The sequence below is a fragment of the Actinoplanes subtropicus genome (assembly GCF_000721705.1).
In the GTDB taxonomy this organism is placed as follows: domain Bacteria; phylum Actinomycetota; class Actinomycetes; order Mycobacteriales; family Micromonosporaceae; genus Actinoplanes; species Actinoplanes subtropicus.
This window is the reverse complement of record NZ_JOJL01000033.1, coordinates 1-86,955: the sequence shown is the minus strand read 5'-3', so window position 1 is coordinate 86,955 and position 86,955 is coordinate 1. Positions and strand designations below refer to the sequence as shown.

The window sequence follows — 86,955 nt, the reverse complement described above, 5'->3', positions numbered from 1 at the left end:
AGTCGTATACCGAGCCGTACCGGAAGGACCCGACCCGACGCACCCTACGAAGCCCCGAATCGATCTTCAAGGCTCAACATCAAAGCTAAATGTCGTACCGGTCCCCTAGGGTCGGTGCATGAGCCACTTCGATGAGGCGTATTCGGCGGTGCAGGCCGCGCTGGACGCCGGGGCGCGCTACGCCGACGCACGCATCATGGTGCGCCGCACCGAGTCGATGACCGCCCGCGACGGGGACGTCGAGGATCTGAGCTCCGACGAGAGCGCCGGCCTCGGCGTTCGGGCCCTGGTCGGGTCCAGCTGGGGTTTCTACGCCGTGCCCGACCTCTCCGATGCCACCGCCCGGGCGGCCGGGCGGCGGGCCGCGCAGATCGCCGCGGCCAGCGCGACCGTGCCCGGGCCGCCGATCGATCTGGTGCCCACCGGGGCCGGCGAGGCGAGCTGGGCCAGCGACTGCGCGGTCGACCCGCTCTCGGTGCCGCTGTCCGCCAAGGGCGACCTGCTGGTCGGGGCCACCGCCGCGGCCAGAGCGGCCGGCGCCGACCTTGCCGAGGCCCTGTGCCGCAGCTGGGATACCCGCAAATGGTTCGTCTCCAGCGAGGGGCACCGCGTCGAGCAGCACATCCGCGAGTGCGGCGCGGGCGTCTGGGCGAGCGCGCTCGGCGACGGCGAGGTGCAGCGCCGGTCCTGGCCGTCGTATGGCGGCCAGTTCGGCACCCGCGGCTGGGAGCTGATCGACGAGCTCGACCTGATCGCCAACGCCCCGCGGATGGCCGAGGAGGCGCGCGCCCTGGTCACCGCGCCGCTCTGCCCGGCCGGCGAGACCACGCTGATCCTCGGCGGCGAGCAGCTGGCCCTGCAGATCCACGAGTCGGTCGGGCACGCCATCGAGCTCGACCGCATCCTCGGGTGGGAGGCGGCGTTCGCCGGCACCAGCTGGCTCGACCTGGAAAAGCTGGGCTCGCTGCGCTATGGCTCCGACCTCATGAACATCACCATCGACCCGACCATCCCGGGCGCGCTGGGCAGCTTCGGGTATGACGACGAGGGCACCCCGGCGGCCAAGCGGGACGCGGTCCGCGACGGCATCTGGGTCGGCGTGCTCGCCGGGCGCGACTCGGCCGCCGTGGCCGGGCTCGACTACGCCGGCAGCGTCCGCTCCGACGGCTGGGCCCGGCTGCCGATGGTCCGGATGACCAACGTCGGCCTCGAGCCGGGCCCGCACACGCTCGACGAGATCATCGCGGCCACCGACGACGGCGTCTTCATGGAGACCAACCGGTCCTGGTCGATCGACGACCGGCGGCTCAACTTCCAATTCGGGACCGAGATGGGGTACGAGGTGAAGAACGGCAAACGCGGCCGCCTGCTGCGCAACCCGACCTACACCGGCATCGGCCCCAAGTTCTGGCAGTCGATGGACATGCTCTCCTCCGAGACGATCGCCTGGGGCACACCGAACTGCGGAAAGGGCCAGCCGGGCCAGATCGGGCACACCGGCCACCCGGCGGCGCCGGCCCGCTTCACCAACGTACGCGTGGGGGTGCGCGGATGAGCGTCGAGCTGGAACTCGCCGGCCGGGTCGTCGGGCTGGTCCGCTCCGCGGCAGGCCCGGCGGCACAGGCCGAGGTCCTGGTGGAGCACACCGCCGAGGCCCTGACCAGGTTCGCGAATTCGGCCATCCACCAGAATGTGGCCGAGGCGAGCACGACCGTACGGCTGCGGCTGCACCTGGCGGGGCGCAGCGCGGCCGGCGCCACCACGATCACCACGGCGGACGGCCTGCGCGCGCTGGTCGACCGGACGATCGAGGCGGTCCGGCTGAGCCCGCCCGACCCGACCTGGCCGGGCCTGACCCGGCCCACGCCGCTGCACGTCTCGGCCGGCCACCCCGGCTCGGGCGAGCACTCGGGGCTCGACTTCGGCTTCGACGAGGCGACCGCGCGAGCCGATCCGGCCGAGCGGGCCACCCGCGTGCGCGATTTCGTCCGCGCGGCCGGCGGGCTGGAGACGGCCGGCTACTGCCGCACGGTGTATGCCTCGGCCGCCTTCGCGAACAGCGACGGGCACGCCGTCGAGGGCCGCACGGCCGAGGCCGCGATGGACGGCATCGCCCGCGTCGACGGCGCGGACGGCGTGGCCCGGCTGGCCAGCGGCCGGCTCGGCGACATCGACGGCGCGACGCTGGGCGCGCGGGCCGCGGCCAAGGCCCGGGCCGCCCGCAGCCCGGTCGAGCTGCCGCCGGGGCGCTACGAGGTGGTGCTGGAGCCCGAGGCGGTCGCCGATGTGCTGGAAAACCTCGCGGGGTTCGGCTTCAACGGCAAGCTGGTCAACCAGCGGCAGTCGTTCGCCGAACTGGGCGCCGAGCAGTTCGACCCGTCGGTGACCATCGTGGACGATCCGCTGGGCAGCCGCGGCGAGCCGATGCCCGGCCTGCCGTTCGACGGCGAGGGCACGCCGCGCCGCACGCTGGTGCTGGTGCGCGACGGGGTCACCAAGGCGGTGACACACGACCGCCGCACCGCGGCCGAGGCGGGCACCGAGTCGACCGGGCACGCCTGGAGCCACTCGCGCGAGTGGGGGCCGGTGGCGACCAGCATGCGGCTCGAGGCGGCGCCGGCCGCGACCGAGCCGGTGCTGCCGCCGGCGGCCGAGCCGGGCCCGACCGCCGAGTCGGCCCGCCCGTTGGTGACGCACGTCGAGCGCGGGCTGCTGATCACCGACCTGTGGTACACGAGGGTGCTCGACCCGAAGAGCCTGGTGGTCACCGGCCTGACCCGGAACGGGGTGTGGCTGGTGGAGGACGGTGAGGTCACCGCGGCGGTCGGCAACATGCGGTTCACCCAGTCCTATCCGCAGGCGCTCGGCATCGGCATGGTCCGCGGCATCGGCAGCGAGTCGGTACTGCTGCCCGATCGGTGGTGGGGCGTCCGGTTCGCCGCGCCCGCGGTTCACCTGGCCAGCTGGAACCTCACCGGGAACGCCTCTGGATAAAAGACCGCGCATTGACCGGCGTGTTTCACTGAGCCGGTGAGCGACACGCCACGCGACCAGGATGACGACGACGCGCCGACCGGCGAGATCTCGATCGGCCGGAGCGTGGGCGACGCCGACGGGCCGGGCTCGGGCGACGCCGACGGGCCGGGCTCGGGCGACCCCAGCGGGCCGCGCTCGGGCGACCCCAGCGGGCCGCGCTCGGGCGACCCCAGCGGGCCTGGCTCGGCCGGCGCCGGCGGGTCCGGCGCGGGCGACACCGGCGACGCCGCCACGACCGCTGCCTCGGCCGCTGGCAAACCCCGGCGGCTGCTCAGCTTCGGGCCGCTCCCGGCCACTCCCGGCGACCCCCGTCACCGGCGCCGCCGCCGCTGGTTCGGCACCGGCCTCGCGGTCGCCGCCGCGATCCTTCTCGTCGCCCTCTGCGCCGGCGCGCTCTCCGTCATCTCGGCCGTCAACGGCGTCCGCGACCGCGCCGCCGACGCCCGCACCGCCCGGGCCCTGCGCGAAAACGACTGCCTCGACCTGGAGAAGCGGCTCAACCGCCTGGTCCCGCCCGGCTCGACGACCGGCCCGGCCGCGCGGGCCACCGCCATCCGGGACGAGAACGCGGCCGTCCGCATCTACGTCGACCAGCTGGCCACGCAGCGGGACGAGGACGCCTGGCGGCAGTTGCTCGACGCGCGGACCGTCTTCGCCGACGCGCTGGATCGCCAGGCCAAATCCCGTACGCCCGCGTTTTTTGTCGCTCCCCGGACCGACAACGGCCTCGCCGTGGCCGATCAGCTGATCCAATGGTCTCCGGCGCCATGCGCCGGAGCGATCCGGCGACTGGCCGCTCCCGAGCTCTGAGGAGCCCGGCTGCCAAGATCGACTACCTTGTTCGCGCAGGTCGATATGAGCGGGCCCGGATTTTGTGACATAGACATCATCCCTGAGCCGGAAAGTGTCCCACCCCAGGCGTAACGTGTGCCACACATCTCGGACGCATGGCGGCTGTGGGGCGCCTACGCCCGTTAACAGCCGGGTCACTTGGACAGGGCACATCAGGAGATCGAATGACGACGACGGCAACGAGGCCGACCGGGCCGGCCGATGATCGGGCGGGCCGCACGCGCGCCGCGATCGCGGCGAAAACGTTGCGCACCGACCGATGGTGGTTCCCCCCACTTGTCACCTTCGTGGGTCTAGCGGCTTGGGTCCTCTACGCGACCGTCCGCGTCTTCATGCACAAGTGGTATTTCGTTTCGGATTACCACTACCTAACGCCGTTCTACTCACCGTGTCTGACCGACCGGTGCGTCGAGGGCTCGGCCGAGTTCGGCACGCCGCTGCCCAGCAACTGGTTCATCCCCGAGGCCGCTTTCACGCTGCCGTTCCTGCTGCTGTTCCGGCTGACCTGCTACTACTACCGGAAGGCGTATTACCGCGCCTTCTGGCTGTCGCCGCCGGCCTGCGCGGTGCCCGACGGGCACCAGAAATACACCGGCGAGACCCGCTTCCCGCTGATCTTCCAGAACGTCCACCGGTATGCGTTCTACGCCGCCGCGATCATCTCGATCATCAATACGTGGGACGCGATCCGCGCCTTCCAGAGCCCCAGCGGCTTCGGCTTCGGCCTGGGCAACATCGTGCTGGTCGTCAACGTGGTGATGCTCTGGGCGTACACGTTGTCCTGCCACTCCTGCCGGCACATCGCCGGCGGCCGGCTCAAGCATTTCTCCAAGCACCCGCTGCGCTACCGATTCTGGACCTTCGTGTCGAAGCTGAACACCAAGCACATGCAGCTGGCCTGGACCACGCTGGGCACGCTCGCGCTGACCGACTTCTACGTCATGGCCGTCTCCGCGCACTGGTTCTCCGACCTGCGATTCATCGGCTGAGGGGGCGACGACGATGACTACCCGAATCGAACGGCACCACTACGACGTCGTCGTGATCGGCGCCGGCGGCGCCGGCCTGCGCGCGGCGATCGAGGCCCGGCTCGCCGGGAAGAAGACCGCGATCATCTCGAAGTCGCTCTTCGGCAAGGCGCACACGGTCATGGCCGAGGGCGGCGCGGCCGCCGCCATGGGCAACGTGAACTCGCGCGACAACTGGATGGTGCACTTCCGCGACACCATGCGCGGCGGCAAGTTCCTGAACAACTTCCGGATGGCCGAGCTGCACGCCAAGGAGGCGCCGGAGCGGATCTGGGAGCTGGAGACCTACGGCGCGCTCTTCGACCGCACCAAGGACGGCAAGATCTCCCAGCGGAACTTCGGCGGCCATGAGTATCCGCGGCTCGCCCACGTCGGCGACCGCACCGGCCTTGAGCTGATCCGTACCCTCCAGCAGAAGATCGTGTCGCTGCAGCAGGAGGACTACGCCGAGACCGGCAACTACGAGTCGAAGATCCGGGTCTTCGCCGAGACCACGATCACCGAGCTGATGCTCGACGGTGACAAGGTCGCCGGCGCCTTCGGGTATTACCGCGAGTCCGGCGAGTTCCTCCTGCTGGAGGCGCCGGCCGTGGTCCTCGCGACCGGCGGTGTCGGCCGCAGCTACAAGGTGACCTCGAATTCCTGGGAGTACACCGGCGACGGCCACGCCCTCGCCCTGCGCGCCGGCGCCACGCTGATCAACATGGAGTTCCTCCAGTTCCACCCGACCGGCATGGTCTGGCCGCCCAGCGTCAAGGGCATCCTGGTCACCGAGTCGGTCCGGGGCGACGGCGGCGTGCTGCGCAACTCCGAGGGCAAGCGGTTCATGTTCAACTACGTCCCCGACGTGTTCCGCAAGCAGTACGCGGACACCGAGGAGGAGGCCGACCGCTGGTACACCGACCCGGACAACAACCGCCGCCCGCCCGAGCTGTTGCCCCGGGACGAGGTGGCCCGGGCGATCAACAGCGAGGTCAAGGCGGGTCGCGGCACCCCGGCCGGCGGCGTCTACCTGGATGTCTCCACCCGGATGCCGGCCGAGACCATCATCAAGCGCCTGCCGTCGATGCATCACCAGTTCAAGGAGCTGGCCGACGTCGACATCACCAAGGAGCCGATGGAGGTCGGGCCGACCTGTCACTACGTGATGGGCGGCGTCGAGGTCGACCCGGATTCGGCGGCCGCGGCCGGCACGGTGACCGGGCTGTTCGCGGCCGGCGAGGTGTCCGGCGGCATGCACGGCTCCAACCGGCTCGGCGGCAACTCGCTCTCCGACCTGCTGGTCTTCGGCAAGCGCGCGGGCGAGCACGCGGCGGCCTACGTCGACGCGCTGACCAAGCGGCCCAAGGTCGACACGGCCGACGTGGAGTCCGCCGTCGACGTCGCGCTGGCGCCGCTGAACCGGCAGAGCGGGGAAAACCCGTACACCCTGCAGCAAGATCTTCAGGCGGTGATGGGCGACCTGGTCGGCATCATCCGGCGGGCCGGCGAGCTGACCGACGCGGCCAAGCGGCTGCAGGAGCTCAAGGCGCGGGTGGCCAACGTCGGCGCGACCGGCGGCCGGCGTTACAACCCCGGCTGGCACCTCGCCCTCGACCTGCGCAACATGCTGGTCGTCTCGGAGTGCACGGCGAAGGCGGCGCTCGAGCGGGAGGAGTCGCGCGGCGGCCACACCCGGGAAGACTTCCCCGGCATGAGCCCCGAGTGGCGCAAGGTCAACCTGGTCTGCTCGGTCGACGACTCCGGCGACGTGCACCTGGAGCGCAAGCCGCTGCCGAAGATGCGCGGCGAGCTGATCACCCTGTTCGACCGCGCCGAGCTGTCGAAATACCTGACCGACACGGAACTGGACGAGTTCGATGCACTGCCCGGCGCGGGCAAGACGGAGGCGAAGTAATGGGCACCAAGCGCCACTTCCGCGTCTGGCGCGGCGACTCGTCCGGCGGCGAGATCCAGGATTTCGACGTCGAGGTCAACGACGGCGAGGTCGTGCTCGACATCATCCACCGGCTGCAGGCCACCCAGACGCCCGACCTGGCCTGCCGGTGGAACTGCAAGGCCGGCAAATGCGGCTCCTGCTCGATGGAGATCAACGGCATGCCCCGGCTGGGCTGCATGACGCGGATGTCCACCTTCGAGGAGACCGAGACCGTCACGATCACCCCGCTGCGGACCTTCCCGGTCATCCGCGACCTGGTCACCGACGTCTCGTTCAACTACCAGAAGGCGCGCGAGACCCCCGCGTTCGCCCCGCCGGAGGGTGTCGCGCCGGGTCAGTACCGCATGCAGCAGGTCGACGTCGAGCGCTCGCAGGAGTTCCGCAAGTGCATCGAGTGCTACCTCTGCCAGAACACGTGCCACGTGGTGCGCGACCACGAGGAGAACAAGACCGCCTTCTCCGGCCCGCGCTTCTTCATCCGCGCGGCCGAGCTCGACATGCACCCGCTGGACGCGCGCGAGGACCGCAAGGACTACGCGCAGGCGCACCAGGGCCTCGGCTACTGCAACATCACCAAGTGCTGCACCGAGGTGTGCCCCGAGCACATCAAGATCACTGACAACGCGATCATCCCGATGAAGGAACGCGTCGTCGACCGTCGCTACGACCCGCTCGTCTGGCTGGGCCGCAAGATCTTCCGCCGCGACCAGCTCGACGAGCCGTCCCGCACTCCGGCCCCGGTCGGCGCCATGCCCGCCGCCACCCCCGAGGTGCACACCGCGGGCACCCCGTTCACCAGCGCCCGCCAGGGCGAGGCCCCGCCCGTCCGCGACGACGGCAAGATGGACGTCGCCGAGCTGGCCCTCCCCCATCAGGGCGGCCCGTCTCCGTTCGGCGACGACCAGGAGTTCCCGCTCCCCACCGAAAGCCTCACCTACAACCCGCCGTCCCACGAAAACCCGGACGACGAAAAGCACTGACTCCATCCAGGTGCGGAGGCCGTCGCTCGCTGGGTGGCGGCCTCTGTCCCTTGCGCCGTACGCGTGACCCAGCCCCCAACCGCATTCCGCCCGTCCCCGGTGAGCCGGCGATCTGGGTGGTGGGTTGCGCTCCGGAAGGCGGTTCCGGGCTGTCCCGTCGGGTCGGCCTCCATTCCTACGACCGTCAGCGAGGCTCGGCGGGATGGTCGGTGGCGGGGGCCAGCTCGCGCTGGGTGATGGCTATGTCGTACCAGGCGCCGTTCTTGAAGCCGATGCGGCGGTGGACGCCGACCGGCCGGAAACCCAAGGATGCGTGCAGGCCCTCGCTCGCCGGGTTGGGCAGAGTCATTTTGGCGACCGCGACCCGGTAGCCGCGCTCGACCAGCCTGGCCAGCAGCGCCTCGTAGAGTGACCGGCCCACGCCGGCGCCGCGGTGTGCCGGGGAGAGGTAGATGCTCGTCTCGCACGACCAGCGGTAGGCCTCGCGGGCGGCGAACGGGCGCGCGTACGCGTAGCCGGCCACCTCGCCGCCCAGCTCGGCGACCAGCCAGGCGTGGGTGCCGGCCGCCTCGCGGATGCGGGCCGCCATCTGGGGCTCGGTGGGCGGGGTGGTCTCGAAGCTGACCGCGGTGTCCAGCACGAACGGGCGGTAGATGGCCACGCACGCGGCCGCGTCGGCCTCGCTCGCGTCGCGGATCGTCAGTCGCGGCGACGCTTGCTCAACCACTGCAGGACCTCCAGCGCGTGCATCGCGGGGGCGGCGATCGGATGAAAGACATGCTCGATCACGTCGTCCCGGATGACCAGCGTGAGGCGCCGATAGAGAACCATGTCACCCGCGCGGAAGGTGGGCAGCCCGAGCCCGGTCGCCAGGGTCATGCGCGGGTCGGGCAGCAGCGGGTACGGCAGGCGCAGCCGGTGCACGAGCTCGCGCTGGTAGCCGGTCGACTGTGCGGACAGCCCGAACACCCGTGCGGCACCCGCCGCGAGCAGCTCGGCGTGGTGGTCACGGAACCAGGACGCCTGCTCCGTTGAGCCGCGCGCGCCGGGGATCTCCAGGAGGCTGTCCGGCAGGTCCACGCCGGGGCGGCCGGTCAGCGGGTAGACGAACACGACGCTGCGGCCGGGCCCGAGCGCGCCGAGGTCGACCGGGCGGCCGTCGGTGGCGTAGAAGCTCAGGCCCGGCACCCGCGACCCGACCAGCTCGGCGGGGTCGGCACTGCCCCGCGCCGGCGCGGGCGGACGCACCCGGCCGGCCACCGCGTCCAGCCGCTCGTGCAGGCCGTCGCGTTGGGCGGTGAGCCTGCCGATCCGCTCCTGCAGACCGTCGATCGCGCTGCGGTAGGTGGCGACCGCGGCCGCGCACACGTCGGCGTCCCGCCCGTCGGCCAGGCTCTCCACGAACGGCCGGGTCTCCTCGACGCTGAGCCCGAGCGCGGTCAGCTCGCGGATCTGCTGGACCAGGCGGACGGCGATCGGCGGGTACTCCCGGTAACCGTTGCCCAGGCGCCGCGGGACGACCAGGCCCGCCGCCTCGTAGTAGCGCAGTGCCCGCACGGTGGTCCCGGTGCGACGCGCCAACTCTCCGACCCGCATGCGGCGACCCTAAACCCGAACCCGAGGGTACGGGTCAAACCGCGTCCCAGCTCACGGGCGTCCGATCAGCAGCCGCAGGGAGCCGACGAACTGCGGTTGGGTGAGCAGATGCCCGTACGACCGCTGCCACCTGCCGGAAGTCAGGTCGGAGCGTAAGTTTTCGACGGCGCGGCCGGTCGCCTCCGGCGTGATGAAACCCCACGCCGACTGGGCGGCGCGCACCCGCGGGTCGAGGAAGGCCTCGGGTCGCGCGTAGTAGGCCTCGGTGAAGCCGTCGACGCAGTCGATCGGGATCGGCACCTCGAGCACGTCGGTCGTGCGGCCGAGCGCGGCGGCGATCATCGCGATGGCCGGGTAGCGGCGGCGTTCGGCGGCGATCAGCTCGGGGGCGTACTCGGCCAGCCAGAACCGGTCCAGCTCGGCGCCGTCGAAGGTCAGCACGACGACCGGGCCCCGGGCGACCCGGCGCAGCTCGGCCAGGCCGGCCGCGGTGTCGCGCCACTGGTGCACGGTCACGGTCGCCATCACCGCGTCGAAGGCGTCGTCGTCGAAGGGCAGGCGCTCGGCGGTCGCGTCCAGGGCCGGCGCGGCGCCCGGTGGCCGCTGGGCGCGCATCGCCGCGGAGGGCTCGACCGCCAGCACGTAGCGGTCGCCGGGCTCGTAGGAACCGGCGCCGGCGCCGACGTTGAGCACCGTGCGGGCGTCGCCGAGCGCGGTGTGGATCAGCGCGGCTATCCGCGGATCGGGGCGGCGGCGTCGGGCGTAGCCCCGGCCGTGGGTGTCGTAGTCGAAGTCTCCGGCGAGTGTCCGCGTCATCGGGCGACGCTAAACGTGCACCCCGGGGGACGGGTCAAGCCTGTTTCGCGGTGACCAGCCAATGCTCGAGGCCGTCGAGGATGCGTTCCAGGCCGAAGGCGAAGCTGTCCTCCCAGATCTTCATCGGCTCGGCGTCGTCCATCGGATTGGCCTGGCGCCATTGGTCGTAGTGCGGGTGGTCGGCGGTGATCCGGTCGAGATAAGGCTCGAGGTTCTTGAAATACTCGCTGACCGGGATGCCCGACTGGCGCAGCGCACTGGTCCCCGCGGCCTGGGTGGTGGCCGAGCCGATGGCGTGCCCGTGGATCAAGGCGCTGACGTGGGACATCGCCCACCCGGTGAAGCCGGCGTCGGTGAGCAGCGCGATCACGCGGTCGCCCATGCGCAGTGCGTTGGGCCCGAGGGTGGGCTTGGTGCCGAGCAGGGCGATCACCCAGGGGTGGCGCAGCAGGGTGGCGCGCACGCCGTTGGCGAAGGTCGAGACGCTGACCCGCCAGGGCGCGTCGCCGGCCTCGGGCACGTAGATCTCGCCCAGCACCTCGTCGACGGCCAGCTCGAGCAGCTCCTCCTTGTTCGCCACGTGCCAGTACAGCGAGGTGGCGCCGGCGTCGAGCCGGGTGCCGAGCCGGCGCATGCTCAGCCCGGCCGTGCCCTCGGCGTCGAGCAGCTCGATCGCGGCCCGGACGATCTGCTCGCGGCTGAGGCTGGGCTGGCCACCACGGGCGCGGGGCGGACGCGTCCACACCGAGTGGAAGAAGTCCGGCTTGGCTGACATGCCAACAATGGTAAACGCACTCGAACAGTGTACGACCTCGATGGTACGGTGTACGAGTCAATCGCACACCGTACGAGAGAAGCCCGTCATGCCGGAGCGCAACCCTCGCCGATGGCTCATCCTCGGCGTGCTGTGTCTGAGCCTGCTCGTGGTCGTCATCGACAACATGGTTCTCAACATCGCGATCCCGTCGCTGATCCGCGACCTGGGCGCGAGCACGTCGGAGATCCAGTGGATCATCGACTCGTACGTCCTGGTCTTCGCCGGCCTGCTGCTGACCGCCGGCAGCCTGTCCGACCGGCACGGGCGGCGCCGCGGGCTGATCATCGGCCTGGTCGTGTTCGGCAGCGGGTCGCTGCTCGCGACTCTTTGCCGGACGCCCGAGCAGCTGATCGCCGCGCGCGGCCTGATGGGCGTCGGCGGCGCGTTCCTGATGCCGGGCACCCTGTCGATCATCACGACCGTCTTCGACGAGCAGGAGCGCAAGAAGGCGATCGCCATCTGGAGCTCGGTGCTGGCGCTCGGCGCGCTCGGCAGCCCGGTGATCGGCGGCCTGCTCCTGCAGCACTTCTGGTGGGGCTCGGTCTTCCTGATCAACGTGCCGGTCGCCGCCCTCGCGATCGTCGCGGCGCTGCTGATCATCCCGGAGTCGCGCGGCGCGGCCAGCCGGCCCGACCTGCTCGGCGCGCTGCTCTCGATGATCGGCATGTCCGCGCTCGTGTGGGCGGTCATCGCGACGTCGCGGGTCGGCTGGGGTTCGCCGCAGACCATCGGCGGGTTCGTGGTCGCCGCCGTCGGGCTCACCGGGTTCGCGCTGTGGGAGCGGCATGTCGCCGAGCCGATGCTGCCGCTGTCGCTGTTCCGCGACCGCAACTTCGCGGGGGCGAGCTTCTCGATCGTGCTGCTGTCGTTCTCGGGCGGCGGCGTGGTGCTCGTGTTGACGCAGCACATCCAGTTCGTGCTGGGCTATTCGCCGATGAAGGCCGGGCTCGCGTTCGTGCCGATGATCGTGACCGCGATGATCTTCAACGGCGTGGGCGTGGTCGTCGACAAGCGGCTCGGCACCCGTGTCGCGATGGCGAGCGGGTTGCTGCTGATGGGCGGCGGGTTCGGCGTGCTGGCCTCGCTCAGCCCCGGGGACGGCTATCTCAAGCTGGCCACCGCGCTCGTCGTGATCGGCATGGGCAGCGGCATCGCCGGGCCGGCGGCGTATGGCACGCTGCTCGCCGCGCTGCCGCCCGAACGGGTGGGCGTCGGGTCCGCGGTCAACGACACGGTGCAGCAGGTCGGCCAGGCGCTGAGCATCGCGGTGCTGGGCAGCGTGCTGACCACGGCCTACCGGTCGGCGATGCCCACCGACGTGGTCGCCCGGGCCCGTGACTCGATCGGCGACGCGCTCCGCATCGCCGCCCAGACCGGCGACGCGGCGCTGGCCCAGGTCGCGAAGGACTCGTTCGTGCAGGCCATCGCGGTGACGTCGCTGCTCGGCGTCTTCGGCGGCATCGCGGCGGCGGTGGTCGCGGTGACGGTCCTGCGCCCGAAGCCGAAACCCGAGGCCGCCCAGCCGGCGGCCGAGCCGACTCCGGTCTCTCAGGCCAACGTGTAACCCAGACCGGCGGGGTTGTCGACGGTCAGGGCGCGTTGGCTGACTTGGGCGACGATCGTACCCAGGCTGCCCTTCTGCGTGCCGTAGGCACCGACCACGTAGCCGGTGGCAGTGGCTTGGGTGTCCGAGACCCAGGCTCGGGTGCCGAAGACGCGGGCCGTGCTCTCCACGTCGATCGCTCGGTGAGTGTCATGAGTCTTGGCCGCGTTGCGAACGGTGATCGTCCCGTAGTCCAGCCGGTCGCAGCCGTTGACGTTGAACCCGATGCCGTTCGTCTCGGCGGCGGTGAGCCGGTCGACCACGTACGTGCCACCGGCCTGAAGGAGGAAGCCACTTGCCGGGGTGTTGCTCGCCGCGACATCCACCAGGGTGACGATGCTGCCCGACGCGAAGACGCCGTGCACACCCGGAGAGTCGATAGTGAGACCAGACGCGACCACCCGGCCCGTGCTGATGACCCGAAAACCGGAGTCGGTACCGCCGTGACCGTCGACAACCCACTGACCACCCCGGGCGATCCGGACCCGCTCGACGACCACGTCGTCCGGGACCCGGGTGGCCCACCCCGAGTCGTAAGCGCACAGCAGCCCGGCCGAGGCGGTCGTGTCGATGACGGCGTCGCGGATCGTCACCCCGCTCTGGCCGACCACCGTCACACCGCGCGCCTTCGACCGGGTGACGCTGAGGTTGGTGGCCAGCCCGCCGGTGTTGGCCGGCCCGGACGCGTAATTGACGAAGGCGACCCCGTCGTCGCCGGTGTCCACCGTGGTGATGCGGTCCGCCCGGCCGTCCTGACAGTTGGCGAAGTGCAGGCCGTCGGCCATCGTGCCGGTGATCAGGGCACCGACGACGACCGAACGCGTGCAGCGGTAGAAGAGCAACCCGGCGGCGGCGGACCCGTCGACGCGGATGTCTTCGACGTAAGTGTCGGTGGTGCTATCGAACAGCAGACACTCCTGGGCGTCCACCCGTTGCGTCGGGGCGGTCGCGAAGGCCGTGCTCAGCCCGTAGAACCGGGCGCCGGTGCCCGAGCGGAAGACCAGACCCCGATTCGCGCCGGCGGTGAACACGAATCGAGCCGCTGGTGCCATTGCCAGGGCGCCGGCGAAGGAGGCGATGACGACATCGACGCCGCTGTTGTCGACCTGATAGTCGCCGGCGGGGAAGTAGACGGCGGCCGAGGAATTCGACAGGGCCGCCACCAGAGCCGAGCGGTTGGCGGCCGGGCTGTTGGCGGGCGCGATACCCAGATCGCCGGCCGGCGTCCACAAGCCACTTGCCGGCGGCGCGGCCGACGCGGTGGCCGGATCCGCCAATGCCCCGGCCAATCCGGCCGCTCCGGCGGCCAGCATGAATCGTCGCGAAATCGCCATCGCCATCATCCCCGTTCGTCAGCGATTACCCGCGGCGAAAGTAAACCACGGATATCGATCACGCCGTCGACGGCGCCCCGTCAGCCGAGTTGGTTGATGCGGACCGTGTTGCCGGCCGGGTCGCGGAAGGCGCAGTCGCGGATGCCGTACGGCTGGTCGGTCGGTTCCTGCACCACCTCGGCGCCGGTGGCCTGGATCCGGTCGAAGGCCTCGTCGACGTTCGTCGAGGCGAGGACCACCATCGCGTACGTGCCCTTGGCCATCAGTTCGGCGATCGTGCGGCGTTCGTCGTCGGTCAGGCCGGGGTCGACGGCCGGCGGGTGCAGGACGATCGACGTCTGCGGCTGGCCGGCCGGGCCCACCGTGAGCCAGCGCATGGCGCCGTGGCCGACCTCGCCGCGGACCTCGAAACCGAGGGCGTCACGGTAGAAGGCGAGCGACTTCTCCGGATCGTCTGCCGGCAGGAACGAGCTGTGAATGATGAGGTCCATGCCGGTCACGCTAGTGACGGCGACCGGCGGCGGCTTCTCGATTCCTGACCGGTCGCAGCACCTGCGCGGCCACACAGCCGGGCAGGCCGGCCGCCGGGCCGGCGCCCAGCTTGCGGTAGGCGCTCGGCGAGATGCCGACCAGTTCGGAGAAGCGGCTGCTGAACGAGCCCAGCGACGAACAGCCGACGGCGAAACAGACCTCGGTGACGGAGAGATCGCCGCGGCGCAGCAGGGTCATCGCCCGCTCTATCCGGCGGGTCATCAGATAGCTGTACGGAGACTCGCCGTACGCGGCGCGGAACTCCCGGCTCAGGTGACCGGCCGACATGTGCGCGCCGCGGGCCAGCGCCTCGACGTCGAGGGGCTGGGCGAACTCGCGGTCGATCCGGTCCTTGACCCGCCGCAGCCGTACGAGATCGGCGAGACGGTGGGCGTCGACGCTGGTCACCACCACAGCGTGCCTCGGCCGGGAACGGGTGACAACCAATCGCGCGCGGTAGTCGGTTGTTCGCGCGTGTACCCGTCCTGGTTCCCGTTCGGGACGGGTGTCGTTCACAGACCCTCCATAGGTTCCGCTTGATCCGACAACATGTAGGTGTCCGTTCCGGCGACACCTGGCGAAGGGACCATGTGATGGTCAAGTTCCGGAGAGTCAGGCCGCGCATGACCGCGGCGCTAGCGGTTACGGCCGCTTTGACGATCGTGCTGCCCACGGCCGCCGAGGCCGGCTCGAGCCAGCCGACCGGTTATGGGTCGACGACGACACCGATCAAACACCTGGTGGTGATCTACCAGGAGAATGTGTCGTTCGACCACTATTTCGGCACCTACCCGAAGGCGGCCAACACCTCGGGCCAGCCGTTCCGGGCGAGCAAGCACACGCCGAGCGTGAACGGCTTGGCCGACACCAAGGGCGCGGGCGGCAAGGGAACTCTGCTGACCAACAACCCGAACACCGACGCCTCGGGCAAGAAGGTCAACCCGCGCCGGCTCAACCCGGCCACCATCAACGACGTGCTGACCTGCGACCAGGACCACGACTACAACGACGAGCAGAAGGCCTTCAACGGCGGGGCGATGGACAAGTTCGTCACCACCGTCGGGACCAGCGGCGGCACGAGCGGGACCGGGCAGGCCTGCAGCGCCAGCGACGTGATGAACTACTACGACGGCAACACCGTCACCGCGTTGTGGAACTACGCCCAGCAGTACGCGATGAGCGACAACTCGTTCGGCACCACGTTCGGCCCGTCGTCGCCCGGCGCGATCAACGTGGTCTCCGGTAACACCGGCGGCGTCGGCAAGATGATCAACGGCGCCGACACCGACGGCGACACCGTCCCGGACGGCAAGGGCGGCACCTCCCTGATCGAGGACGCCCAGCCGTACTACGACGACTGCTCCACCCGGGACGCGGCGACGCTGACCGGCAAGAACGTCGGCGACCTGCTCAACGGCGCCGGCCTGTCGTGGGGCTGGTTCCAGGGCGGCTTCCGCCCGACCACGTCGTTCGCGCAGGCGACCGGCGGCACCCAGCCCACCTCGACGTTCACGCCGGACCAGTTCAAGGGCAAGTTCGCCCAGAAGCCGGCCTCCGACCAGGGCCTGTGCAACGCGGTCCACCCGGTCGGCGCGGCGGTCGGCGGGGTCGGCGGGGTCACGCCGGGGCCGAACAACTACGGCAACAAGGACGACTACATCCCGCACCACGAGCCGTTCAACTACTACGCCTCGACCGCGAACCCGCACCACCTGCCGCCGGCCTCGCTCGCGGCCATCGGCACCGACACGCAGACCGTCACCGCCGGGGTGCCGCAGTTCAACACCGCCAACCACCAGTACGACACCAGCGACTTCGACGCCCTCGTCGGCGCCATCGCGCACGGGTACCTGTCGCCGGATCACCTGCCGGCGGTCAGCTTCCTCAAGGCGCCCGGCTACCAGGACGGGCACGCGGGCTACTCGGACCCGCTGGACGAGCAGCAGTTCGTCGTCAACGAGATCAACAACCTGCAGCACACCCCGGACTGGTCGTCCACCGCGGTCGTGGTGGCCTACGACGACTCGGACGGCTGGTACGACCACGCCTTCAGCGGCATCCACAACCCGTCCAACACCGCCGGCGTGGCCAACCCGCCCGGCCCGCAGGACTGGCTGACCGGCACCGGCCTGTGCGGCGACACCACCAAGAAGGCCCCGCTGGCCGGGCAGAACGGCCGCTGCGGCTACGGCCCCCGGCTGCCGCTGCTGGTCATCTCCCCGTGGGCCAAGCACAACGCGGTCGACCACACGCTGACCGACCAGTCCTCGGTCGTGAGGTTCGTCGAGGACAACTGGAAGCTGCCCCGGATCCCGGGCTCCTTCGACGCCATCGCCGGCACCCTCAACCACCTGTTCGCCTTCGATGACCACCACGGCGGGAACAACCGCAAGCTCTACCTCGACCCGGTCACCGGCCAGCCCGTCCGCGACTAGCCATTCGACCCACCTCCCGGCCGGGGCCCTCAGGGGTCCCGGCCGGCCTTCGTACGGGTGTACTAAGATGGCCAGGTGACCAGCACCTACCAGCCGTCGATGCTCGACCTGGTGGCCGGGCCCAGCCCGACGCCCACGCTCGAGCCGCTGCGCGGCCACGTGACCCGCCACCGGCTGACCGCCGGGGCCTGGGTCGACGTGCTGCCCGGCTGGCTGCACGGGTCCGACGAGGTCTTCGACACGCTGCTCGGCATCGACTGGCGGGCCGATCGCCGGCAGATGTATGACAACGTCGTCGACGTGCCCCGGCTGCTGCGCTGGTTCGGCGGCGACGAGACGCTCCCCCACCCCGCGCTGGAGGCGGCGAAGGCCGCATTGAGCAGCTATTACGCGGAGGAGTTGGGCGAGGCGTTCGTGACCGCGGGGATGTGCCTGTATCGCGACGGCCGAGACAGCGTGGCCTGGCACGGCGACACGATCGGGCGCTCGGCCCGGCACGACACGATGGTCGCCATTCTGTCGCTGGGCTCGCCGCGTTTCCTGTCCCTGCGGCCGCGGGCCGGCGGGCACGAGACGCTGCGCTTCCCGCAGGGGCACGGCGATCTGATCGTGATGGGCGGGTCCTGCCAGCGCACGTGGGAGCACGCGATCCTCAAGACGGCGAAGCCGGTGGGCCCTCGAATAAGCGTCCAGTTCCGCCCGATCAACGTGGCGTGATTCCGGGGCCGGCCGCGTTGCGCCTCGGCAGGGTGGGCTGGCGCCGTTTGGGGTGATCGCGCGCCCGGGGGTGCGGTGCCCGCGGGGGGAGAATGGTAGCGCGCCTCGGATGAGGGCGCGGGCGCGCGGGTGGGGCGCGGGTGCGGATGGGGCGCGGGTGCGGATGGGGCGCGGGTGCGGGTGCCGCGCCGGCGGCCAGTGCGGGTGCGGCAGGGGGCGCGTGTGGCGTGGGCGCCGGTGCGGGCGCGGGGCGGACGCGAGTCCGCGCACGGCACGAACGGGGGCGTCGCGGGCGCGTGGCGTCGCGGGCGCGTGGCGTCGCGGGCGCGTGGCGTCGCGGGCGTGTGGCGTCGCGTGGCGTCGCGGGCGCGTGGCGTCGCGGGCGCGTGGCGTCGCGGGGCCGGAACGGGCACGGGCGCGGGCGCGGCACGGGCGCGGGCACGGCGCGGGCACGGCACGGCGCGGGCACGGGGCGGGCACGGCACGGGGCGGGCACGGCACGGCGCGGGCACGGCACGGCGCGGGCACGGCACGGGCACGGGCACGGCACGGCACGGGCACGGCACGGCACGGGCACGGCACGGCACGGCACGGGCACGGCACGGCACGGGCACGGCACGGCACGGGCACGGCACGGCACGGCACGGCACGGCACGGCACGGCACGGCACGGGCACGGCACGGCACGGCGCGGGCACGGCACGGCGCGGGCACGGGGCGGGCACGGCACGGCGCGGGCACGGGGCGGGCACGGCACGGCGCGGGCACGGCGCGGGCACGGGACGGGGCGGGCACGGCCGTTTGGGCGGCGCGCTGCGGGTGCGACGCAGGCGCCGGTGCGGGCGCGGGCACGAGCACGGGTGCCACGCGGGTGCGGCACGAGCGGATGCGGGCGCAAGCGAGGGCAGGGACGTGAGCGCGGATGCCGGTGCCACGCGGGTGCCGCACGAGCGGGTGCGGGCGCGAGAGCGGGCGCCACGCGGGGTGCGCGAGCGGGTGCGGACGCGAGAGCAGGTGCCACGCGGTGTGCGCGAGCGGGTGCGGATGCGGAGGTGCGGCGGCGGGCTGGGGCGTGTGAGTGGTGAGGCGCGGGGCAAGGGGCGCGGGGCAGGGGGCGCGGGGCAAGGGGGGCGCGAGCGGCTTTGAGGGGGACTGTCGGCGAACGCTGGGCGACCGCGGGCGAAAGCGGTGGTTGACGGGGCCGGCTGGAAAGTTACACTCCAAGTGTAAAAAGTTGACCTTTGCGTTCCACTCAGGACTTCCGCCGGTGCGAGCCCGAGGTGACCATGTCAACGCGCGATGAGCAGGGGCTTTATATTCATCACACTACGGTTCGGTTTGGCGGGCTATTGGCGCTCGACGATGTCTCGCTGCGGGTTCCGCCGGGGCGGGTGGTCGGGATCATTGGGCCTAACGGGGCTGGGAAGACGACGCTCTTCAATGTGATCTGCGGGTTTGTGGTGCCGCAGGCGGGGGCGATCACGTTGGACGGGCGGCCGCTGCGACCGCGGCCGGATCATCTGTATCGGCACGGGATCGCGCGGACGCTGCAGGGGGTGGGGCAGTTCGGCGGGATGACGGTGCTGGAGAACGTTCAGGTCGGGCAGCGCCGCCGGGCAAGACCCGAGGAGGCGTACGCGGCCCTCGAGCGTTGCGGGGTCGCCGAGCATGCCGGTGAGTATCCGGGGAGCCTGCCGTATGCCAAGCGCAAACGGGTCGAGCTGGCCCGGGCGCTGGTCGCGCGGCCGCGGATTCTCCTGCTCGACGAGCCGGCCGGCGGGCTGGACGCGGCGGAGATCGGCTGGCTGGCCGAGCTGATCCGGAGCGCCCGCACCACCGTCCTGCTGGTCGAGCACCACATGGACCTGGTCATGTCGGTCTGCGACGAGATTCTCGTGCTCGACTTCGGCAAGCCGATCGCGCTGGGCACCCCGGGCGAGATCCGGTCGGACCCCAAGGTGGCCGAGGCGTATCTGGGAGCCCCGGCATGACAACGGGACGACCGCAAGGGACGGGGCTGCTCGAGGTTGACGGGCTGACCGCCGGGTATGGCGCCGCGCCCGTGCTGCACGACGTCGATCTCACGGTGGGCGCCGGGCGGATCGTCGCGGTGCTCGGGGCGAACGGCGCGGGCAAGACCACGCTCCTGCGTACGATATCCGGCTTGTTGCCCGCGGCCGCCGGGCGGATCACGTTCGACGGCGTCGACCTGCGCGGGGTGAAGGTCGAGCGGATGGTGCGGCATGGCATCGCGCACGTGCCGGAGGGCCGCGGCGTGGTCACCGAGCTGACCGTGGACGAGAACCTTCGGCTCGGCAACCTCTGGCGGCGGCGGCCGAAAAAACGAGGCGGGCTCGACGAGATCTATGACCTGTTCCCGGCGCTCGCCGGCCGAAAGAACCACCTCGGCCACCAACTCTCCGGCGGCGAGCGGCAGATGCTCGCGATCGGCCGGGCGCTGGCCGCCCGGCCCCGGCTGCTGCTGCTCGACGAGCCCTCCCTCGGGCTGGCCCCGAAGCTCACCGCCCAGATCCTGGGGCTGCTGCGGGACCTGCGTGATCGCACCGGCCTGGCCGTGCTGCTGGTCGAGCAGAACGTCCGTAGCGCACTGTCCATCGCCGACGAGGGTGTCGTGCTGAATCTGGGCCGGATAGCGGCCCGGGAGAGGGCCGACAAGCTCGCCGGCGACGCCGATCTCCGGCACGCTTACCTGGGGTTCTGACATGGACCGATTCCTGTACCTGACCTTCGACGGGCTCAGCCGGGGCGCGGTCTACGCGGCGTTCGCGCTGGCCCTGGTGCTGATCTGGCGGGCCGCCCGGATCGTGAACTTCGCCCAGGGCGCGATGGCGGTGGCGACCGCGTACGCCGGCTATTCGGTGGCCGACGCGACCGGTTCCTACTGGCTCGGCTTCCTGGTCGCTGTCACCGGTGGCCTCGTGCTCGGCGCGGTGGTCGAGCGGGTGGTGATGCGCTTCGTCGACCACTCGTCGCCGCTCAACGGCGTGGTGGTGGCGCTCGGCCTGGTGCTGATCATCCAGGGCGTGCTCGGGATGATCTACGGCGACGGGTACCGGCCGGCTCCGGCGCCGTTCAGCCGGGACGCGTTCGAGATCGGCGGCATCGCCATTCTCTCCCGCTACGACCTGTTCGTGTTCGCCGCGGTGGGCGCGGTGGTCGTCCTTCTCACGCTTCTCTTCACCCGTACGGCGACCGGCCTGCGGATGCGCGCGGCGGCCTTCGCGCCCGACGTCTCGCGGCTTCTGGGGGTGCCGGTCGGCGGGATGCTGACGCTCGGCTGGGCGCTCGCGGCGGCGGTCGGCTCCCTCGCCGGGATGCTGGTCCTCCCGACCGAGTTGGGCCTGCACCCGAACGCGATGGATCTGCTGTTCGTCTCGGCGTTCACCGCGGCCGTGGTGGGCGGGCTGGACAGCCCGGTCGGCGCGGTGGTCGGCGGTCTGGTGGTGGGCCTGCTGCTGGCGTACGTCGGCGGCTATCTCGGCGCCACGGTCGCGCCGATGGCGGTGCTGGTCCTGCTCGTGGTGGTGCTGCTGGGCCGGCCGGACGGGCTGTTCGCCAGGGCGAAGGCGAGGACCGCGTGACGATCCTCCAAGACGCGACAAAGACGAAAGATCACCAAAAGTCGCCCCCGAAGAGCACACCGCTGCTGCTGGTCATCGCCGGAGCGATCATCGTGGTCGCCCTGACCTACGTCCTGCCCCCGTTCCGGAACTACCAGTTGGCGACGATCGGGGCGTACTTCTGCGTGACCGCCGGCCTGACCGTGCTGACCGGGCTCAACGGCCAGCTCAGCCTCGGCCACGGCGCGCTGATGGCGACGGGCGCCTACACGCTGGCCCTCTGGCAGAACAAATTCGACCTGCTGCTGCCGGGCATCGCGCTGGCGGTGCTGGTCACCACGGTCGTCGGCGGGATCATCGGGCTCGCCGCGGCCCGCCTGAGGGGGCCGTACCTGGCCGGGCTGACGCTGGCGGTGGCGGTCGTCGTCCCCAGCATCACCAGCACGTTCGACAAGACCTTCAACAGCGACCAGGGGCTGTCCGTGGCGCTGGACCCGCCGCCGGGCGTGATCCCGGTCGAGCAGTGGCAGGCGTGGCTCTGCTGGGCGGGTGCGCTGCTGACGGTGCTGGTCCTGGCGTACCTCGTCCGCGGTCGTTTCGGGCGGGACCTGCGCGCGGTGCGGGACGACGAGACCGCCGCCAAGCTCGCGGGGGTCGGCGTCGCCCGTACGCAAGTCATGGCTTTTGTGGTTTCCGCGGCGTGTGCCGGGTTGGCGGGCGCTCTCTTCGCGGTGCTCGCGCAGAGCGTCTCCCCCGGCGCCTTTCCACTCACGCTGTCGCTGTTCCTGCTGATGGCCATCGTGATCGGCGGGCTGGGCCGGCTCACCGGCGCGCTGATCGGCGCGGTCCTGCTGGTCGCATTGCCGTCGGTGGCTCAGTCGATCGCCGAGGACGCGGGCTCGCAGCACCTCGAGGGCAACCTCGCGCTCACCTTCTTCGGCGTCGTCCTCGTCCTGGTCATGCTCGCCGCGCCCGGCGGGCTGGCCGCACTCAAGTTCCCCCGAAGATCCCGTAGGCAGAAAGGCTGAGCAATGAGACGCACCGCGACCGTCCTCGCCGCGCTGCTGCTGGCCGCCGGCTGCAGCAACGGAAACAGCACCAGCAGTGGGGGCAGCGGCAACACGCCCGGCGTGACCGACAACTCGATCCTGATCGGCACGCATCAGCCGCTCACCGGGCCGGCCGCCGCCGGCTACTCCGAGATCGCCCCGGCCACCAAGGCCTACTTCGACTACGTCAACGCGAACGGCGGCATCTACGGCCGCAAGATCACATACAAGATCATGGACGACGGCTACAACCCCGCCAACACCCAGCAGGTCGTACGCCAGCTGGTCCTGCAGGACAAGGTGTTCGCGATCCTCAACGGGCTGGGCACGCCCACGCACACCGGCGTGCTCGACTTCCTCAAGACCAACCGGGTGCCCGACCTCTTCGTGGCCAGCGGCAGCCGCACCTGGAACCAGCCGGGCAAGTATCCAGGGACGTTCGGCTTCAACCCCGACTACACGATCGAAGGCAAAATCCTTGCGGCGTACGTGAAGCAGACGTACGCCGGCAAGAAGGTCTGCTTCCTCGGCCAGGACGACGACTTCGGGCGGGACAGCCTCGCGGGCGTCGAGAAGGTCCTCGGGACGGTGGCCGCCAAGCAGACCTACGTGGTGACCAACCCGAACGTCGGCCCGCAGATGGGCGCCTTCAAGGCGGCGGCCTGCGACGTCGTCATCCTCGCCAGCATCCCCGGCTTCACCGCGCTGTCGATCGGCACGGCCGCGAAGATCGGTTTCAAGCCGCAGTTCGTGGTCAGCAACGTCGGTTCCGACCCCAGCACGCTCACCAAGACGCTGGGCGCGGCGGCACCGCTGCTCGAGGGTGTCGTGGCGGCCAACTACCTGCCGCTGGACACCGACGAATCCAACCCGTGGATCCAGCTTTACAAGAAGGTCAACAGCCAATACAACGGGAACGCCGCCTTCGACAACAACGTCGTGTACGGCATGTCCGTCGGCTACCTGTTCGTCCAGGCTCTGCAGGGCGCCGGCAAGGACCTCACCAGGGACAAGCTGACCGCGGCGGTGCAGAAGGGCGGGTTCACCGGGCCGGGGCTGGTCCCGACGCGCTTCTCGGCGCAAGATCATTCAGGGTACGCCGGCGAGCAGATCACCAAGCTCACCGGCGGCAAGGCGACCTACCTCGGGACGCCGTACACCACCGACGACGCGGACGGCGCGGTCACCGCGTACTCCGGGGCGGCCGCGACGCCGCCGCAGAACGGTATCCCTACGGCGCAGTAACGTCTGGGTCGGAACGAATCTCGAAGGCGCAAACAGAGGAGCGGCGATGGCGGACCAAGTGGCGATCGTGACCGGGGCCAGCCGAGGAATCGGCTTCGCCATCGCGCAACGTTTCGTTGCCGAGGGCTACAAGGTCGCCATCACCGGGCGTAACGCGGAGGCGCTCGCCCAGGCCGCGCTCGACCTGGGCGGCGCCGAGGTGGCGATCGGCATCGCCGGCAAGGGCGACGACACCGACCACCGGGCCGAGGTGATCGACACGGTGCTCGGCCAGTTCGGCCCGATCACGACGCTGGTCAACAACATCGGGATCAACCCGGCGTACGGCCCGCTCGCCACGCTCGACCTGAGCGCCGCCGGCAAGATGATCGACGTGAACGTGCTCGGCACCCTCGGCTGGGTGCAGGAGGCGCTGCGCGGCGGCCTGTCCGAGGGCGGCGCCATCGTGAACATCTCGTCGGTCTCCGGCGTGCGCCCGGCTCCGGGGATAGCGTTCTACGGCGTGACCAAGGCCGCGCTGATCCACCTCACCGAGGAGCTGGCCGTCGAGCTGGCGCCGAAGGTGCGGGTCAACGCGGTCGCCCCGGCGGTGGTCAAGACCAAGTTCGCGACCGCCCTCTACGAGGGCCGCGAGGAGAAGGTGGCCGCCACGTACCCGCTCGGCCGGCTCGGCGTCCCCGAGGACGTGGCCGGCACGGTCGCCTTCCTGTGCGGGCCGGATGCCGCCTGGATCACCGGCCAGACCGTCGTCATCGACGGCGGCGTCACGCTGACCGGGATGGTGCAGTGACCCGGCGGGTGGTGGTCACCGGGGCGGGCGGCGGCATCGGCGCGGCCCTGGCCCGCCGGTTCGCCGCCGACGGCGCCGAGGTGGTGGTCAGCGACCTCGACCCGGCCGCCGCCGCGGCGGTGGCCAGCGAGATCGGCGGCCTGGCGGTGCCGGGCGACGCGGCGAACGAGGAGGACACCCGCCGGCTGATCGAGGCGGCCTGGGCCGAGCTCGGCGGGATCGATCTGTTCTGCTCGAACGCGGGCGTGCTCACGGCCGGCGACGAGAACACCCCGGACGCGGCATGGAGCCGGGACTTCGCGGTCAACGTGCTGTCCCACGTCTATGTCACCCGGCACCTGCTGCCCCGCTGGCTGGATCGGGGCGAGCCAAAGCGGTTGCTCGTGACGGTCAGCGCCGCCGGGCTGCTCTCGATCCTGGGCAGCGCCTCGTACGCGGTCACCAAGCACGGTGCGCTGGCGTACGCCGAATGGCTGCGGGCCACGTACGCCCATCGGGGTTTGATCGTCCAGGCCCTGTGCCCGCAGGGTGTCCGGACCGACATGCTCACCCGCGGCGAGGTGACCGACAGCGCGAGCGCCGCGATGCTGGCCGACGGTGCGCTGGAGCCGGCTGAGGTGGCCGCGGTCGCCGCGAAGGCGGTCGAGGGCGACAGCTTTCTGGTGCTGCCGCATCCCGAGGTCGCCGATTACTACCAGTTGCGGGCGACCGACACCGATCGGTGGCTCGGCGGGATGAACAAGATTCAGCGCGCGTTCGAGGAAGGCCGTCGATGAAGGGCCTCGACCTCGCCGCGCTGCAGGCCTATCTCGGGTCGTCGCGCGAACTGACCGGGCGGATGTTCGCCGGTGGAAGATCCAATTTGACGTACGCGATCACGGACGGTCAGCAACGGTGGGTGTTGCGCCGGCCCCCGCTCGGGCATGTCCTACCGACCGCCCACGACATGGTGCGTGAGCACCGGGTCCTCGAAGCGCTCTCCAAGGCGGGCTTCCCCGCGCCGCGCCCCGTCGCGCTTTGTACCGATATTTCGGTCATCGGCGCACCGTTCTACCTGATGGAGCAGGTCGACGGCAAGATTTACCGCGAAGAATCGGATTTGTCGGATTTGGGCCCTAGCGCGCTGCACGGCTTGATCCTCTCCCTCGTGGACACGCTGGCCGACCTGCACGCGCTCGACCCGGCGGCGATCGGCCTCGCCGACTTCGGCCGCCCCGAGGGCTTCAACCAGCGCCAGGTGAGCCGCTGGCGGAAGCAGCTCGACGCCTCCCGCAGCCGCGACGTGGCCGGCATCGACGAGCTGCACGCCCGGCTGGCCGTGGACATCCCGGAGGGCGGCCCCGGCGCGGTCGTACACGGCGACTACCGGCTGGACAACGTGCTGATCGGCGACCAGCTGCAGATCAACGCGGTGCTCGACTGGGAGATGTCCACGCTCGGCGACCCGCTCAGCGACGTCGCCCTGATGCTGGTCTACGCCGGGCTCCCGCTGCAGGTCACCGACGGCCTGGCGACCGTGCCGCTGAAGGTGCCCGGCCATCCCACGCTGCGCGAGATGAGTGCCCGTTACGCCGAGCGCAGCGGCCGCGATGTGAGCGACCTGCACTGGTACGTGGCGTTCGCCTCGTTCAAGCTGGCGGTGATCCTCGAGGGCGTGCACTACCGCTACGTTCAAGGTCAAACGGTCGGTGACGGCTTCGACACGATCGGCAACCTGGTCGGCCCGCTGGTGATGCGCGGCCACGAGGCCCTGGAGGGGAACTGATGGAGTTCGGCTTCGACGCGAAGACCGAGGACTACCGGAAGCGGCTGCTGTCCTTCATGGACGAGCACGTCTACCCGGCGGAGCCCTCGCTGGCCGGCCACGACGGCTGGGAACCACCGGCGGCGCTCGCCGGGCTGAAGGCCAAGGCCCGCGAGGCCGGCCTGTGGAACCTCTTCCTGCCCGGCGTGCACGGGGCCGGCCTGACCAACCTCCAGTACGCGCCGCTCGCCGAGATCACCGGCCGCAGCCCGTCGCTGGCCCCGGCCGCGCTGAACTGCGCCGCGCCGGACACCGGCAACATGGAGGTGCTCTCCGAGTTCGGCACCCCCGCGCAGCGGCAGGCGTGGCTGACGCCCCTGCTCGACGGGGAGATCCGCTCCGCCTTCGCGATGACCGAGCCGGGCGTGGCCTCCTCGGACGCCACCAACATCGGCACCCGGATCGAGCGGGACGGCGACGAGTACGTCATCAACGGCCACAAGTTCTACATCAGCGGCGCGATGAACCCGAACTGCAAGATCTTCATCGTGATGGGCAAGACCGACCCGTCGGCCGCCCGGCACGTGCAGCAGAGCATGGTCCTGGTCCCACGGGACACGCCCGGCCTGCAGATCAAGCGCGGCATGCACGTCTTCGGCTACACCGACGGCGACCATGGCGGCCACGCCGAGATCATTTTCGACAACGTACGGGTGCCGGTGGCGAACCTGATCGGTGAGGAGGGCGGCGGCTTCGCGATCTCGCAGGCCCGCCTCGGCCCGGGCCGCATCCACCACTGCATGCGGCTGATCGGCATGGGCGAGCGCGCGCTCGAACTGATGTGCACGCGGGCGCTGGCCCGCACCGCGTTCGGCAGGCCGATCGCCGAGCAGGGCGTGGTGCAGGACTGGATCGCCGAGTCCCGGGTGCGCCTCGAGCAGGCCCGCCTGCTGGTGCTCAAGGCGGCCTGGCTGATGGACACGGTCGGCAACAAGGGCGCACACACCGAGATCCAGGCCATCAAGATCGCGGTGCCGTCCACGGTCGAGTGGATCATTGACAAGGCCATTCAGGCGTACGGGGCGGCCGGCGTCAGCCAGGACACGCCCCTCGCCGCACTCTGGGCCGGTTCGCGCACACTGCGGCTGGCCGACGGCCCGGACGAGGTGCACAAGCGGTCGCTGGCGCGGCGGGAGTTGAGCCGCTACCGGAGCGCCTCGTGACGACCTCCCCGCAGCGCGTCGACGGCCGCACGGCGCGCTCCGAACGGACCCGCAGCGCGATCGTCGACGCGCACCAGCAGCTCATCCGGGAGGGCGACCTGCGCCCCACGGCGGAACGGATCGCCAAGCAGGCCGGCGTCTCGCTGCGCGCGTTGTGGAGTCACTTCGCCGATCTGGAGGCGCTCTTCGCGGCCAGCGGCGAGCGGGTGCTCCAGGAGGCGGCGGAGGGCCACAAGCCGGTCTCCACCAAGCTGCCGCTGGCCGAGCGGATCGACGCGTACACCCGGCAGCGGGCCCGGATGCTGGAGCAACTGGCCCCGAACTCGAGGGCGTCGGCGTTGAAGGAGCCGTTCTCGGAGACGCTGCAACACTACCGCCGCGCCCACCTGAACCGGGCGCGGGAGGAGATCGCGACCCTGTTCGCCGCCGAGATCGACGGCGACGAGGAGCTGCTGAACAGCCTGACGGCGGTCACCATGTCGGCCACCTGGTCGACCTGGCGCGAGGTGATGAAGATGTCGGTGGCAGCGTCCCGCGCGGCGCTGTCCCGCACCTTCACGGCGCTGCTGACCACCGCTTGAGGGGTTGACGCTTAGCGCTACGTATGTAGAGTTAAGCGCCATGCGGCGTAACCGACCCCTGTCCATGCAGGCGATCAGCGTTCTGCGGGCGCTGGCCGCCGACCCGTCGCGCTGGCGCTACGGCTATGACCTGGCCACCGAGGTCCACCTGAAGTCCGGCTCGCTGTACCCGATCCTGGTTCGCCTGGCCGACCGCGGCCTGCTCGACGCGACGTGGGAGCCCGGCCCGCACGAGCGCCCGCCCCGCCACCTGTACCGGCTCAGCGGGGCGGGCCGGGAGTTCCTGGCCACGCTGCCCGCCCCCGCGCGGGCCAACCCGCGCGCCGCCCTCCGCCCGAGCGAGGCCTGATCTCATGTCGATGCTGTTCATTTTCGTGGTGGGCGCGGTGGTGGCCCTGATCCGCCGCCGCCTGGTGGCCGGCCCGGCCGCGCGCCAGGACTCCCCGGCCCGGTTGCTGGGCTGGGCGGTCGGTCTGCTGGCCACCCAGCGCGGTGACTGGGGACAGGCGATGATCGGCGAACTGGACCGGCTCGAGGGCCGGGCCCAGCGCTGGCGCTTCGCGCTCGGCTGTGTCGTCGCCGCGGCGGTCATGCCGCCCTGGGGGCGGGCCGTCGCCGCGCTCGGGGCGCTCACCGCGGTCGCGGCCGGCGGCGCCGGGCTGTACGCCTACATCCACGTGCACTACCGGCTGCACGTCGACGGCTGGACCTGGGTGGGCACGGCGGTCCTGCTGCTGGTCCTGGCCGGCTACGTGCTCGGCGGCAGCGTGCTCCTGCGCCGCCCCGGAGTGGCCGGGCCCGGGCTGCTCGGCGGCCTGGTGACCGCGGCCGCATGGCTGGCGGCGGGCGGCTTCACCTTCGATCGGTGGCTCAACTCGATCGGCCGGCACTGGTGGCTGGTCTTCCTGACTCCGGTCCTGGTCGGGGCGGGCGGCGCGTGGTGGGGCGGCAACGCCGCCGCGGGCCGGCGCGTCGCCCGGATGGCCGCCGTGACCGCCGCCCTCGGCGTCTACCTGTACGGGTTGCTCGCAGTCGCGGTCGTCGGGGCGACCGGGCACGACCCGAGCGACGGCTGGACGCCCACCCAGATAGTCGACGACAACCTGGGCAACCAGGCCGTCTTCTACCTGGTCGCGCTGCCGCTGGTGACCGCGACCATGGGCTGGGCCGCCGCGGCCGCCACCGCCACTCTGCGCGGCGCGCCGGCGGCCCCGACCGGGCCGGCAGCCGCATCGACGGCCGGCGTCGCGACCCACCGAACCTGGTACGTCGTTCTGCTGTGCGCCGCACTGTCGACGTCAGCGATGCTGGTCGCCGTCGCCTTCCTGCGGAGCTGACACATAGATCTAGCATGAGTCGATGGGATGCTCGCTGGGTCACCCGGTCGAACCGCGGGAGCGGGTCATTCCCGGCCTCTATCGCTGCCTGGTGCCGATGACGATTCTGGTGCCGCAGCCGGTCGGGCCCGGTGGCGCGGTGCAGCCGGTGCCGATGACCTATCCGCACGGCGAGATGTATTACGACGCGTCCATCGAGCCGATCGCGATCTGTCCCTGCGGCCAGTACGCGGTGACCGTCTGCGGGAACTGTCGCCGGTACCGTTGCCCGACGTGTCAGCCGGCCGGCGGCCAGGTCTGCGTCGACTGCGCCGCCGAGATCGCGCCGCCGACGGAGGGGGACCGCGAGGGACTGCTCGCCCGGGTCGCGCGGATTCCCGATCCGACCGAGCGGCTGCTGCAGGCGGCGATGGTTCTCGATCAGGACCCGGGGGACGACATCTACGCGGCCCTCTACCGGGTCTGCCCGTTCCTGCCGTTCCTGCCCGGGATGGTCTACTGGGAGCCGCTGGAGCCGGTCTTCCCGCCCGGCCCGCAGTGGGTGCCCTGGGATTCCGGCATGGTCGGGCGGTGGTTCGCCGGCCGGGCCGCCGCGCAGGGGCTGCGGCCCGGCTTCGAGATCACCGAGGGACGCGTCTTCGCCCAGACCGCGTACGGCTGGCGGCTCCTCGCCGGCAGCACCGTCCGCGAGGAGGACGGCTTCACCGACACGGCCTTCCTGCTCACCTCGGGGGCGGTCGTGCGCGCGGCGGCGCCCGAGGAACGCCGCCCGGGCATGATCGCCACCCGCCGCACCGAGCCCACCGGCCTGAACCTGCCGGCGCTGGCCGAGCTAGGCGGGCTGCTCGGCCTGCGGCTGCCCGTCGCTTGACGGCCGTGGCTGGGCGTTACGCAGGCGGATGCCGCTGAAGCCGACCGTGCTCTCGATGACCTCGTCCCAGAAGGACCACAGGTTGTCGAGCAGACGCAGCTGGATGCCGGCCGCGGCGTGGCAGTCGATCAGGTTGCCGACCGGTTCCGGCGGGACCAGCGGCGTCACCGGCTCGGCGGCCACCAGCGCGTGCGGTTCGGCGTCCGGGGACGACACGTAGTGGAACGGGCCGGCGGGGAGGCGGTAGGCGTACACCATCGTGGTTTGCAGGGGTTTCAGCCAGGCGTATTCGATGGCGTGGACGCGCGGGCCGCAGCCGGCGCCGATGATGCGGTCGCGGTCGGCCTCGGTGGTGGTGTCGCGGACCCACGCCATCGCGCGCGGGCATTGCCGCGGGAACCAGTAGCTGGGCGCGTTGCGCCAGTCCACCGCCCAGACGTACGGCGAGGTGACCCCCGGCATGAACCGGGTGATCGTCGGGTCCTCCGAGAAGTGCAGCACCTGCCCCGGTTCCGGTCGCATCCGGACACTCTCGCACGCGGGCGGTGCCGCAGTCCCGCCCGCGCCCGATCAGCTACCCATATGCGGGAGAAAATCGTCCAGTGGACGCCCAGACCGGCGGTGCGCCTCGTACGCCTCCAGCCAGATCCGGCCCTTCAACGCCACCAGGTAGATCGTGTTCTGCGGCGTCCAGAACCGCGGGTTGTAGTGACAGATCCGGGTGTGCCCGCCGATCGCCTCCAGCGTGTGGTTCTCCGCGCTGGCCGTGACCATCGGCCGGCCGCCCGCGTCCCAGAGCAGGGCCGGCTGCATGACCAGCATGTCCGGGCAGTCGTTGGGATACTGCGCCGGCAGCATGATCCGCACCTGGTACCGGCCGCCGCCGTTGGTGGTGAGGACGCCCTCGACGTACGTCGAGCCGCGCACCACCGGGTTGTACCAGGCCAGCGTCGGGAAGTACTGGGCCAGGATCATCCGCTCCTGCATGAGTCGCTGCTGCTGGCCGCTATTCCACATCGGACCGCTCCGGCTCGGCCGCGGCGGCCTCCGTCGGTTCCTCGACCCGTGGGGCGGGCCTCGGCGCCGTCGTGGCGGTCACCACGTCGGTCACCGTCCGGCAGAAGTCGGCGTCGGTCATCGACGCGTGCGGCGCGATCCGGGCGGCCGGCCGCTCCTCCAGCAGCACGTGCACCTCGCCGTCCGGGAAGTCCGGCGGGAAGGCCATCGACCAGTTCCCGGCCGCATTGCTGAAGTGGTACGTCAGCGCGCCGTCCGGGGTGACCATCATCCGGCAGTCGCGGAACAGCTCACGGCAGGTCGCGTCCACCCGCCGGAGGAACTCGGTGCCCCACTGTTCGGTGAACCAGCCCTGCGGCCGCGGGCCGGCCGCGGGCGCCGCCACCACCGGCACGGCGACCGGCGCGAGCTCGCCACCGACCGGTTTGATGATCCCGGCCCGCTCCGCGGAGGCGCCCGTGGGGCTCTCGCCGGGCAGCACCTGGAACCGGCCGCGCCGGAAGGAAGGCCGGCCACGCTCGAAGAGAAACGCGTTGATCTGGACCTGGCCGGTGAACCGGCGCCGGATCATCGCGCGCTCGCCGGCCCGGATGTTGGCCACGAAGATCAGGAACCGGGTGAAGCCGTTGAGCTCCAGGGTGCGCAGCGCGGTCGAGACGTCCCCGCTGCTTGGCTCGGCAAGCCCCAGCTCGTGGTGCGAATGCCAGTCGCCGATGTGCTGCAGGCCGTACTGGTCCTGCGCCCGCCGGCCACGATTGCGCAGGTAGTCGGCGTCCTGGAAGAAGGCGGCGTGCTCGTGTCGCGCGTTCGGCCCGGGGCCGAGGGTCAGCTGGACGGCCGGCGCGCCGGTGTGGGTCCAGAAGCCGAAGAGGTCGCCGCCGGTCTCCCGGCGCGGGTACTCGGCCACCCAGTTGGCGATGCGCTGGAGCTCCCCCTCGTGGATCGAGACGACGAACAGGTCGTCGTCGCGGACCGGCCGCGGACGATGGATGGTGTTGCCGTGCGCAGTCATGCTGTGCCTCCTTAGGCATGCCCTTCTGGCCCTCGCCTCCGGCCTGAGTGCGCAACTTGCGGAGGTGCCGCTCGGTGCAGGCGGTCATGCCATCGCCTCCCGGTTCGCGAAGATGTTGTCGGCGCCGGCCGGGGCGACGCCGCACGAGACGCACGCGTCGTTGCGGGACAGGTTGGCGCCGTACCAGCGGAGCACGGCCGGCTTGGTGAACTCGTAGCCCATCTGCGGCCAGGAGGCGTAGACGCCCTCCCGGCGGTTGGCCCAGACGTAGAAGTCGGCCACCAGGTCCTGGTCGAGCGACTCCAGGCCGCCAGAGGTGCCGCGGGACAGCTCGACCAGCGCGAGCTTGACCATCATGGTGGAGATCGGCGCGATGTCGGAGGCGAGTCCGACCTGGACGGTCGCGTCGAGATCGTCATCGGCCACGTAGGCGGGCGCGTCCTCGCGGGCCTCGCTGCGGCGGGAGAACTCGCGCGGCCGCTGGGCCAGGAACTGCTCGGTGTAGACGCAGGCCAGGCAGGGGCCTTCGAACGGGCGTACGCGCAGCACGTCCCCGCCGCAGGCCCGGGTCAGCACCCGGCCGAAGATCGCCGGGAGTCGCTGGTCGAGCGCCAGCTGGTTGAGCACGAACCGGCTGCGGTCGCTGTCGGTCGCGGCGATCAGCAGGTCCGTCCCGCGGACCGCGTTCTCCAGCGCGTCCGGGTTCTGCAGGATGTCCACGTCGGCGGTGACCACGTCGAGCGCCGGGTTCTTGCCGTGCACCAGGTCGGCGACCGCGGTGGTCTTGCGCCGGCCCAGATCGCCGATGCCGCAGGCGTGCCGGGCCACGTTGCCGGCCTCGAGGCGGTCCCGGTCGACCAGCACCATGCGCCCGATGCCGCTCTGCGCGAGCGCCACCGCGATGGTCGAGCCGCCGCTGCCCAGCCCGACGATCGCGACCGACCGGCCGGCCAGCGCGTCGGTCTCGAGCAGGCCCTTCGACCGGGTGTAGAGCTGGGCCGAGACCGGCACCACCTGGACCTGCGCCTCGACCGGGCCGGCCGGCCCGCTGACCAGGCCGCTCACGCCGCCGTCCGGCGAGACGGCGACGGCCACCCGGGGGGCGTCGTCGCCGGCCGGGGCGGCCACCGGCGTTCCGGACAGGGTCACCCGGGCCCGGCACGGCTCGCCGGCGAAATGCGCCCGGGGCGGCTGCAGGTAGATGTGGAAGACGTCGCCGTCGTCCATCGCCATGCCGAGCGCGTCGACGCTCAGCTCCGGATCGCCCGGGCGCCACCGCTGCCGCAGGGCGTCGAGCTGCTCCTGGTACACGAAGACCCGGGTCACGAGAAATACCCGCTCTCCGCGGTGTCCGTCGCGATGACCTGGTCGGGGCTGGGCTGGTTGGTGACGGTGAGCTGACCGCTGCGGGGGTCGAAGACCAGTTCCTGCGAGGTCGGCCGGCCCGCCGTGATGTCGCTGAGCTCCTTCTGGATCTTTTCGGGACGCGTGTCGTCCATGGCGCTGGCTCCGTCCTGTCGTACGCGAGTCCTGTTGCGTGTTCCTGACGGACGGACTCGCGTACGGGACGAGGGCGCTACAGGACGACGACCGAGCGGGCGCCCTCCCCGCGCGACATCCGGTCGAACGCCGCCGGCACGTCGGCCAGGCCGATCCGGTCGGAGATCAGGTGGTCGACGGCGAGGGCGCCGGCGAGCACGTCCGCCGCCAGCTGGGGGATCTCGGCGTCGAAGTCGGCGCCGCCGTACACCGAGGAGCGCAGGGTGCGGGCCGAGGAGAAGATGTCGAGCGCGGACAGCTGCACCATGTCCTCGTTGCCGCCCATGCCGACCACGGTGACCTGGCCGCCGCGGCGAGTCGCCCGCCAGGCCGCGCGGATGGTGGCGGCCCGGCCGACGCACTCGAAGGCGTGGTCGGCGCCGCGGCCCGAGGTGCGCACCCGGATCTCCTTGGAGAGCGCGTCGGAGGAAACCACGAAGTCGGTCGCGCCGGCCGCCTCGGCCAGCCCCTTCTTCGCCGCCGAGACGTCCACCGCGATCACCGCCGAGGCGCCGGCCGCGCGGGCCGCGGCGACCACCGAGAGGCCGACGCCGCCCAGTCCGATCACCACGACCGACTCACCACGGGCGACCCGGGCGGTGTTGCGGACCGCGCCGGTGCCGGTCAGCACGCCGCAGCCGAGCAGCGCCGCGCGGTCGAAGCCGAGCTCGGCGGGCACCCGGATCACCGCGTTTTCCGGGGCGACCACCTGGTCGGCGAACGCGCCGAGGCCGAGCGCCACGTGCACCGGGGCGCCCTCCAGGGTGATGCCGTTCTCCAGGGCCGCGACGCCGGAGGAGGTGGAGCAGAGCCACGGCTCGCCCCGCTCGCAGAACCAGCAGCCGCGGCAGGGCGGCTGCCAGTTGAGCACGACGTGGTCGCCGACCGCCGCACGGGTGACGTGCTCCCCCGCCTCGAGCACCTCGCCGGCCGCCTCGTGACCCAGGATCAGCGGGTACGGGACCCGGATCGTCCCGTTGATCATGGATAGGTCCGAGTGGCAGACCCCGGCCGCGCGGATGCGCACCCGCACCTGGCCCGGCCCGATCTCGGGCAGCCGCAACTCGGCCACGTCGGGCCGGGCGCCGGACGATCGAACCACCACGCCGTTGAAGTAGTTGGTCATCGCTGAATCGCCTTCACCTGTCGGAACTCAGTGAGACCGTACTCGCCCAGCTCGCGGCCCACGCCCGACTGCTTGTAACCGCCGAACGGCGCGAACGGGTTGAACGAGCCGCCGTTGATGTCGACCGCGCCGGTCCGCATCCGCCGGGCCACCGCGAGGGCCCGCTCGTCGGTACCCCAGACGCCGCCGGCCAGGCCGTACCGGGAGTTGTTGGCGATCGCCACCGCCTCGTCGTCGTCGGCGAACGGGATGATCGACAGCACCGGGCCGAAGATCTCCTCCTGGGCCAGTTCGCTCTCCGGGTCGACGTCGGCGAAGACGGTCGGCACGACGAAATGCCCCTTGCCCGGGAGCGGCGCCTCCGGACCACCCGCGACCAGGCGCGCGGTGGCCCGCTCGACGAAACCGCGTACGCGATCCTGTTGATTCTTGGAAACCAGCGGCCCGAGCCGGGTCGCCTCGTCGAAGGGGTCGCCGACGGTGTAGCCGGCGGCGGTCTTCGCGGCCAGTTCGACCGCTTCGTCGTAGTGCGAGCGGTGCACCAGCATCCTGGTCCACGCCGTGCAGGTCTGCCCGGAGTTGAGGAACGCGTTACCGACGCCCACCTTGACCGCCTTGACCAGGTCGGCGTCCTCGAGGATCACGTTGGCCGACTTGCCACCCAGCTCGAGCGAGACCTTGGCGATCCGGTCGGCGGCGGCGTGCGTGATGGCCCGGCCGGTGGCAGTGGAGCCAGTGAACGACACCATGTCGACCCCCGGGTGCCCGGCGATGGCCGCGCCGACCGCCGGGCCGGTGCCGGTGACCAGGTTGAGCACGCCGGCCGGGAGGCCCGCCTCGGCCGCCGCGTCGAAGAGCAGGTACGCCACCAGCGGGGTGAGCTCGCTCGGCTTGAGCACCACCGTGCAGCCGGCCGCCAGGGCCGCCGCCACCTTCGCCACGACCTGGTGCAGCGGGTAGTTCCACGGCGTGATCGCGCCGACCACGCCGACCGGTTCGTGGACGATCAGCGAGTTGCCGATGGTTTCCTCGGGCTGTGGACGTACGGCCAGGTCGGCATAACCCCGCAGGACCGTGAGCGGAAGTCCGGCCTGTACCGCCTTTGCGACCTTGAGCGGCGTGCCCAGCTCGAGCCCGACGGTCCGGGCGATGTCGCCGGCCCGCGCGGCGAGCGAGGCGTGCAGCCGGTCGAGCACCGCGCCCCGCTCGGCCATCGGGAGCCCGGCCCAGCCGTCGAAGGCCCGCCGGGCGGCGTCGACCGCGCGGTCCACGTCCTCGGCCGTGCCGGCCGGGACCCGCGCGATGATCTCCTCGGTCGCCGGGTTTTCCACCGGGATCGTCTCGGCGGAGGCGGGCGGCACCCACTGGCCGCCGATGAACAGGTGCGGTCGGTCTGGCGAAGTCATCGGCGAGTCCCTAACTCTTGTCCGGCCGTCAGGCCATTGATCAGCAGGTCCAGGCCGAGCTCGAAGGCGGCTTCGTCGACGGCCTCGTGCCGCGCCGCGAGCAGCGGCGCGTCGTGCAGGTGCGGGTACTGGTCGTACAGCCCCGGATCGATGTCGAAGCCGAGCGCGAACGAGCCGAGCGCCGACCCGATGACGAGATAGCGCAGGAGCGCGCCGATGTGCGTGGCCCGGGCGGGCGGCCAACCGGCGTCGACCAGCGCGCCGAAGACCGCCTCGGCCATCGCCAGCGCGGCCGGCCGGCGGCGGCCGGGGCCGGTGGCCAGCGCCGGCACGATGTTCGGGTGGGCGACCAGCACGGCCCGGTACGACTGGGCCCAGCGGCGCACCGCCTCGGGCCACTCGTACGCCCCGAAGGCGGTGAGATCGATCCGCTCGATCACCGCGTCGGCGACCGCGTCGACGATCTCGGCCTTCGTGCCGAAGTGGTTGTAGAGCGACGGGCCCTGGACGCCGAGCTCGGTGGCGAGCCGGCGCATCGAAAGAGCGTCCAGCCCCTCCTTGTCGACCAGCGCCGACGCGGCGTCGACGATCCGCTCGCGGGTCAGCAGCGCCTGCCTCGGCCGGGCCATCTCAGCAACCTCCAAGGAATTTGGCACTGGACGTGCTAAAACTTACGCCGCTAGTTTAAGCGACATGGACTTCTCGCTCACCGACGAAGAGCGTGCGATTCGCGACACCGCTCGTCAGTTCATCACCAAAGAGGTCATGCCGCTGGAACAGGAGGCACTTCTCCGGGAGCGCCGCCACCAGCCCGGCCTGGAGCCCAGCGAGCTGCGCGAGCTTCAGCAGAAGGCGAAGAAGTTCGGCTTCTGGGGCCTGTCCACCCCCGAGGAGTACGGCGGGATGAACCTGCCGGCCATCCTCCAGTCGCTGATCTGGACCGAGGTGGGCCGCACCTTCGTGCAGTTCAAGTTCGGCGGCGAGGCGGACAACATCCTGTACTACGCCAATGACGAGCAGAAGGACGAGTTCCTGCGGCCCACGATCGAGGGCGACCGGATCTCCTGCTTCGCGATCACCGAACCGGGCGCGGGCTCGGACGCTGCCAACATCAAACTTCGGGCCGTACGCGACGGCGACGACTGGGTGCTCAACGGCGAGAAGACGTTCATCACCAACGGCAACGACGCCGACTTCGCGATCGTGGTCGCGGTGACCGACCCGGCCCGCAAGGCCAGCAACGGCGGCGCCACGGCCTTCCTGGTCGACCGGTCGATGGGCTGGCGGTCGGAGTTCATCCAGACCATGGGCGAGGGCGGCCCGGCCTCGCTGATCTTCGAGGACGTCCGGGTGCCGAACCGCAACATCCTCGGCGAGATCGGCCAGGGCTTCGAGCTGGGCATGAAGTGGATCGGCAAGGGCCGCTACCTGATCCCCTCCAACGCGCTGGGCATCGCCGAGCGGGCATTGTCGATGGCGATCGAGTACGCCAACACGCGCGAGACCTTCGGCCAGCGGATCGGGGTGAACCAGGCGATCCAGTGGATGATCGCCGACTCCGAGGTCGAGCTGGAAGCGGCCCGTTGGCTGATCCTGCGCGCCGCCTGGACCGTTGACCAAGGCGAGGACCCCAGGCACGCTTCATCGATGGCAAAGCTGTACGGCGCCGGCATGGTGAACCGGGTCGTGGACCGGGTCATGCAGATCCACGGCGGCATGGGGTACACCCGTGAGCTTCCGATCGAGCGCTGGTACCGACAGGTCCGCCTGATGCGGATCTACGAGGGCACCGACGAGATGCAGCGGCTCATCATCTCGCGCGATCTCCTGCGCGGGTACACGAAGATCGGAGGGCACCTCGCATGACCCAGCTGTCGCTCGCCACCGTCCTGGCGGAAGCGGCCCGGAAGTATCCCGACAAGCTCGCGGTGGTCGACACTGCCACGACCGAGCGGATCACCTACCGCGACCTGTGGCAGCAGACCCTCGCGTACGCGGCGGGCCTGCGCGAGCTGGGTGTCGGCCCGGGCGACACGGTCGCGATCCAGATCCCCAACCTGGCCGACTTCCCCCGGGTCTACTACGCGACGCTCGCCGTCGGCGCCAGGATCGTCCCGATGCACCTGCTGCTCACCCCGGCCGAGAACGCGTACGTGCTGCAGGACAGCGGCGCCAAGCTGCTGGTCGCGCACTCCAGCCAGCTGGCGAACGCGGTCGAGGCGGCCAAGCTGGCCGGCATCGACGCGGTGTCGGTCGGCCCGGCGGCCCCCGGTGTGCGCCGGCTCGAGGAGGCGGCGGCCGCGGTGCCCCCGCTGCGCACGTACGTGAGCCGCGAGGCCGAGGACGTGGCGGTCGTCTTCTACACCAGCGGGACGACCGGCAAGCCCAAGGGCGCGCTGCTCACCCACCTCAACCTGGTGATGAACACGATGGTCAACGTCTTCGACATCCACGAGTTGCACGCGGACGACGTGGTGATGGGCTGCCTGCCGCTGTTCCACACCTTCGGCCAGACGGTGGGGATGAACGGTACCTTCCGGCTCGGCGGCACCATCGTGCTGATGGCCCGGTTCACCGGCGAGGCCGCGATCGACCTGATGGTCAAGGAGAACGTGACCATCTTCCACGGCGTGCCGACCATGTACATCGGGCTGCTCGAGGCCGCGGCGAAGGCCGACCGGCTGCCGGCGCTGCGGCTGTGCGTCTCCGGCGGCGCGTCGCTGCCGGTGGCCGTGCTGGAGAAGTTCAACGAGGCGTTCCACGCGACCATCTTCGAGGGGTACGGCCTCTCCGAGACCTCGCCGACCGCGACCACCAACCAGCCCGCGTTCGGGGTGAAGGCCGGCACCGTCGGCCACCCGATCTGGGGCGTCGAGGTGGAGATCGCCCGGCCGGAGATCGACGAGCGGATCGAGTTCATGGACAACGGCGAGCTCGGCGAGATCGTCATCCGCGGGCACAACGTGTTCTCGGCCTACCTGAACAATCCGGAGGCGACCGCCCAGGCCGTCGTGGACGGCTGGTTCCGCACCGGCGACCTCGGCACCAAGGACGACGACGGGTTCATCACCATCGTCGACCGCAAGAAGGACATGGTGATCCGCGGCGGCTTCAACGTCTACCCGCGGGAGGTCGAGGAGGTGCTGGCCCGGCACCCGGCCGTGCTGCAGGTCGCGGTGATCGGCGTGCCCGACCCGACGCACGGCGAGGAGATCTGCGCGGTGGTGGTGCCCGACCCGGGCGGCGTCACCGCGGAGGAGCTCATCGAGTGGTCGCGGGAGAAGCTGGGCCGGCACAAGTACCCGCGGCAGATCCGGTTCGCCGAGGCGCTCCCGCTGGGCCCGTCGATGAAGGTGCTGAAGCGGGAGCTGCGTAAGACGTACTCAGGCGAGTAGCGGCGGCAGGGCGGCGACGATCGGCTTGTCCGCGGGCAGCCAGTGCACGGTGTCCAGCTCGTCCACGGACAGCCAGCGCATGGCGGCGTGCTCGAGGGCGCGCGGCTCGTCGCCGTCCAGCAGCCGTACGGCAAAGACGCGCAGGACCGCGCGGCCGTGGGCGAGCGACACGTCCGGGCCGATCCGGGCGCCGACTTCCACGCGTACGCCGAGCTCCTCCACGCACTCCCGGGCGAGCGCCTGCTGGTCGGTCTCGCCCGGCTCCACCTTGCCGCCGGGAAACTCCCACCGGCCGGCCACCTCGGGCGGCGCCGACCGCTCGCAGGCCAGCACGCGACCGTCGGTGATAATCGCCGCCGCCACGATTACCTTGCGTGACTTCACGGCGCTGACGTGCTGTTCCCCCGCCATGAGATCAGAGCTTCCCACAAAAGTTGACCGTTGAGGTTTGTCCAAGCCGTCCCGATCGTCACGCAAACACGTATATGTGGGCGTGGACATGGTTGTCGTAGAAGACAAGACTGTGGGCACCGACCATGACGACACGGCGACAGTTTGGCCACAAGCCGGCAACGACGCCTAGGGGGTGCGGCGATGCGGGCCAGAAGACGTCGGGCCAACGGGACCGACTATCTGAGCGACGCACTTGCTCTGCTGTCCGGCTGGACGCGCGACGGCGTTCAGCTCAAACGAGAGTTGGCATGCGACGAGAGTCAGCATGCCGCATTGACGGAACGGATCAAGGTGGCGGCGGACACACTGCACATTCGCCCCAGCATCCGGCGACTCGACGGTCACACACAGATCTGTCTGGGCTCCCGCGACGGCGACGCCATCACGGACGGTGAGGTCACCCTGGCCGCCCGGATCGAGGACTTCTACCGGACGGTGGTCGGGGCGACGCAGCCGACGCCATAGAGGCGGCTCGCTAGGCTCGCTCTATGAGCGACCCCATCTACGACAACAAAGGCCAGCTCCAGCAGATCGAGAGCGGCCTGCTGGACGGCGAGACGATCATCGCCGTCTACGACGCGATCGGGGCCGGCACCGGCTTCATCGGGCTGACCAACCGGCGCATCATCATCCAGGACAAGTCCTTCGTCGGTAAGCGCGTCGCGATCACGAGCATTCCGTACTCGAAGGTCAGCGCCGTCAGCGTCGTGAGCAACAAGAGCTGGGCCGGGGAGTTCTTCTCCTCCGGCACCATCGTCATCACCGTCGGCACGCATCAGCACGAGGTCGAGTTCCGCGGGGTGGAGAAGACCCAGCACGTGCACAACGTGATCCTGCACTACGCGTCGTAGCTGAGGACCCGGGTGGGCAGCGGCGTCTCCACCACCGAACCGTCCGCTGCCCGCTTCAGCTCGTACCCGCGCGGGCCCGCCCGGTCGGCCACCACCTCGTGCAGCTCGGTGCCGCGGTAGACCAGGCCGGCGCCGTCGTCGGTGGCGTAGCCGTCGCCGAGCGTGCCGGCCGCGATCAGCTCGTGCATCTTCGGCCGGCGCTGCGGCTCGGCGTCGTAGTGCACACCATTGCTGTACGGGAGCCAGCCCAGCCCGTCGGTGAACCCGCGCAGTTCTGGCCCGTAGCTGTCGGTGCTGCCGCCCTGATGCCAGCAGATCGAGCCGGCCGAGATGCCGCCGAGCACGACCCCGGACTGCCAGGCCTCGTGCAGGATCGTCTCGAGGCCGTGCGCCCGCCAGACCGCGCACAGGTTGGCCACGCTGCCGCCCTCGACCCAGATGATGTCCTGGGCCAGCAGATGTGCCCTGATATCGGAAATATTCGGCATGGGGAACAGGGCGAGATGCGACGGCCGGAACTCGGTGCCCGCGAATGCCGAGTAACAGGCGCCGATCAAGGTCTGCGGGTCGCCCGTGGCCTGGGTGAGCACGCAGATCCGGGGGTTCGCGGCGTGGGCCAGCGCGGCGGCGAACCGGTGGATCGGTCCGGCTTGGACGTCGTACGGGCCGCGGGGGCCACGCCGGAAACCGGCGCTGGTGGCGAGGATCGTGGGTGCGTCGGCAGTCACCTGATCATCATGGCGCAGGCGTCGGCGGTGTCGAGCACGAGATCGGCGGCGGTGTCGATGGCCGCGGTCAGGCGCAGCGGGTCCCCGTCGAGGCTGCCGAACGCCTGGTCGACCCGCTCGCGGAACCGATCCGGCGCGCCGGGCAGGGCGGCGGCCGCGGCGACCGCGCCCTTCTCGTTGATCAGCCACTCCCGGGCGGCGCCGTGCAGGGCGTGCGCGCACACCCCGATCACCCGGAACAGGCAGCCGGCGACGTAGGCGCTGTCCGCGCGGGAGACCGCCTTCCGGGCCACGGCGATCAGGAAGTCGGCCTCCCAGAGGGCGGCGACCAGTGCCTCGGCGAGTTTCGGCGGATACTCCCGCATCCGGGACTGCGCCTCGGTGAGCTCGCCGGTGTGGTCGACCAGAATGCGGCTGAGGGCGAGCTCACCGACATACGCGAAATCGGGGAAGCCCAGCGGATGGCCGCTCTGCACGTGGAACCCGAACCGGCCGCGCTCGGCGTCGGCCCAGACGGCCTGCACCCGGTCGAGATCCCGGTAGATCCAGTCCACCGCGTTCCCGTCGATCTTCAGCCAGCCGCCGCCGTCGACCCAGGGGCCCCAGCCGCCCGGCGCGGTGACCATCGCGGCCGGGCCGGCGATCGACTTGGCCAGCCGGTCGAGCCCGTCGACGTCGAGCGGGGAGCGGTAGTAGAGGCCGACATCGGTATCCGAATCGGGCGCGTGCGCACCCCGGGCCCGGCTGCCGCCGAGCACGATCCCGACGACGCCGGGCACCTCGGCGACGCGCTCGGCGACCTCGATCAGGCGGGCATCGGTCAGCGGCACGGCTTCCAGTCTTCCTCCTGCGCCGGTCAGCAGGCCAGTCCTTCCAGATAGCCGAGGTCGCCGGAGTCCACGACGAGATCCGGCAGCGGGATCGAGACATCCTCCGGGCGACCCTGGTCCGGGCAGACCGCCCGGCGGCCGAGCGAGCCACAGAAGTCGAGGGTCCCGCCGCAGTCGCGCATCGGGCGACGGGTGCCGAGATCGGGACTCTGGGTGCCGAGGGCGACCACCTGGTGCTGGGGCTGGCGGGTGACGACCGCGTCGATCAGCTTGCGGGCGGTCGGCCGGCCGTTCGTGAGAGTCACCAGGTAGCGGAGGGTCTCCACGCCGTTGACGCCGGGCGCTTCCACCCGTTCGGCGCCGCGCGGGAGGGCGGGATCGGGGACCGTTCTCGTCTCGTACGGAATCTCTTTGGTTTCGATCTGGGTTTGGGTGGTTTGCACCGGTCCGGTGGGGACGCTGGCGACGGCCGACGGCGTGACACCGGGGACCACGCGCTTGGGCCGCGCGCGATGCACCCGGATGTCCGCCTTACCGTCATTTTTCGGCACAGGCTGGAGACGCGGCTTCTCGACCGGTACCGGCACCGGGACCGCCGGCGCCGCCTGATTCACCTCGGTGACGATCCGCGGCGCGGGCCGGCCGTCGCCGCCGACCATGGTCATCACCCCGGCCACCCCGGCACCCACCACGACCAGCACTGCACTGGCGCCGGCCGCCATCCGCACCCCGAACGGCAGCCTCGCCCACCAAGACTTTCGTGGCATTTCGAGCAGTTGCTGCCATGAGTCACTAGTTGTCTGGTTTTGCACCACAGCATTGGACAAGCGCGAGGGGCCGGATGCAAGTACCCACTCCCGGCGGGCGAGCCGATCTTCATCTTGTTGTTGCGTCAAATAAATGGTGCGGTGGCCGAGCCGTAGGATCGATGCCATGGCCGCCACCACACCCGACGAGGTCCGCCCGCTGACCACGGAAGAGGAGGCGGTGATGCGCGCCCTCGGCCGGCTGATGCTGGTGCTGCCCCGGTCGCTCAACCACGATCTCGAGCGCGGCCAGCGGATGACCGCCAGCGAGTACAGCGTGCTCCGGCACCTGTCCGAGTCGCGCTGCGGCCGCATGCGGATGAGTGAGCTGGCCCAGGCCTGCGACATGTCGCTGAGCGGCATGACCCGACTGGCGGCCAAGCTGGAGGCGCACGGCCACCTGAAGCGCACCAAGTGCCCGAACGACGCCCGCGGCTGGAACGCCGAGCTCACCGAGAAGGGCCTGGCCCGCCTGCGGGAGGCCTGGCCGACCCACCTGGCCAGCGTCCGCCGCCGCATCTTCGACCACCTCGGCGACCTCGATCTGCCCTCGCTGGCCAAGGCCCTGAACGCGATCGCCGACGACGCGTAGCCCTTGACGTATTCCCTTATGGGTATATGATTCGGTCATGGCACGAGCGGCAACGACGACGGATGCGTTCAACGCGGTGGCCGAGCCCCGGCGCCGGCAGATCCTCGACCTGCTGGCCCAGGGCGAGCGCCCGGTCAACGACCTGGTCGCCCAGCTCGGCCTGGCCCAGCCCCAGGTCTCCAAGCACCTGCGCGTCCTGCGCGAGGTCGACCTGGTCCGCGTCCGCGACGAGGGCCGCCAGCGGCTGTATCGGCTGAACCCCGCGCCACTGCGCCCCCTGCACGCTTGGCTGAGCCGGTACGAGCAGCTGTGGAACGACCGTTTCGACCTGATGGACGACGTCCTGACCGAGATGGACGAGGAGGATTCCGATGACGACGACTAGTGGCACGGCCAAGGTGACCCTGCCGGCCGACAACCAGATCCTGATCACCCGCGAGTTCGCCGCGCCGCGCGCGAACGTGTGGCGCGCCTACACCGAGCCCGAGCTCATCAAGCGCTGGTGGGCCGGAAAGAAGGGCACGGTCACCAGCGTCGTGGTCGACCTGCGGGTCGGTGGGCAGTGGCGGTACGTGATGACCGCGAACGCCGGCTTCGAGGTCGCCTTCCACGGCGAGTTCCGCGCGGTCGACGCCCCGTCCCGGCTGGTCAACACCGAGGCCTTCGAGGGCGTGCCCGATCCCGACGGCACCGCCGGCCTGGTTACGGTGACCCTGACCGAGAAGGACGGGCGGACGTACCTGGAGGCGCTCTGCGAGTACCCGGACGGGGCGATCCGCGACATGGTCATCAACTCGGGCATGGAGTCGGGCATGCAGGAGTCGTACGACGCCCTCGAGCAGGTGGCGGCCGCTCTCTGAGTCAGGCGGCCAGGCCGTGGGAGCCCAGGGCGGCGTCCAGCATCCGCTCCTGGGCCGCGGCCGGGTACGCCGCCGGGTCGGCCGCCGCGAAGGCCGCCGCGCCCTCGACCATGGCGCTCAGGGCCAGCGCCACCGTGGCCACCCGCGCGGCCGGCCACTCCGGGGCGGCCGCGCCGACCAGGCGTTCCAGGCGTTCGCGCCACAGCCGGTTGTTACGCCGGTGGATCTCGATCAGCTCGTCGTCGGCGAACGCGGCGGCGAGGAAGCCGATCCACACCACGCTCCCGTTGATCGCCTCCCGGTCGATCGCGAGGCCCTGCCGGAGCACCGCCCGCAGCGCCTCTCGCGGCGAGCCGGCCGCCGCCTCGAGCGCCTCGACGCGGCGGCGCGAGGTCTCGTGCAGCAGTTCGCGGGCGTGCCGCAGCAGCGCCCGGCGGTTCGGGAAGCGGTGCATGACCAGCCCGGTCGTGCACCCGGCCGCGGCCGCCACCGCGCGCACCGTGAGCCGTTCCAGGCCCTGGTGGGCCAGGACCTCCCAGACCGCCCGGGAGAGCGCCTCCTCCTGAGCGGGCCGGTCCGCCGTCCGTGACACGCGTCTCCCCTTCCGTATCCGTAACGGATGTTACCGTAACGCTCGTTACGACAAGGAGGCGCCCGATGACCTGGACGATCGAGGAACGCGCCTGGGACGACGCGGCCGGCGAGGCCCTGCGGACGGCCCAGCGCGTCGAGTTGGACGCGCGCTACGGCAGCGACGACCACGAGCCGGGCGCCACCCCCTCGGCCGCGGACATCGACGTCTTCCTGGTCGCGGTGACCGCCTCGGGCCGGGCCATCGGCTGCGCCGCCCTCCGCCGGCTCGACGGCCGGTGCGCCGAGGTCAAGCGCATGTACGTCGAACCGGCGAGCCGCGGCTCCGGCGTGGCCGCGGCCCTGCTGCGCGGCTTGGAGGAGAAGGCCCGCGCCCGCGGCTGGACCACGCTCCGCCTGGAGACGGGGCCGGCCCAGCCGGACGCGATCCGCTTCTACGAGCGGGAGGGCTACCGGCCCATCCCCCTCTACGGCGCCTACGTCGGGTCGGACTTGTCGCTCTGCTACGAGCGCGCGCTCTGAGCCAGCTTATTGGCGGCGGCGCAGGTCGACGCCAGGTCGGCGTGGACGGTCAGGCCGGGCCGGGCGAGCGCGAGCTGCTGCACGACGTCGAATCGGCGCTCGTAGCCCGGATCGGCGCCGACCGCGAGCGGCTTGGCCGAGGCGGCCCACCGGCCCAACTCGTACAGCACGATCGGTTGCGTAGTCTCGAACGAGAACCAGAAGAGGATCGCGTCGGCCGCCGCGAGCTGCTCGAACTCCCAGCGGATCTGCCGGGCGCCCTCGCCGTCGTCACTCATGGGGAAGATCTCACGGCGGGGGTTGTAGACGGTCGGCCACGCGTCTCGCAGGTGCTCGATCGCCCGCCGCTGCCAGTCACCCACCCCACTGATCCCGCCAGCCAGGAAGATCCCCGGCCGCGCCGCCGCCGGCCGTTCCGGTGCGACCACCACAGTCATCGCATTTCCCTCGTGAGATCGATATCGGCAAAGGCCAGCCACCCGTTACCGAATGCTACGGTGACGGCATGACTGCGGTGCCCGAGTGGATGCGGCCGCCTCGCCCGGAGGGCTGGCACTCCGACGACCTCGACCACCTTCCCGAAGCGCCACGTCACACCGAGCTGATCGATGGAGCCCTCGTCTTCATGATGTCCCCCCAGCAGGTCTGGCACGCCCGGATGATCACCGCGCTGGTCAACTCCCTGACGGACCAGGCACCAGCAGGCATCGAGGTCGACCGAGAGATCACCATCCGACTCGACAAATGGAATCGCCCCGAGCCCGATCTCCTGGCCGCAAAAGCGCCCTACGATCCTTCCCGCACCTTTTACACACCGGAAGAGACCCTTCTGATCGTGGAAGTGGTCTCGCCGGAGTCGGCGCACCGTGACCGCAACGTCAAGGTGCGGAAGTACGCGGAGGCCGGCATCCCGAATTACTGGCGCATCGAGAATGAGGACGGATCACCCGTAATCCACGCTTACGAGCTCGACGATCCCACTCGGTCGTACGTGGCGACCGGAATCCACCGCCACGAGTTGCACACCACGAAGCCGTTCGCGATCGAGCTCGACCTGGATGGACTGGTTCCCGGCCGCAAGCGCTGAGCCGGAGAGCCAGCTTACAGCCCGACGACCCGAACCCGTCGCCCGCACAGCCCGACCATGTCGTCGACGTCGGATGTCAGAACGACCACTGGTCCCGGCAGCCGCAGTGCGACCTCGGCAACCATGGCGTCGATGGCGTACTTGTGCCCGTGCATCCCGGCCTCCTGCAAGAGACCAGCTCGGCCGGCAGCGTGATCGTGACCTTCTTCGTCCTCGCCATACGGCAACCATACTTCGGTGTTACCGCCTCAGACGTTGAAGCGGAACTCCACCACGTCCCCGTCCTTCATGACGTAGTCCTTGCCCTCCATCCGGACCTTTCCCGCCGCCTTCGCCGCGGCCATGGAGCCGGCCGCCATCAAGTCGTCGTAACTGACGATCTCGGCCTTGATGAAGCCGCGCTGGAAGTCGCTGTGGATGACGCCGGCCGCCTCGGGGGCCGTCGCGCCGACCGGGATCACCCAGGCGCGTGCCTCCTTCGGGCCCGCGGTCAGGTACGTCTGCAGGCCGAGCGTGTCGAAGCCGACCCGGATCAGCTGGTTGAGGCCCGGCTCGGTCTGGCCGGTCGACTCGAGCAGTTCCATCGCCTCCTCGGGCGGCAGGTCGATCAGCTCCGACTCGATTTTGGCGTCCATGAACACCGCCTCGGCCGGGGCGACCAGGGCCCGCAGCTCGTCGAGGAAGGCCGCGTTGTTGAGCTCCGCCTCGTCGACGTTGAACACGTACAGGAACGGCTTGGTGGTCAGCAGGTGCAGCTCGGCGAGCAGGCCGAGGTCGATCTCCTGCCCGCCGGCGTACAGCGTCACCCCGTCGTTGAGCAGCTTGAACGCGGCCTCGGCCGCGGCCACCACCGGCGCCCGGTCCTTCTTGAGCTTCGCCTCCTTCTGCAGGCGGGGCAGCGCCTTCTCGACCGTCTGCAGGTCGGCCAGGATCAGCTCGGTGTTGATCGTCTCGATGTCGTCGGCGGGCGAGACCTTGCCGTCGACGTGCAGCACGTTCGGGTCGGAGAAGGCGCGCACCACCTGGCAGATCGCGGACGCGTCGCGGATGTTCGCGAGGAACGCGTTGCCCCGGCCCTGGCCCTTCGACGCGCCGCGGACCAGCCCGGCGATGTCGACGAAGCTGACCGGCGCGGGGATCACCTTCTCGCTGCCGAACAGCTCGGCGAGCTTCGCCAGGCGCTCGTCGGGCAGCCCGACCACGCCGACGTTCGGCTCGATCGTCGCGAACGGGTAGTTCGCGGCGAGCACGTCGTTCTTGGTCAGGGCATTGAACAGGGTGCTCTTGCCGACGTTCGGCAGGCCGACGATTCCGATGGTGAGGCTCACGGAAGCCCAGTCTACGCAACGGCCCGAGGCCGGCCCCGGGTCGACGGTCATGTCCGAATCCCGCCAGCGCTCTATTAACAATACGAGCAGACTCGACGGCATGGAACTGGACTTCGAACGGTGCTACCGAGCCGTGGACAGCCGGGACCAGCGCTTCGACGGCTGGTTCTTCACCGCCGTGACCAGCACGGGAATCTACTGCCGCCCGTCCTGCCCGGCGATCACCCCGAAGCGGGAGAACGTCACGTTCTACCCGTCCGCGGCCGCCGCCCAGCGGGCCGGCTTCCGCGCCTGCAAGCGCTGCCGGCCGGATGCCGCGCCCGGCTCCCCCGAGTGGGACGTGCGGGCCGACCTGGTCGGCCGGGCGATGCGGCTGATCGGCGACGGCGTGGTGGACCGGGAGGGCGTGCCCGGCCTCGCGAGCCGACTGGGCTACACCGAGCGGCACCTCAACCGGATGCTCACCGCCGAACTGGGGGCCGGTCCGCTGGCGCTGGCCCGGGCACAACGGGCGCAGACCGCGCGCATCCTGATCGAGACCACCGACCTCGGCCTCGCGGAGATCGCGTTCGCGTCGGGCTTCGGCAGCGTGCGGCAATTCAACGACACCATTCAGGAGGTGTACGCGCAGCCGCCCTCGCAACTGCGCGAGCGTCGCCCGGTCCGGGCGGCCGAGGCCGGCACCATCAGCCTCCGGCTCGCCTATCGGTCGCCGCTGCATATTCCGGCGCTGCTCGACTTCCTGGACCAGCGGGCGTTGCCGGGTGTGGAGGAACGGTCGGGAAACACGTACCGCCGCGGTCTGGTTTTGCCGCACGGCAGCGCGACGGCCGCGCTCACCCCGGCCGACCGCTGGGTCTCCGCGTCGCTGCGGCTGACCGACGTGCGCGATCTGGCGCCGGCCGTGGCCCGCTGCCGGCGGCTCTTCGATCTGGATGCCGACCCCGACGCCGTCGATGCCACGCTGGGTGCGGACGTCGCGCTGAGCGCTTCGATCAAAACCGAGCCGGGTGTACGGGTACCCCGAGCGGTGGACGGCTTCGAGATGGCCGTGCGCGCGATCGTGGGGCAGCAGGTCAGCGTGGCGGGCGCGCGCACCACGCTGACCCGGATGATCCGCGCGGCCGGCGGTTTCGACGGATCTCAGCTGGTCGGCTTCCCGGCCGCCCGAGCGGTCGCCGACCTGCCCGACTCGGCGTTCGGCATGCCCGCCGCCCGGCGCGAGACGATCCGGCGGCTGGCCGAGGCGGTCGCCGACGGGAAGATCGACCTGGAACCCGGCGCCGACCGGGAGGAATCGGTGGCCCGGCTGATGGAGCTGCCCGGGATCGGGGCGTGGACCGCCGGTTACGTGGCGATGCGCGCGATCGGCGACCCGGATGTCTTCCTGCCGACCGATCTGGCGGTGCGCCGGGGCGCCGCCGCGCTGGGCCTGCCCGCCACACCGAAGGCCCTCGAACGGCACGCCGAGCGGTGGCGGCCCTGGCGATCGTACGCGTTGATCCGCCTGTGGCGCGCCTCCTGAGTTATCCACAGGCGCCGAGAAAGTCGAGCGCGGCCGGCCGCGACGGGCCAGGCTGTGCCCCAACCCCCTGGAGGTAAGCGATGTTGAAGTACCAGACCATGGAGACCCCGGCCGGCCCGCTGACGATCGTGGCCGGCCCGTCCGGCGCGGTGCGCGCCGCCGGCTTCACCGCCGAGGTCGACGAGTTGCTCCCGCTGATCCACTCGTCGTTGGCCAGCGATGCGGAGCCGGCCGACGACGTGGGCCCGGCCGCCGCCCAGGTGCGTTCCTATCTCGACGGTGACCTGGCCGCGCTCGACGCGGTGGCCGTCGAGCAGCACACCGGCGGCGAGTTCATGTCGTATGCCTGGCAGGTGATGCGCGACATCAAGCCGGGCAGCCCGGTGACCTACTCGGAGTTCGCCCGCATGGCCGGCCGCCCCGCGGCGATCCGGGCGGCCGCGGCGGCCTGCGCGCGCAACCCGGTGGCCCTGTTCACCCCGTGCCACCGGGTGCTGCGGCTCGACGGCTCGCTCGGCGGCTACCGCTGGGGCCTCGACGTCAAACGCTGGCTGCTGAAATTCGAGGCCGACCGGAATTGACGGGCTCGTCGTGGCCGACGCCCGTAGCATTCTGCGCATGACTGATACGGGTATGACCGCGCGCGCCGGTCTCCCCGAGCGGCCGTCGCTGGACGGGCTCGAGGGCAAGTGGTCGCGCCGCTGGCAGGAGGAGGGGACGTATACGTTCGACCGCTCGAAGGAGCGCTCGGATGTATATGCCATCGACACGCCTCCGCCGACCGTATCGGGCGAGCTGCACATGGGGCATGTCTTCTCGTACACGCACACCGACACGGTCGCGCGGTTCCAGCGGATGCGCGGCAAGACCGTCTTCTACCCGATGGGCTGGGACGACAACGGCCTGCCCACCGAGCGCCGGGTGCAGAACCGCTACGGCATCCGGTGCGACCCGTCGCTGCCCTACGACCCGGCCTGGCGGCCGCCGGCCACCCCGCCGAAGGAGCCGATCTCCGTCTCCCGGCGGAATTTCGTCGAGATCTGTGCCGAGCTGACCGCTGAGGACGAGAAGGCGTTCGAGGCGCTCTGGCGCATGCTCGGGCTGTCCGTCGACTGGGGACTGACCTACACCACGATCGGGGAGCGGGCCCGCGCCGTCTCGCAGCGCTTCTTCCTCGACAACGTGGCGCGCGGCGAGGCGTATACGGCCGAGGCCCCGACCCTGTGGGACGTCGGCTTCCGCACCGCGGTCGCCCAGGCGGAGCTGGAGGATCGGGAGCGCCCCGGCGCGTACCACAAGCTCCGCTTCCACGGCCCGGACGGCCCGGTCGAGATCGACACCACCCGGCCGGAACTGCTGCCCGCCTGCGTCGCGCTGGTCTTCCACCCGGGCGACGAGCGCTATCGGCACCTGGTCGGCAAGACGGTCAAGACGCCGTTCTTCGACGTCGAGGTCCCGGTGTACGAGCACCCGCTCGCCGCGGCGGACAAGGGCACCGGCATCGCGATGGTCTGCACGTTCGGCGACCTCACCGACGTCACCTGGTGGCGTGACCTGCGGCTGGAAACCCGGGTCGTGCTCGGCCGCGACGGCCGGTTCCTGCCGGACCGCCCGGCCGGGGTTTCCGCGGCGGCCTACGAGCCGTTCGCCGGCCTCACCGTCAACGCGGCCCGGCGCGAGATCGTCCGGCTGCTGCGCGAGGCGGACGATCTGATCGGCGAGCCCCGGCCGATCACCCACCCGGTCAAGTTCTACGAGAAGGGCGACTCACCGCTCGAGATCGTCACCAGCCGGCAGTGGTTCATCCGCAACGGCGGGCGCGAGCCCGAGCTGCGAGAGCGGATGCTGGCTCGGGGACGCGAGCTGCGCTGGTTCCCGGAGCACATGCGACACCGGTACGAGCACTGGGTCACCGGCCTGACCGGGGACTGGCTGATCAGCCGGCAGCGCTTCTTCGGCGTCCCGATCCCGGTGTGGTACCGGCTCGACGACGCTGGCGAACCGGATTACGGCCAGCTTCTCATACCGGACGGATCAGCACTGCCGGTTGACCCGTCCTCGGAGTGTCCGCCCGGCTTCGACGAGTCCCAGCGCGACGTCCCCGGCGGTTTCACGGCCGACCCGGATGTCATGGACACCTGGGCCACCTCGTCGCTGACCCCGCAGATCGTCGGCGGCTGGCACGACGACGATGATCTCTTCCGGCGGGTTTTCCCGATGGACCTCCGGCCGCAGGCCCACGAGATCATCCGGACCTGGCTGTTCTGCACGGTCCTGCGCGCCGACCTGGAAAACGGCGTGCTGCCGTGGCGCAATGCGGTCCTCTCCGGCTGGATCCTCGACCCCGACCGCAAGAAGATGTCCAAGTCCAAGGGCAACGTGGTCACCCCGCTCGACCTGCTCGAGCAGAACGGTTCGGACGCGGTGCGGTACTGGGCGGCGAACGGCCGGCCGGGCGCCGACCTGGCCTACGACCCGGCCCAGATCAAGGTCGGCCGGCGGTTGGCGACCAAGCTGCTCAACGCGTCGAAGTTCGCACTCGGACTGGGCGCGGCCGGGTCGCTGCGGCAGCCGGTGACCGAGCCGATCGACCAGGCCATGCTGGCCCGGCTGGCCGGCGTGGTCAGCGCGGCCACCGAGGCGTTCGACCGCTACGACCACACCGAGGCGCTGCAGGTCACCGAGGCGTTCTTCTGGACGTTCTGCGACGACTACATCGAGCTGGTCAAGGAGCGGGCGTACGCATCCGGTCCGGCGGGCGATTCGGCCCGCGCCGCGCTGGCTGCCGGGCTGTCGGTGCTGCTGCGGTTGTTCGCGCCGGTCCTGCCGTACGTGACGGAGGAGGTGTGGTCGTGGTGGCGGTACGGCTCGGTGCACCGCTCGACCTGGCCGACCCGGTACGAGCTGACCCGGGTCGCGCCCGACGGTGACGAGAGCCTGCTGGAGCTGGCCGGCGAGGCGCTGCGCCAGGTCCGCAAGGCGAAATCGGACCGGAAGCTGTCGATGAAGGCCGAGGTGCCGCTGGCCGAGGCGCTCGGCCCGGCGGCGCTGCTCGACCGGCTCGCCCTGATCGAGGGCGACCTGAAGGCGGCCGGCCGGATCGGCAAGCTCGACCGGCTCCCCGACCGGACGCCCGAGCTGGTCATCGCCTGCGCCTTCTGACCCGCCCTCGATCCGGCCCGCCCTCGATCCGGCCCGCCCTCAATCTGGCCCGCGCGACGCAGCCGGCCGCCGGGTCGGCCCCGCCGCTGGGGTCGGCCCCGCCGCCGGGGTCGGCCCCGCCGCCGGGTCGGCCCCGCCGCTGGGGTCGGCCCCGCCGCTGGGGTCGGCCCCGCCGCCGGGTCGGCCCCGCCGCCGGGTCGGCCCCGCCGCCGGGTCGGCCCCGCCGCCGGGTCGGCCCCGCCGCCGGGTCGGGCCCGAAGCGGTGGCCGGGACCGGCCAAAACGCCGGTCCCGGCCTCGTCGGCCGGGCAGCATGAAGGGCATGTCGATCGCGCCCGAGCAGGTGGAGGCGCCCGCCGCCGACACCGTGCTGTTCCGGTCCTCGCCGTGGCGGACGTTCGCCGCCGTCTTCGGCCTGCTGATGATCTCGTTCGGCGCGGTGTCGCCGCTGGCCGTGCTGCTGACCGGCGGCACCGGCAACCCGTGGTGGCAGACCGCCCTGCAGGCCGGGGCGGTCAGCATCGTGGCGGCCGGCCTCTACGCCTGGTCGACCCGGGGCGCGCTGAAGACCTGGATCCGGATCTCGTCGGGCGGGCTCGAGGTGGCCGCCCAGGACAGCGACCCGATCCTGCTGGCCTGGCCGGACATCGCCCACGTGCAGGTGCGCCGGCAGGGCATCCGCTCGATCCTCGAGGTCACCCCGCTCGACCTGGACCGGGTGCACCCGGTGCAGGGGGACGGGCCGGGCGGGCCGGCGATGACCGAGACCGCCGAGGGGCCGGCCTTCACCGCCGACCTCTCCGAGGTGTGGCCGGGCCCCCGCGCCCTGCGGCGTGAGCTGGCCCGGCACCTCCCACCGGAGAAGCCGGCCGCCTAGCAGACGCGATCGCCCGCAGCCTCGCCTTCGACCCGGACCCCCGTCCGGAAGGCCCCCGACTTCTGAGCCGGGCCTCGCAGCCGGCTAGCAGACCCCGTCCGGGACGCCCCGGCTCAGAAGTCGCCCCCGAAGTCGCCGCCGCCGAAATCGCCGCCGTCGAAGCCGCCGAAGTCCTGGCCACCGTCGTAGCCGCCGTTGTCGAGGTTGCTCGCGTCGTACATGCCGTCGGCGCCGCCGTCGCCGCCGAAGTCCTGCGCGGCGTCCTGGAAGCCGTCCTGGTAGCCGTCGCCGTAGCCCATGTCGCCGAAGCCCGGCGAGAACAGCGCGTCGAAGATCAGCATGCCGCCGAGCACGCCGGCCCCGGCACCGAGCGCCGTCTTCCACACCGGCGTCGAATACCACCCGGCCGGCACCGGACGGCCCTGCACCCGGCCGCCGGGGTAGTAGTACGGCGTGTCGGCCCCGGGCTGCGGGCCGGCCTTGTACTGCTGGCCCTGCACGGTGACCTTGCGCTCGCGGGTCAGTTGGCCGACGCCCTGCGCGGTGGAGAGCGGCGGCAGGTCGGGGCCGGGGTCGAGGCCCATCGCCACCCGGGCCGCCCGCACGTAAGTCAGGCCCTCCAGCGCCGACTCGCGGGCCAGCGCGAACTGGTGCACGGTCTTCGCCTGCTGCAACTGGCCGCCGGCCGCGTTGTAGCGCTCGCCCGCGTCGGCCAGGGCCTGCCGGGCGGCGGCGTCGTCGCCGTGCAGATTCATCAGCTGGCCGCCGAGCCGCTCATACCACCGCTGGGCGTCGGCGCGCGCGTCCTCGAGGCTGCTCTGCTGGCTCGCGGCGCCATTGCGACGCGCGATCATGACCACCAAAAGGACGACGATGACGATGGCCAAGATCAGCAACACGCTCATGTCCCCACGGTACCCTCGCGGTTCTTGTCGTACCGATCTGGCAATCTGCCGGTTGTGACCGTTTCGACGCTGGCCGTGGTGCTCCTCTGTCTGGCGGCCGGCGCCGCCGTCGGCTGGCTCTGGGCCCGGCAGCGGGCGGCGGCCGACATCGCCCGGCTCGAGGCCACCGTCCAGGCCCACCGCGACGGCGAGGAGCGGCTGGAGCAGTCCATGCGCGCCCTGTCGTACGAGTCGGCCGCCCAGTCGCAGGAAGCGGTGGCCCTGGCCGTCGCCCCGCTGCACGACACGCTGCGCCGCTACGAGCAGCGGGTGGCCCAGCTCGAGCGCGAGCGGGTGGATGCCTATGCCGAGCTCCGCGAGCAGGTGCGGCAGATGGGCGCCGTCTCGGGCGAACTGCGTACCGAGACGAAACAGCTGGTGGCGGCGTTGCGGGCGCCGCAGGTGCGGGGCCGCTGGGGCGAGCACCAGCTGCGCCGCGTGGTCGAGGCGGCCGGCCTGCTGGAGCATTGCGACTTCGCCGAGCAGGTCACCGCGGTCGACGACGAGGGCGGCGTGGTCCGGCCCGACCTGGTGGTCCGGCTGCACGGCGGCCGCAGCGTGGTGGTCGACGCCAAGGCGCCGCTGGAGGGCTACCTGGCCGCCGCCGAGGCGCGCGACGAGCGCACCCGGGAGGCGTCCCTCGACCAGCACGCCCGGCACCTGCGCGGGCATGTCGACGCGCTCTCGGCGAAGGAGTATTGGGCCGCCTTCGAGCCCTCCCCCGACTTCGTGGTCCTGTTCGTCCCGGCCGACCCGTTCCTGGACGCGGCGCTGCGGCACGACCCGACGCTGATGGAGCACGCGTTCCGGCGCAATGTCGTGCTGGCCACCCCGGCGACGCTGGTGGCGATGCTGCGGACGGTGGCGTATTCCTGGCGGCAGGAGGAGCTGGCCCGCAACGCGCTGGAGGTGCATGCCCTGGCCCGCGAGCTGTACGCGCGGCTGGCCACCCTCGGCGACCACGTCGGCAAGCTCGGGACGGCGCTGGGCGGGGCGGTCACGGCGTACAACAAAGCGGTTGGCTCTCTGGAATCGCGAGTGCTGGTCAGCGCCCGCAAGCTCGCCGAAATGGGCGTCTCCCGGGAAGAGATGCCGGCGCCGCCGCAGGTCGAGGTGGCCCCGCGTCAGCCTCAGGCGCCCGAGCTCAGCTGAGCCGCGATCGCCCCGCCGATGAGGAGGCAGCCGATTTCCGTCGCCGCGGGGTTTGCGGTGCCGGGAATCGGCTGCCTCCTCATCGGCCCCGAAGCGGCGATCGCCCGCGGAGCGAAGCGGAGCCAGCCGACTCAGCTTTCATGTCGCGGCGCAGCTCCTGGGGCAGGGAGAAGGTCAGCCGCTCCTCGGCGGTGGTGTACTCGGTGACCTCGCCGAAGCCGCGTGATGCGAGGTGCGCCAGCACCTCCATGACCAGGTCTTCCGGCACGCTCGCGCCCGAGGAGACCCCGACGGTGGTGGCCTCGGCGAGCCACTCGTCCTGGATTTCGGAGGCGTAGTCGACCAAGTAGCCCGCCTTGGCCCCGGCGTCGACCGCCACCTCGACCAGGCGCACCGAGTTCGACGAGTTCTTCGAGCCGACGACGATCACCACGTCGCAGTCGGGGGCGATCTCCTTCACCACGTGCTGGCGGTTCTGGGTGGCGTAGCAGATGTCGTCGCTGGGCGGCGACTGCAGCAGCGGCAGCCGGGTCTTGAGCCGGGCCACCGTCTCCATGGTCTCGTCGACCGAGAGCGTGGTCTGCGACAGCCAGACCACCTTGGCCGGGTCGCGCACGACGACCTTGTCGACCGCATCGGGCCCGTCGACCAGCTGGATGTGCGCCGGGGCCTCGCCGGAGGTGCCGATGACCTCCTCGTGGCCCTCGTGGCCGATGAGCAGGATGTCGTAGTCGTCGTTCGCGAAGCGTTTCGCCTCGTGGTGCACCTTGGTGACCAGCGGGCAGGTCGCGTCGATCGCCTTGAGGTTGCGGGTGCGCGCCTGCTCGTGCACCTCGGGGGCGACGCCGTGCGCCGAGAAGACGACGATGGACCCCTCGGGGACCTCCTCGTTCTCCTCCACGAAGATCGCGCCGCGGGCCTCGAGGGTGCTCACCACGTGCTTGTTGTGCACGATCTGCTTGCGTACGTAGACCGGCGCGCCGTAGAGCTTCAACGCCTCCTCGACGGTCTGCACCGCCCGGTCGACGCCGGCACAGTAGCCGCGCGGCTTGGCCAGCAACACACGCTTACGAGGTTCGCTCACCCGGCCATGGTACGTGCCGCCCTCCGGGCCCCGCCCACCTGCGAGATGCGCCACAGTGCCGCCACCGGCGCCTGGTCCTACGGACGGCACGGAGAACCCGGGCCCCTTCGGGGCCGGCGGAGCAGTCGGTGGACTGCGGCATACTCGTGCGGTGGTGGACGAGACGATGATCGATGAGAAGGCGCCCTCGCGGTGGGCCGCGGCCGGTCGGACGGCCCGCTGGCTGCTTGGCGCGTTGTCCCTGGTCTGCGGCGTGACCTGGATTCTGGTCACGGTGCACAGCCCGAGCGCGGCGGTCGACCTGACGGTTGGCGCGGTCTTCGCGGCCGCCGGATTGGTGCTGCTCATGCCGCACCGGATCCGGCTGCCGAGGCTGGTCACCGCGATCGTGATGGCCATGGTGGCGATCGCGGGGGCGGCGGCTGGGCTCGCCCGCGGGACGGTGCGGGTCGGGGAGTACGCCTACATCGCCGACCGCGGCTTCCCGGTCGCCTGGGTGCAGCGGGGCGCGATCGCCGAGGACGCGGCGACGGCCGAGCGGCTGGCCCGCTCCGCGAACTGGACGCTCGACCTCATCTCGCTCGCCACGAACCTGTTGTTCTGGGCGTACGTGGGAATGATCTTTGTGGTTGTCGCCGTGCTGATCCAGCGTAAAGCGCAAGAAAGCCGCCGGTAACCGGCCCTTTGCGGCGATACTCGGTCGCATGGACGACGAGCCGGTAGATCTCGGTCCGCTGGCCTCGTTCCTGATCGTGGCGCGGCTGCTGGCCGGCTGGTGCTGCGTGGCGCTCGGCGGGCTCGGCCTGCTGATGGGCTTCGACGACGCGCGGTACGTGCTCTACCAGGCCGTGCTGCTGCTCGGCGGGCTGGCGCTGCTGGCGTTCCGGCCGATGGTCCGGCGCCCGCGGCCGATCGGCTACCTGGCCGGCGCCGCGGTCACCGCGCTCGGCCTGCTGATCTCCACCCTGCCGGGCGGGTCGCCCGCGGTGTGCTGTCGCCTTTCCGGTTACGCCCATCCGCACGGCTTTCCGCTCGCCTTCCTCGCCGCCGGTCATCTCGACCCGTGGCGAGCGTTCGCCGATCTGCTCTTCTGGCTCCTCGTCGGCCTGTTTCCGCTGGTCGCGCTCGCTCAGCTGTGGCCGGCGCCGCCGCCCGCGCCCCGTCCCGAGCGGCCGGTCACCCCGAGCGCCGGCCACGCCGAACAGCGGGCCGAGGTGGCGGACGACGAGAATGTCGGGGGTCTTCCGTAATCTGGCCCGGTGAGTGAGCCCGAGCCGACCGCGACGCCGAAGAGCACCGCCGACGAGCCCTGGCCGGTCCGCGTCGTCAGTCAGAAGGTCGGCGCCTGGATAGCCAAGCTCGGCTGGGTCTGGGTCGACGGCCAGGTCGCCCAGATCAGTCGCCGCCCCGGCTCGTCGGTGGTGTTCCTGACGCTGCGCGACCCCTCGGCCGATCTCAGCCTCACCGTCACCGCCCACCGCGACGTGCTCGACGCCGGCGCCCCCGAGCTGGCCGAGGGTGCCCGGGTCACGCTGCACGCCAAGCCGGAGTTCTACCCGGCCCGCGGCACGCTCAGCCTGCGCGCCGACGAGATTCGCCAGGTCGGCCTGGGCGAGCTGCTGGCCCGGCTGGAGCGGCTGAAAAAGCACCTCGCCGCCGAGGGCCTGTTCGCCCGCGAGCGCAAGCGCCGGCTGCCGTTCCTGCCGCAGCGGATCGGCCTGATCACCGGCCGGGCCAGCGCCGCCGAGCGGGATGTGCTGATGAATACCCGGCGCCGCTGGCCGGCCGTCGATTTCCGGGTGATCAATGTGCCGGTCCAGGGCCCCACCGCCGTGCCGCAGATCATCGACGCGCTCAAGGTGCTGGACAACGACGAGACCATCGACGTCATCGTGATCGCCCGCGGCGGCGGCAGCGTGGAAGATCTGCTGCCGTTCTCCGACGAGGCGCTGTGCCGGGCGGTCTTCGGGGCGCGCACCCCGGTGGTCAGCGCGATCGGGCACGAGACCGACGCGCCGCTGCTCGACTACGTGGCCGACCTGCGCGCCTCCACCCCGACCGATGCGGCCAAGCGCATCGTGCCCGACCTGGCCGAGGAACGGCAGCTCATCGACATCGCCCGCCGCCGCATCGAGCGGTCGGTGCTGACCCTGATCGAGCGCGAGGAGCATCGGCTCGCCTCCTGGCGGTCCCGGCCCTCGCTGGCCCGCCCCGAGCTGCTGGTCGACCAGCGCGCGGCCGAGGTGACCGGGCTGCGCGAGCGGGCGGTCCGCAGCCTCGAGCACCGGCTGCGCCGGGCCGACGACGACCTGCGGCACACCCTGGCCCGGCTGCGGGCGCTGTCCCCGGCGGCGACCCTGCAGCGGGGTTACGCGATCGTGCAGCGCGCCGACGGCCACGTGGTCCGCGCGGCGGGCGAGGTGCACAGCGACGACCCGATCCGCGTGCGCCTCGCCGAGGGCGAGCTGCGAGCGACGGTCACCGACACCGATCCATCGGCCGAGGAGAAGACATGACCGACAACACCCTGTCGTACGAGCAGGCCCGCACCGAGCTCGCCAGCGTGGTGGAGCGTCTGGAGCAGGGCGGCAGCTCGCTGGAGGAGTCGCTCGCCCTGTGGGAGCGCGGCGAGAAACTGGCCGACGTCTGCCAGCGGTGGCTGGACGGCGCCCGGGAGCGGATCGACGCCGCCCGGGCCGCCCGCGCCGACGCCACCGACTGACCGGCGATCGCTCGCCGACGAATCGGGAATTTCCGATCTGTCAGGCCAGCGAGGAGGCGAGCGTCTGAAGGTTCGTGCGGTCGGCCTTGCCCACCACGATGATCGTCCGGGTCGGCTCGGTCAGCACCAGCGCCGTCTCCCCCGGCCGTCCGTCGTAGACCCGCCAGACCCCGGCCGGCGTACGGTAGTTGCCCAGCGCCTTACCGCCGCTGCCCAGCTCGGCGGGGAGCAGAGTGTCCGGCGGGACGCTGCTCTCGATCAACTGCATCGATTCCTTGCCGGGGTCGACGTAGCCGATCCGCAGCGTCGCCCCGCCGTTCTCCCGCCGGAAGGTCGCGCTCGCGGTGTGCCAGTCGTTCCCGAGCCCGCGCGGCACGGCCACGGTGAAGACGGCCGCCTGCTGCGCCTCCTGGATCGTCGGCGTGGCATCGACGGTGATCGGCGCGTCCCCGCTCAGCACCACCCGATAGAAGACCAGCAGGAGCGCGATCGGCACCAGCAGCACGGTCAGCGACAACACCATGTCCCGCGGCGAGCGCTCCTGCCCGCGGCCGAGCCGGGTCGGCGCCTCCTCGGTGGGCACGCCGTCCGGCAGGCTCTCTTTGCTCTCGGTGCTCGGGGCTGGTTCCACGCACCCATTGTTAACCATGTCGCTGATGCGGGACTTTGCGCATCCGGGCATGTGAGGATCGGTGGACTACCAGCCCCGCAACGTCGCGAGGAGGCGCACTTATGCCTGCCCGTTTTCCGCAGGATCTCGACCGCAACATCGCCCTCGACCTGGTCCGCGTGACCGAGGCCGCCGCCATGGCGGCCGGCCGCTGGGTGGGCCGCGGCGACAAGAACGGCGGCGACGGCGCCGCCGTCGACGCCATGCGCAAACTGATCAATTCGATCCAGATGCGCGGCACCGTGGTGATCGGCGAGGGCGAGAAGGACGAAGCCCCGATGCTCTTCAACGGCGAGCAGGTGGGCGACGGCACCGGCCCCGAGGTGGACGTGGCGGTCGACCCGATCGACGGCACGACCCTGATGAGCAAGGGCATGCCGGGCTCGGTGAGCGTTCTGGCGGTGGCCGAGCGGGGCGCGATGTTCGACCCGAGCGCCGTCTTCTACATGGAGAAGATCGCGGTCGGCCCGGACTGCGCCGACGTCATCGACATCAACGCCCCCACGGCCGAGAACCTGCGCCGGATCGCCAAGGCCAAGCGGTCGACCGTCTCCGACGTGACGGTCTGCATCCTCGACCGGCCCCGGCACGGCCAGTTGGTCGAGGAGGTACGCCAGGCCGGCGCCAACATCAAGTTCATCTCGGACGGCGACATCGCGGGCGCCATCTCGGCCGCGCGGATGGAGTCCGATGTGGACGTGCTGATGGGCATCGGCGGCACCCCCGAGGGCATCACCGCGGCCTGCGCCCTGAAGTGCCTGGGCGGCATGATCCAGGCCAAGCTGTGGCCGCGGGACGACGCCGAGCGGGAGAAGGCGCTGGCCGGCGGCCATGACCTGGACCGGGTGCTGACCACCGACGACCTGGTCACCGGCGACAACTGCTTCTTCGTGGCCACCGGCGTCACCTCGGGCGATCTGCTGAAGGGGGTCCGGTACCGCTCCGGCGGCGCGCACACCCAGTCGATCGTGATGCGGTCGAAGAGCGGCACGATCCGGGTGATCGACTCGTACCACCGCCTGGAGAAGCTGGCCCTCTACTCGGCGGTCGACTTCGACGGCCACCTGCCGACGGTCCCGATGGGTGAGCCGGTCATCTGATAGTCAGCCCTACTGATGATCAGTTAGCATGAGGAACATGCTGACGATCGGCTGGAAAGCGTCCCCACAGCACTTCACCATCGGCGACTATCGCGAACTCTGGCGCCTGGTCGACGCCGGGGGCTTCGACAGTTGCTGGGTCTTCGACCACCTGCGCCCGATGGGCCGGGATCGCAGCGGCGACATCTTCGAGGCTTGGACCATCCTCGCCGCGATGGCCGAGGCAACGTCGCGGGTTCGCGTCGGCACCCTGGTGTCGAGCAACCTCTACCGGCACCCGGCCCTGCTGGCCAAGATGGCGGCCACCGTGGACCACGTCAGCGGTGGCCGCCTCGACCTCGGCCTGGGTGCCGGCGGCGATCCCGGCATCGACCCGGCCATCGGGCTGGCCGGCCTGTCCGGCCGCGAGCGGGTCGAGCGCCTGAACGAATCCGCCCAGATCCTCCGCAGCCTCTGGACGCGGCCCGTGACGACCTTCCCGGGAAAGCACTACCAACTCCTCGAAGTACCGGCCGATCCCAAACCGGTGCAACAGCCGATGCCGTTGTGGCTGGCCAGCAACGGCGAGCGCCGCGGACTGCGGGTCGTGGCCGAGCGGGCCACCGGTTGGCTGACGGCGACGTTCGACACCGCGCCCGGCGACCTGGCCCGTTTGATGGGGGTATTGAATCAACACTGCGAGGCGGTCGGCCGCGATCCGGGCACCCTCCGCCGCGGCGTCCAGTTCCCCGTGCCGGAGAGCGATGATGAGATCCTCGAAGCCGTCGGGGCGTTCGGGCGGGCGGGCTTCACCGACCTGGTGCTGATGCCTCGCGGCGGTGGCCTCGACCGCGTGGCCGCCGTCGGAACCCTGCTGCCAAGGATGCGAGAGTGCTTCAAGACCGCCTCGGGTACCTCCTGAAACACGCTCAGTCGGCGCTGGCCGCGCGCACCGCGGCCGCGCTGGAGCCGCTGAACATCAACGGTCGCGAGCTGGCCGTCCTGTCGGTGCTGGGCGCCGCCGAGCCGCTGGCCCAGCAACAGGCGGCGACCAAGCTGAGCGTGGACCGTACGACCATGGTCGACCTGGTGGACGCCCTGGAACGGAAGGGCCTGGTGGAGCGCCGCGCGGACCCGGCCGACCGGCGGCGCAACCTGGTCCACCTGACCCCGGACGGCGAGACGACGCTGGCCGAGGGCAACCGCCGCTACCAGGAGATCGAGAACGCGCTGCTGACCGGCCAGGAGGCCGACGACCTCAAGCGGCTCTTACGCCGGCTGCTGGGCGATTAGATGTCGGTGAGCGTGGGCGTGTAGAGCGCCGGCTGCTGCTTCTTGACCCTCTTCCGCCGGAACAGGACCGCCGCGATGACGCCGCCGAGCAGCCCGAGCAGGTGGCCCTGCCAAGAGATCGGCTGGTCGGTCGGCAGGATGTTGTAGAGCTGGTACCAATACAGCAGCCCGATGAAGGCGGCCACCCCGAGGTTCCACCAACTGCGCTCGACCAGTCCGCGGGCCAGCAGCAGCCCGAGGTAACCGAAGATGACGCCGCTGGCGCCGACCACCACGCTGTTCGGGTCGCCGACGAACCACACGCCCAGCCCACTGACCAGCATGATCACGAAGGTCGACCAGATGAACCGCCGCCCGCCGCCGGCCAGCGCGAACGTGCCGACCAGGATCAGCGGGACGGCGTTGCCGTACAGATGGTCCCAGCCGGCGTGCAGGAACGGGCTGAACAGCACGCCGTCGAGCCCGGCGAGGTGGTGCGGGATGATGCCGCCGGCCACGTCGAGCCGGCCGTGCCCGATGCCCCGGTCGACGGCCTCGATCAGGAACAGGAACGGGATGACCGCGCACATGGTCACGAAGGCGCGCCCCAGGGCGGCATAGAACGCCTCCGTGCCGAACCGGGTCGCATCTGACTGAGCGTCCGCACCGCCGTAACTCATGGTCCCCATGGTTCCAGGCGGCGGCAACGCCTGCCAGGTCAGCTCAGCCTACGGGTGGCCTTGCGGATGTCGTCGCGGAACGCGGAGATCTGCGTGTAGACGCCCGGATAGCCGTCCCGGGCGCAGCCGAGCCCCCAGCTCACGATGCCGACCTGGACCCACTCGCCGGTCGCGTCGCGGCCGACCATCGGGCCGCCGGAGTCGCCCTGGCAGGTGTCCACGCCCGGCCGGCCGGCGCAGATCGACTCGGAGGCGACCAGCTTGACGCCGGCCTTCCGGTACTCGGCCGCGCAGGTGGCGTCGGGGACGGTGGGCACGGTCGCGTAGTGCAGCTTCCGCTCCTGCCGCATCGAGTCCTCGCGGGTCTGTCCCCACCCCATCACCACGAACTCACCCTCCCCGACGTCGCCCCGGACCAGCGGCAGCGTGGGCAGGCCGAGCGGGCGGTCGAGCCGGATCAGGGCCCAGTCGTCGCCGCGGGTCTCGTCCCGGAAGCCGGGGGCGCGGAACACGGTGACCGAGTGGGCGACGATCGCCTGGCGGGACTTGAGGTCGACCGCGCCGGCGACCACCTTGATGCCGGTGGTCGGGCCGGTGCCGTCGACGCAGTGCCCGGCGGTCAGCACCACCCGGGGCGCGGTCAGGGCTCCGCCGCAGCCCATCGAGAGCCGCACCATCCACGGGAACTTGCCGGGCGGGGCGATGGCCCCGCCGACGACCTCGGTCACCGGCCTCGGCACCGGACTCGCATTCGCCGGAACCTCGGAGGCCGCCGCCACGCTCGCGATGACACCAATGAGGACGAGCGCGATATTTCGGACCATGTGGACATTTGATCACAGCAAAACGGGCCGCGCGGTGTGCGCCGCGCGGCCCGTTTCCGCGCTAGTACCAGCCCGTACTCTCCGAATGGGACCAAGCCCCACACGGGGTGCTGTAGCGGTTCTTGATGTAATCCAGACCCCACTTGATCTGGGTGGCGGGGTTGGTCTTCCAGTCGGAACCGAACGCCGCCATCTTCTTGCCGGGCACCGCCTGCGGCACGCCGTACGCCCCGGAACTGCTGTTCGTGGACTTGTAGTTCCAGCCGCTCTCCCGGGTCCACAGCTTGTCCAGGCAGGGGAACTGATCGATCTTGTACCCGGCGGCGAGCATCAGCGCGCAGCCGGTCTGCCGGGCGCCGCTGTAGTCGTTGCAGGAGTCCGGGATCGGTCCGGTGTAGGCGACCGGTCCACCGCTGCTGCTACTGCTGCTGGCGTCGGCCTTCTTCTTGGCGGCATCCGCCGCGGCCTTCGCCGCGATGGCCTTGGTCTCGAGAGCGTGCGCCTTGCCGGCGGCGTCCTTCGCCTCGGCGGCCGCCTTCTCGGCGGCGTCACCCTCCGCCTCGCGCTGGAACGCGCGGGCCGCGGCGTGCTGCGCCTGACGCTGCTTGAGCAGCTGCATGTCGAGGACATCCACTTGGACGACGTTCGACGCTTCGGAATGCTGCTGTGGTGCCTGGACCACGCGGTCCTTGCCGAGGTACACGCCGCCGATCAGGCCCGCCACCAGCAGACCGACCGACGCGGAACGTACTCCGACGCGGCTCCATGGCCGACTCACGAAGTATCCCTTCGTCGGGGGCAGGGACGCGGCACGCCCGGCCGCCCTGACGGCGGTTGGCCGTGCCGCGAGCACCGCGACCACTCGGGCCGGACCCCGGTCTCCTTCGATCGAGGCGGTGGCCCGACGTCGATCTCCGACGAAGATGACCACGCGATGGCGCTCGCCGAACACCATTGCGCAACGTGAAGTGGATGTGAAATGCCGACGCACTCTTGTGAGGTTGCTCACACTCAATTTACGCGCAAACCGGTCGAAAGTTCGCCCGGCCAGGGGTCACCTCACAGGGGAATATCCTCCAGCAGATCGGTGACCACCTCGGCGATCGGCGACCGCTCGGACCTCGTCAAGGTCACGTGCGCGAAGATCGGATGCCCCTTCAGCGCCTCGATCACCGCGGTCACGCCGTCGTGCCGGCCGACCCGCAGGTTGTCCCGCTGGGCGACGTCGTGGGTGAGCACCACCCGCGACCCCTGGCCGATACGGGAGAGCACGGTGAGCAACACGTTGCGTTCGAGGGACTGCGCCTCGTCGACGATCACGAACGCGTCGTGCAGGCTGCGGCCGCGGATGTGGGTCAGCGGCAGCACCTCGAGCATGCCGCGGGCGATGACCTCCTCCATCACGTTCCCGTGCACCACCGCGCCGAGGGTGTCGAAGACCGCCTGCGCCCAGGGCGACATCTTCTCCGACTCGGTGCCGGGCAGGTAGCCCAGCTCCTGGCCGCCGACCGCGTACAGCGGGCGGAAGACGATCACCTTCTTGTGGCGGTTGCGCTCCATGGTGGCCTCGAGACCGGCGCACAGCGCCAGCGCCGACTTGCCGGTGCCGGCCCGGCCGCCCAGCGAGACGATGCCGATCGACTCGTCCAGCAGCAGGTCCAGCGCGACGCGCTGCTCGGCCGAGCGGCCGCGCAGGCCGAACGCCTCCCGGTCGCCGCGGACCAGGCGTACCGTCTTGTCCGGGTTGACCCGGCCGAGGGCCGAGCCCTTCGACGAGTGGATCACCAGGCCGGTGTGGCAGGGCAGGCGCTCGGCCTCCTCGAGCTCCAGCTCCTCGCCGGCGTAGAGCGCCGAGACCTGCTCCTCGGCGAGCTTGAGGTCGGCCATGCCGGTCCAGGTCGGGTCGCTGGCCTGGCCGTGGCGGTACTCGTCGGCAGTGAGACCGACCGAGGCGGCCTTGACCCGTAGCGGCATGTCCTTGCTGACCAGCGTGACCTCCCGGCCCTCGGCGGCCAGGCCGAGCGCCACGGAGAGGATGCGGGTGTCGTTCGAGTCGTTGCGGAACCCGTGCGGGAGCACACTCTGGTCGGCGTGGTTGAGCTCCACGCGCAACGTGCCGCCCTCGTCGTTGCAGAGCACTGGCTGGTCGAGCCGGCCGAACTTGATGCGCAACTCGTCCAGCATGCGCAGCGCCTGCCGCGCGAACCAGCCCAGCTCCGGGTGATGACGCTTGCCCTCCAACTCCGTGATGACCACGAGTGGGATGACCACCTCGTGATCGGTGAACCGGCGGAAGGCCGCCGGGTCGGACAGCAGGACCGAGGTGTCCAACACAAAAACACGGCCCGTCGGGGCCGGTTCGGCGTCAGCGTGGCGATCGCGGGGTGCGCGTCGCGTGGCTGCGCGGGTGCTGGAAGGGGTGCCCTCGGCGTCAGAACGGCGTGGTGTCACAGGCCTGCTCCAGCGGGCGTGCAACCCGTCGACGCCCGCGTCCGCACCCTCCGGCGGCCGGCTGTTGCACGGGGTCGGATTGCGAGGCCCCGTGGCGCACTTGTCGCAGGTCCGGGCCGTCCGGCTGACTCGGGATGACCCCGCGTCATGACTAGAACGCTAGCGGTCAACTGCCCGCCGCGGTAGTACGCAAAACCCGGCTCACGGCAATTTCTCAGGCCGCCATCCGGACTTCCGGCAGGTAATCTGACGTCGTGGCAGAGACTCCGCGTCCGAACCATCCGCCGAGCATCGCCGACGCCTGGGCCGTCACGGTCGAGCGGGCGGCGGAGACCACTTTCTTCTTCGACTTCGACGGTGTGCTGTCCCCGGTCACCGACGACCCCGACGCGTCCCAGCCGGTCGCGGCCGTGCCCGGGGTGCTCGAGCGCCTGGCGACCGCCGTAGGCCGGGTGGCGATCGTCTCGGCCCGCCCGGTGAGCTTCCTGCGGTCCCGGTTCGGGTCGCTGGAGCGCGTCGACCTGTACGGGCTCTACGGGCTCGAGGTGTGGCACGAGGGCGACGTGGTGACCGAGCCGGCCGCCCTGCCCTGGATCCCGGCCATGTCCGACCTCGCCGAGCGGGCCCGGGCCGAGCTGCCCGCGCAGATCCTCGTCGAGTACAAGAGGCTGTCGGTGGCCCTGCATTACCGTACGGCGCCGCAGCTGGCCGTCGAGGTGGAGCGCTGGGGCCACGAGCAGGCCGAGCGGCTGGGCCTGCGGGTCCAGGGCGGCCGCATGGTGATCGAGCTGAAGCCGCCGGTCGACCAGGACAAGGGCATGGTCATCACCGAGGGCGTCCGGAACGCGGACTGCGCCTGGTATTTCGGCGACGACATGTCCGACATCAAGGCGTTCGACGCGCTGCGTGCCCGCGAGGCGGTCGACCCCGGCTTCTTCGGCGTCGCGGTCGCGGTGGCCAACCCGGAGACCGGGGCCGAGGTCTCCAGCGCCGCCGACCTGACGCTGGAGTCCCCGGACGCGGTCGCCGAGTTCCTCGCCGACGGCCTGCTCCGCTTCTGAACTACTGGTACTTGAAGGACCCCACCAGGCCGCTCAGCTCGCCCGACTCGCGGACCAGGCTCTGCGCGGTCGTCTGGGTGGTCCGCGCGCCGACGCTGGCCCGGTCGGCGGCCTGCGCCACGTCGCCGATCGACATGGCGATCTCGCCTGCGCCGACCGCGGTCTCGCTGACGTTGCGGGCCATCTCGGTCGTGGTGGCGGTCTGCTCCTCGATCGCCGAGGCGATGGTCAGCTGGGTGTCGTTGATCTCCTGCACCACCTGGCTGATCCGGGTGATCGCGGTGGTGGCCGCCCGGCTGTTGACGGTGATCGCGGCCACCTTGGCGGCGATCTCGTCGGTCGCCGTGGCGGTCTGCTCGGCCAGGGTCTTCACCTCGCCCGCCACGACCGCGAAGCCCTTGCCCGACTCCCCGGCCCGGGCCGCCTCGATGGTCGCGTTCAGGGCGAGCAGGTTGGTCTGCTCGGCGATCGCGGTGATCAGGTCGACCACCGACTGGATCTCGGTCGCCGACCCGCCGAGCTGGGCGATCGTGGTGCCGGCCTCCTCGGCCGCGCGCACCCCGTTCTCGACGATGGTGGTCGCCCGCGCCGCGCTCTGCGAGATCTGCGCGATCGACGCGGTCAGCTCCTCGGCCGAGGCCGCCATCGTCGAGACGATCGCGGACACCTCCTCGGCGCTGCTGCTCACCGCGGCCGCCCGCGAGCTGGTCTGCTCGGCGCCGCCGGACAGGTCGGCGCTGACCGCGTCGAGCTCGGCCGCGGCGTCGGTGAGCCGGCGCCCGCTCGCCGCCACGGCGACGACGAGGGCCTGCATCCGGTCGGCGAACCGGTTGAAGCCGCCGGCCGCCTGGGCCACCTCGTCCCGGCCGTGGTCCTCGATCCGCTGGGTCAGGTCGCCGTCGCCGTCGGCGATCTCGGCCAGCCGGCTGTTCAGCGACGCGAGCGGCCGGATGATCGAACGGGTGAGCAGGACGGCCAGGGCCGCGCCGAGCACCGCCGCGGCCAGGCCCATCAGCACCATCAGCGGGATGGTGGAGTCGGCCGTCGACTCGGCGTCGCGGACCGCGGCGGCCGACTCGGTGGAGATGCGCCCGGTGAGCGTGTCGATGTCGTTCGCGATGCTGTCGAAGACCTTGATCTCGTCCTCGGCGACCAGCTTGTCGGCCCGGGCCCGGCCGGCCGCGGAGGCGGTCCGATAGGCCGCCACCACCTGCTTGTCCAGGGCCAGGAACCGGTCGAAGGACTGCGTGACCCGGTCGAGCGTCGCCCGCTCGGCCGGCCTCAGCGGGCTGTCGGCCAACGCGGCCAGCTCGCGCCGGAACGCGTCGGCCGAGGCCAGGAACGCCGACCGGGAGGCGCCGGTGTCGTCGGCCGCGCCCTCGACACCGCGGGAGACGTCGAAGGCGTACGCGGTCTGCCAGCCGTTGAAGTCCGCGGCCCGGAACTTGACCTGGCTCGCCCGCTCGGTCAGCTCCTGGTATGCGCCGAGCGTGCGGACCGCGTCCCGCTCCCGGATCATGGCGCGCACGCTGAGCGCGACCACGCCGCTCAGCAGGGCGAACAGCACGAGCAGCACGGTCACGAGTCGCGTGCTGATGCGCAACCGACGCAGAACATTGATCATCGACGAGCCTCCCCCGACGGCCGCCAGCCGGCCACCCGGAAAGATCGGAAGATTCGCCGCCGGGATTAGGGCCGCCGCTAGGCGCCGAAGCGGCGTTGCCGGCTCGCGTACGACCGCAGGGCGCGCAGGAAGTCGATGCGCCGGAAATCGGGCCAGTTGGCGTCGTGGAAGTAGAACTCCGACTGGGCCGACTGCCACAGCAGGAAGCCGGAGAGCCGCTGCTCGCCGCTGGTTCGGATGATCAGGTCGGGGTCGGGCTGGCCGCGGGTGTAGAGGTGCTCGGCGATGTGCTCGACGTCGAGGATCTCGGCCAGCTCCTCGAGCGTGCCGCCGGCGGCCGCGTGCTGCTGCAGGAGCGAGCGCACCGCGTCGGCGATCTCACGCCGGCCGCCGTAGCCGACCGCCATGTTGACCTCGACGCCGATCGTACGGTCGCGGGTCTTCTCCTGTGCCGCCTTCAGCGCCGTGGCGGTCGGGGCGGGCAGCACGTCGAGCGCGCCGACCATGCGCAGCCGCCACGGGTTGCCGTCCTCGGCCAGCTCGGTCGCGAGATCCTCAATGATCTTCAGCAGGGGGTCGAGCTGGGCGGACGGCCGGCGCAGGTTGTCGGTGGCCAGCAGGTAGAGCGTGACGTGCTTGATGTCCGCCTGGTCGCACCAGGTGAGCAGCTCCTTGATGCGGGCCGCGCCGACCCGGTGGCCGTCGTTGGGGTCGACGAACCCCATCTCCTTGGCCCAGCGGCGATTGCCGTCGCACATGACGCCGACGTGCTGGGGAACGGGCTTGCCGACCAGCTTTCCGGCCAGCCGACGCTCGTAGAAGGAATAGATCAGGGACCGCACACTCATCGCCCCAAACCCTAGCCCCCGAACACACGGACGACCTCGGCCGGGCGGTTAATAACGTTTGTCAGACCCGACCAGCGGAACGAGACCTCCAGGCCCCGTGGGGTGCCCCTGATGCGAGAACAGCCCGCGATCGCCCCGCTGATGAGGAGAGGCCGGTTTTCGGTACCGCAAACCCCGCGGTGCCGAAAACCGGCCTCTCCTCATCAGCTTCCCAGGGGCGATCGCCCGCGGCGCCGGAGGCGACGCCAGCCAGCTCAGCCAGCTAACTCAGCCGAGCCCGGAGGGCGTCGAGCTCGGCCCAGAGGACGGCGGGCAGCTTGTCCCCGAACTTGGTGAACCACTCGGTGACCTGCGGAATCTCGGCCAACCACTCGTCCCGGTCGACGGCGAGGACCGCCTTCAGGTCGTCCTCGGAAATCTCGAGGCCGGTCAGATCCAGCGCGGTCGGGGTGGGCACGTGGCCGATCGCGGTCTCCACCGCCTCGCCCCGGCCGTCGAGCCGCTCGACGATCCATTTGAGCACCCGGCTGTTCTCGCCGAAGCCCGGCCAGAGGAACCGGCCGCCAGATCCGTCAGACTCAGTGCCGCGGCGGAACCAGTTGACGTAGAAGACCTTGGGCAGCTTGGCGGCGTCGCCGGACGCGCCCTTGGCCATGTCGATCCAGTGCTGGAAGTAGTCGCCCGCGTGGTAGCCGATGAACGGCAGCATCGCCATCGGGTCGCGGCGCACCACACCCACCTGGCCGACCGCCGCCGCCGTGGTCTCGCTGGACAGCGTGGCGCCGAGGTAGACCCCGTGCACCCAATCGCGCGCCTCGGTGACCAGCGGGATCGTGGTCTTGCGGCGGCCGCCGAAGAGGATCGCGTCGATCGGCACGCCGCGCGGGTCGTGGTACTCGTCGGCGAGGATCGGGCACTGCTCGATCGGCGTACAGAATCGGCTGTTGGGGTGGCTGGATGGCGCGGTGGAGGAAGGGGTCCAGTCGTGGTTCTTCCAGTCGGTGAGGTGCGCGGGCGGCTGGCCCATGCCCTCCCACCAGATGTCGCCGTCGTCGGTGAGGGCGACGTTGGTGAAGACCGAGTTGCCCCGGGCCAGCGTGCGCATCGCGTTCGGGTTGGTGTGGAAGTCGGTGCCGGGCGCGACGCCGAACAGGCCGAACTCGGGGTTGGTCGCCCAGAGGCGGCCGTCCTCGCCGAAGCGCATCCAGGCGATGTCGTCGCCGACCGTCTCCACCTTCCAGCCGGGCAGGGTCGGCTCGAGCATGGCGAGGTTGGTCTTGCCGCAGGCCGAGGGGAACGCGCCGGCGATGTAGCGGACCCGACCCTCCGGCGAGGTCAGCTTCATGATCAGCATGTGCTCGGCGAGCCAGCCCTCGTCCCGGGCGGCGACGCTGGCGATGCGCAGCGCGTAGCACTTCTTGCCGAGCAGCGAGTTACCGCCGTAGCCCGACCCGTACGACCAGATCTCTCTTGTCTCCGGGAAGTGCGAGATGTATTTCGTCTCGTTGCACGGCCAGGCCACGTCTTCCTGGCCGGGCTCGAGCGGGGCGCCGACCGAGTGCAGCGCCGGTACGAAGTCGGCGTCGTCCCCCATGGCCTCCAGGACCCCGGCCCCCATCCGGGTCATGATGCGCATGCTGGCGACGACGTACGGGCTGTCGGTCAGTTCCACGCCGAACATCGGTTGCGGCGCGTCGAGCGGGCCCATGCAGAACGGGACGACATACATCGTCCGGCCACGCATGCAGCCCCGGTACAGCTCCGTCATGGTCGTTTTCATCTCGGCCGGCGCCATCCAGTTGTTGGTGGGTCCGGCGTCGGCCTCGTCGACCGAGCAGATGAACGTGCGCTCCTCGACCCGGGCGACGTCACCGGGGTCGGTGCGGGCCCAGAACGAGTTGGGTTTCTTGGCCGGGTCGAGCCGGACGAGGGCGCCGGAGTCGACCAGGGCATCGGTGATGCCGGTCCACTCCGCCTCCGATCCGTCGCACCAGACGATCCGGTCGGGCGTGGTCAGGGTCGCCACCTCGGCCACCCACGCCAGCAGGCGGGGGTGGGAGGTCGGGGGCTGTTGCATGCGATCTCCTTCGGTCGGCACTGACCAATGACCGCCAGGCCGGGTGCCCGGCTAGGTCATGGGAGTCATCTGAGCGTAAGGGGATTCGACGTGCTGTTCATCGGTTGTTGCTGTGGATAACCGCACAATCAACGGAGCGTTTGCTTACAGACGATCGATTCTTCGTCAGTAAGCGCAGATCTGCGCAACATCAGCAGAACACCATCCAACCACCCCGCCCTCCGCCCAAGACCGGACTGAAGACTGAGCCTGACACCCTCCATCCGGCCACTTCCACAAAACGGACTAAACGTCCTAAACTGCGAGTATCAGGTCTTTCCTCGTCTGACAGGGGGCAGGAATGACGATCCCGGCAGAGGGGCCGGACTCGGACAGCGACTTGCTGGCCGCGGTCCGCTCCGGCGACACCGCCGCGTACGGCACGCTGTACGAGCGGCACCGCGCGGCGGCCCGCCAGCTCGCCTACGGGCTCGCGCACGACCCGGCCGACGCCGAGGACCTGGTTGCCGAGACGTTCGCCAAGGTGTTCGCGTCGCTGCGGGCCGGGCGGGGCCCCCTGGTCGCGTTCCGCGCCTACCTGAACACGACCATGCGGCACGTCTGCTATCACCGCGCGCGACGCGATCGGCGGCTCGAGTTCACCGACGATCTCACCCGGTACGACGAGGGCCAGCCGTTCACCGACCCGGCGCTGGAAGGGCTGGAGCGGGCGTACGCCGCGGCGGCCTTCCGGCAACTGCCCGAGCGCTGGCGGGACGTGCTCTGGCAGACCGCGGTCGAGGGCAACTCGCCGGCCGAGGTCGCCGGGATGCTCGGCATGACGCCGAACGCGGTGGCCGTGCTCGCCCACCGCGCCCGCGAGGGGCTACGCAGCCTCTATCTGCAACAGCACCTCGCGGTGGCCGATCACCCGGAGTGCCGCTGGGCGGGCGACCGGCTCGGCGGTCACCTGCGCGGCAGGCTGGCACCCCGGGACGCCGGCCGGATGCGCACCCACCTGGGCTGGTGCGGCGAGTGCCGGGGGCGGTTCGCCGAGATCAGCGAGATCGACGGCCTCCGTCACCGTCCGTATCGACAGCGTCATCACGCCGGTCGCCCCGGTTAAGACTCGCCAACGAAAACTGCGGACCGTGACAACCCCCGGTACGCTCGGGGACGTGCCCGATACCTCGCCGCCGCCGCGATCAAGCGTGCTCCGGGCACTGGTGCGCGAGGTGGGCAAGTTCGGCACGGTCGGCGCGCTCTCGTTCGCCGTCGATTTGACGATCTTCAATATCCTGCTCCAGGCCGGCGTCGAGACCCTCTTCGCCAAGACGATCTCCACGGTGATCGCGACGACCGTGGCGTTCCTCGGCAACCGCTTCTGGACCTGGCGGCACCGCGCGCACGACCACATGGCCCGGCAGTACACGATGTTCTTCGTGCTGAACGCCATCGGCCTCGGCATCGGGCTGGCCTGCCTGGCGATCAGCCACTACGGTCTCGGGCAGATCTGGCCGGCGCTGCGGAGCCCGCTCGCCGACAACGTCTCCGGCCAGCTCATCGGCACCGCCATCGGCACCCTGTTCCGCTTCTGGTCCTACCGGCGGTTCGTGTTCCGCGCCACATCTTCCACCACCGAGGGGAACACGGGGCAGCACGCCGAGCGGCACGCGGCTACCGTTGCTAAGCCCTCGACCGTACGTGACTCCGCGTGACCGTCCATTCACTACAAAGGTTGGCCCCATGCCCTCAGCCAGTACGTTGACGCAGCGCCTGCGCCATCTCGCCCCCGAGGCGATCGCCTTCGGAGTGATCGGCGCCGGTAACACGCTGCTCTACATGGCGATCACGTGGGCCGCCCTGCCGATCGGCGCGGTCAAGGCGAGCGTCGTGGCGACCGTGGTCACCACGACGCTGGCGTATTTCGCGAACCGCTACTGGACGTACCGGCACCACACGCGCACGGCACTGCGCCGCGAGTACACCCTGTTCTTCGCGTTCAACCTGGTCGGCATGGTGATCCAGTCGGGCTGCGTGGCAATCGGCAAGTACGGCTTCGGGCTCACCGAGGAGCACGACGAGCTCGCCTTCATGGGCGTCACCCTGATCGGCATCGTGATCGCCACGGTGTTCCGCTTCTGGGCGTACCGCACGTTCGTCTTCCTGAAGCCACCGGTCGACGGCCACGAGGCCGACCTGGCCGACCTGGACGCGGTGGCCGGCCTGGCCGAGCTCACCGCCGAGGCCGAGCTGGACGCCACCCACTGAGTTTTGCTGGCGTCGCCTCCGGCGCCGCGGGCGATTCCCTGATACGGGGCACCCCGCAGATACGAGGTCATGGTGCGTCGCGATGAGCCAGGCATCGAGTGGGGCCCGGCGCGGCAAGGGTGAAGCTTCGGTGTGTGCACCGAACACGGACTTATCAAGGTCTGCGGCGCGGACCCGATCGTGGAGAGTTTCTGCTCCTGCCCCGACGTCCCGCACGCAGCCAGCGCCCGCCAGCGCAGCCCGAGCCGCCGCCGGACGATGGTCGCAGCCACAACGGCCCGCCAAGGCGGCGCAGCCGCCGCACACCTCGACCTGTAGGTGGGTGATCTCCTTGCGCCCCACCCCAGCATCAGATTCCCTACCGGTCGTCGCCGCAAGGAGATCACCCACCGCCCCACCGCAACCACCACGCAAGGCCTGATCTTCGCAGCGATGGCCGGGTCTGGGCAGAGCCCAGGGTCTACCCCCGAAAACCATGAACCCGACAATTGCCGTAGCGGGTCCTTCAGCGGCGGCGATTGCGTGACGTAGGGGCGGGGTCCGTTTCCTCGTCGTCTTCGTCGTCGTTCGGGGCTTGTTCGATCAGTTCGTAGAGGGCGGTCTGCAGCTGGTGGGCGTGCGGGACGGCGGTGAGCACCGCCGCCTGGTCGCCGATCGAGTCGATGGTCAGCGTGCCGCAGCCGAAGAGCCGGTCCAGCAGGGACTGGGTCAGCAGATGGTCGTTGATCCGGTTCAGTGGCAGGTCCCGGCGCTCCCGGGCGATCACGCCATCCTGCAGCAGGATCCGCTCATCGGTCACCACGTAGTGAGTGCACCGCCAGGCCACGAGCGGACCCACCCCGTACCGGATCCCGTAGTAGCCCATGATCCCGGCGACCACCGCGAAGGCCAGGAAGCCGCCGGTGTTCTGCGGCAGCATGACCCACGCGAACGCCGTCGTAGCCAGCGCCAGCATCGCAACCAGGGCCGGGCGGATCGCCGTCTTCCAGTGCGGATGCAGGTGGAGGACGACCTCCTCCTCGTCGGTGAGTACCTCGTCCGGGAACGCCACGCGGTCAGCGTACGTGCAGCACATCACCCGCCGAGACGCGAAGGTCACTGCCGTCAGCCGTACGGATCACCAACTGCCCGTCGACGTCCACCGATGTCGCCTCGCCGGTGACCTCGCCGCCGCCGGGCAGCAGCGCGCGCACCGGCCGGCCGATCGTCGCGCAGTCCCGCCGGTACGCCCCGAGCAGGCCGGACATCTCCGCGTCGCCGGCCGCCTCCCGCCAGCCGGCGTACCAGCCGGCGATGCCGCGCAGCAGGGCCCGCAGCAGCGGCTCCCGGTCGGTCGCGGTCGCCCCCGCCAGCCGCAGCGAGGTCGCGGGCAGCCCGGTCGTCGCCGGCAACTCGTCGGCGCGGGTCGTCACGTTCAGCCCTATCCCGACCACCACCGCGTCGCCGGCCACCTCCGCGAGGATGCCGGCCGCCTTGCCGGGCCGGTCGGCCGGGCCGGCCAGCAGGTCGTTCGGCCACTTCAGGGCGGCCTCCACCTCGGCCACCCGGCGCACCGCCTCGACCAGGGCAACCCCGGTCAAAAGCGGAATCCAGCCGTACGCTCCGACCGGCACCGCCGGCCAGCCCCGCTCCTCGTCGGCCACGCCCGGGCGCAGCAGCACGCTGAGCGTCAGCCCGGCCCGCGCCGGCGACGTCCACTGCCGGTCGCGCCGCCCCCGCCCGGCGGTCTGCCGCTCGGCCACCACCACCAGGCCCTCGGGCTCGCCACGCAGGGCGGCCGCGGCGGCGTCGGCGTTCGTCGAGCCGGTCTCGGCGCGCAGGTCGACGCGGTTCCAGAACCCGCCGGCGCTGACCAGGGCCCGGTCGAGGCCGCGCTGGGAGAGCGGCGGACGGTCCAGGTCGGTGTAGGGCGAGGCCATTTGCCGAGAGTAGTGCCTCGCCGTCGGACACGTGGGCGGCGGACCGGCGCTACTCCCGGCGGGACGGCGGGTCGGCGGCGTGCCTGCTCACGTAGACAGTGCTCGGGTCGGCCGGCTGCTCGGGGCGGGGGCGCGGGCGGGGCCGGGGTCGTCGCGGCCCGGGCATCTCCGAGGGCTCCTCCGAGGGCTTCTCGTTGCGGGTGTTCCAGGAGCGCGGCAGCCGGATCCGGCCCGGGCGGTCGTCGTTCATCGCCCAGGTGGGCACCACCTCGGTCGGCTCGGAGATCGGGATCAGGTCGAACCCGGTGGCCGGCTCGTAGTCGGGGACGGCCGGGAGGCGCTCGACCGGGCGGGGCCAGCCGTAGCCCTTGGCCGACGGCTCGGGGTCGCCGGCCAGGTCGACCGGGATCGGGGTCCAGTACTCGCCGGGGCGGGGCTCGTCCGGCGGGTCCTGGTACTCGGGGCGCACCCAGCCCTCGACCCGGTCGCCGTAGCGGTCGGCGCGGGCCGGGACCGGCTCGGGCACGGTCTCGATCTCCTGCTCGAGGATCGCTTCCGGGACGAACGACTCGTCGTCCTCGTCGGCCAGCCCGATCGATGCCAGCCCGCCGCGCTCGTCCTCATCGGACTCCCATGGCACCTCGCCGCCGGCGGACGCGGCGACCAGGGCACGCCGCCGGCCGCGGCGTCCGCGACGCGCCGATTTGCCCTCGCCGTCCGCCTCATCGGCGACCGCCGCGCGGCTCGCGGGCAGGGCGGCCTGCCGTCGTGGCGGCTCGATCGCGCGCGCCGCTCTCCGCCGAGCGCGGCGCTCCGCCCCGCCCTCGCCGCCACGGTCTCTCCCGCGCACGCCACTACGCCCGACGTCACGCTCCCCGCTGCGCCCGACGTCAAGCCCGCCACTGCGCTCGCCGCTGCGCCCGACGTCAAGCCCGCCACTGCGCTCGCCGCTGCGCCCGACGTCAAGCCCGCCACTGCGCCCGCCGCCGCGCCCGACGTCGCGCTCTCCGCCGCCGAAGAGGATCGAACGGAAGCTGATCAATGTGGCGAGGCCACCGGCGATGAGGGCGAGCCCGGCCCCGGTCATCCAGTTCGTCACGTCCGGAGTAACGAATAGGGCATTGGGTGCGAAACGCACCCGTAGCGACGCCCGGCCCGGGCCGCATTACGATCACGGACGAGGCTTGTTCCCAACGGCGGAGGACGACGTGACGACGCAGCAGGGCTCGGTCGAGGCCGACATCCACACCACCGCCGGCAAGCTCGCCGATCTCGAGCTGCGCACCGACGAGGCGGTGCACGCCGGCTCGGCCCGCGCGGTCGAGAAGCAGCACGCCCGCGGCAAGAAGACCGCCCGCGAGCGCATCGAGCTGCTCCTCGACGAGGGCTCGTTCGTCGAGCTGGACGAGCTGGCCCGGCACCGATCCACGAATTTCGGGCTGGCGAAGAACCGGCCGTACGGCGACGGCGTGGTCACCGGCTACGGCACCGTCGACGGCCGCCAGGTCTGCGTCTTCTCGCAGGACTTCACGATCTTCGGCGGCTCGCTCGGCGAGGTCTTCGGCGAGAAGATCGTGAAGGTCCTCGACCTGGCCATGAAGATCGGCTGCCCGATCATCGGCATCAACGACTCCGGCGGCGCCCGCATCCAGGAGGGCGTGGTCGCGCTCGGCCTGTACGCCGACATCTTCTTCCGCAACGTCCGGGCCAGCGGCGTCATCCCGCAGATCTCGCTGATCATGGGCCCGTGCGCGGGCGGCGCGGTCTACTCCCCGGCGATCACCGACTTCACCGTGATGGTCGACCAGACCTCGCACATGTTCATCACCGGCCCCGACGTGATCAAGACGGTGACCGGCGAGGAGGTCGGCTTCGAGGAGCTGGGCGGCGCCCGTACGCACAACTCGCGCTCGGGCAACGCCCACTATCTGGCGTCCGATGAGGATGACGCGATCGACTACGTACGCGCGCTCCTTTCTTATCTCCCCTCGAACAACCTGGACGAGCCGCTCGTCTTCGAAGAACTCGCATCTCTCGACATTTCGGATGCTGATCGAAACCTCGACAAGCTCATCCCCGACTCGGCCAACCAGCCCTACGACATCAAGAAGGTCGTCGAGACGGTCGTCGAGGACTTCCTCGAGGTGCAGCCGCTCTACGCGCAGAACATCGTGGTCGGCTTCGGCCGGGTCGAGGGCCGCCCGGTCGGCGTGGTCGCCAACCAGCCCATGCACTTCGCCGGCACGCTCGACATCGCGGCCAGCGAGAAGGCGGCCCGCTTCGTGCGCACCTGCGACGCCTTCAACATCCCGGTGGTCACCTTCGTCGACGTGCCCGGCTTCCTGCCCGGCACGTCCCAGGAATGGGACGGCATCATCCGCCGCGGAGCCAAACTCATTTACGCGTACGCCGAGGCCACGGTCCCCAAGGTCACCGTCATCACCCGGAAGGCCTACGGCGGCGCGTACGACGTCATGGGGTCCAAGCACCTCGGCGCGGACCTGAACTTCGCCTGGCCGACGGCGCAGATCGCGGTGATGGGCGCCCAGGGCGCGGTAAACATCCTGTACCGCGGAGAGATCGACAGCCCCGAGCGACGGGCCGAGCTCATCCAGGAGTACGAGGACACCCTCGCCAACCCCTACATCGCCGCCGAGCGCGGTTACGTGGACGCGGTGATCCGCCCCTCCGAGACCCGGGCGCAGATCACCAAGGGCCTGCGGATGCTACGCACCAAGCGGGAGACGCTGCCGCCGAAGAAGCACGGCAACATCCCCCTTTAGCCGGTCGTCTGCGGCAGCCACTGGCCGGCCAGCAGGAAGGCGCCGATCAGGAGCGCGCCCAGGTCCACCACGAGGAAGACGCCGACCCAGAACAGGGCCGGGACGTGGGTGATGTGCGCGAGCTGGTCGGCGTCCGACTGGGGCATCCGGCCCCGGCGGCGGAGACCCTGCAGCTCGAAGATCGGCCGAACACCCCCGAACAGCAAGAACCAGACCCCTGCGTACGCGAAAATGGCTTGGACCTGAGGGGACGCGAACCAGGACACGACGAAGACGATCGCGCCCGTGACGACGAGCGAGACCACCCCGAAGACGTTCCGCACGTTGATGAGCATGAGCAGCAACAGGACCACGGCGAGCCACAGCAACAGCGTGATCCGGTTGCCGCCGAGCAGCCAGGCGCCGAGCACGCCCACCAGCGACGGCGCGATATACCCCCCGAGCAGGGTCACCATCATGCCGATCCCGGTCGGGCGCCCGGACGACAGGGTCAGGCCGGACGTGTCGAACTCCAGGCGGATGCCGCGAAGCCGCCGGCCGGTCAGCAGCGCCATCAACGCGTGACCACCCTCATGGGCGATGGTCACCGCGTTCCGGGCCACCCGCCAGACCGGGCGGATCGCCACCGCGAGCAGGCCGGCCAGCGCGGTGAGCAGCACCAGCACGCCGGGCGGGTCCGGCTGGGCGCCGAGCAGCTTGTCCCAAAGGTCCGTCACACCGTCGATCGACACGCCGGGGACTGTAGCCGATCACGCTATGCGCGTCGGCGTGCCACTGCCTCCCGGGCGTCCACGGACCGAAGTAAAAACGCGCGTGCGGCGACCACTCCGCCGACGAGTGCGACCAGGCCGACCAGGATCAGCAGCATAGTGGCCGCGCCGATGGCGCCGACCAGGAGTCCGAGGTCGGCGACCGCGATCAGCGTCCAGAGGGCGACTGTGGGCTTACTGCCGTGCCGTCGGTATTTCATGGCGCTGAAGTACCCACTTACCCGGCGTCACCCACTCGGTTTCGTCAGCCCGGCTGAAAGCCCTGGTAGATGGTCTGCAAATCGCTCTGCCCCGGGCCCCAATCCTGCGGCGAGACATACCAGGAGAGCATGTACGCGCGGTGCGCGTCGACTCGGATGTTCCGCCGGACGACGTGCTGCAGGTTGCCGGCGTCCGAGTTGTACAGGTACTCCCAGTCGGCGGTCGAGTCGAAGTCACGATACTTAACCGCCCCGATCTTGATGAACGAGTAGCCGCTCTTGTTGCTGCCCGCGGCCGCCTTGTCCTTCAGGTCCTGGAACGCGTCGGCCTGCGGGGTGTCGGTCCGGTCGACGATCAGCAGTCGGTGGCCCCCGGGTCCCCAGCGGAACTGCACGGTGACGCCCTGGCCGCCGCTGATCTGGGTGCCGTTCGGGATCGGGATGCTGAAGGCGGGGGCGTTGGAGGTGGCCCGCTGGGTGTACATCTTCCAGCCGGCGGGCAGGACGAAGGCGCCCGGGGAGCTGGAGGTGGGCGGCCGGCTGGACGGGGCGCTCGACGGGCCCGCGGAGGCGCCGCCGTTGGTCGAACTGCCCGTGATGGTCGGCTTTCCGGTGGCGGTGGGTGCGGCCTTCGGCCTGGTGGGAGTGGTGTTGTCGGAGGAGCCGAAGGCCTGCGCGGCCAGGACGATGAGCAGGACCAGGACGACGAGGAGGACGGCGCCGCCGATGCCGGCCTGGGGGTAGGTCAGGCGGGTGCCGAAGATGGTGACGCCGGGGCGGGCGGCGGGGCGGACCTCCATCGGGCGCCAGGCCGGGCGGGTGGAGCGGCTGATCGGCGAGGAGATGGGGGCGAGGTCGTCCGCGTCCTCTTCGGGCGCTTGCTCGGCGGGAGAGTCGGTGGGAGCGGCGGCACTCGGGCGCTCGGGAGCGGGGGCGCTCGGGTAGGTGGCTGCGGGCTCGCTCGGCTCGGGCTCGGCGGGCTCCGACTCCGGCTGGTCGAGCTCCGTCTCGGGGCTGTTGGACTCCGCCGTTGGCTGGTCGGTCTCCGCCTTGGGCTCGGCGGGCTCTGCCTTGGGCTCGGCGGGCTCTGCCTTGGGCTCGGCGGGCTCTGCCTTGGGCTCGGCGGGCTCTGCCTTGGGCTCGGCAGGCTCTGCCTTGGGCTCGGCAGGCTCTGCCTTGGGCTCGACGGCGGGCGGAGCGGGGCGGGTCAGCGGGACCTGAACGGCGGCGGGCGACTCTTCCGATTTCTCGGCGTTTTTCGGGTCAGCCTTGGGCTCTTCGACGGCCTCGACCGGCTGCGGATCGTCCTTCTCCGGCGACTCGACATCCGACTTCTCGGTAGTCTGCTCGGACATTTCCGACTTGTCGGTCTCGTTGCTCTCGGACGCGGTATCGGGTTCGCCGGTCTCGGTCGAGGTGTCGGTGGGCTTTTCCGCCGGGCTCGCCGTGGACGGAGGCGCCGCGACCTTCGCCTCTGGCTCGACCTCCTGCTCGGCCGGCTGGCTCGTCTCCGCGGGCTTGGCCTTCGGCGGGGTGGCCTTGGCCTTCTTCTTCGAGCGCTGCGGGGCGGGGACGACCGTGGTGGCGTCGGCTGAGGTGGTGGGCAGGCCGCTGACGACGGTGGTGGCATCCGCGGGCGGGCCGTCGACTACCGCGGGTCGGCCGCCGACGACGGTGGTGGCGTCCGCAGTAGGGGCGGCGACGGCCGGGCCGCCGACGGCGGTGGCATCGGCGGGCGGGCCGCTGACAACCGTGGTGCGGTCCGCGGCCGGGCCGCGAACGACGGTCGTCGGCTCGGCGGGCTCGACGCTGACGACCGTGGTGGGGTCCGCGGCCGGGGCGCGAACGACGGTGGTGGGCTCGGCGGGTGGGGTGTCGACGCGGCCGACCAGCGCGGTTGCCTCGGCCGGGGGCTGCTCGGGGGCGGCCTTGCGGCGGCGGTAGGCGGCGACGTCCTCGGCCGTGAATGCGCCCGGCTCGCCCCTGTTTGTGCGAGACGCGGGGTTCGCGGACGGGACACTCGGGCGGACCGGGGGCGAACCCGGAGGTTGTCCCGATGCGGTTGTGGAGCGGTCACGCGTACCGAAGAATTTTGTAGTTTTTTCGTCTTTGACTGGAGGTGCATCCACCCGGGTTGCGTCGAGGCGTGGAGCGTCGACCCTGGTCGGGCGGTCCACCTCGGAGCGGCCGACGGGCGCCTTGCCCGGCACATAAACCGGCGGCCGACCCTCGCCGGCCGCCGGGTGACCACCCGCGAGAGGCGAACGGCCCGGCGGTTCCACCGGTCGCGCCGGCGCGACCGGCGGTCGCGGCCCGGGCACCACCACCGGGTTGGTGCCGGTCGGACCCATCGCGCCCAGCCGGTCGCGGCCCACGCCCGGACGGCGCATGGTCGGGCTCATCGGGAAGGCGAGCTTGGAGCGGCGGCCGGCGGCACGGTTGAGCAGGCGCTCGGCCTCCTCCGCGTTGATCCGGTGCGCCGGGTCCTTGCGGAGCAGGCCGTTGAGCACCGGCTTGAGCGAGCCGGCGTTGCGGGCGGGCGGCGGGTTCTCGGTGGCCAGCGCGGCAAGCGTGGCGATCGCCGACGGGCGGGCGAACGGCGAGGCGCCCTCGACCGCGGCGTAGAGGGTGGCACCCAGCGACCAGAGGTCGGCGGCGGGGCCGGCGGTGCCCTCACGGGCGCGCTCCGGAGCGATGTACGCCGGGGAGCCGAGCACCAGGCCGGTGCGCGTGACATTCGGGTCGCCCGGGACGGTGGCCAGGCCGAAGTCGGTGAGCACGACCCGCCCGTCGGCGCCGAGCAGCACGTTGCCCGGCTTCACGTCGCGGTGCACGACGCCGGCGCGGTGGGCGGCTCGCAGGGCCCCGAGCACGCCCAGGCCGATCTCGGCGGCCCGGATCGGGTTGAACGGGCCCTCGGCGGCCAGCGCGTCCTGCAGCGAGCGGGACGGCACGTACTCCATGACGATCCACGGGTCGGCATCCGTCCGCAGCACGTCGAAGACGCGGACCACGTTCACGTTGTTGAGCCGGGCGATCGCGCGCGCCTCGCGCAGCGACCGCTCTCGCATCTCCTGCCGCTCGCCCGGAGTGAGGCCGGGCGGCGGAACCAGCTCCTTGATGGCCACGTCACGGTGCAGGACGACATCGGTCGCCCGCCAGACACGACCCATCCCGCCCTGACCGAGCGGCGCAATGAGCCGGTAACGGTCAGCGACTACAGCTGGGGGCGAGGTAGACATCACGCAGAAAATACCCGGTCATGTCCAGCCACAGCGAATCGATCAGCCGAGTGTGGGATGCGTGTCACCGGACCTGCCAGTCTCATGTCGTACGCTCGGTCGATGGATGAGGAACCGCTGGTCAGCGTAGTGCGCGGCACGCCGACCGATCGCGAGCTGGCCGCCCTGGTCGCGGTGCTCGCCGCCCGATCCACCGCGATGGATGCGGCTGCGCCCCGGCCACCCGCCTCGGCGTGGCTGATGTCCGCCCGCCCGTCGATGGGCAGCTCCTCGTGGCGGCGCTCCGGCCTTCCCCGTTAGATCATCAACCATCGATGTCCACAACCACCGGAGGGGTCCCTCGGCGCTGGCGATGACCGACTACTCTCCTCTATGCGTAGGTTCGGTCGGGGGAGGCATGGATGATTCCTGAGGAGGACCTGGGTCCCGCTTGGATGCGCGACTACGGGTATACGGACTTCAGCCAGATCGAGGCTGACATCCAGGCGATGGAGCACTTCGCCCAGAAACTGTCGGCGAATGTCGCGGACAGCTACGCCCCGCACCTGACCACGGTCACCGACGAGATGTCGACGAAGCTGCCCGACCCGCCGAGCGAGTTCATCGAGCTGTATACGTTCCTGTTCGTCCACCGCGACGCCATGGACGTGACCCACCAGAACGTCTACAACTACGCGAACGGCACAAAAGACTTCGCGACGGCAGCCCAGGACATCAGCAACACCTACCGCGGCTCGGATGCTTTCTCCCACGCAAAGGTGCGCGATGTCGACAAGGCCTTCGACCAGGTCGGCCTTCCATCGCAGCAGCCCGGCCAGGGGGTGGCCTGATGCTTGACGGCGGTGGCGGTGGCGGCGGCACGCCGTGGGAGTCGATGACCCTCGAGTTCATGCAGCAGCTCATCCAGAACCCGAACACCGACGCACAGTGGCAGCTGGCAAGTGCCTGGCAAAAGTCTGCTGATCTCCTGAGCGAGCACAAGTTCCAGGTCCAGCAGTACCGCGACAATCTCGCCGCCGCCTGGCCCCCGGAGAAGAGCACCGCGTCGGCCGCCTACATCGAACGCCTCGACCAGCTGATCAAAAACCTCTCCGACACGTACGACGCGTCGATCACCAACCAGGCGGCCCTGAACGCGGCAACCGGGTCGATCTACCAGGCCCAGATCCAGATGAACAAGATCTACCAGGAGTACTCGAACAACAAGATGGCCCTGGACGCCTACAACGCCAAGCTGACGCAGCAACAGAGCAGCGCAACGCCCACGCCAAGCCCCAGCCCGAGCGGCGACGAGCCACCGGTCGCGCCGGGACGGCAGGAGGCGCTGCGCGTCCAGGCAGCGACCTTGCTCAGCGGAGTAAGCACGGATCTGGCGCAGGCCCAGGCCCAAGTCGTCAAGCCGGACCTGTACAAGGTCGGTAACCCGCTCGACGACAAGAAGACCATTCGGGACGGGAGCACTTATACCGCCCCGGCACTTCCGCCGATCACACCAGTTGTTACTAGCGGCACGTCCACGTCGACGCGGTCGACGGGGACCAGGACGACGTTCCCGACCTCCGTCCCGGCAACGTCCAGCCCGGTCACGCCGACCACCGGCACACGCCAGCCCGGCATCGTTCTCGGTGGGACCACTCCGACGTTGCCGACGACCACGCCGGGGACCAGCCCGATAACTCCGGTCCTCCCCGGTGGCGGTGGCGGCGGCACGCTGCCCAACCCCGGCCTGCTCCCGCCGAGCACCGGACTGTTGCCCGGTGAATCCTCCCCACTGACGCCCACCACGCCGGGCCTTGGCCGCGGAGGCCTCAGTGTGCCGCGCGAGAGCCTCCTGCGGTCCGGCGGTCTGCCCGAGGGAGGCATGCGAGCGATGGCACCGGGCGGTGTCATCGGTGGCAGCCCGGGCGCCCGCGGCATCGGCCAGTTGGGCGCCGGCGCGGCCGGAACTCGACGCGTCAACCCGGTCGGCGGCGTCATCGGCGAGGGCGAAGGAGCAGTCGGCTCCCGCCGCGGTGCTGGCGCCGGTGGTATGTATGGCCAGGGCGCAGCAGGCCGACGGTCCGGGCGCCGGGACGAGGGCGAGGACATGCACTGGGATCCCGACAACCCGTGGGAGACCGCCGAGGGCGTCGACCCAGTAGTGCTTCCGATCGAGGCTCAGCCTGTTGATCCTGGACCGGCGATCGGGCTCGGCTGACTCATGCGTTCTCGATTTGCCGCGGCCGCGGGGGCTCTCACCGTCGCGGCCGCCGTTGCGGTTCCGGCCGCTCCAGCCTTTGCGGATGGTGTCCGGAATGACGAGTGGTACCTGAAGAGCCTCGATGTCGCGCAGGCTCAAGCGATCAGCAAAGGATCGGGCGTGACGGTCGCTGTTATCGACACGGGGGTCTATCCGCATCCCGATCTCCAGCGAAACCTGCTGCCCGGAGCCAACTTCCTACCTGGCGGAACGGGAGACGGGCGAACCGATCCGGATGGCCACGGAACTAATGTGGCCGCCCTCGTTGCCGCCCACGGGAAGAACAGTAATGACGGAGCACTGGGGATTGCCCCGGGCTCCAAGATTCTCCCAATCAGAACGCTGAACACCCGCGACACCTTTTCCGACGAGGCATTGGTGAAAGGCATTGGCTGGGCTGACGCCCACGGCGCAAATGTAATCAACTTGTCGCTCGGGACCGGCCCATCCGATAATCTGACCAATGCGGTCGACACCGCGATCAGGGACGACATCGTCGTCGTTGCCGCCGCGGGAAACTACAGCAAGGGCGTCCTTCTTGCCTATCCGGCGGCAATCGATGGCGTCCTCGCTGTCGGGTCGACCGACCGGAACGAGAAACACGCGGCGTTCTCGATCGTCGACAAGAGGGTCGACATCTGCGCGCCCGGCAAAGACATCGTCACGGCCGAGCCCAAGAACCGATACGCCAACGTCGACGGAACATCCTTTTCGACCCCAATCGTGTCGGGTGCGGTTGCACTGGTGCGGGCGAAGTTTCCCAACCTGTCCGGCCCCGAGGTCATTCACCGCCTGGAGGCCACCGCCGACGACATCGGCCCGCCCGGTCGCGACGACCAGTGCGGCTACGGAGAACTGAACATCGTCAAGGCGCTGACCGCCAACGTGCCGCCGCTGGCCACCAGCACCGCGTCCGCCACCGCTTCGGCGAGTGCGAGTAGCGACGGCCAGGCCCACTACATCGACCCAGGCGCGACCACGGCGGTCGCCCAGCCCGGCAACGAGGACACCAGCTCGGCCTCGAGCAGCACCCCGCTGATCCTCGGTCTGGTAGCCGGACTCGTAGTGGCCGGCGGCCTGGTAGCCCTGCTCGCAGTCCGCCGGCGGCGCCGCAACTTCTGATGACCTGATCTTTCAACGCAATTGATCGTCCAATGAGCTGATCTCAGCGACGCGTATGTGTTGATTGGTGCGACACGGGCGAAGGCGGTGAGATCGGGCAGTGCTGGAAAGGGACGCGGAGCCCTCGGTAGG

91 protein-coding genes and 1 pseudogene are annotated in these 86,955 nt (G+C 71.0%); 52 read left to right on the top strand and 40 right to left on the bottom strand.

Annotated features, from left to right (window positions below):
- Positions 1 to 118 precede the first annotated feature (118 nt).
- The 6 genes from IH26_RS0139130 (at position 119) to IH26_RS0139105 (ending at position 7,835) form a co-directional block, all read left to right on the top strand.
- Positions 119 to 1,555 (top strand): TldD/PmbA family protein, encoded by a 1,437-nt coding sequence (locus IH26_RS0139130; RefSeq protein WP_030441348.1) that lies wholly within the window; start codon positions 119 to 121, stop codon positions 1,553 to 1,555.
- The gene (locus tag IH26_RS0139125) at positions 1,552 to 2,994 is read left to right on the top strand and encodes a TldD/PmbA family protein (protein ID WP_030441347.1); all 1,443 of its coding nucleotides are present in this window, start codon (positions 1,552 to 1,554) and stop codon (positions 2,992 to 2,994) included. Before IH26_RS0139130 ends, IH26_RS0139125 begins: the two co-directional genes overlap by 4 nt.
- 36 nt (positions 2,995 to 3,030) lie before the next feature.
- A complete protein-coding gene (locus tag IH26_RS0139120; RefSeq protein WP_030441346.1) occupies positions 3,031 to 3,846 on the top strand; it encodes a hypothetical protein in 816 nt (271 codons plus the stop codon).
- Positions 3,847 to 4,052: 206 nt separating this feature from the next.
- Positions 4,053 to 4,877 carry a hypothetical protein gene (locus IH26_RS0139115; protein WP_030441345.1) on the top strand — a complete coding sequence of 275 codons (825 nt, stop codon included), beginning with the start codon at positions 4,053 to 4,055 and terminating at the stop codon, positions 4,875 to 4,877.
- Positions 4,878 to 4,890: 13 nt separating this feature from the next.
- Positions 4,891 to 6,813, top strand: a complete 1,923-nt coding sequence (locus tag IH26_RS0139110) for a fumarate reductase/succinate dehydrogenase flavoprotein subunit (RefSeq protein ID WP_030441344.1) — start codon at positions 4,891 to 4,893, stop codon at positions 6,811 to 6,813.
- Positions 6,813 to 7,835, top strand: coding sequence for a succinate dehydrogenase/fumarate reductase iron-sulfur subunit (locus IH26_RS0139105; protein WP_030441343.1), 1,023 nt, complete (start codon positions 6,813 to 6,815; stop codon positions 7,833 to 7,835). The genes IH26_RS0139110 and IH26_RS0139105 overlap by 1 nt, the downstream gene beginning before the upstream one ends.
- A gap of 184 nt (positions 7,836 to 8,019) precedes the next feature.
- Here IH26_RS0139105 and IH26_RS0139100 read toward each other — a convergent pair whose 3' ends face one another.
- The 4 genes from IH26_RS0139100 to IH26_RS0139085 are packed head-to-tail and all read right to left on the bottom strand — an operon-like array spanning position 8,020 to position 11,022.
- On the bottom strand, positions 8,020 to 8,562 hold the full coding sequence (locus IH26_RS0139100; protein WP_030441342.1) for a GNAT family N-acetyltransferase: 543 nt from the start codon (positions 8,560 to 8,562) through the stop codon (positions 8,020 to 8,022).
- Entirely contained in the window at positions 8,535 to 9,431 is an 897-nt protein-coding gene (locus IH26_RS0139095) for a MerR family transcriptional regulator (RefSeq protein WP_030441341.1), read from the bottom strand. Before IH26_RS0139095 ends, IH26_RS0139100 begins: the two co-directional genes overlap by 28 nt.
- 51 nt (positions 9,432 to 9,482) lie before the next feature.
- Complete coding sequence (locus IH26_RS0139090; RefSeq protein ID WP_030441340.1) at positions 9,483 to 10,247, bottom strand: class I SAM-dependent methyltransferase; 765 nt, start codon at positions 10,245 to 10,247, stop codon at positions 9,483 to 9,485.
- A 34-nt stretch (positions 10,248 to 10,281) separates the two neighbouring features.
- A complete protein-coding gene (locus IH26_RS0139085; RefSeq protein ID WP_030441339.1) occupies positions 10,282 to 11,022 on the bottom strand; it encodes a TetR/AcrR family transcriptional regulator in 741 nt (246 codons plus the stop codon).
- 88 nt (positions 11,023 to 11,110) lie between these two features.
- Here IH26_RS0139085 and IH26_RS0139080 point away from each other — a divergent pair, with 88 nt between their 5' ends.
- A complete protein-coding gene (locus tag IH26_RS0139080) occupies positions 11,111 to 12,628 on the top strand; it encodes an MFS transporter (RefSeq protein WP_030441338.1) in 1,518 nt (505 codons plus the stop codon).
- Here the strand turns inward: IH26_RS0139080 and IH26_RS0139075 are convergent.
- The 3 genes from IH26_RS0139075 to IH26_RS0139065 all read right to left on the bottom strand — a co-directional run bounded on the left by IH26_RS0139075 (position 12,613) and on the right by IH26_RS0139065 (position 14,940).
- Complete coding sequence (locus IH26_RS0139075; protein WP_157437595.1) at positions 12,613 to 14,001, bottom strand: right-handed parallel beta-helix repeat-containing protein; 1,389 nt, start codon at positions 13,999 to 14,001, stop codon at positions 12,613 to 12,615. The two genes, IH26_RS0139080 and IH26_RS0139075, sit on opposite strands and share 16 nt — an antisense overlap.
- A gap of 80 nt (positions 14,002 to 14,081) precedes the next feature.
- Positions 14,082 to 14,492 (bottom strand): VOC family protein, encoded by a 411-nt coding sequence (locus tag IH26_RS0139070; protein ID WP_030441336.1) that lies wholly within the window; start codon positions 14,490 to 14,492, stop codon positions 14,082 to 14,084.
- A gap of 10 nt (positions 14,493 to 14,502) precedes the next feature.
- On the bottom strand, positions 14,503 to 14,940 hold the full coding sequence (locus tag IH26_RS0139065) for a helix-turn-helix transcriptional regulator (RefSeq protein WP_425394437.1): 438 nt from the start codon (positions 14,938 to 14,940) through the stop codon (positions 14,503 to 14,505).
- A 215-nt stretch (positions 14,941 to 15,155) separates the two neighbouring features.
- On the opposite strand from IH26_RS0139065, the gene IH26_RS0139060 reads away from it, so the two are divergent.
- From IH26_RS0139060 to IH26_RS0138990, 15 genes are all read left to right on the top strand, one after another.
- Positions 15,156 to 16,967 (top strand): phospholipase C, encoded by a 1,812-nt coding sequence (locus IH26_RS0139060; protein WP_157437594.1) that lies wholly within the window; start codon positions 15,156 to 15,158, stop codon positions 16,965 to 16,967.
- Between the two features lie 75 nt (positions 16,968 to 17,042).
- The gene (locus IH26_RS0139055; RefSeq protein ID WP_030441333.1) at positions 17,043 to 17,684 is read left to right on the top strand and encodes an alpha-ketoglutarate-dependent dioxygenase AlkB; all 642 of its coding nucleotides are present in this window, start codon (positions 17,043 to 17,045) and stop codon (positions 17,682 to 17,684) included.
- A 1,285-nt stretch (positions 17,685 to 18,969) separates the two neighbouring features.
- Positions 18,970 to 19,674 (top strand): ABC transporter ATP-binding protein, encoded by a 705-nt coding sequence (locus tag IH26_RS0139050; RefSeq protein ID WP_030441332.1) that lies wholly within the window; start codon positions 18,970 to 18,972, stop codon positions 19,672 to 19,674.
- A complete protein-coding gene (locus tag IH26_RS0139045) occupies positions 19,671 to 20,405 on the top strand; it encodes an ABC transporter ATP-binding protein (protein WP_030441331.1) in 735 nt (244 codons plus the stop codon). The genes IH26_RS0139050 and IH26_RS0139045 overlap by 4 nt, the downstream gene beginning before the upstream one ends.
- A 1-nt stretch (position 20,406) precedes the next feature.
- Complete coding sequence (locus IH26_RS0139040) at positions 20,407 to 21,285, top strand: branched-chain amino acid ABC transporter permease (protein WP_030441330.1); 879 nt, start codon at positions 20,407 to 20,409, stop codon at positions 21,283 to 21,285.
- A gap of 2 nt (positions 21,286 to 21,287) precedes the next feature.
- Complete coding sequence (locus IH26_RS0139035; protein WP_051809291.1) at positions 21,288 to 22,292, top strand: branched-chain amino acid ABC transporter permease; 1,005 nt, start codon at positions 21,288 to 21,290, stop codon at positions 22,290 to 22,292.
- A 3-nt stretch (positions 22,293 to 22,295) separates the two neighbouring features.
- Entirely contained in the window at positions 22,296 to 23,558 is a 1,263-nt protein-coding gene (locus IH26_RS0139030; protein WP_030441328.1) for an ABC transporter substrate-binding protein, read from the top strand.
- Positions 23,559 to 23,604: 46 nt separating this feature from the next.
- Positions 23,605 to 24,348 (top strand): SDR family oxidoreductase, encoded by a 744-nt coding sequence (locus tag IH26_RS0139025; RefSeq protein ID WP_030441327.1) that lies wholly within the window; start codon positions 23,605 to 23,607, stop codon positions 24,346 to 24,348.
- Entirely contained in the window at positions 24,345 to 25,124 is a 780-nt protein-coding gene (locus IH26_RS0139020; protein ID WP_030441326.1) for an SDR family oxidoreductase, read from the top strand. Before IH26_RS0139025 ends, IH26_RS0139020 begins: the two co-directional genes overlap by 4 nt.
- Positions 25,121 to 26,113 carry a phosphotransferase family protein gene (locus IH26_RS0139015; RefSeq protein ID WP_030441325.1) on the top strand — a complete coding sequence of 331 codons (993 nt, stop codon included), beginning with the start codon at positions 25,121 to 25,123 and terminating at the stop codon, positions 26,111 to 26,113. The genes IH26_RS0139020 and IH26_RS0139015 overlap by 4 nt, the downstream gene beginning before the upstream one ends.
- A complete protein-coding gene (locus IH26_RS0139010; RefSeq protein ID WP_030441324.1) occupies positions 26,113 to 27,315 on the top strand; it encodes an acyl-CoA dehydrogenase family protein in 1,203 nt (400 codons plus the stop codon). The genes IH26_RS0139015 and IH26_RS0139010 overlap by 1 nt, the downstream gene beginning before the upstream one ends.
- The gene (locus tag IH26_RS0139005) at positions 27,312 to 27,896 is read left to right on the top strand and encodes a TetR/AcrR family transcriptional regulator (RefSeq protein WP_030441323.1); all 585 of its coding nucleotides are present in this window, start codon (positions 27,312 to 27,314) and stop codon (positions 27,894 to 27,896) included. Before IH26_RS0139010 ends, IH26_RS0139005 begins: the two co-directional genes overlap by 4 nt.
- 40 nt (positions 27,897 to 27,936) lie before the next feature.
- Positions 27,937 to 28,245 (top strand): PadR family transcriptional regulator, encoded by a 309-nt coding sequence (locus IH26_RS0139000; protein ID WP_030441322.1) that lies wholly within the window; start codon positions 27,937 to 27,939, stop codon positions 28,243 to 28,245.
- 10 nt (positions 28,246 to 28,255) lie between these two features.
- Positions 28,256 to 29,233 carry a hypothetical protein gene (locus IH26_RS0138995; protein WP_157437593.1) on the top strand — a complete coding sequence of 326 codons (978 nt, stop codon included), beginning with the start codon at positions 28,256 to 28,258 and terminating at the stop codon, positions 29,231 to 29,233.
- A 22-nt stretch (positions 29,234 to 29,255) separates the two neighbouring features.
- The gene (locus IH26_RS0138990; RefSeq protein WP_030441320.1) at positions 29,256 to 30,104 is read left to right on the top strand and encodes a hypothetical protein; all 849 of its coding nucleotides are present in this window, start codon (positions 29,256 to 29,258) and stop codon (positions 30,102 to 30,104) included.
- Here IH26_RS0138990 and IH26_RS0138985 read toward each other — a convergent pair.
- The 8 genes from IH26_RS0138985 to IH26_RS0138950 all read right to left on the bottom strand — a co-directional run bounded on the left by IH26_RS0138985 (position 30,066) and on the right by IH26_RS0138950 (position 36,833).
- Entirely contained in the window at positions 30,066 to 30,626 is a 561-nt protein-coding gene (locus IH26_RS0138985) for a DUF6886 family protein (RefSeq protein WP_030441319.1), read from the bottom strand. The two genes, IH26_RS0138990 and IH26_RS0138985, sit on opposite strands and share 39 nt — an antisense overlap.
- Before the next feature lie 48 nt (positions 30,627 to 30,674).
- A complete protein-coding gene (locus IH26_RS0138980; RefSeq protein ID WP_157437592.1) occupies positions 30,675 to 31,121 on the bottom strand; it encodes a hypothetical protein in 447 nt (148 codons plus the stop codon).
- The gene (locus IH26_RS0138975; RefSeq protein ID WP_030441317.1) at positions 31,111 to 32,133 is read right to left on the bottom strand and encodes a Mov34/MPN/PAD-1 family protein; all 1,023 of its coding nucleotides are present in this window, start codon (positions 32,131 to 32,133) and stop codon (positions 31,111 to 31,113) included. Before IH26_RS0138975 ends, IH26_RS0138980 begins: the two co-directional genes overlap by 11 nt.
- 84 nt (positions 32,134 to 32,217) lie before the next feature.
- Positions 32,218 to 33,459: a HesA/MoeB/ThiF family protein gene (locus IH26_RS56510; RefSeq protein WP_030441316.1), complete on the bottom strand. Its 1,242-nt coding sequence runs from the start codon at positions 33,457 to 33,459 to the stop codon at positions 32,218 to 32,220.
- Positions 33,456 to 33,632, bottom strand: coding sequence for a hypothetical protein (locus IH26_RS60350; protein WP_157437591.1), 177 nt, complete (start codon positions 33,630 to 33,632; stop codon positions 33,456 to 33,458). Before IH26_RS60350 ends, IH26_RS56510 begins: the two co-directional genes overlap by 4 nt.
- Before the next feature lie 77 nt (positions 33,633 to 33,709).
- Positions 33,710 to 34,798 carry an alcohol dehydrogenase catalytic domain-containing protein gene (locus tag IH26_RS0138960; protein ID WP_030441315.1) on the bottom strand — a complete coding sequence of 363 codons (1,089 nt, stop codon included), beginning with the start codon at positions 34,796 to 34,798 and terminating at the stop codon, positions 33,710 to 33,712.
- Entirely contained in the window at positions 34,795 to 36,204 is a 1,410-nt protein-coding gene (locus tag IH26_RS0138955) for an aldehyde dehydrogenase family protein (protein WP_030441314.1), read from the bottom strand. Before IH26_RS0138955 ends, IH26_RS0138960 begins: the two co-directional genes overlap by 4 nt.
- Entirely contained in the window at positions 36,201 to 36,833 is a 633-nt protein-coding gene (locus tag IH26_RS0138950; RefSeq protein WP_030441313.1) for a TetR/AcrR family transcriptional regulator, read from the bottom strand. The genes IH26_RS0138955 and IH26_RS0138950 overlap by 4 nt, the downstream gene beginning before the upstream one ends.
- 64 nt (positions 36,834 to 36,897) lie before the next feature.
- Between IH26_RS0138950 and IH26_RS0138945 the strand changes: the two genes are divergently transcribed.
- Complete coding sequence (locus IH26_RS0138945; RefSeq protein WP_030441312.1) at positions 36,898 to 38,070, top strand: acyl-CoA dehydrogenase family protein; 1,173 nt, start codon at positions 36,898 to 36,900, stop codon at positions 38,068 to 38,070.
- Positions 38,067 to 39,599: a long-chain-fatty-acid--CoA ligase gene (locus IH26_RS0138940; RefSeq protein WP_030441311.1), complete on the top strand. Its 1,533-nt coding sequence runs from the start codon at positions 38,067 to 38,069 to the stop codon at positions 39,597 to 39,599. Before IH26_RS0138945 ends, IH26_RS0138940 begins: the two co-directional genes overlap by 4 nt.
- Here IH26_RS0138940 and IH26_RS0138935 read toward each other — a convergent pair.
- Positions 39,588 to 40,010, bottom strand: a complete 423-nt coding sequence (locus IH26_RS0138935; protein ID WP_030441310.1) for a (deoxy)nucleoside triphosphate pyrophosphohydrolase — start codon at positions 40,008 to 40,010, stop codon at positions 39,588 to 39,590. The genes IH26_RS0138940 and IH26_RS0138935 overlap by 12 nt on opposite strands.
- Positions 40,011 to 40,193: 183 nt before the next feature.
- Between IH26_RS0138935 and IH26_RS0138930 the strand changes: the two genes are divergently transcribed.
- Both IH26_RS0138930 and IH26_RS0138925 read left to right on the top strand, forming a co-directional pair.
- Positions 40,194 to 40,517: a 4a-hydroxytetrahydrobiopterin dehydratase gene (locus IH26_RS0138930; RefSeq protein ID WP_030441309.1), complete on the top strand. Its 324-nt coding sequence runs from the start codon at positions 40,194 to 40,196 to the stop codon at positions 40,515 to 40,517.
- 23 nt (positions 40,518 to 40,540) lie between these two features.
- Positions 40,541 to 40,903 carry a PH domain-containing protein gene (locus IH26_RS0138925; protein ID WP_030441308.1) on the top strand — a complete coding sequence of 121 codons (363 nt, stop codon included), beginning with the start codon at positions 40,541 to 40,543 and terminating at the stop codon, positions 40,901 to 40,903.
- On the opposite strand, the gene IH26_RS0138920 is transcribed toward IH26_RS0138925, so the two are convergent.
- From IH26_RS0138920 to IH26_RS56505, 3 genes are read right to left on the bottom strand one after another with little or no spacing between them, the layout of a single operon-like run.
- On the bottom strand, positions 40,891 to 41,631 hold the full coding sequence (locus IH26_RS0138920; RefSeq protein WP_030441307.1) for a Type 1 glutamine amidotransferase-like domain-containing protein: 741 nt from the start codon (positions 41,629 to 41,631) through the stop codon (positions 40,891 to 40,893). The two genes, IH26_RS0138925 and IH26_RS0138920, sit on opposite strands and share 13 nt — an antisense overlap.
- A complete protein-coding gene (locus tag IH26_RS0138915) occupies positions 41,628 to 42,461 on the bottom strand; it encodes a nucleotidyltransferase domain-containing protein (protein ID WP_030441306.1) in 834 nt (277 codons plus the stop codon). Before IH26_RS0138915 ends, IH26_RS0138920 begins: the two co-directional genes overlap by 4 nt.
- A gap of 26 nt (positions 42,462 to 42,487) precedes the next feature.
- On the bottom strand, positions 42,488 to 43,396 hold the full coding sequence (locus IH26_RS56505; RefSeq protein ID WP_084599461.1) for a G5 domain-containing protein: 909 nt from the start codon (positions 43,394 to 43,396) through the stop codon (positions 42,488 to 42,490).
- Between IH26_RS56505 and IH26_RS0138905 the strand changes: the two genes are divergently transcribed.
- From IH26_RS0138905 to IH26_RS0138895, 3 genes are read left to right on the top strand one after another with little or no spacing between them, the layout of a single operon-like run.
- Entirely contained in the window at positions 43,395 to 43,859 is a 465-nt protein-coding gene (locus tag IH26_RS0138905; protein ID WP_030441304.1) for a MarR family winged helix-turn-helix transcriptional regulator, read from the top strand. The two genes, IH26_RS56505 and IH26_RS0138905, sit on opposite strands and share 2 nt — an antisense overlap.
- Before the next feature lie 37 nt (positions 43,860 to 43,896).
- Entirely contained in the window at positions 43,897 to 44,244 is a 348-nt protein-coding gene (locus tag IH26_RS0138900; RefSeq protein ID WP_030441303.1) for an ArsR/SmtB family transcription factor, read from the top strand.
- On the top strand, positions 44,231 to 44,719 hold the full coding sequence (locus tag IH26_RS0138895; protein ID WP_030441302.1) for an SRPBCC family protein: 489 nt from the start codon (positions 44,231 to 44,233) through the stop codon (positions 44,717 to 44,719). The genes IH26_RS0138900 and IH26_RS0138895 overlap by 14 nt, the downstream gene beginning before the upstream one ends.
- 1 nt (position 44,720) lies before the next feature.
- On the opposite strand, the gene IH26_RS0138890 is transcribed toward IH26_RS0138895, so the two are convergent.
- Positions 44,721 to 45,311, bottom strand: coding sequence for a TetR/AcrR family transcriptional regulator (locus IH26_RS0138890; protein WP_030441301.1), 591 nt, complete (start codon positions 45,309 to 45,311; stop codon positions 44,721 to 44,723).
- Between the two features lie 65 nt (positions 45,312 to 45,376).
- Between IH26_RS0138890 and IH26_RS0138885 the strand changes: the two genes are divergently transcribed.
- The gene (locus tag IH26_RS0138885) at positions 45,377 to 45,832 is read left to right on the top strand and encodes a GNAT family N-acetyltransferase (protein WP_030441300.1); all 456 of its coding nucleotides are present in this window, start codon (positions 45,377 to 45,379) and stop codon (positions 45,830 to 45,832) included.
- On the opposite strand, the gene IH26_RS56500 is transcribed toward IH26_RS0138885, so the two are convergent.
- On the bottom strand, positions 45,814 to 46,269 hold the full coding sequence (locus IH26_RS56500; protein ID WP_051809285.1) for a nucleoside 2-deoxyribosyltransferase domain-containing protein: 456 nt from the start codon (positions 46,267 to 46,269) through the stop codon (positions 45,814 to 45,816). The genes IH26_RS0138885 and IH26_RS56500 overlap by 19 nt on opposite strands.
- A gap of 68 nt (positions 46,270 to 46,337) precedes the next feature.
- Here IH26_RS56500 and IH26_RS0138875 point away from each other — a divergent pair, with 68 nt between their 5' ends.
- Positions 46,338 to 46,919 carry a Uma2 family endonuclease gene (locus IH26_RS0138875; protein ID WP_030441298.1) on the top strand — a complete coding sequence of 194 codons (582 nt, stop codon included), beginning with the start codon at positions 46,338 to 46,340 and terminating at the stop codon, positions 46,917 to 46,919.
- Between the two features lie 14 nt (positions 46,920 to 46,933).
- On the opposite strand, the gene IH26_RS0138870 is transcribed toward IH26_RS0138875, so the two are convergent.
- Together IH26_RS0138870 and ychF are read right to left on the bottom strand one after the other, a co-directional pair.
- On the bottom strand, positions 46,934 to 47,074 hold the full coding sequence (locus IH26_RS0138870; protein WP_211268829.1) for a hypothetical protein: 141 nt from the start codon (positions 47,072 to 47,074) through the stop codon (positions 46,934 to 46,936).
- A gap of 93 nt (positions 47,075 to 47,167) precedes the next feature.
- On the bottom strand, positions 47,168 to 48,247 hold the full coding sequence (ychF, locus tag IH26_RS0138865; RefSeq protein WP_030441296.1) for a redox-regulated ATPase YchF: 1,080 nt from the start codon (positions 48,245 to 48,247) through the stop codon (positions 47,168 to 47,170).
- A gap of 100 nt (positions 48,248 to 48,347) precedes the next feature.
- On the opposite strand from ychF, the gene IH26_RS0138860 reads away from it, so the two are divergent.
- From IH26_RS0138860 to IH26_RS0138845, 4 genes are all read left to right on the top strand, one after another.
- Entirely contained in the window at positions 48,348 to 49,772 is a 1,425-nt protein-coding gene (locus IH26_RS0138860; protein WP_030441295.1) for a DNA-3-methyladenine glycosylase 2 family protein, read from the top strand.
- 80 nt (positions 49,773 to 49,852) lie between these two features.
- Positions 49,853 to 50,353, top strand: coding sequence for a methylated-DNA--[protein]-cysteine S-methyltransferase (locus IH26_RS0138855; protein ID WP_030441294.1), 501 nt, complete (start codon positions 49,853 to 49,855; stop codon positions 50,351 to 50,353).
- A 37-nt stretch (positions 50,354 to 50,390) separates the two neighbouring features.
- A complete protein-coding gene (gene valS / locus IH26_RS0138850) occupies positions 50,391 to 52,934 on the top strand; it encodes a valine--tRNA ligase (RefSeq protein WP_030441293.1) in 2,544 nt (847 codons plus the stop codon).
- 321 nt (positions 52,935 to 53,255) lie between these two features.
- Positions 53,256 to 53,810 carry a hypothetical protein gene (locus IH26_RS0138845; RefSeq protein ID WP_030441292.1) on the top strand — a complete coding sequence of 185 codons (555 nt, stop codon included), beginning with the start codon at positions 53,256 to 53,258 and terminating at the stop codon, positions 53,808 to 53,810.
- A 113-nt stretch (positions 53,811 to 53,923) separates the two neighbouring features.
- On the opposite strand, the gene IH26_RS0138840 is transcribed toward IH26_RS0138845, so the two are convergent.
- Entirely contained in the window at positions 53,924 to 54,715 is a 792-nt protein-coding gene (locus IH26_RS0138840; RefSeq protein ID WP_030441291.1) for a hypothetical protein, read from the bottom strand.
- 54 nt (positions 54,716 to 54,769) lie between these two features.
- Between IH26_RS0138840 and IH26_RS0138835 the strand changes: the two genes are divergently transcribed.
- The gene (locus IH26_RS0138835) at positions 54,770 to 55,906 is read left to right on the top strand and encodes a DNA recombination protein RmuC (RefSeq protein ID WP_030441290.1); all 1,137 of its coding nucleotides are present in this window, start codon (positions 54,770 to 54,772) and stop codon (positions 55,904 to 55,906) included.
- Positions 55,907 to 55,985: 79 nt separating this feature from the next.
- Here IH26_RS0138835 and IH26_RS0138830 read toward each other — a convergent pair whose 3' ends face one another.
- Positions 55,986 to 57,044 (bottom strand): 4-hydroxy-3-methylbut-2-enyl diphosphate reductase, encoded by a 1,059-nt coding sequence (locus IH26_RS0138830; protein WP_084599458.1) that lies wholly within the window; start codon positions 57,042 to 57,044, stop codon positions 55,986 to 55,988.
- A 97-nt stretch (positions 57,045 to 57,141) separates the two neighbouring features.
- Between IH26_RS0138830 and IH26_RS0138825 the strand changes: the two genes are divergently transcribed.
- The 4 genes from IH26_RS0138825 to IH26_RS0138810 are packed head-to-tail and all read left to right on the top strand — an operon-like array spanning position 57,142 to position 59,712.
- On the top strand, positions 57,142 to 57,666 hold the full coding sequence (locus IH26_RS0138825) for a hypothetical protein (protein WP_030441288.1): 525 nt from the start codon (positions 57,142 to 57,144) through the stop codon (positions 57,664 to 57,666).
- A 28-nt stretch (positions 57,667 to 57,694) separates the two neighbouring features.
- Positions 57,695 to 58,240: a hypothetical protein gene (locus tag IH26_RS0138820; protein WP_030441287.1), complete on the top strand. Its 546-nt coding sequence runs from the start codon at positions 57,695 to 57,697 to the stop codon at positions 58,238 to 58,240.
- 9 nt (positions 58,241 to 58,249) lie between these two features.
- A complete protein-coding gene (gene xseA / locus IH26_RS0138815) occupies positions 58,250 to 59,506 on the top strand; it encodes an exodeoxyribonuclease VII large subunit (protein ID WP_030441286.1) in 1,257 nt (418 codons plus the stop codon).
- Positions 59,503 to 59,712, top strand: coding sequence for an exodeoxyribonuclease VII small subunit (locus IH26_RS0138810; RefSeq protein WP_030441285.1), 210 nt, complete (start codon positions 59,503 to 59,505; stop codon positions 59,710 to 59,712). The genes xseA and IH26_RS0138810 overlap by 4 nt, the downstream gene beginning before the upstream one ends.
- Before the next feature lie 40 nt (positions 59,713 to 59,752).
- On the opposite strand, the gene IH26_RS54515 is transcribed toward IH26_RS0138810, so the two are convergent.
- Positions 59,753 to 60,343, bottom strand: a complete 591-nt coding sequence (locus IH26_RS54515) for a DUF4245 domain-containing protein (RefSeq protein WP_245665886.1) — start codon at positions 60,341 to 60,343, stop codon at positions 59,753 to 59,755.
- Between the two features lie 101 nt (positions 60,344 to 60,444).
- On the opposite strand from IH26_RS54515, the gene glpX reads away from it, so the two are divergent.
- Genes glpX through IH26_RS0138790 form a run of 3 tightly spaced genes read left to right on the top strand, consistent with a single transcriptional unit; the run spans position 60,445 to position 62,754 of the window.
- Positions 60,445 to 61,482, top strand: a complete 1,038-nt coding sequence (gene glpX, locus IH26_RS0138800; protein ID WP_030441283.1) for a class II fructose-bisphosphatase — start codon at positions 60,445 to 60,447, stop codon at positions 61,480 to 61,482.
- Between the two features lie 37 nt (positions 61,483 to 61,519).
- Positions 61,520 to 62,383 carry an LLM class flavin-dependent oxidoreductase gene (locus IH26_RS0138795; RefSeq protein ID WP_030441282.1) on the top strand — a complete coding sequence of 288 codons (864 nt, stop codon included), beginning with the start codon at positions 61,520 to 61,522 and terminating at the stop codon, positions 62,381 to 62,383.
- A complete protein-coding gene (locus IH26_RS0138790; protein ID WP_030441281.1) occupies positions 62,353 to 62,754 on the top strand; it encodes a MarR family winged helix-turn-helix transcriptional regulator in 402 nt (133 codons plus the stop codon). The genes IH26_RS0138795 and IH26_RS0138790 overlap by 31 nt, the downstream gene beginning before the upstream one ends.
- Here the strand turns inward: IH26_RS0138790 and IH26_RS0138785 are convergent.
- The 4 genes from IH26_RS0138785 to phoH2 form a co-directional block, all read right to left on the bottom strand.
- The gene (locus tag IH26_RS0138785; RefSeq protein WP_030441280.1) at positions 62,751 to 63,413 is read right to left on the bottom strand and encodes a rhomboid family intramembrane serine protease; all 663 of its coding nucleotides are present in this window, start codon (positions 63,411 to 63,413) and stop codon (positions 62,751 to 62,753) included. The two genes, IH26_RS0138790 and IH26_RS0138785, sit on opposite strands and share 4 nt — an antisense overlap.
- Before the next feature lie 38 nt (positions 63,414 to 63,451).
- The gene (locus IH26_RS0138780) at positions 63,452 to 64,237 is read right to left on the bottom strand and encodes a S1 family peptidase (RefSeq protein WP_030441279.1); all 786 of its coding nucleotides are present in this window, start codon (positions 64,235 to 64,237) and stop codon (positions 63,452 to 63,454) included.
- A gap of 61 nt (positions 64,238 to 64,298) precedes the next feature.
- The gene (locus IH26_RS0138775) at positions 64,299 to 65,192 is read right to left on the bottom strand and encodes an aggregation-promoting factor C-terminal-like domain-containing protein (RefSeq protein WP_425394436.1); all 894 of its coding nucleotides are present in this window, start codon (positions 65,190 to 65,192) and stop codon (positions 64,299 to 64,301) included.
- Between the two features lie 104 nt (positions 65,193 to 65,296).
- Positions 65,297 to 66,688 carry an RNA 5'-3' helicase PhoH2 gene (gene phoH2 / locus IH26_RS0138770; RefSeq protein WP_030441277.1) on the bottom strand — a complete coding sequence of 464 codons (1,392 nt, stop codon included), beginning with the start codon at positions 66,686 to 66,688 and terminating at the stop codon, positions 65,297 to 65,299.
- A gap of 254 nt (positions 66,689 to 66,942) precedes the next feature.
- Between phoH2 and otsB the strand changes: the two genes are divergently transcribed.
- Positions 66,943 to 67,749: a trehalose-phosphatase gene (otsB, locus tag IH26_RS0138765; protein WP_030441276.1), complete on the top strand. Its 807-nt coding sequence runs from the start codon at positions 66,943 to 66,945 to the stop codon at positions 67,747 to 67,749.
- A 1-nt stretch (position 67,750) separates the two neighbouring features.
- On the opposite strand, the gene IH26_RS0138760 is transcribed toward otsB, so the two are convergent.
- The 3 genes from IH26_RS0138760 to IH26_RS0138750 all read right to left on the bottom strand — a co-directional run bounded on the left by IH26_RS0138760 (position 67,751) and on the right by IH26_RS0138750 (position 72,298).
- Positions 67,751 to 69,373, bottom strand: a complete 1,623-nt coding sequence (locus IH26_RS0138760) for a methyl-accepting chemotaxis protein (RefSeq protein ID WP_084599457.1) — start codon at positions 69,371 to 69,373, stop codon at positions 67,751 to 67,753.
- A 77-nt stretch (positions 69,374 to 69,450) separates the two neighbouring features.
- Positions 69,451 to 70,221 (bottom strand): isoprenyl transferase, encoded by a 771-nt coding sequence (locus IH26_RS0138755; protein WP_030441274.1) that lies wholly within the window; start codon positions 70,219 to 70,221, stop codon positions 69,451 to 69,453.
- A 262-nt stretch (positions 70,222 to 70,483) separates the two neighbouring features.
- On the bottom strand, positions 70,484 to 72,298 hold the full coding sequence (locus tag IH26_RS0138750; protein ID WP_030441273.1) for a phosphoenolpyruvate carboxykinase (GTP): 1,815 nt from the start codon (positions 72,296 to 72,298) through the stop codon (positions 70,484 to 70,486).
- A 340-nt stretch (positions 72,299 to 72,638) separates the two neighbouring features.
- On the opposite strand from IH26_RS0138750, the gene IH26_RS0138745 reads away from it, so the two are divergent.
- The 3 genes from IH26_RS0138745 to IH26_RS0138735 are packed head-to-tail and all read left to right on the top strand — an operon-like array spanning position 72,639 to position 74,548.
- Positions 72,639 to 73,403: a sigma-70 family RNA polymerase sigma factor gene (locus IH26_RS0138745; RefSeq protein WP_030441272.1), complete on the top strand. Its 765-nt coding sequence runs from the start codon at positions 72,639 to 72,641 to the stop codon at positions 73,401 to 73,403.
- A gap of 25 nt (positions 73,404 to 73,428) precedes the next feature.
- Positions 73,429 to 73,995 (top strand): GtrA family protein, encoded by a 567-nt coding sequence (locus tag IH26_RS0138740; RefSeq protein ID WP_084599455.1) that lies wholly within the window; start codon positions 73,429 to 73,431, stop codon positions 73,993 to 73,995.
- Positions 73,996 to 74,023: 28 nt separating this feature from the next.
- Positions 74,024 to 74,548 carry a GtrA family protein gene (locus IH26_RS0138735; protein ID WP_030441270.1) on the top strand — a complete coding sequence of 175 codons (525 nt, stop codon included), beginning with the start codon at positions 74,024 to 74,026 and terminating at the stop codon, positions 74,546 to 74,548.
- A gap of 505 nt (positions 74,549 to 75,053) precedes the next feature.
- Here IH26_RS0138735 and IH26_RS0138730 read toward each other — a convergent pair.
- The 3 genes from IH26_RS0138730 to IH26_RS0138720 are packed head-to-tail and all read right to left on the bottom strand — an operon-like array spanning position 75,054 to position 77,566.
- Positions 75,054 to 75,599, bottom strand: coding sequence for a PH domain-containing protein (locus IH26_RS0138730; RefSeq protein ID WP_051809280.1), 546 nt, complete (start codon positions 75,597 to 75,599; stop codon positions 75,054 to 75,056).
- Positions 75,600 to 75,603: 4 nt separating this feature from the next.
- On the bottom strand, positions 75,604 to 76,467 hold the full coding sequence (locus tag IH26_RS0138725) for a biotin--[acetyl-CoA-carboxylase] ligase (protein ID WP_030441268.1): 864 nt from the start codon (positions 76,465 to 76,467) through the stop codon (positions 75,604 to 75,606).
- A gap of 49 nt (positions 76,468 to 76,516) precedes the next feature.
- A complete protein-coding gene (locus IH26_RS0138720) occupies positions 76,517 to 77,566 on the bottom strand; it encodes a hypothetical protein (RefSeq protein ID WP_157437590.1) in 1,050 nt (349 codons plus the stop codon).
- Positions 77,567 to 77,675: 109 nt separating this feature from the next.
- On the opposite strand from IH26_RS0138720, the gene IH26_RS0138715 reads away from it, so the two are divergent.
- Positions 77,676 to 79,250, top strand: coding sequence for an acyl-CoA carboxylase subunit beta (locus IH26_RS0138715; protein WP_030441266.1), 1,575 nt, complete (start codon positions 77,676 to 77,678; stop codon positions 79,248 to 79,250).
- Here the strand turns inward: IH26_RS0138715 and IH26_RS0138710 are convergent.
- The 4 genes and pseudogenes from IH26_RS0138710 to IH26_RS63440 all read right to left on the bottom strand — a co-directional run.
- Positions 79,247 to 79,981 (bottom strand): M50 family metallopeptidase, encoded by a 735-nt coding sequence (locus tag IH26_RS0138710; RefSeq protein ID WP_030441265.1) that lies wholly within the window; start codon positions 79,979 to 79,981, stop codon positions 79,247 to 79,249. The two genes, IH26_RS0138715 and IH26_RS0138710, sit on opposite strands and share 4 nt — an antisense overlap.
- Positions 79,982 to 80,004: 23 nt before the next feature.
- The gene (locus IH26_RS0138705; RefSeq protein WP_030441264.1) at positions 80,005 to 80,220 is read right to left on the bottom strand and encodes a hypothetical protein; all 216 of its coding nucleotides are present in this window, start codon (positions 80,218 to 80,220) and stop codon (positions 80,005 to 80,007) included.
- 44 nt (positions 80,221 to 80,264) lie between these two features.
- Positions 80,265 to 81,575 (bottom strand): hypothetical protein, encoded by a 1,311-nt coding sequence (locus IH26_RS64750; RefSeq protein WP_425394435.1) that lies wholly within the window; start codon positions 81,573 to 81,575, stop codon positions 80,265 to 80,267.
- Positions 81,576 to 81,952: 377 nt separating this feature from the next.
- Positions 81,953 to 83,462, bottom strand: a pseudogene (locus IH26_RS63440) (serine/threonine-protein kinase); the annotation flags it as partial.
- Positions 83,463 to 83,564: 102 nt separating this feature from the next.
- Here IH26_RS63440 and IH26_RS0138695 point away from each other — a divergent pair.
- The 4 genes from IH26_RS0138695 to mycP all read left to right on the top strand — a co-directional run bounded on the left by IH26_RS0138695 (position 83,565) and on the right by mycP (position 86,823).
- A complete protein-coding gene (locus tag IH26_RS0138695; RefSeq protein ID WP_030441262.1) occupies positions 83,565 to 83,762 on the top strand; it encodes an acyl-CoA carboxylase epsilon subunit in 198 nt (65 codons plus the stop codon).
- Between the two features lie 101 nt (positions 83,763 to 83,863).
- Positions 83,864 to 84,292, top strand: a complete 429-nt coding sequence (locus tag IH26_RS0138690) for a hypothetical protein (protein ID WP_157437589.1) — start codon at positions 83,864 to 83,866, stop codon at positions 84,290 to 84,292.
- The gene (locus IH26_RS0138685; protein ID WP_030441260.1) at positions 84,292 to 85,659 is read left to right on the top strand and encodes a hypothetical protein; all 1,368 of its coding nucleotides are present in this window, start codon (positions 84,292 to 84,294) and stop codon (positions 85,657 to 85,659) included. Before IH26_RS0138690 ends, IH26_RS0138685 begins: the two co-directional genes overlap by 1 nt.
- A gap of 3 nt (positions 85,660 to 85,662) precedes the next feature.
- Positions 85,663 to 86,823 carry a type VII secretion-associated serine protease mycosin gene (gene mycP / locus IH26_RS0138680; protein ID WP_030441259.1) on the top strand — a complete coding sequence of 387 codons (1,161 nt, stop codon included), beginning with the start codon at positions 85,663 to 85,665 and terminating at the stop codon, positions 86,821 to 86,823.
- Positions 86,824 to 86,955 lie beyond the last annotated feature (132 nt).

Excerpts from the sequence above, each read along its gene's own strand:
- IH26_RS0139130 (WP_030441348.1), top strand. The coding sequence starts at position 119 with ATGAGCCACTTCGATGAGGCGTATTCGGCGGTGCAGGCCGCGCTGGAC.
- IH26_RS0139125 (WP_030441347.1), top strand. The coding sequence starts at position 1,552 with ATGAGCGTCGAGCTGGAACTCGCCGGCCGGGTCGTCGGGCTGGTCCGC.
- IH26_RS0139115 (WP_030441345.1), top strand. The coding sequence starts at position 4,053 with ATGACGACGACGGCAACGAGGCCGACCGGGCCGGCCGATGATCGGGCG.
- IH26_RS0139110 (WP_030441344.1), top strand. The coding sequence starts at position 4,891 with ATGACTACCCGAATCGAACGGCACCACTACGACGTCGTCGTGATCGGC.
- IH26_RS0139105 (WP_030441343.1), top strand. The coding sequence starts at position 6,813 with ATGGGCACCAAGCGCCACTTCCGCGTCTGGCGCGGCGACTCGTCCGGC.
- IH26_RS0139095 (WP_030441341.1), bottom strand. The coding sequence starts at position 9,431 with ATGCGGGTCGGAGAGTTGGCGCGTCGCACCGGGACCACCGTGCGGGCA.
- IH26_RS0139090 (WP_030441340.1), bottom strand. The coding sequence starts at position 10,247 with ATGACGCGGACACTCGCCGGAGACTTCGACTACGACACCCACGGCCGG.
- IH26_RS0139085 (WP_030441339.1), bottom strand. The coding sequence starts at position 11,022 with ATGTCAGCCAAGCCGGACTTCTTCCACTCGGTGTGGACGCGTCCGCCC.
- IH26_RS0139080 (WP_030441338.1), top strand. The coding sequence starts at position 11,111 with ATGCCGGAGCGCAACCCTCGCCGATGGCTCATCCTCGGCGTGCTGTGT.
- IH26_RS0139075 (WP_157437595.1), bottom strand. The coding sequence starts at position 14,001 with ATGGCGATTTCGCGACGATTCATGCTGGCCGCCGGAGCGGCCGGATTG.
- IH26_RS0139070 (WP_030441336.1), bottom strand. The coding sequence starts at position 14,492 with ATGGACCTCATCATTCACAGCTCGTTCCTGCCGGCAGACGATCCGGAG.
- IH26_RS0139060 (WP_157437594.1), top strand. The coding sequence starts at position 15,156 with ATGACCGCGGCGCTAGCGGTTACGGCCGCTTTGACGATCGTGCTGCCC.
- IH26_RS0139050 (WP_030441332.1), top strand. The coding sequence starts at position 18,970 with ATGTCAACGCGCGATGAGCAGGGGCTTTATATTCATCACACTACGGTT.
- IH26_RS0139045 (WP_030441331.1), top strand. The coding sequence starts at position 19,671 with ATGACAACGGGACGACCGCAAGGGACGGGGCTGCTCGAGGTTGACGGG.
- IH26_RS0139040 (WP_030441330.1), top strand. The coding sequence starts at position 20,407 with ATGGACCGATTCCTGTACCTGACCTTCGACGGGCTCAGCCGGGGCGCG.
- IH26_RS0139030 (WP_030441328.1), top strand. The coding sequence starts at position 22,296 with ATGAGACGCACCGCGACCGTCCTCGCCGCGCTGCTGCTGGCCGCCGGC.
- IH26_RS0139025 (WP_030441327.1), top strand. The coding sequence starts at position 23,605 with ATGGCGGACCAAGTGGCGATCGTGACCGGGGCCAGCCGAGGAATCGGC.
- IH26_RS0139015 (WP_030441325.1), top strand. The coding sequence starts at position 25,121 with ATGAAGGGCCTCGACCTCGCCGCGCTGCAGGCCTATCTCGGGTCGTCG.
- IH26_RS0139010 (WP_030441324.1), top strand. The coding sequence starts at position 26,113 with ATGGAGTTCGGCTTCGACGCGAAGACCGAGGACTACCGGAAGCGGCTG.
- IH26_RS0139000 (WP_030441322.1), top strand. The coding sequence starts at position 27,937 with ATGCGGCGTAACCGACCCCTGTCCATGCAGGCGATCAGCGTTCTGCGG.
- IH26_RS0138995 (WP_157437593.1), top strand. The coding sequence starts at position 28,256 with ATGCTGTTCATTTTCGTGGTGGGCGCGGTGGTGGCCCTGATCCGCCGC.
- IH26_RS0138990 (WP_030441320.1), top strand. The coding sequence starts at position 29,256 with ATGGGATGCTCGCTGGGTCACCCGGTCGAACCGCGGGAGCGGGTCATT.
- IH26_RS0138985 (WP_030441319.1), bottom strand. The coding sequence starts at position 30,626 with ATGCGACCGGAACCGGGGCAGGTGCTGCACTTCTCGGAGGACCCGACG.
- IH26_RS0138980 (WP_157437592.1), bottom strand. The coding sequence starts at position 31,121 with ATGTGGAATAGCGGCCAGCAGCAGCGACTCATGCAGGAGCGGATGATC.
- IH26_RS0138975 (WP_030441317.1), bottom strand. The coding sequence starts at position 32,133 with ATGACTGCGCACGGCAACACCATCCATCGTCCGCGGCCGGTCCGCGAC.
- IH26_RS60350 (WP_157437591.1), bottom strand. The coding sequence starts at position 33,632 with ATGGACGACACGCGTCCCGAAAAGATCCAGAAGGAGCTCAGCGACATC.
- IH26_RS0138960 (WP_030441315.1), bottom strand. The coding sequence starts at position 34,798 with ATGACCAACTACTTCAACGGCGTGGTGGTTCGATCGTCCGGCGCCCGG.
- IH26_RS0138955 (WP_030441314.1), bottom strand. The coding sequence starts at position 36,204 with ATGACTTCGCCAGACCGACCGCACCTGTTCATCGGCGGCCAGTGGGTG.
- IH26_RS0138950 (WP_030441313.1), bottom strand. The coding sequence starts at position 36,833 with ATGGCCCGGCCGAGGCAGGCGCTGCTGACCCGCGAGCGGATCGTCGAC.
- IH26_RS0138945 (WP_030441312.1), top strand. The coding sequence starts at position 36,898 with ATGGACTTCTCGCTCACCGACGAAGAGCGTGCGATTCGCGACACCGCT.
- IH26_RS0138940 (WP_030441311.1), top strand. The coding sequence starts at position 38,067 with ATGACCCAGCTGTCGCTCGCCACCGTCCTGGCGGAAGCGGCCCGGAAG.
- IH26_RS0138935 (WP_030441310.1), bottom strand. The coding sequence starts at position 40,010 with ATGGCGGGGGAACAGCACGTCAGCGCCGTGAAGTCACGCAAGGTAATC.
- IH26_RS0138930 (WP_030441309.1), top strand. The coding sequence starts at position 40,194 with ATGCGGGCCAGAAGACGTCGGGCCAACGGGACCGACTATCTGAGCGAC.
- IH26_RS0138925 (WP_030441308.1), top strand. The coding sequence starts at position 40,541 with ATGAGCGACCCCATCTACGACAACAAAGGCCAGCTCCAGCAGATCGAG.
- IH26_RS0138905 (WP_030441304.1), top strand. The coding sequence starts at position 43,395 with ATGGCCGCCACCACACCCGACGAGGTCCGCCCGCTGACCACGGAAGAG.
- IH26_RS56505 (WP_084599461.1), bottom strand. The coding sequence starts at position 43,396 with ATGGCATCGATCCTACGGCTCGGCCACCGCACCATTTATTTGACGCAA.
- IH26_RS0138900 (WP_030441303.1), top strand. The coding sequence starts at position 43,897 with ATGGCACGAGCGGCAACGACGACGGATGCGTTCAACGCGGTGGCCGAG.
- IH26_RS0138895 (WP_030441302.1), top strand. The coding sequence starts at position 44,231 with ATGACGACGACTAGTGGCACGGCCAAGGTGACCCTGCCGGCCGACAAC.
- IH26_RS0138885 (WP_030441300.1), top strand. The coding sequence starts at position 45,377 with ATGACCTGGACGATCGAGGAACGCGCCTGGGACGACGCGGCCGGCGAG.
- IH26_RS56500 (WP_051809285.1), bottom strand. The coding sequence starts at position 46,269 with ATGACTGTGGTGGTCGCACCGGAACGGCCGGCGGCGGCGCGGCCGGGG.
- IH26_RS0138875 (WP_030441298.1), top strand. The coding sequence starts at position 46,338 with ATGACTGCGGTGCCCGAGTGGATGCGGCCGCCTCGCCCGGAGGGCTGG.
- IH26_RS0138870 (WP_211268829.1), bottom strand. The coding sequence starts at position 47,074 with ATGCACGGGCACAAGTACGCCATCGACGCCATGGTTGCCGAGGTCGCA.
- IH26_RS0138860 (WP_030441295.1), top strand. The coding sequence starts at position 48,348 with ATGGAACTGGACTTCGAACGGTGCTACCGAGCCGTGGACAGCCGGGAC.
- IH26_RS0138855 (WP_030441294.1), top strand. The coding sequence starts at position 49,853 with ATGTTGAAGTACCAGACCATGGAGACCCCGGCCGGCCCGCTGACGATC.
- valS (WP_030441293.1), top strand. The coding sequence starts at position 50,391 with ATGACTGATACGGGTATGACCGCGCGCGCCGGTCTCCCCGAGCGGCCG.
- IH26_RS0138845 (WP_030441292.1), top strand. The coding sequence starts at position 53,256 with ATGTCGATCGCGCCCGAGCAGGTGGAGGCGCCCGCCGCCGACACCGTG.
- IH26_RS0138840 (WP_030441291.1), bottom strand. The coding sequence starts at position 54,715 with ATGAGCGTGTTGCTGATCTTGGCCATCGTCATCGTCGTCCTTTTGGTG.
- IH26_RS0138820 (WP_030441287.1), top strand. The coding sequence starts at position 57,695 with ATGGACGACGAGCCGGTAGATCTCGGTCCGCTGGCCTCGTTCCTGATC.
- IH26_RS0138810 (WP_030441285.1), top strand. The coding sequence starts at position 59,503 with ATGACCGACAACACCCTGTCGTACGAGCAGGCCCGCACCGAGCTCGCC.
- glpX (WP_030441283.1), top strand. The coding sequence starts at position 60,445 with ATGCCTGCCCGTTTTCCGCAGGATCTCGACCGCAACATCGCCCTCGAC.
- IH26_RS0138795 (WP_030441282.1), top strand. The coding sequence starts at position 61,520 with ATGCTGACGATCGGCTGGAAAGCGTCCCCACAGCACTTCACCATCGGC.
- IH26_RS0138785 (WP_030441280.1), bottom strand. The coding sequence starts at position 63,413 with ATGAGTTACGGCGGTGCGGACGCTCAGTCAGATGCGACCCGGTTCGGC.
- IH26_RS0138780 (WP_030441279.1), bottom strand. The coding sequence starts at position 64,237 with ATGGTCCGAAATATCGCGCTCGTCCTCATTGGTGTCATCGCGAGCGTG.
- IH26_RS0138775 (WP_425394436.1), bottom strand. The coding sequence starts at position 65,192 with ATGGTGTTCGGCGAGCGCCATCGCGTGGTCATCTTCGTCGGAGATCGA.
- IH26_RS0138760 (WP_084599457.1), bottom strand. The coding sequence starts at position 69,373 with ATGATCAATGTTCTGCGTCGGTTGCGCATCAGCACGCGACTCGTGACC.
- IH26_RS0138755 (WP_030441274.1), bottom strand. The coding sequence starts at position 70,221 with ATGAGTGTGCGGTCCCTGATCTATTCCTTCTACGAGCGTCGGCTGGCC.
- IH26_RS0138750 (WP_030441273.1), bottom strand. The coding sequence starts at position 72,298 with ATGCAACAGCCCCCGACCTCCCACCCCCGCCTGCTGGCGTGGGTGGCC.
- IH26_RS0138745 (WP_030441272.1), top strand. The coding sequence starts at position 72,639 with ATGACGATCCCGGCAGAGGGGCCGGACTCGGACAGCGACTTGCTGGCC.
- IH26_RS0138735 (WP_030441270.1), top strand. The coding sequence starts at position 74,024 with ATGCCCTCAGCCAGTACGTTGACGCAGCGCCTGCGCCATCTCGCCCCC.
- IH26_RS0138725 (WP_030441268.1), bottom strand. The coding sequence starts at position 76,467 with ATGGCCTCGCCCTACACCGACCTGGACCGTCCGCCGCTCTCCCAGCGC.
- IH26_RS0138705 (WP_030441264.1), bottom strand. The coding sequence starts at position 80,220 with ATGAAATACCGACGGCACGGCAGTAAGCCCACAGTCGCCCTCTGGACG.
- IH26_RS64750 (WP_425394435.1), bottom strand. The coding sequence starts at position 81,575 with ATGTCCGAGCAGACTACCGAGAAGTCGGATGTCGAGTCGCCGGAGAAG.
- IH26_RS0138695 (WP_030441262.1), top strand. The coding sequence starts at position 83,565 with ATGGATGAGGAACCGCTGGTCAGCGTAGTGCGCGGCACGCCGACCGAT.
- IH26_RS0138690 (WP_157437589.1), top strand. The coding sequence starts at position 83,864 with ATGATTCCTGAGGAGGACCTGGGTCCCGCTTGGATGCGCGACTACGGG.
- IH26_RS0138685 (WP_030441260.1), top strand. The coding sequence starts at position 84,292 with ATGCTTGACGGCGGTGGCGGTGGCGGCGGCACGCCGTGGGAGTCGATG.
- mycP (WP_030441259.1), top strand. The coding sequence starts at position 85,663 with ATGCGTTCTCGATTTGCCGCGGCCGCGGGGGCTCTCACCGTCGCGGCC.